Genomic DNA, 111,323 nt, shown 5'->3' on the forward strand with positions numbered 1-111,323 from the left:
AATTCCAGGGTGATCTGTGAGAACGGTTTGTAGAAAGCCTGGGTCCAGATGCAGAATATTTTCTTTCTTTTCTAATATGACATGGTTGATTTTAGCCTTGAAGCTCCGGTCAGGGTCCCGTACAATAAGCCGAAACTGTTCGAACCGCTCGTAGAAGAACTTCTTTATCGTTTCAAAAACGAGTTCATCCTTACCACCGAAGTAATTGTAAATGGTCACCTGGGAGACCTGGGCTTTTGCTGCGATTTCCTGAATGCTGACCTTCTGTACTCCATATTCAGCGAATAAGGAGAGGGAAGCATCGAGGATGCTGCGCTTTTTTCTTTCCTTCCGCTTTTCAAATCCATTCATCGGCCACACCTCTTCCCGTACATCATACATCGAATTATGAACTGTTTCAATTCATATATTTCAAATCAGAAATCCTATGTGAATCTTCTGTAAATAAGAAGCGGCCACTGGGTATGGTTTGATATGATGAACATATGGAAAAAACAAGTAATGGGAATCACGAAGGTTTTTAAAAAGGGGGAATGGCTATGAGAAGAAATACCGCAGCCGTCGTAACTGAAGCGGCAGAAGGCATGGGAAGAGAGGCGGCGCTCCAGCTGGCGGCCGAAGGTGCCTCCCTTGCTGTAACTGGTTATTCGGAGGATATTTTTCTATTTAAGGAAGTGTTGGAGCAGAAGGGAGCTGGACGTGTTCTTGCTTTTCAGGCGGACGTCACAGAAGAAAACGATATGGAACATGTTGTCCAGGCTGCCCGGAATGCCTTTGGAAGGGTGGATGTCCTTGTCACCCATGCCTATTTTGAGGACTCCGGTTCTTTGGAAAGCGTCACGGTGGAAGAGTGGCAGCGTACCTATGAGCGGAACGTACAGGGAATTTTCCTTCCCGTCAAGGCGGTGTTTCCAGCTATGAAGCAGCAGAGGTCAGGAAAAATCATTACGGCTTTTCAACACCCTGTCCAGCAGAAGTCTGTCCTTAACTCCTCAGGGTTGGCGGCGGTCGAAGCATTTGTCCACGCTGTCATGGAAGAAGCTGGTCCCTGCCAGGTTCAAACGGGTATGGTGCATGTCTCTATCGACACGCAGTCATTGGATGATGTTGAATGGACAAAAGAATGGGCGCGTGCGTTCACAACGGTTTTGGATGACACATCGCCTATGGCTGTCCAGCGAATCAGGAGCGAAGATAAACACGTGAAATGAGAAAACCGCAGAAGCGAATTCTGCGGTTTTTTTTTATAAGGAAAGGCTTTCCATTGTTGTGGTTTGAGCATGATCGATATAGCTGAGCAGGGCCTCGTGTGAATGGAGGCGGTCTTTGTGCCGGCTCGGGTAATAACAGGCATGCAGAAAGGTTTCAATCTTTTTGGACAAAAGTTCATCATTGGTCCGGACCATAAGGACAAGCAGATCATCCCACTGTCCCCATATCATATAATGGAGAGCCTTATCATAATCGTACGTATTCATCGCTGACACTTCCTTTATGAAAGAAGTGTTTTTAGTATCTCCATCAGCGGTCATCCCCACACTGAAAGATCGTCACAGTTCTTCCAGACTCGACATAAAAATGCGTTTTTCTTCCGCAGATCCATGGAAATTTTGTTATGATGGAATGGAAAGTTTTTGCTATATCTACGGAGGGAGACGTTCGGATGTCGGAGAAACAGCAGCTTTATGCGCACACGGGACTTCTTGCCGCCTTCAGCTTATTCTTATTCCTGAGCTTTGTAACAGCTGAAGCCGACAGTGTCCAGAGAGTCATGATTACGATCAGTGAAGTGATTGGATGTGCATCCCTGGCAGGAGCCGTCATTTCGCTGTATTACATAAAAAGCGGTCAGCGTTTTATGATCCTGGCCATTCTTGCTTTTCTTGTGCCCTGGCTTGTTTATGGGATCGGATATGAAGCGGGATTGGATGGTGATACCTCCTATGTCTGGGTGTGGTTCATCAGTCTGTATCTCCTGCTTGTGGGCGGTTTTATCATCTTAAGGATGAGCTATAAGAAAACGGAGGAAATCTTCAAACTTGTCCCAGCATCTTTGATGTTTGTTAATGCTATTCTTTTCGTATACCTTATCTTTATACATATATGGTGGAGTCTTCCTTTCGTTTGAAAGAAAACCCAGGTCCTGCAAGGATCTGGGTTTTCTTATGGTTGATTTTACAACCGCATATTTGCGTTTTGGTCACACATACTAAAAGCAATCGGAAAGGAGGAATACCAATGAAAATTAAGACACTTGCCCTTGGGTTATTAGCAGCGGGTTCTCTTGTCGCCTGTCAGGCGGAACAGGAAGCCGGCAATGACGGTAACTACAATGGAGTTGAAAATACAACTTTTGAGCGTGAGGCCGACAACATGTATCAAGAAGGCCGGAAAGCGAATCAATACGACAATGACCGCGGCATGGTCCACAATACGAACTACCATGTAGCTAAAGATGCTGCCAACCGTATTATCAAAAATGTGGACGGGGTGGATCGCGCCTACGTGTTGAAAACCCGTGATAACGCCTACGTTGCCGCTGAACTTGATAATCCAGCAGGAGATAAAAACGAAGTCTCCGATAAAATGGAAAAACAGATCAAAGAAGCGGTGAAAAATTCCGACCAGGATATCAACAACGTATATATTTCTACAAACCCTGATTTCGTCGACTTGACGAACAACTATGTGGATGATGTTGAAAATGGCGAACCTGTGCGGGGATTTTTCCGTGAATTCGGAGAAATGGTCGACCGCATATTCCCAGATGAACGTTCCTAATGGATACACCAGCTTCCTTTCCGGGAAGCTGGTTTTTTTATGTATAAAGGATGCCTGCCGGTGTTTTCTGTTAAGCTGTAGAAAAACCTATTCTGGAGGGAAGCCTGTGATTCGAACAGCGGAAAGAAATGATGCCGGACGTTACAAAAGGCTGATGGCAGAACTTGAGGGAGAGACAGACTTCCTGCTTTATGGAAGGGATGAACGCACGTGGACGCTCGATCGTGTGGAAGGAATGATTCAGCATTGCAGAGAACAGCAAGGATCACTGCTCCTTCTTTCTGAAGACGAGTGGGGACTGAACGGGCATGTCACGGTATTAGGAGGGTCTGCTCCGAGAAACCGGCATGCGGCAGGGATCATTACAGGGGTGAAGAAAAGGGTGCAGGGGACGGGAGTGGCCGATGAGCTGTTCGATTATGTAGACTCATGGGCGCGGGACCATGGGATCTTGCGTCTTGAGCTTACTGTGATGGTTCGGAACACAAGGGCTGTCCGGTTTTATGAAAAGCATGGATACATAAAAGAAGGAAGAAAGCAGGGGACGCTGATGGTGGACGGGCAGCTTGTGGATGAATACATGATGGCTAAAATTCTATAGCGGGTGGATATAACATGCCCGTAACCTTCATGTTCGCTCTTTCCTGTTCATATAGTAAGGTAAGCGAAACTGAAGGAGGGGGCATCTTTGAAACCAGATGACCAGAAAAAGCTCGAATACGCGATCCGGGAAATTACGGAAATCGCCAAGGGATTCGGGCTCGACTTTTACCCGATGCGTTATGAAGTCTGTCCTGATGATATTATTTATACATTTGGTGCCTATGGTATGCCGACGCGGTTTTCCCATTGGAGCTTCGGAAAGCAGTATTACAAAATGAAACTGCAGTATGACCTCGGGCTCAGCAAAATTTATGAACTCGTCATCAACTCCAACCCCTGCTATGCGTTTTTACTGAATTCCAACAGCCTGATTCAAAATAAGCTGATTGTCGCTCACGTTCTTGCCCACTGCGATTTCTTTAAAAACAATGCCCGTTTTCAAAATACGAAAAGGGACATGGTTGAAAGTATGGCTGCCACAGCGGAACGGATTGCTGCCTATGATAAGCTCTACGGTAAGGAAGAAGTGGAGTCCTTCCTGGATGCGGTCCTGGCGATCCAGGAACATATCGATCCCTCTCTCGTAAGGCCGAAGCTGGCATGGTCGGTGGATGATGAGGAAAGCAGCGGAGAAAAAGCACTGCTTACGGAATATGATGACTTATGGAACATTGATGAATCCTCATCGGAGGATCAGCCCCGTTTCAAAAAGAAAAAGAAGTTTCCGCCTCGTCCGGAGAAGGACTTGCTCTTATTTATTGAACAGTACAGCCGGGAGCTTGAAGACTGGCAGCGGGATATCCTGACGATGATGCGGGAGGAAATGCTGTATTTCTGGCCTCAGCTCGAAACGAAGATCATGAATGAAGGATGGGCCTCGTACTGGCATGCGAGAATCTTACGTGAAATGGATCTGACCAGCGACGAGTCGATCGAGTTTGCGAAATTGAACGCAAGTGTTGTCCAGCCTTCCAAAACCCAGCTCAACCCCTATTACTTAGGTTTGAAGATCTTTGAAGATATCGAGGAGCGCTATGACAATCCTTCAGAAGAGATGAAAAAGCACGGCGTCGTTCCAGGGACGGGCCGCGAGAAGATGTACGAAGTCAGAGAGATCGAATCCGATCAAAGTTTTATCCGCAACTATTTAACGAAAGAGCTTGTCCGCCGTGAAGATTTGTACCTGTTCCAGAAACAGGGGCAGAAATATAAGATTACGGATAAAGATCATGAAGCGGTCCGTGATCAGCTTGTCACAATGAGAGTCAACGGTGGCTTTCCCTATTTAACCGTGCAGGACGGAGACTACGTGAAAAGCGGAGAGCTCTACTTGAAGCACCATTATGAAGACGTGGAGCTGGACGTCAGTTACCTGGAGAAGACGCTTCCTTACGTGTATCAATTGTGGGGACGCCCGGTGCATATGGAGACGAAAGTGGAAGGGCGCGATGTCATCTTCAGCTACAGTGGTAAAAAAGTTCAGAAAAAATATGTGTAAGTGTAAAACTGCTCTTGAAAAAGGGCAGTTTTCTTCATGAAAAGGGCGCTGCATCTGCTATAATAAGGAAATAATAAAACGTTTGCAGAAGGGGTGGCATGATGCGTAACGTCCGTCTTGCAATTCTGGGTTTTCTGGCTGTCCTTACGCTTGCGGTCGTGTTTTTCTTTGACAACCGGGAATTGAATGGTCTTACGAAAGACCGCCTGTATCCGATGATGGACGAGCCCAGGCAGCATCCTCAGGCGTTAACGAGCAAAGTCAGTGAACTGGGAAACGGCATCCTTGTTACGAAGCTTTACAGCCGTAATGATTCGTCAGGGTTGTATTTCGGGATGTGGTATAGAAACCAAGACGCGCTGATCGAGATGGAAGACGTGGACTGGCTGTTGGAAGACGGAGAAATTGAATTTCTCGTCAAAGCGGTGGACTCTAATGGAACGACCTATAATGCAGAAACCGAGGGCATTGTAGAAGGCACCTTCTCCACATTCCGCTATGTGCAGTTTGATGACTTTCATTATGATGACACGTTGAAAAACCTTCATGTAGCCTTCTACCCTATGAAAAAGGAAGAAGGAGAACGGACACCGCATCACCTTCCCCTGGTGGAAGCGGATATTGAAATAGAACCAAACATCCAGTAAAGACGGCGCATACCCTGTTGTTAGGAAGGTCTTCAATCCTTCTGTTTCAAGGGTGTGCGCCGTGTATTTTTCGTGTTGCAGAAAGATTTACAGAAGAAAGAACAAATGGTCCGCGTTTTCTGTTAAACTAGTTCTTAATCTGTAATGGAATGCTGAGGAGGTAAAGAATGACGATTTATAACCATATTTTGACGCAGGATGATTTTGTCGGACAGGATGAGCTGAGCTATCCGTTTGAAGAACGTGGGCTGCAGTTCGGGGATGGTATTTATGAAGTCATCCGTATTTACGGCGGCCGGTATTACTTAATAAATGAGCATGTGGAGCGGTTATATCGTTCCGCAGCAGCTATAAAAATCCAGGTTCCTTATAAGAAAGAGGACCTGTATGCCAAGCTTGACGAGCTGCTTGAGAAAAACCAGGTCACTGGTGATGCCAAGGTTTACCTGCAGATCACAAGAGGATCCGCTCCAAGGGATCATGTCTTTCCTGATGAGATTGAGGCGAACCTTTACGCTTATGTGAAAGATCTCCCAAGACCTGAGGAGAAGTTGAAAAATGGGGTAACCACCATTACACATGATGATGTACGCTGGGACTGGTGCTACATCAAGAGTTTGAACCTGCTTGGAAATGTTCTGGCTAAACAGGCAGCTAAAGAGAAGGACAGTTATGAAGCTATTCTTCATAAAGATGGGGAAGTGACCGAGTGCAGTTCATCCAATGCCTATCTGGTCAAGGACGGAAAGGTCTATACCCATCCAGCTAAAAAGAACATTCTTCACGGCTGTGTAAGGATGCGTGTAGAAGCTTTTTGTCAGCAGGAGAACATCGAATTCATTGAAGAAACATTTTCATTAGAAGATCTGCAGGACGCGGATGAAGTCTTCTTATCCAGCAGTACCTCTGAAGTCATGCCGATTTTAAAAGTGGATGAGCTGATCATCGCCGATGGAAAGCCGGGTCCGGTTACACGGACGCTTCAAAAGTGCTATGAGCAGGATGCAGGACTTCCGGAAGAGGCATGCCTCTTCTCTACAGCAGCAGCGGAATAAATGAAAAACAGCCGGCAGACGGAAGCGCTGCCGGCTTTCTTTGTGTGCTGTGGTTTTACGTATGCTATAATGCAGATGAAATCAAGGAAAGGGGCGGAAATCGTGCCGAATGTAAAGCTGGATTTAACGCAGGACCAATATGAAAAGCTTGTAGAAGCGGTGTTTCTTGGAACATGGATGGTCAACTCGACAAAAATGGAGCTGGATGAGCAGTTTGAGGACGTCCGGGAAGCCGTTCTGTCAAAATATAAAGAGGGCGGTCTGGAAGACAAGATTACGCACCATGAGCAGCTGGGTGTCCATGATCTTGATGTGGACTATGAATCCAGGCTGATGGATACCCATGTCGAGGAATATGACGAATTCAGCTTCTGGGACAAGCTGGTGGAAAAGCTCTCAGAGAAAGAACTGACGAACATCTATGGTCCGCTTGGCGATAAACTCACAGAAGAGCAGATGGAGAAGCGGATGGAAATCGAGGAAGAAATCGGACGGAAACTTGAAGAAACAGGGGTTACTCACTTAACTTTTGAAAAATAACCTCCCAAAAAAAGCGTGATGAGAGCATCACGCTTTTTGAGCGGCCTGTTTCTCGGAATCTGACCAGAGCCTGGCAATGGGACGGGCCCACTGGAAGGTCCATTGAATAAGCGGGCCGAGCAGAATCGCCACTATCAACGTTCCAAAGCCGACAGGAGCTCCCAGTAAAAAGCCGATTAATGCCATTCCCGATTCGGAAAAGATCCGGATGGAGCTTTTGGACTGATTGGTTTTCTCGTTCATGATCATCATGAAATGATCGAGAGGGATACGCGGGAACGGGGTGCGGAGGTATACCGATATCCCTACAGCTGTGGCGAGGAGGCCGAGGCTGAAGATGCCCCACTGGCCCCACCATACCTCTACATCCAGGTTTTCCAAAGATCCGTACAAAAACAGATCAAGGGTACGGCCGCGCAGGATGATCGGGATTAACGATTCATACTGCGGACGTTTCCGTTCAAGCCGCGCGTTGACGAGAAGAAGGATGATGAAGGCGGCAATCATCACGCTTCCGACAGTGACAGGTAAATGCATGGACAAACCAACGGCAATGCTGTCCCCCGGCCCTACACCGAGGCCGGATTTTATAATCAGGGCAAGGCCGAGACTCGACACGACCAGGCCCGCAACGTAAATAATGAAGAGAAAGAAATACTTCATGATCGGCTCCTTTGCACGAACACATTTGCTTTGTTCATCATATCGCTTGAAAAGTTCGATGTAAAGCAGAGCCGGCTTTGGAAGAGGGACAGGATCGGCTCCCTCTATCTATGGAAAGAAGAAGGAGGATATGACATGAAATATGCAGTCATTACCGGCACATCCCGTGGACTTGGGGAAGCGGTGGCAGAAAAATTCATGAAGCAGGGCGTCCACGTCTTAGGGATTTCCCGTTCAGGAAATGCAAAACTGGATGCTCTGAATGAGGAGAAAGCTGGAAGTTTTGAGCACATCGAGGCAGACTTGAATGATCCTGCCGATTTGAAGAATGTTGCAGCTGTCGTAAAGGAGAAAGTTTTTCATAAACAGTCGGAATACGTGTACGTTGTCAACAATGCCGGTGTGGTGGAACCGATTGAAACAGCAGGGAATCTTGATGCTGAAGCGGTGCAGAAGCACATGCAGATTAATGTGACAGCTCCGATCCTGCTTATTAATGAACTGCTTCCAGCAGCGTCCGAAGCCAGCGTCAAGCTTGGCATTGTGATGGTTACGTCCGGAGCTGCTGAAAAGAGTATCCACGGCTGGAGTGTGTACAGCAGCTCCAAGGCTGCATTGAATCGTTTTACAGAGACGCTTGCTCTTGAGCAGGAGGGCAGCGGCCATACAATTCTAGCCTTTAGTCCCGGGGTCATGGATACAGATATGCAGCAGGAAATCCGTTCTTCCAGTGAATCCGCGTTTGCCGATGTGGATAAATTCAAAAAGATGAAGGAAGAAAATGTCCTGCGTTCTCCGGAGGAAGTGGCTGAGGTGCTCATGAATCTACTGGGTCAGGAAATTACGAACGGACAAGTGTACCGCTTATACGACCTCGTTAACTAACTAAAAACCACCCTTGTACGGGTGGTTTTTGACTGTAGAAAAAGTCTGTGGAAACCAGTTAGAGTTGTCCATTTGTCGTGTGAAGGGTCACATTCCGCTTGTTGGTGAATGAATGCCGTGGGCACGCCCACAGCTGACGTCGCCTGCCCAAGTGGATCTTCGGCCCGTGCTGTTCCCGCAGGCATCACCACCGAACGCTCCTCGTACCGACGTTAGAATATAGAGAAGAGAGGTTGTGCCCTATGCAGGTGTGCAGATTCAAAAGAACGGCATGGGATGCGCTATGGCCGCTTGCGTGGAAAAGAAAAAGTGAAGGAACAGCGCTGATAACGGCTGCCTGCCGGAGTATGAAAAAGATTATCCTCCATCCAGCAAGGGTGAGCTGGGTGAAGGAGAGTCTTTTTCGATGTTAAATAACTCCCAAGGAGCGGTGCCCCTTTCGCTCCTGGCGGTAAGAAAGAAAAAAGTTTGTAAAGAAACAGGGGTTTCTGCTTATATAAAAGGATTTGTCTTTTCGTGGCCCTGTCCCTGATATGTGAATATCCACATCGGCTCACGACGTTCCCGGAGGCGTCACCACCGTGCGCTCCACGTGAGCCCAATAGATCCCGGGGCGGAAAGGGATTGGTGCTCTCCTGGTGGCTGTGGAAAACACCCCGCAGCTTTAAAAAACGGTTTGTTATCCGTGGAGACGGATGTTGACTTGGGTTTTTCCGGCCTGTATTTCTACATATCCTCCGATGGGAAAGGTGAAAATCGGGCTGGTGTGGCCGAAATCTGCTTGAACAATGACAGGGAGGTGAGCAAGCTCCGGTTTGCTTTCAATGACAGCGGTCAGTGTATCAAATTCCATATTTGAAGACGTTTGGAACCGGCCGATCACAATTCCCTGCACTTGATCAAAACCAGGCTGATGAATCAGCGACTGCAGGTCGCGATCAAAGGTTTCTGGATTGGAAAGCTCATCATCTTCCAAGAAAAGAACCGTACCGGCAAGCTCCGGCATAAAGGAGGTCCCCTGCAGCAGATTGAACGTACACAGGTTTCCTCCGATCAACGTGCCGGATGCTTTTCCCTCCTGAATGACGACGGGGCCTTGATTAGGGTAAAACGTACGGTCATCTTGATCAAGGTACCACGCATCATCACTCCAATGAGCGGCTGGTTCGATGTCCACAGGATCGTTTGTTGTTAACATGGTCCGGAAATGCTCCAGCGTATAGTCCAGACCTTTTTCCATTCCAAAAGTAGAAAAGTGTGGGCCGCTGTAAGTGACCAGACCTGTTTTATGGTAGATGCTGTTGGACAATGCTGTAATATCCGAATATCCACAGAAAATTTTGGGATGGGCTTTAATTAAATCATAATCCAATCGGTTCAGCAGCTGGTTGCTGTCGTATCCTCCCAATGTTGTAAGCACAGCTTTAACAGCCGGGTCCTTAAAAGCTTCATGAATATCCGAGATTCTGTGTTCCACAGGATTGGAAAAAAGCGTCGGTGCTTCTGCTGCGTATGTACTGAAGCTGGTTGTAAACCCCATGTCTTTGAAGCGCTGGCGAGCAAGCTCCTGCTGTTCGGGAGCAATGATGGACAAGCTTTTGGCTGGAGAGATGACCCGTATTTCATCCCCCTGGTTTAGTTTTTCAGGTATCATCAATAGCCCCTCCTTTTATGAATTATTTAAATATACCAAAGGAAGCGGAAGGTGTCTATAATTTGTTAATATTTTGAATCTTAAAGGAGAGCTGATTCGTAAAGAAGAAAAAGGGGGGGAGAGAACATGTGGGAAACCATACTCGGGCTTGGAGGCGTCCTTATCTTTTTCACCATGGTTTTTGTCTACCTTATACGAAATCCATTAAGGAAGCAGCAAAAGCCAAGCCTGCATCAGAAAAAACGGGATGCCTCGTTCTACGCACCTGGAATTATGGGAGCGGACAGCGGAGATGCAGGAGACAGCGGGGACTGATTCATAGAACAGAAAGGACGGAGCACAGCGGCTCCGTCCTTTTCTTGTTTATGAGGCTTTCGCCTGCTTTTTTGCTTCTTTATTGTTTTTCAAAAACATGTAAAGGGAAGCACCAAATATAGTGAAATAACCAGCAACACTTAGAAGGTCTGGAATCTGGCCGAACAGCAGAATGCTGATCAGGGCCGAATAAACAACCGTGGAGTAAAAGAAGATGGAAATTTCACGGGCTGGAGCGAATTTATAGGCAATCGTCAGACCGAATTGTCCGAGCGTCGCGAATGCACCGGCACCCAGCAGATAGGCCCACTGCCTGGCTGTCATCGGTTCATAGAAAGCGATCGTGAACGGCAGCAGGGTTACCGTTGTGAAAAAAGAGAAGTAGAACACGATGGTGTAGAATTTCTCTTTATCCCCAAGGACGCGGAGCAGCGTGTAGGCTCCTGCAGCGAACACCGCAGAAAACAGGCCGGCCGCATATGGGATGAATTCAAGTGAAAATGCCGGCTTGATAATAAGGAGCGTTCCTGCAAAAGCTACGGCAATGGCGATAAGCTGGTACGGTCTCGTCCGTTCTTTTAAGAAGATGGCAGAGAAGATAATTAATAAAAACGGGCTCAGTTTATTCAGCATATCCGCATCGGACAACACAAGGTTATCAATGGCGTAAAAGTATAGAACCATCCCGATGGTACCGAGGGCGGACCTGGAAAGCAGAAGCTTTTGATTTTCCTTCTTTCCGAACAGACGCTCTTTATTATAGCGTACAAATCCAAAAGCGATGACAGCGGAAACGAGGTTCCGGAACAGTGTCTTCTGCACGGTTGGGACGTCTCCGGACAGCTTGACTAAGGCAGCCATCATGGAAAAACCGAACGCTGATATGAGCAGTAGTACAATTCCTTTATTACGATTTGTCATGGTTGATGTTCCTCCAGTTGTTCTTAGGTTGTTCAAAAACACCTTTACCATCCTAATACAAATCAAGAGGGATGAAAAGCAGAATTGCTTCAATCCTAAAATCGAAGAGGAGTCGTGTATAATGGAGACAGACAAAATAGAGAAGGGACGATTGGTGTGATTTGTGCTCATCCCGTCATTGTTAAAACACGGACCATCCGTAATAATCAACAGCTTTATGAAGAAAGGGAGGAAAGCCTGGAATTATATGAGGATTCAGTCGTATGCCCGGATGAAACGTTCCAGCTTAAGGACGTCCATGATGTGTCCTACAAGGAATTTTCCCAGGGCTCGGGATTTCTTTACCTTCATACCATGAAAGGCGTGCGGACATTTTTAGTGAAAGAACATCCCCGGGCATGGATGGATGCGTTCAGGACAAACGTATGACGAACACCAGAATACCGTTTGATCTGACTCCGTCGGATGATCGTGGGATTCAGGTAACGGCAGAAGGGAGGCGCCTCTATCTCCGTGAGGTTCTCCCGGAAGACTGGGAGGAATTCCATCCCTACGCTTCAGATCCGGATACCGTTAAATACCAGCCCTGGGGGCCGCACACAGAAACAGACAGCAAATTTTTTGTCCGTCAGGTACTGATTGACGCCAGGCAGAAACACCGCTCGCGTTATGTATTTGCGGTTGTGGAAAAGGCCGCAGATCAGGTGATTGGAAATATTGAGTTGAATATCAAGGACTGGGATGGTGTCGGTGAAATTGGATTTATCATTCACCATCATTACTGGGGACAGGGATACGCGACAGAAGCCTGTCGTCTGATGCTGGCGTACAGTTTTGACGTGTGCGGTCTACATCGCGTTACAGCACTGAGCAGTCCGGAAAATAAAGCGTCCCAGCGGGTGCTCGAGAAAATCGGAATGGTTAAAGAGGGGACGCTGAGGGAGGATATTTTTGTGAAAGGCGCTTGGAGGGATTCGTCCGTCTACGCGGTTCTCCGGAGTGAGTGGAAAAAAAGAAAAAGCAGGCATTGATGTACATCAATGCCTGCTTTTCACTTTGCAGCGGATTCTTCTGTTTAATGATTGGATAGGGAAGCATCCGCTTTATGATGGACCGCCAGCTTTTTGACAAGCTGGGAGCTGTCTTTGTTGAGCCCGGCGATTTCTACTTCTTTGTCCTGTTCTCTGAACTTCAGGACAAGTTTATCAATCGCAGCTACGGCTGAGTCATCCCACACATGGGCATCAGTGAAATCAATCCGGACCGTATCGGCTTTTACATTAAAGTCGAAATGCTTCAGCAGGCTGTCCGTTGAAGCGAAGAAGACTTGTCCGGATACGTGATAAACAATCCTGCTTGTTGTTTCTTCAACATGTTCTTCGACGTGGACTTTGGAAATCTTGGACACAAAGAAGATAGCGCTCAAGATGACACCAGCCAGTACGCCTTTGGAAAGGTCATGGGTGTAAACAACGGTTCCAACGGTCACTACCATTACGACCGTGTCTGTGACCGGTGTTTTATGAAGTCTCGTCAAGGCACTCCAGTCGAAGGTTCCCACGGACACCATGATCATAATACCGACAAGCACAGCCATTGGAATCTGTACAAGAAGGTCATTAAAGGCAATAATCAATGTCATCATGAAGACACCGGCCACCAGTGTGGATAAACGGCCGCGTCCTCCTGAGGATACGTTGATGACCGATTGTCCAATCATCGCACATCCGGCCATTCCGCCGAACAGACCGGAAACGACGTTGGCCATGCCCTGTCCGCGGGCTTCTTTGTTCTTATCACTTACGGTATCTGTCATATCATCGACAATCTGAGCTGTAAGCAGTGACTCAAGAAGTCCTACAAAGGCGAGAGCCAGCGATATCGGGAAAATGATCTGCAGCGTCTCAAAGTTTACTGGAATATCAGGTACAAGGAAGATTGGAAGCGTGCTTGATAGTTCTCCCATATCTCCAACGGTCTTAAACCCGGCTCCTGTTGTTACGGCAATAATCGTCATGACGACGATGGCAACAAGCGGAGATGGGACAGCTTTTGTAAACCTTGGCAGGAGATAAATGATAGCAAGAGACCCGGCAACCATGGCGTACATAGCAAGTCCTGCGCCATCAAAGTGAATCAGCTGGGACGAGAAAATCAAGATGGCCAGGGCGTTTACGAAACCGATCATCACCGATCTCGGGATGAATTTCATGAACTGTCCGATTCTTAAGGCACCAAGAATAAACTGCAGGATACCTGTCAGAATAGTGGCGGCCAGCAGGTATTCAAGTCCGTGATCCTTCACAAGCGTCACCATAAGCACAGCCATCGCTCCTGTTGCGGCCGAAACCATTCCAGGCCGTCCCCCTACAAAAGCAATGACAACAGCGATACAGAAGGAAGCGTACAATCCTACCATGGGGTCGACTCCAGCGATGATAGAGAAAGCGATCGCTTCAGGAACAAGGGCCATGGCGACGACCATACCTGAAAGCACATCGTTTTTTACGTTTCCAAACCATTGTTGTTTTAATGTTTGTGTGTTCAATTGCGCACCTCTCTCTTAAATTTTGTCTGTATTACCCTTGGCAATACGTAATTCCGGCAAGAACGTTCAGATTATATCACCTATCGAAGGATTTACATAACCCCATGTAAGCGCATAAATAAACTTTTTTCTCTTTTATTCTTCAAATATCTCTATGAAACTCTTATTTGTCTGTAGCCGGGATTTTTTCTAAAGCGGGGGTTCCAATATATGGGGGAGGGTGCGTATCTTCAATTATTTACATGGGCTTCACATTCCATGGTAAAATGATGAAAAAAGGGGGAAGCGGTCATGTATAAAAACATATTGATTGCGGCCGATGGGTCTGAGCATTCCATACGTACAGCAGAACGAGCGGCAGAGCTTGCCGGACTGCAGATGGGAGCAAAGATCACCATCATTTATGTGGTCGATGTCGACCAGTCTAAAACCGATGTCCTGACACAGGGAGATAAAACAGTGATCGATCAGAAGAGGAAAGAAAGACTGGAGCCGATCGAAGACGTCCTCCAGGGGAAAGATATCTCTTACGAAATTGTCATCCGTCATGGAGAACCCGGGCCAACCATCGTTCATTACGCCAATGATCATGCCTTTGATATCGTCATCATCGGCAGCCGGGGATTGAATGCTCTTCAGGAAATGGTTCTTGGCAGTGTCAGTCACAAGGTGGCTAAACGGGCCAAATGCCCAGTTATGATAGTGAAATAAAAACAGGCAGAAGAGGCGGTCTCTTCTGCCTGTTTTTTGCTTACAGCAGGTTGTGGTAGCGTCGTTCTGTTAACTTCCTCATGGCCGTCTGCATAAGAAACACCAGCAGCAGAAAGATGATCAATAATGCGCCTGTTACCGGCCAAAGACCCTGCAGACTGTTGATATTCCACACAATCACTAGAATCACGCCGAAGACAAGGGCTTCAATGGCGAGGGGAACAATTCCGATGAAACGCCCCTTGAATACTTCACGCTCATCTGTCCAGTCCAGCTTGGGGCTGTATAGATCTACCATCACGCCGGCGGCAGAGGCAATCCAGCTTATGAGGAGGGACAGGATGAACCACGCTGTCCAGATTGACAGAGGGATTTTTATGACCCATAAAGCGGCTGCGCTCAAAATAACCAAGGAGATGGCATTCAGCAGATAGGCCGTCAGCATTTTACTCATGATTACCTTTGAAGGTGGAATAGGCAGATACAGATGATTGAACCAGCTTTTCCCATCCCTTGAAATCGAAGAGATGGAAGCGGGGTTCGATCCGAAAACAACTACTGAAAGACCGACAGAGGCCAGAATGACGAATTTTCCATTCATTTCTGCCAGCTGTGTGCCTGCTCCCCCTAGCGGTCCATCCATTTCCATGATGATCAGAACAATGGCCAATACAGGCAGAATCAAACTTTGCACAAAGACTTGGGTGAAAAAGGTGGGGGTGCGTAAAATCAACAGGACTTCTTTTCTGAAGAGACTGTAGATCAAAGGCTTTTTCTTCACATAAGCTTCGACTGTATCCTCAGTGAACGTGTTCCTTTTTCCACCGGATAAACCGAGTACGCCTTTGAAATAAAGCTTCTGGCCGATAGTGAAGAAGAGAGCAATCCCTCCTGCGGATAGTGCGGTCATCAATACGAGAAAAAGGATGCCCTGAATGGACGCAGGGGCGGCGAGGGCTGAACTGCTTATATAAGCAGTAGGGAAAAACTTCGTCACTAATCCGAGCAGGTCCCCCTGTTCGGCCGCCAATTGATACATATTCTGACTGCCGCCCTCCAGACGGATCACAACATTGATTCCGATAACAAATCCAAAACCAAGAAGTCCAGCAATGACTTTGCTTCGGTCCTTGTTTTTCGAGATATTGACAAAACGCATCATGAACATGATGGCAATGGCAGTCAAAACAAAGGGAAGCACCGGAAGCAGAAGCCACACAAGTAAGGCGGAGCTGTAATAAAGCAGTCCCGCACCGCTGTGGAGGCCGTAAAACGCAAGCCCGGGGAGCAGAATGACCGCATTCACCCCGTAAAGGGACAGAAATGGAACGGCTGCTTTTCCGGCTGCTATTTGATAAGGGTGAAAGGGGAGTGGTACAAACGATTCCACATCCTCTGCAAAATAAAAAGATGATAAAACCGTACCTATGCTGATAAAACAGTAAAAAACGGTCATTAAGACAAATAAAACCCCAAGGATGACCGCTTCACCCCCTGTCGGGCTGAAGGCGGCATACATGGCTGCGATCAGTTCGTTCAACAGTGTAAGAATCAACAGCCCGAAGGGGATCATGATGACTGCTAAGATGAGGTAGCCTGTTTTTTCTGCTGTACTGCGGTGAGCGAAGGATAACTGCATCTTCACCATCAACTTCATCAGCTTCCACGTGTTACTCATTTTGTGTCAGCTCCAAAAACAGCTTCTCAAGGTTGTTGTCCTCCTGAAACTGCTGCTTCATTTCTTTCATACTTCCTCTGAATTGAACATGTCCTTTGTTGATAATAGCCACCTCGTCACATAACTGTTCGACGACTTCCAGCACGTGGGTGGAGAAAAAGACGGTCTTTCCTTTGGCTGCGTGTTCCCGCATCATTTCTTTCAAAGTATAGGAAGACTTAGGATCAAGGCCGGTTAACGGCTCGTCAAGAATCCAAACATCAGGATCATGCAGAAGTACACCACTGACAACGATTTTCTGACGCATCCCGTGCGAATATGTATGAATCTGGTCATTCAGTGCTTCATAGATGTCGAAGCTTTTCGTTAAGTATTCAATTTTCTCTTTTCGGACGTTTGGCGGTACATCAAAAACATCTCCGATAAAATTCAAGTATTCCATTCCCTTTAACCGGAGAAAAATGTCTGAGCGGTCCGGAACATAGCCGAACTGATGCTTGGCTTTCATAGGGTCTGTGCTGATATCCACGCTGTTCATGGATATGGAGCCTGCATCCAAGGGCAGGATCCCCGTCATCATTTTGATCGTTGTCGACTTTCCTGCACCGTTGGGACCGAGAAAGCCGAAGATTTTCCCGTCCGGCACCGTCAAATCCAAGTCCTTGACGGCTGCTTTACCGGCGAAGTTTTTGGTTGCCTGCTTGATTTCAATCATTCCATCCCTTCCTTTTTCAGGAGCTTATGAATGGTATACGAACGGTAGCTTTTATCCGTTTCAATTTTACAGAAAAAGTTCATAATGCTCCTCATCTAAATAACCTGTGGGAAGTTTGATTGCTTGCTTCTCCACGCCCCAGCATCGAAAACCGAGCTTTCGATACAGCTCTCTTGCCGGGGTGTTTTCTGTAACAACGCTGAGGTGAAGGACTTCGACTTCCACTGCCCGGGCATGCTGGATCAGTTCTTCCAGCAGAAGCATGGCTCCTCCAGTCCGCCTTACCTCTGGTGTGATGTACATCGCAACGATGGATGCTTTATGTCTGAACTTCGGGTGTGTTTCCCGTACCAGTGTGACTACCCCTGTCAGTTTTTCTCCTGAAAAAAGTCCGAAGGTCCTGGTGTCTTTACTCTCCAGCCGTTCCGCGGTCGTTTCGATCGGGTTCGGTTTCTGCTTTTCCTGTTCGTAGGTCGTAATAAAAGCGTCCGGGTTTGTAAGCAGAGCTTCGAGTCTTAACTCAAAGTAGGCTTCTGCATCTGAACGGTTCAATTCGCGCGTCTCCATGGGCTTTGCCTCCTTTTGTTGTTCCTAGCCTAGCCGAAAACTATGGTAAAGTAAAGACATCAGGACTACAGGAGGGATGGCATGTCGGAGAAGGAAAAAATGTTAATGGGCGAGTTGTATCAACCGTGGGACGATGAGCTGGTGATGGAAAGGTCGCGCGCCAGACAAATCACCCATGCGTTGAATCAGACGAAGAATACAGAGGAGCATTACCGCCGTCAGCTGATCGAAGACCTGTTTGGAACAATTGCCGGGGAGATGTCCCTCGAACCGCCTTTTTACTGCGATTATGGTTACAATATTCATGTAGGTGATGGGTTCTTTGCTAATTTCAATTGTATCTTTTTAGATATATGTCCAATTACGGTGGGAAACCGTGTCTTGATTGGACCAAACGTACAGCTGTACACAGCTCTTCACCCTATGGATCGGGAAACGAGAGCAAAAGGGCTGGAGTCAGGCCGGCCGATTACCATCGGTGATGATGTGTGGATCGGAGGAGGAGCGATTATCAACCCGGGGGTTACCATTGGAAGCAATGTCGTGATTGGTTCAGGGGCGGTTGTCACTAAGGATCTCCCGGATAATGTCTTCGCCGCCGGCAGCCCTGCAAAGGTCATCAGGACAGTCGAATAAGGCTCCGGGGTAGTTTTGGCGGTATTTTTTCGTTATCATACAGAGGGATACTTGCATTCGTAATAAGAAAAAAGAGAGGATTGTATCACTATGATTAAACGTAAGAGTCAAAGAGAAATTGAAAACATGCACGAGGCAGGGAAGCTGCTGGCTGATGTCCATAAACAATTGCGCACCTTCATAAAGCCGGGTGTTACAACGATGGAAGTCGAAAACTTCGTGGAAAAATATCTAGCCGAACGCGGGGCTACCGGAGAGCAGAAAGGATATCAAGGGTACGAATTTACAACATGCGCATCCATCAATGACGAAATCTGCCACGGATTCCCACGCGATGAGAAGTTGAAGGAAGGCGATATCGTAACCATCGATATGGTCGTCAACTTAAATGGCTACCTGGCTGACTCCGCCTGGACACATGCGGTGGGAGAAATCAGCGAAGAAGCTCAAAAACTGATGGATGTAACGAAAACATCTCTTTATAAAGGAATCGAGCAGGCTGTACCGGGTAAACGAATCGGTGATATCGGCCATGCGATCCAGGCCTATGCGGAAGGAGAAGGGTATTCGGTTGTCCGCGACTTCACAGGACACGGAATCGGTGAATCGATCCACGAAGATCCTTATATTCCTCACTTCGGTGCTGCCGGCAAAGGAGCACGTCTGAAAGAGGGAATGGTCATTACCATCGAGCCGATGATTAACATTGGAGACTGGGCAAGTCAGATGGATGAGAACAATTGGACGGCACGAACGGTTGATGGGACGTTATCCGCACAGTATGAACATACAGTAGCCATTACAAAAGAAGGCCCTGTCATCTTGACTGAACAGGAAGATGAATAAATAAAAAGGGAACAGCTGTGAGCTGTTCCTTTTTTATTTTAACCTCTGTTAAAGTCTGTGGTTGATATTTTAAACGGATTACTAAATCGTTTCCGTCTGGAATTAAGGGTCCGGTCCGCTATTTACTCAGAGCATGGGATGGCAGGGAAAACCGTCCGCTTTCCGCGGGGAACGATGAGCCTCCTCGAACTTCGTTCTCCGGGGTCTCACCTTGTTCCTTTTTCCCGCAGGAGTCTACCTGTTTTCCCTGCCATCCCTTTCGTAGTAGTGTAACGGACTTCGGTTATATCCTTTCTAACTACCCTTCTTTGAAGAGGCGGCCTTGGGAATGGCGAGACTCCTGTGGGATGAAGGTACATCGTGAGACCCCGGAAGGCGCAGCCTGAGGAGGCTCACGGTACCCCACGGAAAGGGAGTCATTCCCAAGGCCGCCTCATACAAATCCCATGACAGAAAGGGGTGATCTGAGCTCACATATTAAATAACAACACCAAGCAATAACAAAGCCTTATTTTAAAAACAAGACATAAAAAAACTCCCCTCGAAAGGGGAGTTTTTTATACGTTCTTATTTTTGAACGTTAGCTGCTTGTGGTCCACGCTGACCTTCTTCAATTTCGAAAGTTACGACTTGACCTTCTTCAAGAGTTTTGAAACCTTCTTCTTGAATAGCGGAGAAGTGTACGAAGACGTCGTCTTGACCTTCTACTTCAATGAAACCGAAACCTTTTTCTGCGTTAAACCATTTTACTGTACCTTCGACCATGTACAAAAACCTCCTGCGTGGAGAAACTCCACATTGTATTACTATTCTTGCTCATTCAAGTCCATCAAGACGACATCTTGCGAAACATCTTCTCTTGCATGACACTCATCGAACAACGAATAATTAACCATAGTATAACAGATGGGCAAAAGGAATGAAAGCCCTATTACGAAAAAGTTCCTTTTTACTCCTGGGGCTGGGTCATATAGGCCTGGTTCATTAATGAAAGCAGGGAACGCTCCACAAGAGTATCGACTTCCTCAGGGGCTATGCGGGCCAGTTCATACAGCGGCTTTCCCTGCTCGAGAAGGTGCTGGATGACAAGCCACCCTGTGTAATTGGCTTCTTTTTCAAATCCTGACGCACCGGTACCTTTGGTAAAGGAGTAGAGGGCCTCGTAATCTGTGCGGTGCAGATGGGGCTGGATGTTCATCATGACCCGGTTCGGTTCGCGGCTGCAGTTTTCTTCATCCCAGCTGAAGTAAGGATCTGATATCCCGCTTTCCTCCAGCACCTCCAATGTCGTGTGGATGGCCAGCCCCTCCTGAAAGATCAACTGTCCGAGGGTACGGGTATGGCTGGGGGCGAGTCCGGACTGGCGGCAGTGAACGACCCTGGCAAGCTCCTGAATCAAACGCGTCTGACCACCGGGGAGTTCGACAGGGAAGCAGAGAATGTATTGATGATTTTCCTGGATGATGAAAGGATCCGTTTCAAATGTTCCGACAAAAAAGAGAACGTTTACATCAACGTAGGTGGTGCTGTGCAGAATTTGTTTAATATGATCCACGTGCCCATTCAATTCCAGCGGACTGATATCGAAATATTGAATTTTATCATAGACGTAATAGTACTTGTTCCAGGCATACTCCACCATTTCCTTTGCGAGCTGGCCTTGTTGATACCCCGGCGGTGTATGAGGGAAATCATAATATTCCATCCATAATTCATGACGCTTATGAGGGGGTTCTCGATAAGCCTGGTCATAAAACGTTAAGAAACGATCCAGCATTTGTGAGCACCTTACATCATCCATGGTGATCCCTCCGAATGTTTTAGGATTGATTTAGAAATTCCAGCCGTTTATTCCAAACATCATGAGCATCTTTTCCAATCCAGATTAAATGACTGCCAGCATTGACCTCGTAGATTTCACAATCGGGTACCGTCGATTTCAACAGCAGAGCGTTTGTATAAGGGACGCTCCGGTCTTTTTGAGAGTACATGCCGAGAACAGGTACATTCAGCTCATCCAGGTTTGTTACATCATGGTCAAGGTCAAGGATAAAGCCTCTGCCGGGCTGGGAGGTGGCGAGCATATCATAGATGAAGCGCCGGTCATTGGCCGATAAATGCTTGAGGTAATCCTCCACATCTTCGGTGGTCATATCAGCAAGAAGCTGTTTCATGACAAGGTCAGGGAAAAGCTTAAGCATAAACTTGAGGCTGCCTGTGACCATTTTTTCTGCGGGGCCGAACATCATCAATGCCTTTCTCCGGGTCTTTCGATCCCATGCCCCCGTCAGCGCTGCTTCGAGGACAAGCCGGTCCACCCTCTGCGGGTAGCGGGAAGCTAGAGCGATTCCGCTTGGCCCTGCTGCCGATACAGCAATGACATGGACGCGTTCCAAACGTAAATAATCAAGCACCTCAACGATTGTATCAGCGAATTCGTCAGGAGTTCGTCCTGTCGAGGGTTCTGTGTAGTCGTAACCAGGCCGTGAAATCGTCAGCAGTGAAAATCCTTCATATACGAGACTGCTGTGGGATAAATCTGTATCTCTGCTGCAGTGGCCGCCTTTGAGCAGCAGCACAGGAGGACCTTCTCCGATATATGTAAATTCCACTATTCCGTTTGTTGAATCAAGGAGTGTCGTGGTCATGGGCTCATCCCTTTCTTTCTTTTTCCATACATTAAATATAAGCTATAATATAAGAAAATGAAACATCAGACAATTCTGTTAATAGGGGTGGAAAAGTGAGAATCGTGTCGATATGTCCAAGCAATACTGAAATTGTCGCCTATCTGAATCAGACCCACCTGTTGGTTGGTGTCGATAATTATTCTGATTATCCGGAGGAAATCAGGAAGCTCCCGAAGCTCGGCCCTGATTTATCCATAGATATACAAAAAACAGCAGAGCTAAATCCGGACTTGGTTCTGGCTTCGCTGTCTGTACCGGGCATGGAAAAAAATATTGAAGGGCTTGAAAAAGCCGGACTTCCTTATATCATCATCGATTCCAACAGCCTGTCAGAAATTGGGGAGGACGTCCGCCGTGTCGGCCGGGAGCTCGGGATGGGAGAGGAAGCCGATCATAGAGCGGATGCGTACAGGGATGAATTGGATCGTTTGAAGGAAAAGGCTTCTCTTGCTGAGATCAAGCCTGTGTTGTACTGGGAATGGTGGCCCAAGCCGGTTTTCACTCCGGGTGGAAAGAACTGGTTGACCGAAATCAGCCGTCTGGCCGGAGCTAAAAATGTCTTTGCAGATCAGGATACGGCCAGTTTTCAAACGGACTGGGATGAAGTCAAGAATCGTAATCCTGACCATATCTGCATGGTATGGGTGGGGGTGAAGGAAGAGAAAATGAACCCGGATCTTCTTAGGAAACGTCCGGGGTGGCTGGACATGAAGGCTGTAAAAAACGACAGGATCCATGTCCTGGAGGAATCATTATTCTGCCGTCCAAGCCCCAGACTGCTGGAGGGGCTGGAAAAGTTGACGAATGTCCTGCAAAAGGAAAACGACGAGCTCGGATAAGCTCGTCGTCTAGTGAAGCTTTCGTTTATGCTTAGGAACAGCCAGCTCGCGGAAATTGGACGCGAGCTCCTTGAGCTGATGGCTGAGGTCTTCCCCTCCCATAGGAAGTCCGTGTCCGGTGATCGCGGTGACCGGGTTCAAGGCAGCTAACTTCTGTACGGATTTTTCAGCTTCCTCCCAATTGTGCGTAAAGTAGGCCGGGGGTCCATGAACATGCTGATGCTGAATGAAAACGGCCATGCTGGATTCCTGTTTTACAGTAATAAAGGCATCTCCAGCGAGAAGGGTGCCGTCGTGTGGACGGTATAATGCGACATGCCCCGGTGTGTGACCGGGGGTGTGAATGACCTGCCAGTCAGGGAGGAAGGGGAGTTTCCCGTCGTTCGGTATGGCATGGATATAGCGGCTCAAATCCGGCTGATGTGTAGGGAAGAATGGGGAAATTAAAGCAAAAAATCCTCCACCAACTGTGGCATCACCGACAGGGTAATCTCGTTGATTGGTCACATAATCCATTTCCATTGGGTGAATAAAAATGGGGACATTCCAATGGTCTGCCAGTTTTTTTGCTGAACCTACATGATCGAAATGGCCGTGGGTCAAGACGATCGCTTTTGGAGGCCTGGATCCATAGCGTTTTTCCGCAGCCGCTATGATCCTTCTGCTGTAACGGCTGATTCCACAGTCGACAAGGACCCAGTCATCGGTCTGTTCTTTTCCTATAAAGATGACATTGACAATCAACGTACGGTAAAAGGCGACATCGTCAAGAACTTGTTCAGCTTCTGCCTGTTCCATATCTAAATGATGATCCTGCTGCTCTCCATGCTGCTCCTGGTCCACACCTGTCACCCCTTTCGGATTCTCTACAGGTTAGTGTGAGGAATTATCCTGCGGATTATGCAATAGAAAAAGGACGTATCCTCTAATGGATACGTCTCTGTTTTCATATAGCTGTGTTTCCTTCCGCTGTCCGTAGATGATTCATTTTTTCCTATTCCAGCTTTAAAAGTTGAAGCGCCTCATAGGAATGAGGCGCTTCCGGTTAGTTCGCTTTATGATAAGACTGAGTGGCTGCCGGAGCTATCGTTTTTCCTGTCAATCCGTACAAGATGGTAAGGATTGGGGATAACAGACAGAAGAATGCAAATGGAAGGTAATCAAGAACCGGTACTCCCAGCACACCGGAAAGGAATACACCACATACACTCCATGGGACGAGAGGGTTAATGACTGTTCCTGCATCCTCCAGAGTCCTGGACAGGTTTTTACGTGCGAGTCCCGCTTTTTCGTATACATCCTGATAGGCTTCCCCTGTCAACAGGATGGAAAGGTATTGTTCACCAATCGCGATGTTGATGCCGATCGCTGTAAATGCGGTGGAAAGTGTCGCTGATCTTGCGGATTTCAGTGAATCCTGTACACGAGTCAGGATGGCGGGAATGACTCCGGTGACGAAAAACAAACCGCCGAGCGCCAGTGCTAAAATCACAAGGGAAACCGTAAAGAGCATACTGTTCATCCCGCCCCTTGTGAGTAGTTCATTGACGACTTCCACCTCTGTGCTTCCTTCGAATCCACTGAACCATGTCTGCCATAAAGCCGTCCACGGCAGGACTTCTCTAAACCCGGCCAGAACCGTAGCTGTCAGACTGCTGACAGCCAGAGAAATAAAGGCTGGACGCTTGGTCATGGTCATGGCAACGAGGACAATGACTGGAATCCAGGATGTCCAGTGCATCAGTCCTGAGGCAGCCAGGCCGTTTTGGAAGTTATCGAGCTGTTCAACATCCGGGTTTCTGTCCGGAGATAGGAAGATGAACAGAATGAACGTGATGATGAAGGCGGGGATTGTTGTCCAAGCCATATTTTTAATGTGATCGAACAAGTCCACTTTTACAACAGTGGAAGCAAGGTTGGTTGTATCAGAGAGCGGTGACATCTTGTCTCCGAAAAATGCGCCCGAGACGACGGCTCCTGCAGTCATTGCAAGGGAGGCGTCCATGGATTCGGCCACGCCGATGAAGGCCACACCGACGGTAGCAGCTGTCGTGAAAGAGCTTCCGAGAGCCACACCGATGACAGCCGTAACGGCAAAAATAATGGCCAGGAACCAAGGGCCGTCCGCAATCGTAAATCCGGCTTCCATAAGGACAGGAATGGTACCCGCGGCCATCCAGCTGGATATAAGGATACCGATGACGAAGAACAGGAGTACCGCTCCCATTCCTGTCTGCGCGCCCTGAGTCATTCCGTACTGCAGGTCTTTAAAGGATTTTTTCTTTAATAAACCATACGTAAGCATAAAGAGAATGCCTAAAAGAATCGGGATATGTGGAACGGTCTGCAGGGAGATGATGAAATAACTGATTACTCCAATAGTCAGAACGAGCATAACTATGGATTCTACCAATGATGGCAGTTGTTTTGGCTGTAAATGAAACATGTTTCTTCCTCCTCTAATCCATACAAAAAAGCTCCGTCCCAAAGAAAGGGACGAAGCATCGCTCCGCGGTACCACCCTTATTGGTAAAGAAGCGTTTCTTTACCCGCTCTTGTGGTTGTATCATTTGAACCGTACCCTGTAATTCAAAGGAAGCCGGCCCGGATTTTCACCATCCATCCGGTCTCTGCTGGCTGTCTGACTGCCTTTTACTGCGGAGTACTTGATACAAAAAATCTTCTTTGCTTAAACGCTTTTCAGTAATGAAGTAAGTTGCATTTATAATATAAGAGCACTAACTCGATGTCAACATTTTTTCATTGAAAAATCTTTCCATCATCCGCTCCAATTGGGTATAATAGTGGAAATTTTAGAAAGGAGGTGCCCTATGGAAACCCATGCTTTAAAAAACTCCCATGCCTCTTCACGGATGCATATGGTACAGAGAGGAATCACGGCCGGCTTCCCTATTATGCTCGGCTACCTGCCAGTAGCTTTGACGTATGGGGTGCTCGCTGGACAATCCGGCATGACGAATTTGGAATTGACATTGATGAGCGTGCTCGTGTTTGCTGGAGCTGCCCAGTTTCTCGCTGTTGGAATGGTTGCTGCCGGGACAGGGTTTGTTGAAATTGTTACGGCAGTGTTTGTTTTGAATTTCCGCCATTTCGTGATGGGGCTTTCCTTCGTGAACCGGTTGAAAACGATGGCTCTTCGCGCCAAGCTACCGTTAACCCTTGGGCTGACAGATGAAACGTTTACGGTTTCCACCCTCTACAAAAAGGAAGCTGCTGAACCTTATGGCGCTTATTTTTACGCATCCCTTATGTTGACTGCCTACGCATCCTGGGTGGGAGGATCCTTTTTAGGGGGGGTGCTTGGTGATGTGATTCCTGCAAGGCTGAGTGACAGCATGGGTGTAGCTCTTTATGCGATGTTCATCGGGCTCTTAATCCCTTCCGTAAAAAGAAATGGGCGGATTGCCATGATCGCTGTAACCGCTCTTCTCATTAATTATCTCTGTCAAAGGATGGGGATGAATCAAGGGTGGGCCATTGTTGCCGGCACGCTTGCCGGTGGTCTGAGCGGGATTTGGATTCTAGGAGAGGAGGAGGAATCATGATCATCTGGATGATTATTGGGATGGCCGTCGTTACAGCTGTTCCCAGATTTCTGCCTGCGTTCATTGTGGATTTTGCTACTTTTCCACGCTGGGTGGATCGATGGTTAAACGCCATCCCGTACGCAGCTTTAGGAGCGCTCATTTTTCCCGGCATCCTGACAGTGAAACCGGATGCTCCGCAGGTAGGGGTCGCCGCGGGTCTTGCTGCTGTGCTGCTGGCCTGGCTGAATATACATATCATCTTTGTAGTTTTGGGAGCCATCGGGACTGTTTTTCTATTAACGGTATAAGCACACCCGCCCAGTGGATGCATATCGTATAGGGATACTTCCGAGAAAGGAATTGATCGTTATGCATCGACAATTTGGCTTTCCTTTTGGGCAGATCTTCGGATTTCCTGGAGGACCTGGTGGTCAGCCGCCCCAAGGGCCTCCACCTGGAGGACCCGGCGGTGGGCCAGGTGGACCGGGCGGACCCGGTGGTGGACCTGGAGGGCCTGGAGGACCCGGTGGCGGGCCAGGTGGACCGGGCGGACCTGGGGGCCCCGGCGGAATGCTCCCGCCTCCACCTCCAGCACCTCCATCCGGAGGACAGGGAGCAGAGTTGTATGCCGTTGACCCCGGCTCCCTGTATGGCTGTTTATACCGTTATACATGGATCCGTCTTGTCAATGGAAGGTCTTTCTGGTTTTATCCAACCTACATTGGAAGAACATCTGTAGCGGGTTATCGCTGGCGTCCCGGTCAGCAGCAGTGGGTTTATTCGGGGTTCGATACACGCAGGATCTCCAGTTTTTCCTGTCGATAATTGTGAACAAAGAGATGATGCCGTACGGAGCATCATCTTTTTGTTACAATAAAGAAAATAAATAAGAAGAAGGTGAACGGAATGCCTCGTGTCAGAGAAGCGCGTTTTGAAGATGCCGCGACTATAGCGGACATTCATGTGAAGAGCTGGAAATCCACATATAAGGATCTGATTGATGAAAGGGATATCAGTAATACAACGCTTGAGCATAGGATCACATTATGGGAAACCATTCTACGAAAACCTTTGAATGGTCAGATTGCCTTCGTCATCGAAAATGATGAAGGACAGGTGGTTGGTTTCGTTTCCGGGGGGAAAGAGCGGACGAAGAACTATGGGTATGACGGAGAAATCTACGCCATCTATCTCCTTGATGAGTATCAGGGGAGAGGGTATGGAAAAATACTGCTGCAGACTTTTGTACGTGGAATGGGGGAGGCTGGTTATCAATCGCTTCTTGTCTGGGTGTTGACCCGGAATCCGTCCAGTCAGTTTTACATAAAGTATGGAGCGGACCCCGTAGAAGCAGAAAAAGTGACGATTGGTCAAGGTACCTATGAAGAAACGGCGTATGGGTGGAAAGATCTCCATACACTGGAAGAAGCGCTGACGGTATAGGAAAAGCTCCCGCCTGGAGATGACAGGCGGGAGCTTTTATTCTTCGTAAGGTTCAATGTGGATATGGGCATACCGGATGTCATTCTCTTTCTTTAAGAGGGCCTCCACTTCATCCGTAATTTCGTGACCCTGCTGGATCGTAATGTGAGGGTCTACGTGAATGGTTGCTTCAACAAGCGTCTGACTGCCCTGTAACCTTGCCTTCACATCTTTAACGGCCCAGACGTCTGGATGGCCGGAAATCGTTGTACGAATATGTTCAATCTGTCCTTCCTCATAACCATCGGTCAAACTGTGGGTGGCTTCCTTGAAGATGTCCCAGGCTGTTTTGCAGATGATCAAACCGACGATAAAGCCAGCCAGAGGATCGAGCCAGAAGAGGCCGAGTTGGGCCCCGAAAATACCTATACAGGCTCCGATACTGACAAGCGCGTCGGATCGGTTGTCCTGTGCGGCCGCATAGAGGGAGGGGCTGTTCACTTTTTGTGAGAGATTTAAGTTATAGCGGTAGACGCCGAACATGACTCCGGCAGCTCCCAGAGCGGTCCAGGCAGTCAAAAGCGACGGCTGGCTTGTTTCTTGATGAATGAGGTCCTGCACGGTTCCTATAATGACCTCGATTCCGACAGTCATCATAATGAAGGCGGCAATCAAAGAGGCAATCGTCTCTGCGCGGAAATGTCCGTAATGATGGTCCTCATCAGGGGGCTTGCGAGATATTTTCAGTCCGACGAGTACAGCGATGGAGGCGACTACATCCGTCGTATTATTCAAGCCGTCCGCCCGTAAAGCTTCAGACTCTCCGGTATAGGCGACCAGCAGCTTGACAGAAGCCAGAACAAGGTAGGCAATGATACTGACCCAGGCTCCCCGTTCGCCTCTCTTTAAATTTTCGTATTCACTCATCCGCCTGTCACCTCCATCCTCTGTTTTACAGCATGTTTTAGCTTACCAAAACGGTCATTGGTGAGTCCAGAGAAAAAAAGCTTCCCTCATGCATGTACATTGCCTGAGGTCAAACTAAGGATAATCTCGATTTGGAGATTCTTTAGTTTTAAATAAATGAAGTGGGGGAATAGCAACAATGAAAATCATAAAATTCGAAATTCATTAAAGGAGAGATAAGAAATGGCTGAGGTGAAACTTGCGATTATTTATTACAGTTCTACAGGAACGAACTACAAAATGGCCAAGTGGGCGGAAGAGGAAGCACAGAAAACCGATGCAGAAGTGAAGCTCATCCGTGTCCCTGAACTTGCTCCGATGGAAGCTATAGAGCAGAATCCCGCTTGGAAGGACCACTACTTAGCTACCAAAGATGTTGTACCTGAAGCTACTGTTGATGATCTGGACTGGGCAGATGCTGTTATCTTCAGCATGCCGACCCGCTTTGGAAATGTGCCGGCGCAGATTAAACAATTTATGGACCAGGCCGGCGGATTATGGTTCCAAGGGAAGCTTGTAAACAAAGTCATCAGTGCAATGACATCTGCACAGAATCCTCATGGCGGTCAGGAATCCACCCTTCTCAACTTTTACACAACGATGTTCCACTGGGGTTCCATTATTGCCACTCCAGGATACACCAATGATGCGGTATTTGGAGCTGGAGGAAATCCATACGGAACGAGTGTCAGTGTAGACGGGGAAGGCAATATGAAAGAAGATGTGGAAGCAGCTGTCCGCCACCAGGTCAACCGTACTCTTGAAATTGCGGGTAAATTCACAGAATAAGGAAAAGAGGGAGGACGCAGACGTTAAGCTGCGTCCTTTTTTTATATATACGGACACAGGAAATAGAAAGTTCAAAAAAATATCAGACGGTTGTGTGTGCGGTCTCCCTAGTAAACAAGCGGTTCAGCAGGTTTATGAAAGTAGAAATCGGGGAATGATATAACTAAATATTCAGAAAACTTGTTGCGTTCTTCTAGTAAATCCTGCATAATGAAAAAAAGCATGAAGGGGGTAATCTCATGAGAAAGCAAAAGATCAATTACGTTATTCGTCGGAACCCCGGTTACAAAGGGAAAGAGATTACGGCAAAGAGAGAACTGTCTTTTGGAATCCAACTAGCCTCGCGTCTGCTTTTGGATCACCTCAGCTATCAATTCAATAAGGATCGTTTAGATAGAGAAATCAACCAGGCTATCGACAGCGGCGACCGGGAAGCGTTCGACCGGCTCAGCCTGCAGTATCAGCCGTTCACATGGGAATAAAGCACAGCCGCTGGAGTGACAGCGGCTTTTTTATATGGCATGTCATAGACCTGTTATTAGGTAGAGATGTGGATATACAACTTCTTCCTGACAATGTTATAGTTGTTACAGCATCTTTGAAAGTAGGAAGGGAATTAGAGTGAAAAAAATACTTACCATGGCCTTGATAGGGGCCGCATTAACCGGGTGTTCCAACAATCCTCTTAGTTCGGATGACCATAAGGCAGAGGAAGCACCTGCCTCATCCACCGCACAGCAGGATGAAAAAGAAGGTACACCAGCATCAGGAGAGGCGCCTCAAAATGAGGATACCGTCTTATCCAACGGAATGATTGAAGTCGGTGATCCTGAAAGTGTCGAAGTCGTCGTCAACAAACAGCGGAAACTTCCAGACGGCTATGCTCCTCCGGATTTAACCGTACCGGATGTGCCGTTTTCCTTTGAGGAAGACCATCCGAAAAAGCAGTTAAGGCAGGAGGCGGCTGATGCGCTGGAGGAGCTTTTTGAAGGAGCGGACCAAGCAGGGCTTGGACTTGTAGCCGCATCAGGCTATCGTTCGTATGAACGTCAGAAAGAAATTTATGAACGGAACGTAGAAGTGTATGGGAAAGAAGAAACCGATACGTTTTCTGCGAGTCCGGGAACAAGTGAACACCAGACAGGTCTGGCGATGGATGTGACTTCGGCAGAAATGGCGTTTAAACTGACCCAGGCTTTCGGTGATACCCCGGAAGGCGAATGGGTGGCGGACCATGCTTATGAATATGGGTTTGTCGTCCGTTATCAGGAGGGAAACAACGATATTACCGGGTATAAATATGAACCGTGGCATCTTCGCTATGTTGGTAAAGAAGCAGCGGCAGAGGTACATGAACAGCAGGTGACCTTAGAGGAATTCTTCGGTTACGAGCCGGTCAATGAGACAGAATAACAGAAAGCCGTTTCCCGATGGGAAACGGCTTCTTTTTTAATAGCAGATGCCGACACGTTTTTGCATAAATTGGTCGTTTATAAGCGTCTGGTAGGCGAAGACGGCCGTATCTCCGGTGGTCACTTTTTTACCATCCTCCGGAAGCCTATCCAGTTCAAAGCGGACGCCGCCTTGAACGTCTCCTTCAGGCAGGTAGGTCGGACAGACAATCGTCCATTCGAGTGTGGTTTTTTGTAAATGCTGGTAAACCTCGGCGTGTTCTTCTGCCGCGAACGTTTTACTCCGTTTGGATTCCGAGCTTTCGAACCTGTACTTTCCATCCTCAAAGCGGCTGTCGAGGATCCCGGCGGTCCCGATTGTCACCAGCCTTTTCAAGCTTTGACGCTCCATTTCATCCGTCAGAAGCGGGACGGCTGTTGTGAGGGTATCGGACTTATCCGTACTTAATCCACAGAACACGACTTCACAATCTGTCAGCGTCTTTCTGATATCTTCCTGATTCCTTGCATCTCCTTGGACAAGTCCTGCCCCTTCCAGCATTTCTTCTGCTTTATGAATGTTCCTGACCAATGCTTTTATTTCATGGCCCCTGCTTAGGGCATGGCGGATGAAATGGGTACTTACACGGCCTGTTCCACCGATTACGGCTATTTTCATATGGATCACCTCAAATGTTTGTAAATTTTTCTATCAAGAAACCTTTCCGCTCTTTTCTTCTGCTTTTCACAGGATTAAAAAGAGTGCGGGGAGGATGGCTGACACGAAAAAGTCTGTGCGCAGCTGGGTTTTATATAATTTTGGGAACTCAGCGTCTGCCACCACTATTATGGCTGCTGTGCTGCCTGTGTTCTATTATGACGTGGCAGCGAAAGGAGTACAATCGCTGGTTGCAGCGAGTTATTGGGGCTATTCCCAGTCAGCCGCTGTTTTAATCGTTGCGCTGCCCGCACCCTTTCCCGGTGCCGTCAGTAATTATACAGCTTCCAAGAAACGTTTTTTTATGTTTTTCGTTTTAAAGAAAGGGGCCGGACCCTTGGCGCCCATATGCAGACTGTTCGGTGCTGCACGGAGCAGGGGATGGGAGGCAGCCCTCTCACAAAGTTCATCATTAAATAGAATGTGAGACCAAATGTTCGACCTGGTCGTTACCTCCTGTTTCAAAGCAAAAAAAAGAGCCGTTCCAAGGCTCTTTTCACCACTTTATACCCACTTGAGAAGTCAAGCGAGGTTTGTTTAACCTGTGCTTGATAGCCTAAGTATAGACTATTATCTGAAAAATGTAAATAATCAGAAATAGAAACGTGGAAATTTGTCAAAAACACCCGTCATTCAGGTGATTGTTCAAAAGATTCTTGATACAATGAAAGAGCATAGAAAGAACTGAAAAGGGAGGATTTTTCATGGATTACCGCGTGGAGAAAGATACAATTGGTGAAATTCATGTGCCAAGTGAAAAATATTGGGGCGCACAAACGCAGCGAAGTAAAGAGAATTTCCCGATCGGTGATGAAAAAATGCCGAAGGAAGTCATCGAAGGCTTTGCCATCTTGAAGAAGAGCGCAGCGAAAGCCAATGCCGCTCTTGGACTTTTAGAAGAGGAAAAGGCGGAGGCTGTAGGCTATGCTGCGGACCAAATCATTGCAGGTGAGCTGGATGAACATTTTCCGTTAGTGGTCTGGCAGACCGGCAGCGGCACGCAGTCGAATATGAACGTGAACGAAGTCATCGCCTATGTGGGGAATCAGTGGCTGGAAGCGAAAGGGAGAGAGACGCGTCTTCACCCGAATGACGATGTCAACAAATCACAAAGCTCAAATGACACGTATCCTACAGCGATGCATATCGCTTCCGTCCGTAAAGTGGAGGATGTTGTCCTACCTGCACTCACTCAGTTGAAGCACACGCTGCAAGAAAAAATGGAAGCGTTTAATCATATTGTGAAAATCGGCCGAACCCATCTTCAGGATGCGACACCTCTTACGCTTGGGCAGGAAATCAGCGGCTGGCACCGTATGCTTGAAAAGACGGAGAAGATGCTGATCGAGAGCAGTGAATATGTGAAAGAACTTGCTATCGGAGGCACGGCTGTCGGGACAGGTCTGAATGCGCATGAAGATTTTTCAGAACAGGTTGTTGCTGAAATCAATGCATTGACCGGCAAAGGGTTTGTTTCAGCACCGAATAAATTTCATGCCCTCACATCCCATGATGAACTTGTACATACGCACGGAGCTTTGAAAGCTCTGGCTGCGGATATGATGAAAATCGCCAATGATGTCCGCTGGCTTGCGAGCGGTCCGCGCTGCGGCATTGGAGAAATAACGATTCCGGCGAATGAACCTGGAAGTTCCATCATGCCTGGCAAAGTGAACCCGACTCAAAGTGAAGCCGTCACGATGGTTGCGGCTCAGGTCATGGGAAATGACGCTACTATCGGTTTTGCTGCCAGTCAGGGGAACTTTGAATTGAATGTATTCAAGCCGGTGATTGCTCATAATTTCCTTCAGTCCGCCCAGCTTCTCGCTGACAGCATGGTTTCCTTTGATGAGCGTTGTGTCAGCGGCCTTGAGCCGAACCATGAACAGATTGAAAAATATCTGCGTGATTCCCTGATGCTGGTCACGGCTTTGAATCCTCATATCGGTTATGAGAATGCCGCGAAAATAGCAAAAACAGCGTTTGAAAAAGACCAGACGTTGAAAGAAACAGCTGTGGAGCTCGGTATTTTGACCGAAGAGCAGTTCGAGGATTATGTAGATCCAAAAGCCATGACAAAACCAAACGCCAAGTAAAAGGAATCCAGCCATGTGTCTGTTGTTTTTCTCCATTAATTACCACTATCTTTTTTGACATAAAAACAAAACCTCCGACCCATACTACGATTACACAGGACAGGAGGTGAGACACATGGCTAACAACAACAGTTCAAACGAGTTGGTTGTACCTGGTGTACAACAAGCTCTAGACCAAATGAAATATGAAATCGCTCAAGAGTTCGGCGTACAGCTTGGTCCAGATTCTACAGCACGTGCTAACGGTTCTGTAGGTGGAGAAATCACTAAGCGTCTTGTACAAATGGCTGAACAGCAGTTCGGTGGATACCAAAAATAAATACGTGTGACGAAGGAGGAAGGGTGCGCCCTTCCTCTTTATTTTTGTGAAAGAAGTGGACAAATTATGTACGAATGCGGGCTTTGTAACGGGTGGGGAGAAACGCAGCGCTCCTGCCCTAAGTGTGAGGGAAGGATGAAGGATCAGGGAAGGGTGACTGATTTTCTAGATGAATACAGCCCTTATCTGGATCTTACCTATACAGATCTTGTTGATGGTGATATCGATTCCTCCCTTCAGGATGAATGTGTTCACCTTTTTGTGTGTGAAGCCTGTGGTCTGCAGGACATTCAGACAACATAGGCTGTTGCAGGTACGGTATAGTCCGGGCGTTGTTTTTGTACAGACATTGTCCGGGTTTTACCGTTTTTGGAGTCATTCAGTAACATGCAGTCTCCATAAAAAACAAAGCAGCCCTGAGTAGGGCTGCTTTGTTATGATCAGCGGATACGGCTTTCTGTATCCTTATCAAAGAAGTGGACTTTGTTCATATCAATCGCCAAGGTAATTTGGTCTCCACCGTTGATATCGGAACGGGAATCGACACGGGCGATGAATTCCTGGTCATTCAATTTGGAATACAGGTAGGATTCGGAGCCCATCAGCTCAGCTACTTCAATGTCGGCCGTGATTTTCTTATCCTGGTTGGCATCGATAAAGAGCGGCTCATCGTGCATATCTTCCGGGCGCACACCGAGGATAATTTCCTTTCCGATGTAGCTCTGTTCTCTCAGAGGCTTCATTTTTCCTTCCGGTACGGCAATTTTGATTTCTCCGAGTTCAATGTGACCATCAGCGAGCGTTCCGTGCAGGAAGTTCATAGCCGGGGACCCGATGAAGCCTCCGACAAACACGTTCTCAGGCTTATCATAGACTTCCTTCGGCTCACCAACCTGCTGGATGATGCCGTCTTTCATAACGACAAGGCGGGTAGCCATCGTCATCGCTTCGGTCTGGTCGTGAGTAACATAGACGGTCGTTGTCTGCAGACGCTGGTGCAGTTTCTGGATTTCAGCGCGCATTTGTACACGAAGCTTGGCATCCAGGTTGGATAAAGGCTCATCCATAAGGAAGACTTTTGCATCACGGACGATGGCACGGCCAAGGGCAACACGCTGTCTCTGTCCACCTGACAGCGCTTTCGGTTTACGGTCCAGTAAAGCTTCCAATCCAAGAATTTGTGCGGCGTTCTTGACGCGGCGTTCAATTTCCGACTTATCCATCTTGCGGAGTTTCAAACCGAAGGCCATGTTGTCATACACGTTCATGTGCGGATATAAGGCATAGTTCTGGAATACCATGGCAATGTCACGGTCTTTTGGTGCTACATCGTTCATGCGCTTGTCATCAATCATGAAGTCTCCGCCGGTGATCTCTTCAAGTCCTGCAATCATACGGAGTGTTGTCGATTTACCACAACCGGACGGACCTACAAAAACAATGAATTCCTTGTCATTGATATGAAGGTTGAAATCGTCGACGGCTTTCACATTTTTATCATACACTTTATCAATATTGTTCAGTTTAAGTTCTGCCATTGGAAACTCCCCCTGTTTTTGAAATCGCTTTCTCAACTGGTTTCAGTGTACCGAAGTTTCTGAAAACGGTAAATGGACAAAGTGCACAAACTCACCACTGTGAGTTTTGTGCACTTTGTCGAATTACAATTGTAGATGTAAAAGAGCAAGATAGGTGATGACCGCCCCTTTGAAATCCTTGATATCCAAATCTGTTTTCTCGATGAACTTATCGACACGATACTGCATGCTGTTCCGGTGCATATACAGCTTTTTAGCAGCGAGGGATGTGTTGGATCCGGTTTCAAGGAAAACCTTGATCGTCTGAAGCAGTTCCTTATCTTCCAGCACCTCTTGGAAGATCGACTGCTCTACCTGGTGCCAATAGGCTTCAGGTAGGTAGTCAATGTAGAAATAGGGAATAATATCCTTGTAGGAAGCGACAGCGGGCAGGTGGTATCGATCAGCCAGATCGGCTCCGCTGAGCGACCATTTCAAAATAGAGGGGGCTTCTTTTAAGTCAGAACTGAAATGGCTTGTAAAAAAACGTATATTTGTGTAGAAGTCACTCATGAGAACATCCGGAATCCCTTCGAACGAAAGGACCTCCTGTCCGCTCGAGAAGATTTCCTCCACTATATACCCCGACCGGTCCGACTGCCAGATCAGAGGCACACGTTCCGGAAATAGAGATTGAAGCGCTTCTTTTATCGTGCTTTTTTCAGTGCCGGTGTCATCAAACGTAAACAGGATGAAGCGGTAGGACTGCGGCCAGGACATGCCTGCATACTGGCTGCCGGAGGAGGTAAGTTCCTTCCATGCTGTTTCCCTTTCTGTCTCGGTCATGGAATCTTTCTCAAAAGGAGTGAGGAAAATGGATAACAGCTCTGCTTCCTGGTTATTCCTTTCGATTTTAGGGATGGCTATGAGTTCTTTTTCCGGCGTCAGAAAATAGTCCCACTGGTCTGAGTCGCCGGCTTCTGCTTCGTTAATCACCCTCATGGAGGGGTAGATCTGCTGGAGTTGATGAATGACAGACATGAATCTCTTCCTTTTTACTAGGATATTTACTATTATAGTAATACAATGTAGAAATCCGCAAAGTCAATTGATCCCTATACATGATAAGTCGGACGGAAAGGGGGAATCGGAATGGAACACGTCAAAGAACAGAGTTTCTACGGACAAGAAACGAAAAACCGGTTAAAACGCATCGAAGGGCAGGTGCGCGGTGTCCTTAAAATGATGGATGAGGAAAAAGACTGTAAAGATGTCATCACCCAGCTGTCTGCGGCTCGTTCAGCCATGGACCGCGCGATTGGTTATATTGTAGCGAAAAACCTTGAGGAATGTATACGCGTTGCTCACGAAGAGGGAGAATCTGCCGAGGATTTAATCAATGAAGCTGTGCAGATGATTGTGAAAAGCCGCTGAAATAAAGCTGTCTCTGATGGATGAGGGTCCATCAGAGACAGCTTTATTATTTTTCTGCAGGATCATTTCTTCGATTCTCCTGAACCGGGATTTCATGGGCTTCCCCAAGCTGCTCGCGCCCGTAGACCGGGGCTACGGTGCCGCCGGCCATTCCTTCATTAATCATACGGTCAACATCCAGTTCAAACTGGTCTTTTCCTTCGGCGGCCTGCTTTTTTTCCTCCTTCATTTTGTTCACCTCCTTACCTATAGGGTGGCCCGTTTAAAGAGGAATCATGAGAGGGGATATTTTTCATTTCTCTCGTTTGGCACACGCCGCATTTTTCCATTATACTTGGTACACTACGATAGAAAGAGGTTGTACGATGCATCCAATACTTCTGATTCTTTTAATGATGGGGATCGGGGCCTTGATTGGTGGAGTGACGAACTCCCTCGCGATTAAGATGCTTTTCCGCCCTTACCGTGCGATATATATCGGGAAGTTCCGCGTGCCATTCACGCCGGGACTTATTCCTAAACGACAGAATGAATTAGCACAGCAGCTCGGGAAGATGGTCGTGAATCATCTTCTTACACCCGAGGGCATCCGCCGTAAATTGACTGAACCTGCTCTGGTGAGCCAGATGACCTCCTTGGCTGAAAAAGAAGCGTTGAAATGGCTGCAGCAGAATAAATCCGTCCAATCCCTGCTGAAGGATTTCCAAATCGATGTGGCTTCAGAGGAAATTAGATCGAATACGGCTTCTTGGATCGAAGAACGGTACCATAAGCTGATGGATGGATACAGGCAGCAGGAAATCAGGGAGCTGCTGACTCCGGAATGGACATCGAAGGTGGATCATGGCGTTGACCAGGCCGCCGAACACATCCAAAAAAGTATCGAGAATTATTTCCGGAGTACGGAGGGAAAAGAGAAAGTCTCCGCCCTGATTGATAATTACCTGGACAACCAAGGTTTTCTTGGAAATATGATTTCCTCTTTTTTAGGACCGGATGGGCTGACTGAACGTCTATATCCGATTCTCCTGAAGTATGTGTCTGACAGCGAAATGAATGAATGGTTGAAAACGATGCTTCATGCAGAAAAAGAGAAATGGCTCGATATGCCCCTTGAATCCGTGGAAGAACGAATCGGTTCTAATGAAATCGGGCGTCTGATCGGGCAGACGGCGGCACAGGCTCTTCCCGTTGAGCAATGGATGGAGCGTTCGATTGCTGACTGGACCGCTCCTATTCAGGAGAAGGTAACCAAACAATGGATTCCGGTCCTCATTAGAAAATCCGTCGATGTTATCTCCGGTAAAGTGGAAGGAATGATCCAATCCGTTAGACTGGAGGAAGTCGTCAAGGAAGAGGTAGAGGCTTTCCAAGTGGATCGTCTCGAGGAGATGGTCCTTGGCATTTCGAGAAGGGAATTCAAGATGATCACATATCTCGGAGCTCTTCTTGGTGGACTGATCGGTCTGCTGCAGGCCGCTCTCGTCATGGTCATCGGATGAAACCCTATTCCTATACAGACTTCAGTGAGTCTGTTATAGTGGGGAAGGAATGTTAGAAGTACGAAATTACAGGAGGGCTTATTTTATGGCAAACCTATACGATTACGCTTATGATTTGGAAAAAGCAATCCGCAACAGTGAAGAATTCACGAGCTTGAAAGAAGCATATGAAGCGGTTATGAATGACGAAGCAGCGAAAACAATGTTTGATGATTTCCGTCAGACACAAATCACGCTTCAACAAAAACAGATGCAGGGAGAGGAAATCTCTGAAGAAGAAGTGGAACAGGCACGTAAAGTTGTAGAACTTGTACAGCAGCATCCACAGATTTCCAAGCTGATGGAAGAAGAACAGCGCCTGAACACTGTCATCAACGATATCAGCCGTATTATTACAAAACCGCTGGAAGAGCTTTACGGTAATCCGGAAGAGCCGCAGCAGTAATACAGATGAACCACCGTTTCTACGGTGGTCTGAGTCTGCAGAAAACCATGTGTTTTCTGCAGACTCTTTTTTTATGCCTGAAAAGCACCGGGTATTTTTTTCAGCAGGAGGTTGTCTTTATGTTTTTTTCTGCATGATGGATGGAATGTTGTCGACCTTTGCAGGAGAAAAGATACGCGCCGGCGAAAGGTAACGAATAGAAGACATTTTTGAATCCAGGGGGAGAAAAATGGGCCACTTTAGGGTTGAAGAAAAGGATAATGTTGTACACATTACGTTGGACCGGGGAGAAAAGTATAATGCGCTCGGGACGGAGCAGTTAGCTGAATTTGCCTACGTTCTCGATCAGGTGCAGCATTCAGAGGCTCAGGTTGTTGTTTTGTCGGGAAGTGGAGACGGCTTTTGCGCCGGCGGGGATCTTACTATGATGAAGGAAGCGGCTGACCGTGACGTTTACGATCAGGTGATGGATGACATTGAATATATCGTCAAGTCTTTTTATACGATGCCTAAGGTTGTGATCGCCGCTGTTCACGGGCCTGTCGTCGGGCTCGGACTCAGTATTGCATTATCGGCTGATTATGTAATGGCGGAAGCAGGGGCGCAGTTGTCCATGAACTTCATCGGCATCGGACTTGCTCCGGATGGGGGCGGCCACTTCTGGCTTCAGGAACGTCTGGGCACCCATCAGGCCAAGCATTTTACTTGGAAGGGGGAGCGGATGTCGGCTGCTGAAGCTTATGAATACAAGCTGATCGACCAGGTTGTTGAAGGATCGGTCCAGCAGGAAGCCGGAGACCTTGCGGAATATTGGAGCCGCCGTCCGCTCCGATCGATGATTGCGACGAAGGAGATCTATCATAAATATGGTTTGGAAAAGCTCCAGACCTATTTGACAGAGGAAAGGGAAACTCAATGGATGCTGAGGCATACAGAGGATCACATGGAAGGTGTTCAGGCTTTTATGGAAAAAAGGAATCCAGAATTTCATGGAAAATAATGAAGAGCCGCGCCGTTAAGCGCGGCTCTTTTCAGCGGTGGAAAAGAACCAGCCGTCCATCAGGAGACACGCAGCGGTGGGTAAACTCACTGTATCCATGTTCCGTCAGTTTGGCCGTCCCTATTTTTTTCGCTTCCTCGTCATGTTCAGCTTCAAAGTTCTCATCAAGTACATTTGTCCCGTCTTTTTCGAATACGGTTAAGTAGTAGCGTTTCATGGATGTCCCCCTCGAATGAATAGTTGTTCATTTATTTACATTTGTCATGGGAAAGCGAAATTCCTGCAAAAAGCTTCAAGTTTCTTCATTTTTATTTGTGGAGAAATTGAAACTCCCGGGCGGACAGGCACGTAAGATAAACAGAAAGGGGAGGTTATAGGAATGACTTTGAGGTTGGAGAATGTTACAAAGAAGTTCGGCTCGTTCACAGCAGTGGACCACTTATCCATCGAAATACCTGAACAGCAGATTTTTGGTTTTCTTGGAGCCAACGGAGCGGGCAAAACGACGACGTTCCGTATGATCCTTGGGCTGCTGGATCAGACAGAAGGAGAGATATCGTGGAATCGGGGGCGAATCGGCTATGGGGAGAGCCATTTGATTGGTTATCTTCCTGAAGAACGAGGGTTGTATCCGAAATTGAAAGTGAAAGACCAGCTTGTGTACCTGGCTAAACTGCGAGGGATGTCCAAAAAGGATGCAGTGGAGGAAATCGACCACTGGCTGGAACGATTTAAAGTGCCGGAATATAAGCAGAAAAAAGTGGAGGAGTTGTCCAAAGGTAATCAACAGAAAATTCAATTCATATCGGCCGTGCTTCATAAGCCGAAGCTGCTTATTCTGGATGAGCCTTTTTCCGGACTGGATCCGGTCAATGTAGAAATGTTAAAAGAGGCCGTTGTAGAATTGAAGGAAGCTGGAACATCCATCGTGTTTTCATCCCACCGTATGGAGCACGTGGAGGAATTGTGTGAAAGTCTTTGTATCCTTCATCATGGATCACCCGTCGTTCACGGCAGGTTGAAGGAGATCAAACGGTCATTCGGAAAGAAAAACATCCGCATTCATGCAGATTTTGATACCTCTTATTTACAGTCGTTCAAGGGTGTGACCAAATACAAGCCCCTTGCAGAAGGGTGCGAGCTTCAAATCACTGCGGAAGAAGCAGCTGCGGGTATTTTTGAATCCCTTCATGGGAGAGGCTTTGTCCGCACCTTTGACTTGGAAGAACCGACACTGAATGATATTTTCATTGAAAAGGCAGGGGCTTCCTATGAATAAGTTTTTCATTATGATGGGCCATACATATAAAAATAGAGTGAAATCCAAATCTTTTGTAATTACGACGCTGATTATGCTCGTGTTTATTTTCGCTGTATCCAACCTTCAATCCATCATTGAACAGTTCAGCGGAGACGAAGATGAAAACCGTATTGCCGTTCTTTCCGAAAGTGAAGCTTGGGCGGCGGCTTTTGAAAGAAGTCTCGCTTCCAGTGAGGCAGCAGCAGCTGAAACTTATGAAGGGACGCTGGAGGAGGCGAAGCAGGAAGTAGAAGAAGGAAGTTATGAGGCTGTCGTACACATCCGGACTGGGGCAGATCAACTCCCCGAAGCGACGTACTTTGCCAATCAGATTGCGAATATAGAAGCAAGTGAGCCTGTCCGCCAGGCCCTGCAGCAGGTGAAAATCGAACAGGTGACCGAAGAAGCAGACGTGGCGCCGGAAACCCTGCAGCAGATATCCACTCCGGTATCGTTTGAACTGGAAGCCCTGGAGGAACGGGCGAAATCAGCGGAGGAACTCAATCAGACGCGCGGAATCGTATATATCATGCTGTTTTTTATGTACTTTGCCGTCATCATGTACGGCCAGATGATTTCTACGGAAGTAGCTACGGAGAAGTCCAGCCGGGTGATGGAAATTTTGATTTCCAGTGTGTCACCGGTTTCCCAGATGTTTGCTAAAATCATCGGTATCGCTCTCGTGGGCTTAACCCAGTTTGCCATCTTCCTGACCGCGGGATATTTCAGTATCCAGCAGACGATAGAGTCGGGGAGCGCCTCATTTATTGATGGGCTGGGGCTGACCACGATTCAGCCTTCCACCATCATTTATGCGGTCGTATTCTTCCTGCTGGGATACCTATTGTTTGCCACCCTTGCAGCAACGCTCGGGTCTCTCGTCAGCCGTCTGGAGGATGCCCAGCAGATGACTGCTCCTATGATCATGCTCATCGTGGCTGCCTTTATGATTGCGATGTTCGGTCTGGCCTCGCCGGATTCGACTTTCATTACCATCAGCTCGTATTTCCCGTTTTTCACGCCGTTGATTATGTTTCTGAGAGTCGGGATGCTCGACGTCCCTGTATGGGAGGTTTCCCTTTCTTTAGCCGTGCTGATCGGTTCGATTGCGCTGCTCGGATGGATAGGGGCAAGAATTTACAGAGGAGGCGTGCTCCTTTACGGAAAATCATCATCTTTGAAGGATCTTAAAGCAGCCCTCCAACTATCGAAAAAAGAAAAGTCATCCTGAACGTTTCCGCCCTTCACGGGGCGGTCTTTTTTTGCGCTGGACCCCTGAAAGCGAACGTGCATTCGTGGGTGTGCTTTGTTAAAATAAAGAAAAAGATGGAGCGAAGGAGCGGAAGCTATGCGGAATGGAATTACATTTGTCCATAGTGCAGATCTGCATATGGACAGTCTGTTTAAGACGAAAGGCCATCTCCCTGAGGAACTGCTTGAACGGCTGCGGGCGGGAACCTTTGAAGCCTTTGACCGCCTTATTCAAGTATGTATAAAAGAAGAGGCGGATTTCCTGTTGATTGCCGGGGATGTCTATCATGAGGAACTGCGCAGCCTGAAGGCCCAGGTCCATGTGCGCCGGGGTTTTGAGAAGCTGCAGAAGCACGGAATCGATGTGTTCGTCAGCTTTGGAAACCACGACTTTACGTCAGGAACGGAGCACGCGGTTTCCTTTCCCGAAAATGTTTTCCTATTCGAGAGCGAGCGTGTTCAGGAGGTTCCTTTTTATAAGCAGGGGGAGCTTCTGGCGCATATTTATGGTTTTTCTTACGAGACAAGGGTGGTGAAGGAGCATAAAGCGCAGGAGTTTCAAAAGACGGGACATCCCCCGTATCACATTGCTATGCTTCATGGAAGCCTGGAATCGAATACGGATCACGATGTTTATGCTCCCTTCACATTGGAGGAATTAAAGCGGACGGGGATGGATTACTGGGCGCTCGGTCATATCCATAAACGGGAAATTCTATCTGCAGACCCGCTGATTATCTATCCAGGAAATACGCAGGGAAGGTCTCAGAAAGAACAGGGGCCGAAAGGATGTTACGTCATCGAAGAACAGGAGGGGGAATGGGTGCACAGGTTTCAGCCTCTGCACAGCTTTGTGTATGAAAGTGTTACCGTTCCTGTTCCACACTTGGAAAATCCGAACGAATTGGAGCGCGTATTAGAGAATGTGAAACATCACGTTGCGGAAAGCGGCGGTTCTGTGATGCTCTCTGTGACGATCGAAGGCAGCGGCCATCAGTGGAAGCGCTGGTGGTCCTCGGGGGTAATGGATGAATGGAAGGATATCGTTAACGAAAATGAAGACGTTACCGAAGACGGCTGGGTGTGGATTGAGGATGTACGCCTGGATGAGAGGATAAGCTGGACTGAAGAAGATCTTCACGGTCCTCATTTCACGGGAGGGTTTCTGAAGAAAGTGAATGAAGCAGACGATGAAGCCTTTGATTCGTGGCTCGCTCCATTGTACGATCACAGAAAGATGTCGCGGTTCGTTCCTTCCCTTAATGAAAAGGAGCAGGCGGAAGTGTTGGAGAAAGCGAAAGCAGTGGCGGTAAACCAATTATTGGAAAGCGGGGATGACGGCTTTGATCATACATAATCTATATATTCATGGCTTTGGAAAATGGAGCGGCTTCTCCCTATCCTTTGCTGAGGACCGGCCTAACATCATTACAGGAAAAAATGAAGCGGGGAAATCGACCCTTTATCATTTCTTTTTATACATGTTTTTCGGTCTGCCGCCTAAACAGAGGGAAGCTTATATGCCTAAACAAGGCGGAGGACTTGGAGGTACCATCACTGTAGAGACGGCAGAAGCTGAAGTCGTGACAGTCGAACGATTTCATGACCGATATAAAGGACAGGCGGTCTGCCGCACCTCTCTTGGAGTAGAGCATGGGGAAGAATGGCTGAGGGACCAGTTGAATGGTCTGGACCGGGAGAGCTTTGAAGCGATTTTCAGTTTCAATGCCGACGACCTCCGCCATTTGGAAACACTGTCTGCGGAAAGTCTTGGAGAAACCTTGCTGGATATCGGTCTCACCGGATCGGATCGGATCAGCCGCACAGAAAGATGGCTAGAAAAGAAAGTAGAGGAGCGGTTCAAACCCCAGGGCAGAAAACCCGTGATCAATGAGCAGCTTCATAAAGTGGAAGACCTTTATAAGAAGACACGATCGCTTGAAAAAGAGGAGCAGGCCTATCTTCACCTGCTTGAGGAAAAGCAGCAGGCGATCGAGGAAATCGAAGCCTCTGGAATGGCCTGGAGGGAGAAAACGAATGACCTCTACCGGACGGAACAATTATTGAAGGCCAGGCCGGCACTTGTGAACTATCATCAAGGGCTGGAAGAACTGCAACGCCGGGAGTTCATTGTTTTTCCTGACGGGGGAATGGAAAGATACAGGCAGCTCAAGGAAAAAATCCTTCCCCTGCAATCAGAAAAGAAGCTCCTCACTTCGGATGTCGAAGCCGGAAAGGAAAAGCTGAAGGCCTTGGCGGCCGCTTACCATCCTCAACGACTCGAGGAAGCGGCATTGCTTTTGAAGCGACGCCCGGAATCAGAAAAGCTCGATTATGAGAAAGACCGGCTGCATAAGGAAACAGAGCACAGGCAGGAAGAGCTCTCCAAGGAAGTCCAGTCGCTGGATATTCCGTTGACCGTTGACGATCTTGATGATTACACATTTCCCTTTTATATAGAAGAAACGTGGAGGGAGTTGAAAAACGAAGAACAGACATTGGTTCAGGAAAGGGCCTATATTCATGATCAAAGTATGGATCTGGAGCGGGAGTTTCAGTATGTAGAGACGAAGAAAGCTGAATTGGAAGAAGAGATGATTGGTGAAGACGAAGCGGCTGCTCTTCAATACAAAATTCAGGAAGCTTCAGAAACGGCTGCGGCCAACCGAGCCACAAGGAACAGTGGAAAAGCCGGCAGGGTCCGTCCAAACAGGGCTGCTCTTTTTGTTGGAGCCGTCGCTGTCCTATTAGGCGGGACAGCGCTCTTTATAGGAGGCGGAAGTGTTGTATGGCTGCTGCTTGGAGTGATGTTATCCATCGGTCTCAGTTTCTATGCTTCCCGCCTTCTACAAAATGTCCAGCCTCAAATCTCAGATAGCAGAGAAAAAGATGTGGAAAGAGCGCGGGAGAAGCTGAGGGAATATGAAACACGGAGAACGGAATGGAAGCATGTTCATGATCAGTGGAAGCAGCTGAATCATGAAGACATCCGCCTTCAGGAAAAAGAGAGTCTCGCAGCGCAGCGCCGGCGCCGCCTGGAAGCTCAAGTGACAGAGCAGCGAAGCCTTTATCCGTTTCTAACCGGACTTGATGTGAAACACTGGGAGAAGTTATTTCATAAAGTCGTTCAGCTTCGTGAAAAGCGAGTGGAATATCTTCAGGCAGTGAAGCGGATAGAGGAACTGGAAAGGGAACAGGACGGAATGACTGAGGAATTGAAAACGTTTCATAGACGTTTAGATTGGGAAATATTAGATCATACTGTCCGTACAGGCTGGAACGAATTGAGCGGATGGATCAAACAGCAGGAGCAGTTGGAAAGGGATGTCCATCAGCAAAAAGAAGCCCTGGAAGCGTTGGAACGCCGTCTTAAGAAAATCACGTATCAACTGCAAGGTTATCTTGAAGAATGCCATCAGCTTTTTGGCGAGTGCGGGGTCGAGAGCGAGCAAGACTTCTATAAGAGAGCGGAAGAGGCAGAAACCGTAAGGAAACTCCAAGAGGACGTCGCTGGGTATCAGTTTCAAATCGATGGATTGTTGTCCGAAGAGGATCAGGCGCATGCGGATGTATGGAATCAAGTACCGGAGGAAAGCCGGCTGCTGACAGATATCCGAGAGATTAAACGGGATATCGAGCATCTGGAAACGCAGCAGTCCAAAGCCCGGCAGCATCTTGCGGATATCCACAGCCGGCTCGATCAGATGGAGAATTCTGATGAGCGTTCAGCTCTGACCCACCACTATCAGGCCGAGAAAGAGAAACTGAAGGAGATGGCAAAGGAGTGGGCCGGTTATCAGGCTGCCCTGCAGGCTTTAAAGGAAACCAAACAGTCCTACCAATCGACCTATCTTCCTGCTGTACTGGCAGCGGCTGAGGACTATTTCCGGGCATTGACGGACCGCCGCTATGAAAGCATAGCTGCTGATGATCCTGGACTAGGGATCACCGTGCTCGATTCAGAAGGGATGCTTTTTGCCCCCGGAGAATTATCGAAGGGGACGCGCGATCAGTTGTACATATCGCTGCGTCTGGCCCTGGGTGAAACGATGGCCGGCCAAAGGCCGCTTCCCTTTTTTATGGATGATGCGTTTGTGCATTTTGATGAACGCCGGCTGCAGAAAATGACTACGATTCTACAGGGCGTATCCACCCGTCACCAGGTGCTGTTTTTCTCCTGGAGAAGTGACCTTCAGCAAGTATTTACAGACGCAAATATTCAGCAGTTAAAATAAATTGAGGTTTAGGTCGCAATCTCAGGACTTTAATGATAAAATGTTCTAAGATTACATGAGCATTATGCAAATGGAGGGTTTCCATTGCCAGAAACAAATAATAAAGACTGGACGAAATACGAAGAAACAATTGAACAATTCATTCAGGTGATTGCTAAAAATATGAGCCTCTACGGGGTGACTCCTTCAATAGGACGACTGTATGGAGTGTTGTACTTCTCCGAGGAGCCGATGACGCTGGATGACATGCGCGAAGCTCTTGAGATGAGTAAGACGAGTATGTCCACAGGTGTCCGGGCTTTGTCTGATATGAAAATGGTGGAACCTTCCTTTAAAAAAGGGGTTCGGAAAGATTTGTACAAGTCGGAGGAAGACTGGTATAAGTCATTCACTTCCCTTTTCGGGAGCAGGTGGAGACATCATACAGAAACGAACATTGAAGAGGCGGACGAGGCGATTCAGGAACTGGAATCTCTTCAGAACCGCACTTCCGATGAAGAGTTGAAAGAGAAAATCCAGGTGGATATCGACCGTTTAAAATATGCCCAGAACTACTACCGCTGGCTGATGAAGTTCATCCATGTCGTTGAATCCGGGGAAATTTTTAAATACGTTCCGAAAATCGATCAGAAGAGTGAATAACATAAAAGGACTGTCCCGGCTTTTCCGAGCATTGAATGGAAAAGCACGGGGCAGTTTTTTTGCTGGAGGGGAGCTTGTTCATATTCAGTCATGCTGATACATAAGCTAATGGTAAACAGGGCAGGGAGGAACAGCGGATGCTATTCGGTTTGCCGGTCTGGGTATTTCTATGTGTGGCTTTTATATTTTTCAGTGGTTATATGGCTTTCCGGGCTATGAGGGCGGAACATACATTGGAGCAGGAGTTTATTGAACAAGAGGGACAGGTGTATTTGAAGAGGATTGAGCAGGAAAAAGAGCGGCGGGGAAAACGGAGAATGACCTCAAACTAAAAGCCGGGTGAAGGATCACCCGGCTTTTTATTATTCTTCTGTATTTTCTCCTTCCGTGCTTGATTCCTCTTCTGCTGCTTCGTCTTCCTCAGATGAATCGTCAAAGAGACCTTCGAATTGATCATCCTTCACATCAATCTCGGCGTCTTTTTCAAGCTGATCCATTTTCTCTTGAAGCTGTGTCTGATCGACCTTCTGGCTCACAAGTGTGCGTCGGATTTCATCTTTCGTATCTTCATAAGACTCGATATCTTCTTTTTCGCGTTTGTCGGTTACTTTAATGATATGGTAGCCGAACTGTGTTTCGACAGGTTCGCTGACACTGTCTTTTTCCAATTCATAGGCTTTCTCTTCAAATTCAGCGACCATCTGTCCTGGGCCAAACCAGCCGAGATCTCCGCCTTTTTCAGAGGAGCCGTCTGTGGAGTATTCTTTGGCAAGCTCTCCGAAGTCACCACCGTCATCAAGCTTTTTCTGCACTTCTTGAGCGGTTTCTTTATCTTCTACTAGGATATGGCTTGCTTTTACTTCTGTTTTCATGCGTTCATAGTACTGTTTCATTTCTTCTTCAGTAATTTCGACATCTTCAGCTGCTGCTTGTTCCTGAAGCAGGCTCATACGGATGGTTTCCTTGAAGGCTTCTTCATCAGCGAAGCCATTCTGTTCAAGAACGGTTTCAAACTGTTCCCCATACTGGTCCTTCAATGTCTGCAGTTCTTCTTCAACCGCTTCATCGGACACTTCATAGTTGTTGGAAAGAACTTCTTTCATAACAAGGCTTTGAAGTACCTGATCACCATGCTGGCTTTTCAGTTCCTGATAGAATTCTTCCTTCGTTACTTCTCCATCTTTCGTTTGAACGACGACTTCCGAGTCATCCGCGTTTGATGAACAAGCAGAAAGGGTGAAAACGCCTGCCGCCAAGGCAGCAGTAATGGCTACTTTTTTCATGTACATGACACTCCTAAAACATTTTGTAATTTTTTCATGACGTAGAGATTAAATAAACAGCCTATGAGTAAATATAACACATTTTCCCTGTCCTATACTATAATGTTCAGCGAAAAAGGGTGGGGCAGCTTCCACCCTCAGTCTTTCCTTATCTGATCGAATATAAAACAGGCCGCTGAAGGGATCAGCGGCCTGGGTCATTATAGTGTATTTAAGACTTCCACATAGGATGAAATGAGTAAAATAGTGATCAGCACATTAATTGTTCGGAATACACGAGTCTGCTTCTCGTTCGACATTTTCGTTTTTAAGCATAAGGAATGTGTGAGTGAATTAAACACGAATAAAATGACGAGCGCGTACAAGCTGAAACCAAATGCCATGTTGATGAACCTCCTTTATTCCCTATGAAACTACTCTATCAAAGTTTACCTGGATTGAACAGGAAAACCCCGTTCCAGGTCACAAAAAAACAGCGCTCCAATGAACGCTGTTTTTGATTTTATGCTTTCGGCTGATGAATGAGAATATCGTAGCCGTCTTTGGCATTTTCAATGATGCATTTTTTCGGTGCTTTCGCGAAATGGCTGACATAAAGAAAATCTGAAAAGGACAGGCCGATATTCACAGAGGCAAACAGCACCAGATAGGCGAAGTAATTCGGGAAGACGTAGCTCATGACTAGTGTTGGAACAGTAATCAAAAAAGTCGGTGCCAGTGCCATCGTCATGGACATCGGTTTGGACAGCCTCGTCTTGCATTGATACGAGAATGTCGGTACGCAGCGTTTCCTGAATTTAAAGTGAACCCGCAGTCGTTTATAGCTGAGCATCAAAGGCAGCATATGCATGAGCCTGTGAATGGACGGCAGAAAGAATAGAATGACCAGAAGCGGTATAAAACCGTGATCGTTCATATCATGCGTCGCATGGATCATGGAAAACGGCAGGTAAAGAATTAAAAAGGACAATAGTCCGGTGAGAATAGACATGATATAAACACGGTTTAATCCGAATTCTTTATTGATGTTCACTGATTTCCAGCAGTTCATCATAAGAATCCCCCCTTACTACAAAAAATGCTGTGATTTTATTATGATTATCGATATGATAGGAGTACGTTTTCTCTATCGTTTTATTAGCACAAGACGAATAATAGTATGTTTAGAGACAAAAAGCAATAGGTTTTTCGTAAAAAATACCACTGAAGATTTCACTTGATCACGAGGTGGTCTGAAACCCTGCTGTGACAAGGGTGACAGCGAGAGGGGAGGGAAAAGTATGAAGAATGTGAATCTTTGTGACACTCTTTCTTTTCAACTGAAATTATTGAGCAGCATCAAAGAAATCGATCACTATCCTTTTACAAAATTAGTGATTGAAAAAGATTTAACAGAAATGGAATATAACGAGACGATGCACTTGCTGCAGACGCTCTCTGACCTTTATAAGGAAGAGAAGGAGGAGGGGCTGCTGGATCATTCTTCGTTACTCTTTCATTACGCTGGGATGGTCTGCTGGAAGCTTCCCATTACAGATTCTCTCGAAGCCCTTCAAAAAGAAGGGTATTATAAAGAGCTGACAGAGCTGCTTCTGTCCTATACATAAAAAACCCCTTTCCAATGAAAAAACGGAAAGGGGTTTTCAGCATATAAGTCCGGATTTATAAGGGATAAGCACCAATGAGTTAAGAAGAACGTGACTTCTGCGACTTTTGTTTGTACTTTTCCAAATCCGTCGGCTCGTTAACTAAAGCCTCTTCTTCAATATTTTCAAGAGAACGCTCCAGAATCTCCATATATTCATCGCCGTAAATCTCTTTAATCAAGGCGGATAGATCAAGAAACTCAGGAAGTTTCCCGAACATTTCGGTCATCGGCATCACGCCTTTGAGCACCGAATTGTCGTCTGGGTCGTACTCATTGAGCGTGGATTCCAAAAGGTCGTTTCCTTCAGGAGTCAGTTCCACATAGGTATTTCTTTTGTCATTCTCACGTTTAGAGAATTGGAGGAGTCCGCGTTCTTCCATTTTCTTTGAAAAATTGAAGGCAGTGGAGACGTGCATCACACCATATTTGGATATTTCAGAAATGCTGGCCCCTTTGAGGTGGTAGGCAATCCATAGAATATGATGTTCATTGATGTTCAACTGAAAAGGTTTGATCCAGTTCTGCCAGTCCTTCTCGATGGCTTTCCAAAGCGCTTTGGACAGTTGTGCCATTTTATGACTATAATAAATGGCTTCTCGCTTTGTGATCTTTTCCTTCACCAATTTCACCTTCTTTAGGTATATTCTTAATTCTATTGTGCCAGACATGGCGGCAATAGGAAAGTTAGAATGTGCTATTCCAATATTCTATTCCCTCTTTATAATAATATAAAACATTGTGTATTTGACAAGGTGTAAATAACAGAAAAATGATAAAAAAATACCAGTAAACCTATGTTTACTGGTGAGAAGCTCAAAATGGATCTGGATGAAGGCTCTGGAGCGCCTTGGAAAGGCAGGTGTGAAAATGGATCATTTCCCTCATGCGTTCCTGCAGAAACTCTGCTTCATCCATTTCTTCTTGTTTGACACAGTTCTGCACGTTTACTTTCACCTGCTCATCTACAGCCGCTAATTCATTCTCCTGTTCATTCACAGCTGTCTGCCACTTTTGTATGTAGGAAGTCATAAAGGTTTTGTAGAGGTTGGTGGTGGATGTATATAAATCCTTCCGAACCCCTTTTTTCCACACACGTTCAACCAGTCCTTGATCGGATAAATTCCGGATTCCAGTACTCATGGCTGTCTTGCTTTTTCCCAGCTCGCTGCTCATCTCATCAAGCGTCATTGGTGACGGATGAAGGTAAAGGGTGACAAACAAGCGGGAGTCAGCCATGGATAAACCGAACATCTCCAGGGTTTTAGAAAATTCGTGTATGACTTTCGTATGGATGTCTTCCAGGTTGTGGTGATCGTTTCCTCCCATATGCTCCTCCTTTTTCCGTTCTACGACTACATTACTATAAATGGTAATCCAATAAAAATTACAAATGAACAAGCATTTTGTCGAAAAACCACGGAATCTGGAGCATATCATCTGTTAAATTACGTACAGTTTGAACTGTACGTAATTTTTGTGCTTATTTTAAAGAATTATATGTTTGAACTTTTCATTGCAAACAGGTTACAGTGTATAAGGTGATGAGTTCAAAGTCACAGATTGAAGATTTTTAAAAGATGAGGTGAAAAACGTGCCGGTTATACAAGTAGAAAATTTATCAAAGATTTTTGGTAAAAACGCCAAAAAGGCGACGAAATACTTAGATGAAGGACAAACGAAAGAAGAAATTCTAGAAAAAACCGGAAATACGGTAGGTGTCAACAGAGCCTCCTTTGACGTCGAAGAGGGAGAAATTTTTGTCATTATGGGATTGTCGGGTAGTGGGAAATCCACACTCGTACGTTTGATCAACCGTCTCATCGAGCCGACGGAAGGCAGTGTGCTCATTGATGGGGAAGATTTAGCAAAGATGGACAGCCGTTCCCTTCGAGAGGTCAGACGTCAGAAGCTCAGTATGGTCTTCCAGAAATTCGGATTGTTCCCGCATCGGACCGTTCTTGAAAATACAGAGTTCGGCCTTGAAGTGCAAGGTATTGATAAATCAGAAAGAAAGAAAAAAGCCGAGGAGTCTCTTGAATTGGTCGGTCTTGGCGGATACATACACCAATTCCCGGGCCAGCTTTCCGGGGGGATGCAGCAGAGAGTTGGACTTGCCCGCGCTCTTGCCAATGATCCTGAAGTTCTTTTAATGGATGAAGCTTTTTCTGCTTTGGATCCATTGATTCGTAAGGAAATGCAGGATGAGCTTCTCGATCTGCAGGAAACGATGAAGAAGACGATCTTATTCATTACGCACGATCTTGATGAAGCTTTAAGGATCGGCGACCGCATCGCTTTGATGAAGGACGGACGGATCGTTCAAATCGGAACACCGGAAGAAATCCTCGTTAATCCTGCCAACGAATATGTCGAGAAATTCGTAGAGGATGTGGATCGTTCGAAAGTGTTGACCGCTGAAAATATTATGAAACGGCCGGAGACTGTGGATGTGGAGAAGCACGGACCGAGAACCGCCTTGGAAAGAATGCGTAAAGAAGGCCTTTCTACGATTTACGTCACTGACAGCCGACGCAATCTTCATGGGTATGTCACAGCTGATGATGTATCCGAGGCAGCTAAGCAGGAAGTGAAGAACTTGAAAGGAATTCTGCGCACAGATGTACCGCAGATTCAGGGTTCTACGCCGATGCAGGAGATTTTTGACATCATCCATGATGCTCCCGTGCCAGTGGCAGTAGTCGAGGAAGGGAAGCTTAAAGGAATTATTGTACGTGGCGCTGTTATCGCAGCACTCGCAGGAAATGAGGTGAATCTACATGGAATCAATTCCTAAAATTCCAGTAGCCCAGTGGGTTTCAGATGCAACAGAGTTAACAACAGAAACATTCGGATTTTTATTTGATTTTATTAAAAATGATTTCGGTGACTTCATCGAGCTTGTAGCCGAAGACTGGCTGATGGGCATTCCTGTCTGGCTGTTTATTGTCATCGTCGGGGTGCTGGCATTCTTCGTTTCCGGGAAAAAATTCGGTTTGACGGCCTTTTCTGTCATTGGCCTTTGGTTTATCCATAACCAGGAGCTGTGGGAAGAGTTAATGAATACCTTCACTCTTGTGGTGTTTGCCAGTTTGATTTGTGTTATTGCCGGTATTCCGCTGGGAATCTGGATGTCGAAAAACCGGACAGTGGAGAAGATTTTCACTCCTGTCCTTGACTTTATGCAGACGATGCCGGCTTTCGTTTATTTAATCCCGGCCGTAGCGTTCTTCAGTATCGGTATGGTACCCGGAGTTTTTGCCTCCGTTATATTTGCGACACCGCCGACCGTGCGTTTCACAAACCTTGGAATCAGACAGGTGTCCCATGAACTGATTGAAGCCTCTGACTCCTTTGGTACGACCGGTGTTCAGAAGCTGTTCAAAGTACAGCTGCCGATGGCAAAGAAAACGATTATGGCTGGAATCAACCAGACGGTAATGCTTGCCCTCTCCATGGTTGTTATCGCATCAATGATCGGGGCTAAAGGGCTGGGGCAGACGGTGATTACCGGATTGCAGCGTGCCGAAGTAGGGACAGGATTTGTCGCAGGTCTTGGAATTGTTATCCTGGCCATTATTATTGACCGTTTTACTCAAAACCTGAATACACAGCGTGGCGAGCAGTAAGGAGAAAAAAGACCATCGTCTTTTTCTAATACACACATTTTTTCAAAGGGGAGAGATTTACATGTGGAACTGGAAACGTTTAGGTATGGCAGCAGGGGTGTCACTGACATTGATTGCTGCAGGATGTGGGTCATCAGAAGAAGAAGCGTCCGGGAGTGATTCTTCATCCGAAGAGGTCAGCTATGGGGAAGAAATGGATTATGAGATTACCGGAGTCGAAGCGGGTGCCGGTGTCGTCAGTAAAGCACAGACAGCTGTGGAAGAGTATGGCAACCTGGAAGGCTGGGAAGTATCTACATCCTCCTCAGGGGCTATGGCAGCAGCACTTGGGGAAGCATATGAGGACGAAGAGCCGGTGGTTGTCACAGGCTGGACACCGCACTGGAAGTTTTCTAAATATGATCTGAAATATTTAGAAGATCCTAAGGGTGTCTTCGGTGAAGAAGAGCAGATTAAGACGATGGTTCGCGAAGGCTTGGAAGAAGACAAGCCGAACGCTTATCACATCTTGGACCAGTTCAACTGGACAACCGAAGACATGGAATCGGTGATGCTGGATATCAATGAAGGCAGCAGTGAAGAAGAAGCCGCACAAAAATGGATCAAGGAAAATGAAGATCTTGTAGCGGAGTGGACAAAAGGGACGGAAGAAGTCGATGGAACTGAAGTGAAGCTGGTTTATGTCATGTGGGATTCTGAAATTGCTTCTACGCATGTCATTGGAGAAGTGCTGAAGCAGCAAGGCTTTGACGTAACGTTGACGTCTCTGGATAACGGACCGATGTGGGAGTCTGTAGCCTCTGGAGAAGCTTCCGGAATGGTCGCAGCGTGGCTGCCGGTCACTCACGGAAGTCAGTATGAAAAACACGAGGACAGCATTGTGGACCTTGGTGCCAACTTGGAAGGGGCTAAAATCGGCCTTGTCGTTCCATCCTATATGGATGTTGACTCTATTGAGGATCTGAAAGCGGCGGAATAACAGCTGAAACAATTTGTAAATCATGATCGAAAACCCGTGCAGGAATCAAGACATCTTGATCCCTGCACGGGTTTTTATTATGGTACACCCTGCTCATTGACTTTGAAGCATGCAAAAGCCCCCGTTTGGATTGGCGGGGGCTTTTAGGTTATTGATGGTTGATGATCTCATGGCTTGGCTGGGAAGGGTCGGTGTTTTGATCGGCCTTCGCTTTTTCCTCCAGCTCCTTCAGACTCTCTTCAATCTGCTCCAAATATTTCTGGATGTTTTTCTGGTGGGGTTCGACGGTGCGTTTCCAGCTTTCAATGGAGGATTTCACATCCTCGGAAAGCTCTTTGATTAATTCAGCACCTTCCTTGGACGTCTGAGTAATCTGGTCTCTGAGCTGCATGCCATCCTCTTTCAGGCTCAGCACGGTATTCTTCAAGTTTTCGCTTTTCAGTCTGGCATTTTCACGGAAATCCCTTCCTGATGAAGGGGCATTAAAAAGTGTGCACGCGGCCCCTACGGCACCTCCTACTAAAATGCCCAGAGCTAACGATTTTCCATTTGGCATATCCGTCCATCTCCTTTCAGATCCTTCTCCATGGTTCTATTTTCTCTTAATATGTAAGAATGAAACCTTAAAATGATAAAAAAGCATCTGTCGTTTTAAGTATAACAAAGGCACTACAAAAAAGTAGTGCCTTTGTTGACTGACAAGGTTACGATGCCTGCCGGACCGGCCCTCCCATGGAAGAACGCTTGAGGATCTTCATGGCTACAGGGTACGTAACGGCGACGAACAAGATGTTGAAGGCCGCAGCCGGGAGAACGACTGTGGCGAACATGACACCGAAACTCGCTTCCATCAGGCCGATGATATATAGGACAACGCCAAGGAAAATGGATCCGCTGATCATTGTTCCAATGCCGGCAAGAATCGGCTGCGTCAGTTTATGGTTAGAGATTTTTTTCGTCAGCAGTACAAGTCCAAAGAAAGCGAAAGCTGTCAATGGTTTGTCAATCAAGTTGGCAAGCTGGCCGCCGGGCACTGTCGTTGTCAAAGCAGCGATAAAACCGGTAGCTAATGACAGAAGCAGTACATAAGGGGCTTTCGGGAACATCAGTATGCCCAGGAACATCATGGCCAGCATCATGTCCGGACGCATCCCGAAGAAAAACGGTGGAGCCACCGCGTGAAGCACAGCGCCAATACCAACAAGCAGGGACAACATAACTAATACACGAATATTCATTTAACATCTCTCCTCAACTATTCTAATCTCTTCTAAATGACATTCCAGACGTGTCCTTCTGACCGCCTGCGAACGCATACCTGTATTATACAAAAATCACCGCCGAAAATCAAAAGCGATACTTGATGTTAATGAGGAATCCGGCTGCTGATCTCACCGGCAACTGCCTGCAGCTGCTCCGGGGAGTAATCATCGGAATGGACTTCCCATTTTGCTCCGAAACCATCGTTTTCCCCATATCTTGGAATCAGATGAATATGTAGATGGAAAACAGACTGCCCTGCTGGTTCTTCGTTGTTATTCAGCACATTCAAGCCAACCGGTTCATACGTTTCCTTAATGGCATTGGCGATTTTAGGAATTCTGGAGAAAAGAGCAGCCGCTGTGTCAGGATGGGTGTTGTAAATATCCTTGCAGTGCGCCTTGGGGATGACGAGCGTGTGCCCTTTCGTTACCTGACTGATATCAAGAAAAGCATACACTTTTTCATCTTCATACACTTTAGCGGAAGGGATTTCTCCGTCAATAATCTTACAAAAGATACACGAGTCTGCCATGTTTGACACTCCTTTCATGATTGAATGTATTGTACCATAAGAAGCGGCAGCCGCCCATTAGTGGAAAGCCCCGGCGGCGTGTGTCCAAATGGAAAATATGATAAAATTCACTCAGATGGACCAATGAAAAGAGGGATAGCATGCAGTCTTTGTTACATATTGAAAACCTCCACGGAGGTTATACGCATAAAAACGTCCTGCACGGCATCAGTCTTGATGTGAAACCGAAAGAAATCGTCGGGTTGATCGGATTGAATGGAGCGGGGAAAAGTACGACAATCAAGCATATTATCGGATTGATGCAGGCGAAGAAGGGAACGGTTTCTATTAACGGAACCCGCTTTGATGAGGATCCCGAGAAGTACCGGCAGCAGCTGGGGTATATTCCCGAAATGCCGATTCTCTATGATGAGCTTACCCTTTATGAGCATCTTCATCTGACGGCTATGGCTTATAACATCCCTGAAGATGTTTTTAAGAAGCGCCTTGATCCACTATTGAAGGAGTTCCGTCTGGAGAAAAAACTGAAGTGGTTCCCTGTCCATTTCTCGAAAGGAATGCGCCAGAAGGTAATGATCATGTGCGCCTTCCTCATAGAGCCGGAGCTTTATATTGTGGACGAACCTTTCGTCGGCCTTGATCCGCTTGGAATCCAATCCTACCTGCAGATGATGGTGGATATGAAGGAGAAGGGGGCGGGCATTCTTATGTCGACCCATATTCTGGCGACGGCTGAGAAATACTGTGATCGTTTTGTCATTCTCCACGACGGAGAAATCCGTGCGCAGGGGACACTGGCGGAGCTCAGACAATCCTTCGGCCGGCCGCACGCTTCCCTGGATGATATATATGTCGAGCTTACAAAGGAAGAGCAGCATGATTAAGGCGAAGGAATTCTGGTCTGCGCGTTTTTCCGGACACATTAAGGAAACGAGCCGCTACTTGAAATACATGTTCAACGGGCATATAGCTGTGGCCATGCTGTTTTTTATTTCAGCTTCAGCCTATTATTACCAGCAGTGGCTTCAGAATCTTCCAGAGAACTTCCCCACCGCTTTCGTTATCGCTGTCGCTTTTGGTTTTCTCGCCGGCTACAGTCCGGTGCGGACGCTGCTGAAAGAGCCGGACCTTGTCTTTCTCCTTCCGGCTGAGTATCAGCTGAATGATTACTTCAAGCGGTGTCTCTACTATAGTTACATCGTCCAGCTTTATTTAATCTTTCTTGTGGCGGCTGCACTAGGCCCGTTATATTTGGCATCTTATCCATCTCTGGGCGGCCGCTATTATTTCATGATGATCGGGGTCGTCCTTGTTGTGAAGGTTTGGAACATGCTTTCCAACTGGTGGATGCTCAAGGAAAGAAATGGCCGGATCCGCCTGGTGGATCAGGTGGCCAAGGCGTTCCTGAACGGCTTCATCTTTTTCTTTCTTGCCCGGGGAGATTGGGTGTTTGCCGGAATCGTAACTGTCCTTCTTGCCGCCCTCGTCCTGTACACGTATACATTGGCGAGTCAAAAAGCCGGACTCGTCTGGGACCTGCTCGTTGAAAAGGACCAGCAGCGGATGCGTGCCTTTTACCGGATCGCCAACATGTTCACGGATGTGCCGCACTTGAAAAACACCGTGAAGAAAAGGCACGGGCTTGTCCGGCTGCTCGTGCAGAGGATTCCCTTCCGTCAGGACCACTCCTTCACCTATTTGTTCCGGATTACATTCGTCCGAAGCAGCGATTATTTAGGCATGTACCTCCGGCTGATTCTTATTGGCGGGCTGGCCATTTGGTTTGTCCCGAACGTCTGGGTGAAAGGAGCATTCGCTCTGCTGTTTCTATACTTGAGCGGGTTTCAGATGATGACCCTCTGGAATCACCACAGAACCATTATCTGGCTCGATCTTTATCCCGTTCATCAACAGTGGAAGCAGAAGGCGGTCCTGCAATGGCTGAAAACGATCATGCTTTTCCAGACGGCCGTCTTCGGGATGCTGCTTGCTCTTCAATTCCAATGGGCGGGGATGATTGGTGTCTGGGTGTTCGGTGCTTTGTTCAGTTATGCGTTCGTACAAACGTATGTCAAACAACGATTAAACTAGCGGAGAAGGCTGCGGAGAGCAGCCTTCTTTTTAAAAGGAGGATGTTCATTGAACTACGAACAAAAGGTGAAAAAAGAAGCCGTACGGTGGAGTCGGTCGCTCGATAAACGGTCCGCTCTTCTGCAGCGGACCTCGAAGCCGTTTCAGCAGCGGATCAACAATACGATTCCCGACCGCATCCATCAGGTGATAACGGAAAGTGTCCGTTCCATGATGGAAGCCGCCTTAACCACCTCTGAATACGTCAGGCCTGTGAATGTCGAAGACCACTGGACGTGGGAAGAGCGGGAGGAGAAGATTAAGGAACTGCTGAAGCAGTACAAAAGAACCGCTTCACTGGAAGGAGCCGGGACGGGGTTCGGCGGCATATGGCTGGGCCTTGCCGACTTTCCGCTGCTGTTAAGTATCAAGATAAAGTTTTTATTCGATGCGGCCCAGGTGTGCGGGATGAACATCCATTCGTATGAGGACAGAGTCTATTTACTGCACGTCTTTATGCTGGCTTATTCCAGTGATGACGTGAGGAAACAGGCGAAGGAAAAAGTGATGAATTGGAAGGACGTTCCGCTTGAGGAGAAGAATGTGGATTGGAAAACGATCCAGATGGAGTACAGAGATACGCTTGATATAGTAAAGCTGCTCCAAATCGTCCCCGGCATCGGCGCCGTCGTCGGCTTTGTGGCCAATGGACGTTTATTGGAGCAGCTTGGTGAAACAGCATTACAGTCCTTTCGTCTACGTTTTCTTTAGGACGGGTGTTTTTCCTGATAGCTCATGTAAGCCTGAAACAGCGTCTTTGCAGCGTGAGGCAGGGCAGACTCATCAAAGTCAAATTTCGGATGGTGATGCGGGTAGTAATGATCAGGGATTTGAGCTCCCGTAAAGTAGTACGCACCCGGTTTCTCCAATAAGTAATAGGCGAAGTCCTCTCCGGCCATAACGGGATCCACCTCTTCGGTAACGAGGGAAGCGTCTGCCTTAGGAGCGTTTTCCAGGATGATTTCAGCCTCATCGGTATGGTTGATGACCGGTGGGTACCCCTTTTCATAAAGAAAATCATAGTCGGCGTCGTACCCCTGGCACGTACCTTTTGTGATTTTTTCCATTTCGCTGATGATCAGATCCTGTACATCAGCATCAAACGTCCGGACTGTCCCCGTCAGCTTGGCTGAGTCAGCGATCACGTTAAAGGCGCCGCCCGCTTCCAAAGTTCCGACCGTAACGACCGCTGTTTTCAGGGGGTCAATCCGGCGGCTGACCACCTGCTGCAGCGTAGTCACGAGCTGGGAAGCGATGACGATGGCATCCTTCGTCTGGTGCGGCTGAGCACCGTGTCCACCTTTTCCTTTGATCGTAATCTCAAAGCGGTCCGCTCCAGCCATAAACGGACCTTTAGACGTCTGGATGACTCCGGTCGGTGCATTTACCCATAAGTGCGTTCCGAAGACGGCATCCGCTTCTTCGATGGCTCCCGCCTCGACCATCGGCTTGGCACCTCCGGGGGCATATTCCTCCGCGTGCTGATGAAGGAACAGCACGGTTCCCGGAAGTTCGCTCTGATAGGGGGCAAGAGCTTCGGCCAGTCCTAACAAAGCTGCCGTATGACCGTCATGCCCACAGGCATGCATCGCCCCATCATGCTTGGAGCGGTAGGAAACATCATTCTCCTCCTGGATCGGCAGGGCATCAAAATCGGCACGCAGGGCAATCGTCCGGCCTGGTTTTCCGCCTTTGAGCGTGGCGACGACACCGTTGCCGCCGACGTGGCTTTCATAAGGAATGCCCAGTCTTTCATATGTATCTGCAATAAATTGCGCCGTTTTCTCCTCGTGAAAAGAAACCTCCGGATATTGGTGAAGATACCGGCGTGTTTCCACCATTTTGTCGTATTGACGGTCGATGGCTTGAAAAACATTCTCCCTCATGTCGCATTCTCCTTTATGTTGTGGTTGTACAAATTGTAATACAGCTTCTGAATATTCTCAAATTTATCCCGGACGCATGCTTTTCTTAAAAGCTCTGTTAAAGTCTGTGGTTGATATTTTAAACGATTACTAAATCGTTTCCGTCTGGAATTAAGGGTCCGGTCCGTTGTTTACTCAGAGCATGGGATGGCAGGGAAAACCGTCCGCTTTCCGCGGGGAACGATGAGCCTCCTCGAACTTCGTTCTCCGGGGTCTCACCTTGTTCCTTTTTCCCGCAGGAGTCTACCTGTTTTCCCTGCCATCCCTTTCGTAGTAGTGTAACGGACTTCGGTTATATCCTTTCTAACTACCCTTCTTTGAAGAGGCGGCCTTGGGAATGGCGAGACTCCTGTGGGATGAAGGTACATCGTGAGACCCCGGAAGGCGCAGCCTGAGGAGGCTCACGGTACCCCACGGAAAGGGAGTCATTCCCAAGGCCGCCTCATACAAATCCCATGACAGAAAGGGGTGATGATAGGAGCTCACATGTTAAATATCAACACCAAGCAATAACAGTGCCTTCTTAGAAAGAGAAAGACTGCAGTGAAGAGGGACTGTTGTTCGGCGGTCATAAAAAACCCGCACGATGTTTGCTCATCGTACGGGTTGGTGCCGTTGATAGAAGATTAATCCTGCAGCCGGGAATCCTGGAGAAGGCGGCTGATTTCTTCCATGTGGTGGGTTTCATCTGAAATCATATCATCAAGCTTGACGGAAAGCTCTGTCAGGCTCAGTTCCTCTGCCTGCTGTTTTCTTTCTTCATAGCGCTGGATCGTCTGTCTCTCCGCTTCACGTGCTTCCTCGAGCATTGGACGAACTTCTTTCAGCTGTTTCACTTCTGCCGGTGTTGTTGTCGGTGTGCCTCCAAGTGTACTGATTTTTTCAGCCAAATATAAGGCGTGCCCTTGTTCATCGGCGACTTCCTCTTCGAAGAACGGCTTTAAAACGGAACGGTAAAGTCCTGTTACGACCGCCGCATTATAGGTGTACATAATGGAAGCGGCATACTCATGCGCAAGGTCTTCATTCAGTCCATCAATGAGGGCTTTCATTTTTTCATCCATGCAACAACATCCTTTCTTAATTAGTCTCATCCATTACTTTTCCCTCCCCTTTTCCATTTAAACGTTAAATTCCGTCTCAAGTCGGAAGAGATGCCCCTCTGCAGCGGGGTTCCCCCTTTCTATGGAACAGATATAATGAATACAGGCCCAGGAAAGGTTTTTATACCGTTTTTGTCGAATCATTTACGTAAGAGAAAAGGGTGATATTATGAGTGCAGCTATTGGGAGAGGGATTGCGGCCTTCCTTTTGATCGGAGCCGGAGTCATTCTTTTGTTAACGAATATGAACATCATTTCCCTGGAAATGAATCTATCCTGGGGTATGGTTTATCCGTTTGTCATTCTGCTGTTTGGGTTGAGAATGTGGAGCGGTGCTCTTTTCAATAAAGCGGGGAGCTGGGTGACCGGATCATTTTTGACCGTTTTTGCGGCACTGTTGATTCTGGACCGGTTGGGAGTGATGACTTTCCGCTTCTGGGATATTTGGCAGCTCTGGCCGCTGCTGTTCGTGTATATCGGGGTAGGGATCATGAAGGGAAGAAGCAGAGGCAGCGATTCCCGCTATTTTGATAAACCACTGCCTGTATCCAGGACGATGGCGGTCGGGGATCTATCCTTTACAGAGGAAAACTGGAAGGTAGAGCCGATGAACGTCTGGAGCGCGGTTAGTGATTACAAGTTCGATTTTACAAAAGCCTTTATTCCAGATGAGGATATTCCGATCCGCGTGGCCGGCTGGGCTGGTGATGTGCGCATGTTTGTACCAAAACAGGTGCCTTTTCGTGTGGACGCAAAAGTGAAAGCCGGAGATATTAAGGTGGCCGGACAGAAGGCGGACGGAATCAACCGCTTCGTTCAATATGAAACACGGGATTATCAAGAAGCCCGCCGGAAACTGACCATCCAGATTGAATTAACGGCCGGTTCCATTAAAGTGGTTCAGGTGTAAGGGAGGGAAAGCGGTGCTGAAAAAACTAAACAGTGTACGCTACATGTTCATCCGCTCTCATCTTTACGGCCTTTTTCTAAATACATTGATCCTGCTGGCTGTCCTGCTGTCCGTCGACGTTTGGTTTGATCCAGCGTGGCTGGAAGCGGGAGCGGTTCTGCTGTTTATTGTAGTGTATGTCTTTATCGGTTTTTTGACGGCACTGTATGCCGGGTTTCGTTCGAGCGGGGATATGAAACAGCGTCTCGACTATATTTCAACAATGATCACACAGCTGGCGAGAGGGAAGCTGTCGTCCAGGATTTACTTTCAGGAGGATGATGAAATTGCCGGGCTCGGAGATGAATTGAATACCCTCGGTGAAAAGCTGCAGCAGCAGAAGGATGCCCTTTTGAAGCTGGCTGACGAAAAAGGGGAGCTCGCCCGATCCGCCCATAAAGCAGCAGCGATTGAAGAGAGGCAGCGTCTGGCCCGGGATCTTCATGATGCCGTCAGTCAGCAGTTGTTTGCCTTGACCATGATGGCACAGGCGGCTGAAAAGATCTTTGAGCGTGACCCTGTCCGTGCGAAAGAGCAGGTGGGGGATATGACTCAGATGGCGCTCCAGGCTCAGACGGAAATGAGAGCGCTGCTGCTTCATCTCCGACCGGTGCATTTATCCGGGGAATCTTTGACCGAAGGGGTGGCGGCTTTAATCGAAGAATTGAAACAGAAGTGCCGGATTGAATTTCACGTGGATATGGAGGATGTAGAAGGTTTAACGAAAACGATGGAGGATCAGCTCTTCCGTATTGTTCAGGAAGCCTTATCCAACGTTCTGCGGCACGCAGGGGCGGATGAAGTGAAAGTCACCTGCACGAGCGATGGGGAAGAAGTTTTCTTACATATCTCCGACAATGGAGCAGGCTTTCATGTAGAAGAAAAAAAGGGAAACAAAGCTTCCTACGGTTTGAAAACGATGCAGGAGCGCTGTGAGGAAATCGGCGGCATTTTTTCGCTGCGGTCGAGGAAAGGAGAGGGGACGCATATCGATCTGCGTGTTCCTGTCCGTTTTACAATGGAGGGGGAAACAGGATGATCCGTGTAGTAGTCGTTGATGATCATGATGTTGTACGCAAAGGCGTCATTGCTTATTTAAGTACGGAAGAGGACCTGGATATTGTAGGGGAGGCATCCAGCGGCATAGCAGGAGCGGCCGTAGTGCAGGAGCAGAAGCCGGATGTTGTCCTCATGGACTTGATTATGGATGACGGAACCGGTATAGAAGCCACAGAAGAAATTATGAAAACCGAAAAGTGCCGGATTATCATTCTGACGAGCTATTACGACGATGAAAAGGTCTTCCCCGCCCTTGAAGCCGGGGCCTTCAGCTACATGCTGAAAACCTCCTCGGCTGATGAAATCGCAGACGCGATCCGGAAGGCTTTCGCGGGAGAAAATGTCATCGAACCGAAAGTCGCCACGAAAATGATGACCCGGTTTCGGAAAGAAAAATCCCTGCATGAGGATTTGACGAAGCGGGAGCTTGAAGTTCTCAAATGTATCGGAGAAGGGATGACCAATCAGGAAATCAGTGATGTTCTTTACATCGGCATAAAAACAGTGAAAACCCACGTCAGTCATGTGCTGAGTAAGCTTGAGGTGCAGGATCGGACGCAGGCGGCTGTTTATGCCCATCGTAGTGGTTTGGTACAGGCGTAATGGGAGCGGTTTATATATGGATAAACCCTTTGTTTTCAATAGATACACGAGTATAATGACTGGTAGGAGAGAGAAAGGGAGACTTGTATGAAGAAGGATCATGAAATCCGGCTGTTTGTTATCTGGGCTGTTTCTCTGATTGCCATGGCCGGAAGCTTGTTTTTTTCAGAAGTGCTCGGCTTTCCGCCGTGTGAGTTGTGCTGGTATCAGCGTATCCTCATGTACCCGCTCGTTCTCATATACGGGACGGCCCTGGTTAAAAAGGATGCGGCGATTGCGCTGCCGGGGCTGTTTATGAGCGGTATCGGGATGTTCGTGTCTGCGTGGCATTACAGCCTGCAGAAAATCCCGGCCTTGTCTGCCGGAGATTCGTGCGGGCTTGTGCCTTGCAGCGGCCAGTATATCAACGTGTTTGGTTTTATCACCATTCCGTTTTTAGCGGGAACCGCTTTTATTATCATTTTTATCATTCACATGCGTGTAGTGAAAAAGGAAGGAAGTCGTCGTTCATGAAAAAAGGCATGATTATTTTTGCCAGTGTGCTGGCTGTTCTCGTTGTTGTCCTTATCTTTGTTGTTAATTACCAGAACAATCAAAAGACAGCTGATAATCCTTATGGAAAGGAAGAACTGGACCAGGCTACAATCAACCAGCTGGACGATCCGAATTATCAGAATCAGATTCTGCCGGATGAGCTGGAAGAGGAAATCGAATCGGGAGATCCGGTTACCGTATATTTCTACAGCCCGACCTGTTCTTTTTGCCAGCGGACAACCCCTGTGCTTGTGCCGATCGTAGAGGATCTGGATATCGATATGAAAAAAATGAACTTGCTGGAATTCAGTGTGGGAGAAGAGTATCAAATTCAATCAACGCCGACGCTTGTTCATTATGAAAATGGCGAAGAGCAGGCGAGGCTTGTCGGAGAACAGCCGGAAACGGTATTTGAGGAATTTTTCCAGGATGAAGTGCTCAATGGTTCCGAGGAAGAATAAAAAAGTGAGCGGCGTGTGCCGCTCACTTTTGCTATGCTAGTCTTCAAGCTGGATCATACGGTATTGTGTAATATAGGCGTCTCCGTCTATAAAGGAAGGTTTCTTCGCGTGTTTCGGTCCGGACTTTTTATGGGCATCATCAAAGGATTTGGAATTCTTCCAGTCTTCGAAATCCTGCTGGTTCCGCCACTGGGTGAAGACAACATACGTATTTCCTTTCAGCGGGCGGAGGATACGGATGGCCTGGAAGCCTTCCTGGTTTTCTACGCTTCCTGCCCTCTGCTTGAAACGATCTTCAAATACCGGGCGTCCTTCTTCACTGACGGGGATGTTGTTCATGACCACATACCCTTCCGACTGGACGTCCCCGACATGGTCGACCGTTTCATAATCCCGGCCCTCAGAGAAAATCGAAGGACCGTCTCCTTCATAATAAGCGAGGGTTTTATCCTGATCCTGCATGTAGAAAATGGAGGCGTCAGGGTGCTGCTCCCGCAGTTTAGCTAAGTAATCCAGTGTACCACTTGTCATTGAAACTTTCATAGGCGATGTCTCCTTTCCTTCGGTATCTTCAGTGTATCAATAGCGGTTGAAGGGTGGCAAGCTGGAAGGTGACAGACAGAAAGGATCGAAATGCAGTGAAATTAAAAAAACAATGGGACAAGCTTCCTTCCTGGGTGAAGAAATGGAAGTGGCCGCTCCTCGGCCTTGGAGTGCTTGTCTTTTTCTTAGTTGCAGGCTTTATGACGATCTACTTCGGCGGGCGCTTCGTCGTCAATGAGAAGGATTTAATCCTTGATGAAATGACGACAGTGGAAACAGCCGATGGTGAAGTGATTGAGCGTATCTATACGAAGAATCGGCAGGTCGTCAGCATCGACCAGGTTCCTGATCATGTGCAGGAAGCCTTTACAGCCGTGGAAGACAGCCGTTTCCGCGAGCACTCCGGCGTAGACTTCAAAGGTATTCTACGAGCTGTATATAAGGATATCATTGCCATGAAAAAGGTGGAGGGAGCCAGTACCATCACGCAGCAGCTGGCAAAAAATGTATTTTTGACCAATGAAAAGACGTGGATGCGTAAGACGAAAGAAGTGATGGCTGCGCTTTATTTGGAGCGGAACTTCACGAAAGATGAAATTTTGGAGCTTTATTTGAATCGGATTTATTTCGGGGGAGGAACGTACGGCATTGAAGCCGCTTCCCGCCACTACTTCCAAACCTCGGTCTCAGACCTCAGTATCGCTCAAGGAGCACTATTGGCAGGGCTGCCGAAAGCGCCGAATACCTACTCGCCTTTTGAAAACCCTGAAGCAGCGGAAGAACGAAGGAACGTTGTGCTGGCACGGATGTATGATGTAGGAAGCATTGACGCCGCTGTACTGAAACAGATGCAGGGCACGACGTTAGCTGTGGAAAGAGATGAAGATACGGAGGAGACGTGGTCCAATAGTTACGTCGACCTCGTTATTCAGGAGGCGGCTGAAAAGTATCATATCTCCCGGGATGAACTGAAGCGGGGCGGTTATCAGATCATCGTGGAGATGGATCCGGTCATTCAGAAAATTGCTGCCGAAGAAATGAAAAACGGCGAATATATCCCCGGTACAGCAGGTCCTGTGGAAGGGGCACTGACGATTACAGATCACCGGACAGGAGCCGTCGCTGCCGCTGTCGGCGGACGGGATTATGTACACGGGGACTATAACCGGGTTCTTTCAAAACAGCCGCCGGCTTCAACGATCAAACCGTTCGCGGTCTACGGCCCGGCCCTCATGATGGATGAATATGACCCGTATTCTCTGCTGTCGGATGAACGGCAGGCCTTTGGTGAGTTTAATCCAAGAAACTACAACGATGAGTATGAAGGACAGGTGTCTCTCTACGAAGCCCTTGTGGAATCGAAGAACGTGTCGGCAGTGTGGCTGCTTGACCAGATCGGCATCCCTTACGCGAAAACGTATTTAGACAAGCTTGGCCTTTCTACAAAGGACGAAGGGCTTGCGATTGCCTTAGGCGGGCTTTCTGAAGGCTTTACACCTATTCAGATGGCAGAGGCTTACGGGGCGCTTGCGCAGTCAGGAGTGAAAAAAGACAGTTATACCATCAAGCAGATGGCAGACCGGGAGGGAAAGGTTATCCATGAGCATACACCGGAAGAGGTGCAGGTGTTTGACGCTCAGACTTCCTGGTATTTGACGGAAATTCTGCAGACGGTCGTTGAGGATGGCACCGCAAGTTCCGGTGACTACCCGAAAGCCCTGGCTGGGAAAACCGGCACACAGCAGGATACAGATGTCTGGTTTGCCGGCTATACCCCGGAATATGCCGGAGCCGTCTGGATGGGGTATGACTCCAATGAAGAAGGCAGCCGTCTGGAAGGCAGCAGTGCCTATCCGGCCCGCATGATGAAACGCATCTTAACGAAAGTGGACCAGCAGCAGGAGCTTGGGACAGCGTTTGAACAGCCGGATGGAGTGGAAAGTCTTCCTGATCCTGTGTCCCTGCCGGTGATTACAGATGCGGAGGCTAATCTAAACCTGGGCGGACTGGCTACGCTGCGTGGGACGATTACGTGGAGCATACCGGAGGATGAGCGGATTATTTACCGTATTTTCAGGGAAGAAGAGGGAGAGGATGTTAAAGTCGGGGAAGTGACCGGCAAAGGGGAGTTCCGCATCAGTGCGTTCAGCGTTTTTGATGAGACCCGCTACTACATCGTCCCCGCCGACCCGCTCACAGGTAAAGAAGGACAGCCGTCCAACTCTGTACGCCTGAACTGGGACTTTTAAAATCGTACAAAATCGTGACAAACCACTTATACAGCGACATGGTTTTCCGATAAATGTTATAGTTGAAAACGGGTCGTTGATGAACGTTAAAAAGGAGTCTTATTCATGAAGAAAATTGAGAATGACACAATATTGAGAGCTTTCCGCGGTGAAGAAACCGATCATACACCCGTATGGTTTATGCGTCAGGCCGGACGGTCACAGCCTGAGTACCGCAAATTAAAAGAGAAATACTCATTGTTTGAGATCACTCATGAACCGGAATTGTGCGCCTACGTCACACGTCTGCCTGTCGAGCAGTACGGGGTGGATGCCGCCATTCTGTATAAGGATATTATGTCCCCCCTTCCGGCGATTGGTGTGGATGTCGAGATCAAAAAAGGGGTCGGTCCCGTCATCCATAATCCAGTCCGCTCGAAGGACGACATTCTAAAGCTTGGAACCATTGATCCGGAAGCGGATGTTCCTTATGTTCTGGATACCATTCGTCTGCTTACGAAAGAACAGTTGACGGTTCCGTTGATCGGCTTCAGTGGAGCGCCTTTCACATTGGCGAGTTATATGATTGAAGGTGGACCTTCCAAGAACTACAGCAAAACTAAATCATTGATGTACAGTGAGCCGATGACATGGTTTGCTCTCATGGATAAGCTTGCTGATATGGTGATCGAATATGTAAAAGCTCAGGTGGCAGCCGGAGCCGAAGCCATCCAGATTTTCGATTCGTGGGTGGGCTCCCTGAACGTTGAAGATTACCGGACTTTTATCAAACCGGTGATGCAGCGGATCTTTTCTGAACTGAAGGAGGAAAATGTTCCGTTGATTACCTTCGGCGTCGGGGCTGGTCATTTGATTCACGAATGGGATGATCTTCCTGTCGATGTCATCGGTCTGGATTGGAGAATGTCGATTACGGAAGCAAGAAACGCAGGGGTGACGAAACCGCTGCAGGGAAACCTGGATCCGACGATTCTATTATCCGACTGGGACGTCATTGAAGAGCGCGCCAAACGAATCATTGATGAGGGAAGGAAGCATCCGTCCCACATCTTTAATCTTGGACATGGTGTGACTCCGGATATCAAACCGGAAACATTGAAGCGTTTGACCGATTTAATCCACACATATTCAAAAAAGAACTAAGAGGTGAAGCCGCATGGCACAAAAGAAAATGGGACTTTTAGTAATGGCTTATGGAACTCCTTATAAGGAAGAAGATTTGGAGCGTTATTACACACACATCCGCCGGGGCAGAAAACCATCGGATGAGCTTCTTCAGGATCTGCGTGATCGTTATGATGCCATCGGAGGCATTTCTCCACTGGCCCGGATTACGGATGATCAGGCGGAAGCAGTGAAGAACGCATTGAATGAAAAACAGGACGATATTGAATTTCACATGTACCTTGGCTTAAAGCACATTGAACCGTTTGTGGAAGATGCGGTGGCACAGATGGCCGAAGACGGCATCGACGAAGCGGTTTCCATTGTGCTTGCTCCCCACTATTCCACGTACAGCGTGAAATCCTATAATGGACGTGCGAAAGAAGAAGCTGACAAGCATGGCATCACGATTCGTTCTGTGGAAAGCTGGTACGATGCACCGGGCTTTATTGACTACTGGAAGCAGGCCCTGGAAGCGGAATACGGCAAAATGGATGAAGCAGAAAAAGAAAACAGCTGCCTGATCGTATCGGCGCACAGTCTGCCGATGAAGATTTTGGAAGGCGGCGATCCATATCCGGATCAGTTGAAGAAAACAGCGGATCTGATTGCAGAAGCTGCTGGCATCACCAATTATGAAATCGGCTGGCAGAGTGAAGGGAATACACCGGATCCATGGATTGGTCCGGACGTACAGGACCTGACACGGGATCTCTATCATGACAAAGGGTACACCACCTTTGTGTATGCGCCGGTCGGCTTCGTTTCCGATCACCTGGAAGTTCTATACGATAACGATTATGAGTGTAAGGTTGTCTGTGATGAAATCGGAGCAGGCTATTACCGTCCTGAAATGCCGAATACGCATCCACAGTTCATCGACACTCTTGCTGATGTCGTGCTGGATAAAGCGAAAGAGCAGTAAGGCTATGGGGGAACGAAAACAAGTCGTGGTCATAGGCGGGGGGATCACAGGATTAACATCCGCCTATTATCTTCAAAAAAAAGCAGCCGAAAAAGACATCCCTCTCGATGTGTCACTCATAGAAGCCGGCAGTCGTCTGGGCGGTAAAATAGAGACTGTGAAAAGGGACGGGTTCACGATTGAACGCGGTCCCGACTCCTTTCTTGAACGGAAGGAAAGCGCCGGACGCCTGGCCCGTGAAGTGGGGCTGGGGGAAGAGCTTGTTCCCAATGGGACCGGTCAGTCCTACATTTTAGTCAATGGACGGCTTCACAAGATGCCGGCAGGATCCTACATGGGAATTCCTACCCGGATCCGTCCGTTCCTTTTTTCCGGGTTGTTTACGCCGGCAGGGAAAATCAGGGCGTCGATGGATCTTGTGAAGCCCAGAAAGACGGTGGAGGGGGATCAGTCACTCGGACTTTTCTTCCGGCGGCGACTAGGGAATCAAGTGGTCGAAAACCTGATTGAGCCGCTTTTATCCGGCATTTATGCCGGGGACATCGACCAGCTCAGCCTGAAGGCGACCTTCCCGCAGTTTTATGAGATGGAGCAGGAGCACGGCAGCCTGATCAAGGGACTGCGCCGCACCACTTCTATACCGAAGCGTAAAAAAGGCGAAAAGAAACCGAGCATGTTCCGGACCCTGAAACACGGGCTCAGCTCCCTGGTGGTTGCGGTCGAAGAGCAGCTGCATCCGGGAACGGTACAGACGGGAGTCCAAGTGAATCATATCGAGAAACAGGATGATGGCTATCAGCTTATGCTCAGTAATGGAACAGTGAAGGAAGCGGATGCTGTAATCATGGCCGTCCCCCACTTCGCTGTTCAGCGCATGCTGTCCCACTTGGACTTTCTTGAGCCGTTTAAAAACATTAATGCCACATCGGTGGCCAACGTCGCTATGGCTTTCGATGCATCAGCCATTAAGAAGGATATTGACGGCACAGGTTTTGTCGTATCGAGAAACAGCGATTTCCGGATCACCGCCTGTACGTGGACACATAAAAAATGGCCGCACTCGACACCAGAGGGTAAAGTGCTTCTCCGGTGTTATGTCGGTAAGCCTTCGGATCAGGAAATCGTCGATAAGACGGATGAAGAAATCCAGGACATCGTTTTGAAGGATTTGAATAAAACGATGAACATTACCGAAAAACCGGATTTTTCTGTTGTGACACGCTGGCATGATGCGATGCCTCAGTATAAGGTGGGGCATAAGGAAAAGCTGCAGCATATTACAGCAGCTATGGAAAAAGAGCTGCCCGGCATTTACCTGGCCGGTGGCTCCTACCGCGGCATCGGTCTTCCTGACTGTATTGACCAGGGAGAAGCGGCCGTAGAGAAGGTTCTCACACATCTTTTTGTATAATGGCACGAGAAGAGCTCCCCGTATCAACGGGGAGCTTTTTTTATATGCAGCCTTCCTGATAGAAGCCTGCAACCTTATGAAAGGGCTTGCATGAAACGACAAGGCTTAGTATGATAATAATTGGAAACGTTTTCAAATAGCATCAAGGGGGAAATAGATATGGCTACGATTGAAGATGTAGCGAAATTGGCTGGATTATCAAGGACGACGGTGTCCCGCGTCATTAATGATCAGCCATACGTGACTGAAGAAAAGCGGCAGCGAATAGTCCAGGCCATGAAGGACCTCGGGTATGTCCCCAATTCATCTGCGCGCCGCCTGCGCAGCCAGAAAACAGAAACCATAGCAGTCCTGCTGCCCCGGGTTACCAATCCATTCTTCGGAAACTTAATTGAAGCGATGGAGCAGAAAGCATCCGAATGGGGATACCAGGTGATCGTCTGCCAGACCCACCATTCCAGCAAAAAAGAAATCGACTATCTTCAGCTGCTGAAAACAAAGCAGGTGGACGGTGTCATTATGGCTTCCCTCGTCAATGATTGGAAGGATGTCGAACCTTATCTGGAGTCCGGTCCCATCGTATTCTGTAATGAATACATGGAGGATGCGTCGATTCCGATGATTCATATGGATCATAAAACAGCCGCTTATGAAGCCGCTGTTCATTTGCTGGAGCAGGGGTGTAAACATATTGCGTACGCCAGCGGAGGGCCGGAAAGTCATCTGGGGGCTATGCGGAAGCAGGGATTCCTTGAGGCGTTGGAGGAATATGGACGACCTTTTCTCGATGAGCTTAATATCGACTGGGCGATTGATGTCAGTGACGGACAGAAGGTCTTTCATTTGATTCGCAGCGACTTCCCTTATATTGACGGGGTATTTACTGGATCGGATGAAGTAGCGGCCGGTTTAATCTATGAAGCTTCTTCCTCAGACTGGAAGGTGCCGGAGGACCTCGCCGTGGTAGGGTTTGATAATCAGATGGTGTCGCTCCTGATGGTACCTTCTGTCACAACCATCCAGCAGCCGGTCATACAAATGGCGGATAAAACGGTGGAAGTACTCATACAGCAGCTTCTTCATCCGGGAGCCATTGCACCGAAACGGTATGTCTATCCCCATCAGCTTCTATTAAGAAATTCAACGAAACGCAGAGAGGCAGCCATTCAGTAGTTTTCTACGAATGGCTTTTTTTATGGCATCCATAAAAAAAGCAGCTGATGCCAGCTGCTTTAAATGATAGGTTCACTCTATGGATTTTTGTGGAATACTGGAATTAACGGGCAGGGTGGTCGCAGTCGTCGCAAACATTACCATAACAGTCGGCTTTTTCCTGAATGACATTTCCACATTGAGCACAGTGCTTTTTCGGCAGGTTACGGAAAAACTCAAGAACATTCATCATGGTAAATCGCCTCCAAGTATTTTTAATGTAAAACCATTGTATTATAACAATATTCAGAAATCAACCATCTGTTATAAAACAAAGCATATTTAGGCGGAATTTTTTGAAAAAGGAGTGGATCATGTGAAAGTGACGATTATCGGATACTGGGGAGCCTACCCGGCGGCAGGAAGTGCGACCTCCGGATACTTGTTGGAGAAGGATGGATTTACGATGCTTGTCGATTGCGGAAGTGGTGTGTTGTCACGCCTGCAGCAGTACAAAAGAGTGATGGATCTTGATGCCGTCCTTCTGTCTCATTACCATCATGACCATATAGCGGATATCGGACCGCTGCAGTATGCGATGCTCGTACAGAGCACTCTGCATGAAACAAATCAGAAACTTTATATCTACGGTCATAAAGAAGACAAACAGCAGTTTGAGCGGCTGAGCCATCAGTATACAGAAGGCGTCGGTTATGACCCTGGAGAAACGCTTAAACTTGGACCATTTACGATTGACTTTCAAAAAACCTCCCACCCTGTTCCTTGTTATGGTATGCGGATCAGTGATGGGGACAACACGATTGTTTATACAGCGGACACGAGTTATTTCGAAGCGTGGGCGGATTTTGCAGAAGGGGCGGATCTTTTGATTACAGATACGAACTTCTATCATGGAATGGACGGGACCGGTCCGGGGCATATGACCAGTACAGAAGCTGCCTCCATCGCCCGGGATGCCGGGGTGGATACGCTCTGGCTCAGTCATCTCCCGCATTTCGGGGATCATACCCGCCTGCGCCAGGAAGCCCAGAACGTTTTTCAAGGAACTATTCAGCTCGCAGAGGAAGGTTTATCCTGGAGTAAATAGATTGTTTCTCCTTTTCTAAACGATTACAATGGTACATGGAATAAGGACTGGAAAGGATGAAAGCCATGCTTTTTATAGACCACGAAGGAATTAATGATCCCAGGATTAATCTGGCGATCGAGGAGTATGCCTTAAAAAATCTCGATATTAATGAAACCTACTTACTGTTCTATATCAATGAACCGTCCATCATTATTGGGAAGAACCAAAACACGGTGGAGGAAATCAACACCAATTATGTAGAAGATAACGGCATTCACGTTGTACGCCGCCTGTCCGGTGGGGGAGCCGTTTATCATGATCTCGGAAACTTGAATTTCAGCTTCATCACGAAGGATGACGGAGACAGCTTCCATGATTTCGCTAAATTTACGAAGCCGGTGACAGAAGCCTTGAAAAAACTCGGTGTAAATGCGGAGTTGTCCGGAAGAAATGACATCACCGCAGAGGATGGACGGAAAATTTCAGGAAATGCCCAGTTTTCTACACGAGGACGGATGTTCAGTCATGGAACGTTGATGCTGGATTCTGAAATCGAAAACGTTGTATCTGCGCTGAATGTGAAAACAGAAAAGATCAAATCCAAAGGAATCAAATCGATCCGAAGCCGCGTTGCGAACATCTCTGAATTTCTCGAAGAGCCGATTTCCATGGAGGAGTTCAAACATCTGATTCTCCGCTATATTTTTGATGTGGAGGATGTGAAGGATGTACCACAGTATAAGCTGACTGCGGAAGACTGGGACAACATCCATAAACTCGCCGATGAGCGCTATAAAAACTGGGACTGGAACTACGGCCGTTCTCCGAAGTTCAACATCCAGCACACCAAGCGGATCGAAGGAGCAGGAAGTTATGATGTCCGTCTTGATGTGTCTAAAGGTACCATCCAGAATGCAAAAGTGTTCGGAGATTTCTTCGGTGTCGGTGATATCCATGTGATCGAGGATACATTGATCGGATGCAGGTATGAACGCCAGGCTATCTCTGAAGCCTTGGATGAGGTGGATATTTCCTATTACCTAGGGAAAATCTCAAAAGAAGACTTTTTGAATATCCTTTATTGAAAGATTCCCGGTCTCTTTTGGAGGGGCCGGGTTTTTCATATTTCAGGTTTAGACATAAGTTGATAAAAAGTTTTCAGTATTTTATAATTAATTAGAAAAAACAAATAGTGAATGATTATTCATTCATGATAAGGGGGAGCATGCATGAATTTAAGCGGACAGCTGATGCTGACGGCTCGAGAAAACCCTGACAAGGATGCCTATGTTTTTCAAGGTCATTCGGTCAGCTACAAAGAGTTCGATGCGTCCGTAACGAAATTCGCTTCAACGTTGTCCAGGCTTGGCTATGGAAAAGGAGACCATGTGGCTTTGGTAAGTGGGAACAGTCCTCTGTTTATGATCGGCTTGTACGGAGCCCTCCGTGCGGGAACGACCGTTATTCCAATCAATCCGACCTACACAGCATCAGAAATTGGATACATTTTAAAGAATGGAGATGTCAAAGCTGTCATCACTATGGATGTCCTTTTGGAAATTTTTGAACAGTTGGATCATCACAGTGATGTGGAGCAATATTTTGCTGCCGATACAAACAGCGGTATTGATTTATCCGCATCTTCACTGTATCCAAAAATGAAATCGTTTACAAATGCGGTGGAGGAAGGCAGTCCGGCCTTTGAGGGCCCGCCGCTTGAGGATGAAGACACGGGAGTCATCCTTTATACCTCAGGAACGACCGGGAAGCCGAAAGGTGCGATGCTGACCCACCGGAATTTATATTCCAACGCCACAGATGTGGCGGACTACCTGGAGTTTTCTTCCGAGGACCGGGTCATTGCCACACTGCCGATGTTCCATGTTTTCTGCCTGACCGTCTGTTTGAATGCACCGCTTATGAACGGGGGGACCATCCTCGTCATTCCGAAGTTTTCCCCTCAGGAAGTATTTGCTGTGGCAGATGAATATAAAGCTACCGTGTTTGCCGGAGTGCCGACGATGTACAATTATCTGCAGCAGACAGGAAGAGATCAGGTACAGACCTTCCGCCATATGCGTCTGTCCATCTCCGGCGGTTCATCGCTGCCTGTATCCCTGCTGGAATCTTTTGAACAGCAGTTTCACGTACGGATCTCAGAAGGGTATGGATTGTCGGAGGCTTCGCCGGTCACGGCCTTCAACCCGCTGGACCGCCCGAGAAAAGCTGGATCAATAGGGAGAAATATAAAAAATGTAGAAAACCGCGTCGTGGATGAACTAGGGGAGGATGTTCCTGTCGGAGAAGTCGGAGAGTTGATTGTCAAAGGGCCGAACGTGATGAAGGGCTATTACAAAATGCCGGAGGAAACAGCTGTAACAATTAGAGATGGCTGGCTTTATACCGGTGATATGGCCCGTGTGGACGAAGAAGGGTATTTCTACATTGTGGACCGGAAGAAGGATATGATTCTTGTCGGGGGCTATAATGTCTATCCAAGAGAAGTGGAAGAGGTTTTATACAGCCATGAGGATATTACGGAAGTGGCGGTCGTCGGTGCGCCGCACCCGGAGCTTGGGGAAACAGTCATCAGTTTTGTTGTTTCCAGGAATCCGTCTCTGGGGGAAGCCGAACTGCTCGCTTTCTGCCGTGAGCGGCTCGCCAAGTATAAATGGCCGTCCCGGATTGAGTTTCTACATGAACTGCCGAAGAACACAACAGGGAAAATATTAAGAAAGAATTTACGTGAACAGCTCACCAGTTCTTAATCTTTAAGCCGTTCCGGTTTTATTCAGCCGGTGCGGCTTCTTTAATTTAACAATGATTTATAAGAACTTAAGACCCCGTTTATTTTCTCTTGATATTTTAAAGAGGAATAAGGAAGGGGTGGGTGTATGAGAACGTTCAAACGTCGAATGCCGCTGCTGTTAGGACTGCTGCTTGTTACAGGTTTTCTGCTGGCTGCTGAAACGCTGTATTCCGAGGAGCGTGTGGACATTCAGCTTCTCGGTGTCAACGATCTGCATGGTCAGCTGGAGGCAGAACTGACCTTTGATGGAAAGAAAGCGGGAGGTGCTGAATACCTGGCCGCTTACTTAAAAGCCTGTGAAAAGGAGAACCCTCACTCTCTTATCGTTCACGCAGGGGACATGATTGGTGGAAGCCCGCCCATTTCTTCATTGTTTCAGGATGAACCAACGGTCGAATGGATGAACAGGGTGGGCTTTGATGTTGGAACACTTGGGAACCATGAACTTGATGAAGGAGTAGAGGAAATGACGCGCCTGCTTGACGGGGGATGGCATAAGCAGACAGGGACGTTTTCTGGTTCGACAACACCTTATACTGCTGCAAATGTCGTGGATGAATCGACAGGAGAGCCGCTGCTACCTTCCCACATCATTAAAGAAATCAAAGGTGTACCCGTCGGTTTTATTGGAGTGGTGACGACAGACACGAGGGATTATGTCCTGGAAGAGAATTTGGAAGGCATCAGGATTACGGATGAAGTGACGGCGGTCAACGAAGCGGCTCAGGAATTGAAGGATAAAGGGGTTTCCTCCATTATTGTCCTTGGTCATGTATCGGCTGCATCTGACAAGTCCGGTACAAAAGGATCCGAGTCCTTTGTGGAGATGGCTGGAGCCATTGATGATGAAGTCGATGTCCTGTTTGCCGGGCATAACCATACGTATGCGGATATTGAAGTAGATGGAAAACTGATCGTTCAGGCCTATTCGTACGGCCGGGCATTTTCCAAAGTGGATTTGACGATTGACCCGGCAACTCAAGATATCGTTAATAAAGAAGCGGAGATTGTTGTGACTTACCACGAAGGGATGGACCCGGATCCGGAGACAACGGCACTGCTGGAGCCGTATCAGGCTCAGATCGAAGAGGAGTATCACCAGGTGCTGGGAGAGGCGGAACATGGTTTGTCGAGGAAGAAGGATGAAAAAGGCCGTTCTGCACTCGGTGAGCTTGTAGCCGATTCACTGAAGGAGAACATGCAGGCGGATATGGCATTTGTGCATCACGGTGGGATACGTCAAAGTATCCCTCAAGGTCCCATTCAAGCTGTGGACCTGCACTCATCGCTTCCATTCAAGCATTATGGGGTCCGTCTGGCAATGACCGGCAAACAGATTGAAGACGCGCTGCTTGAACAGTGGAGCGAAGGACGGACGAACAGGGTTCAGCCATCAGGAATGACGTATCAGTGGGAAAAGAAAGACGATGTGATTTCCGTCTATAACCTGCGGGATCAAGACGGTGAACCGGTGGATCCCGAGCAGACCTATACGGTCGCTGTCACCCAGTATCTGGCTTATGGTGGAGATGGTTTTGAAGCGTTCGGACGTGGGGAACTCCTCCGTGAAGGTGATTTTCTTGTGGATATCGTGTCAGATCATATCTCTGGAAACAGCCTGTTGGATGAGTAGACTGCCTTTTACGGCAGTCTCAATCTGTAGAAAAAGTTCGTCCTATCCAGCTAGAATTGTCCGTATGTCATGGTGAGAGGGCACGTTCCGCTTATCGGTGGATGCCTGCCGCGGGAACGGCCTCAGCTGACTTGGTCAAGAAAACCAATGGACCAAGTGGATCTTCGGCTCGCACTGTTCCCGCATGCGTCACCACCGAACGCTCCTTGTGCCGATGCCTGTGGGAAGACAGCTTTATCCTATGATAAAAGAGAACGTTGAGCATAGCTCCTTCGCCGTTTTAAAAGAACAGTACAGGCTGCGTTACTGCCGCCTGCGTGCGGAAAATTCTATCCATGACCAAGTATTGGTGATCGCTCCTTTGGATTCACTAGAAAAAAGTTTCTCTACAAGCTGAGACTGCCTTTTGCGGCCGTCTTTTTTTCATGGATGTGAAACGTTCATGTGGGTGGGGACGTAAAAAAGGAAAGGGGGAATGAATCGTGGAGAAACAATTATCCCGATTGATGGAAGCCAAAAAGGACGTACATAGGCTGAAACGTTTAGAACGTGAACATAACCAGCTGGAAAAAGAGCTTCAGGAGGCACGCGGAAAAGAAGCCCGCTTCGCTCGTAGACTGGAGGAGGAAAAAGAGGATGTGGAAAAGCTGGAGGGTGTCCGTTTGAGTCATCTATTCGTTGTCCTTACCGGCCAAAAGCAGGACCGGATGGAAAAAGAAAAGCAGGAAGTGGTCGAGGCTGGTATCAAATGGCGGGAGGCTGAAAAGTCACGAAAGGACATAGAAGGGGAAATACGCCATATCGAAGAACGAATGCAGAGCCTGAGCGGTGTGCGGGCGCGCTACCGTACTCTCTACGAGGAAAGAAAAGACGCACTCGTTTCCAGGGGAGGTGATAAAGGACAGCGGCTGCTGGAAATCAGTGAGAAGCGCTCGCAGCTTCTTGCAGAGCTGAAAGAAATTGAAGAGGCCCTGCAGGCAGGCAGGGAAGCGCACAAAGCTTTGGAGACGGCCTCGGAGTTTTTGACGAAAGCGGAAAACTGGGGCATGGCTGATATGCTTGGCGGCGGCCTTTTCACCACAGCTGTGAAGCATTCCAGAATGGATGAGGCAGAAGAAGCTGTTCATATGGCCCAACAGCATTTGCGGAAGTTTGCAAATGAAATGGCGGACATCGGCGAATTCGCCGATGTGGACCTCCGAATCTCTGAGGGCTGGACAATAGCTGATTACTTTCTGGATGGTTTGATTGTGGACTTATTTGTACAGAATAAGATCCAGCAATCCCATGAAGAGGTACGCAGGATTCGAAAGCAGACGCACGGATCTCTTGTTGATCTGGAGTCTCTGCAGCGGGATTATGAGAAGAAAGGGACGGTGTGGAAGGAAGAGCAGGACGAGTTGATCAAATCCTCGTAAAGGAAGGTCAAATGTCATTTCTTAGTAAATACGCAAGGAGTTGCGGGAAACCGCAACTTTTTTTCGGTGATTATGAGCGGAAGATATATTACAATAAAAACAGATAAGCGGTGATGCTTATTGATCTCAAACCATTTGCGATTGGTTGTCGTAAATGGGTCAGTAACTTGTTACTGATGAGTGTAATGAAAAGAATCTTCCCTCTCAGAAGAACTTTTCAAACAATTTATTCCCTCACTCAAAAGTTAACCAGTCGTCTCTTTTGGCCAATGCTTCCTATGAAGCATTGGCACTTTTTTTGTCTTTTTTTCTCTTTCTACTATTCCGGCTTCTTGTAGGTAATCATAAACTCCTCGTCTGTGAGATAAAAGTCGCGATTGGGGCGGCGCTGTAACAAATTATGTTTTTCCAGCTTATAATAATTTATCCGTTTAAAAGGGTCATGATCAATGACAGGAAGTTCCTGAGTCTGTTTCATGTATTGATCCACCGCATGTTGAACGAGGTCCAGATCCTGTGCTAAGTCCAGGTCGTCTTCTTCAAACAGTTCATAGGTTTCTCTGGACATATAGTAGTTCTTTTCCGGAAGCCCCGCAAGATATGGAGCCAGTAGATCATAGTCCAGTGTCAGGTCCTGATTGATGAGGACACTCAATGGAACATCTCCTGGTTTGTGATCAGCGAAGGTGTGAACAGCTTTACGGACATCGTGGATCGATAAGTCACGGACTTCCAATGTTTGTTTTCTGCCGTCTTGTGAATGTTTCTTTTTACGTTTCCACATGAATAGTCTCCTTTCTTTGGAATGGAGGGAATGAGGTGCCTGTTATGAAAGGTCAGCCTGAACTTGAGGTTTTTACACTGCTCAATCCGGATTTCGGACAGAAGGGGGAAGAAAAGAAAGACGCTTCCCCGGAAGGCAGCGGCTGTTAACTGTAGTATAGCAGATATGGATATTTTTTTGAGAATGTTTAGACTTTTTTCGTGGTTTTTGGTAAATTGAAGAAGAAAAGCGGTAAGATCGACCTGCAGGGAGAGTTACCGCTGTCTAAATGAGAAAGGGTGTTTGTGGATGACGCATGTGCAGAAAAAAGAATATGAAATCAACCCGAAGACGATGGCGCTGGTTGCTGTCCAGCAGGATAATGGACAAGTCTTTACCGAAGTTGTAGAGCGGGAAGGGCGCTTCTATGTGCACGCGGCTCCCAGTACGATCGTGGATGATTCCTGCCGCTATTTCGCCAGCAGTCTGGACGGGCGCATGGCCGGGACGAAACAATTGACAAGCTACACGCATAAACCTCCGATTGTCATCTCCGAAGCTATGGGTATTTATTTCTTCCCTATTATTTCCCCGAAACGAAAAGAATGCTCCTGGGTCGCCCACAAATATATCCGGACCTTTAACGGTGAGCGTGATAAAACGACGACGGTCCATTTCGGACAAGGAACATCCGTCAATTTTCCTGTTTCTGACGGGATGTTTGCCAATCAGGTGCAGCGCACAGCTCATCTGCGCGTTATTCTCGAAGACCGTTTTCGTGGTGGGCCGGCTGCCTCTGAGCGACGGGTGGACCGGATTGCTGAGACCTTTTCATAAGCTCAAAAAGAATGTTTTCCACCTTTTTGCGGATGGCCGGGTTGAAGTAGTTCCGCTTTTCCTCATAGCCGTGGGCAAGGAATAGAAAAGACGTGAAGGAATCATTGCGTCCGGACTCCACAACCTGGATCTTCATGGCATCCATCTGTTTTCTCAGCTCTTTTCGTTCCTGGCGCGCTTCCAGCTCCATTTTACCGAGCAGCTCCATGTACGGCTCCTTTATTTTAAATTTCCCCTGTTCCACGTGTTTCCGATCCTGCCTGATGACTGTAACCGCCATAGATAAAAACAAGTAGCGGGAAGCGAGATCCAATTCTTTCTGTTTTAAGTACCTCATGTCATTCCCCTCCGAATACGAACAAACGTTCTTGTTTTGTATTATACCACGCAGACATCCTTTTTATGCAACCTGTTTTTTCGAAGAGGTTAAAAGTGGCAGCGGGGGAAAGTCTCGGGAATCTTGATTAAACAGACTGGGCAGAGGGGATACCTATCCTATAAAATAAAAAGAAAACCCCTCTTCATAGGTGTACATAAGGAGCTTCATCATGGATGCTGTATTTGAAAAAATCAATCAATGGCGGCATTTAGCTGAGAACGATCAGCTGTTTGATTATATCATCCGCCAGCTGGAGGAGCTGGATCGCCTCGGTCCGCTTCCCGGCATTCTTCTTCCACTGCTGGAAGCCTTTCTTCCTGTTCTCCCCTTAGTGGCCTTTGTGCTGGCCAATTCAGTGGTGTACGGGCTGTTCCGCGGATTTTTATATTCCTGGATCGGCTCGGTGATCGGTGCGGTCAGTGTTTTTCTCATCATCCGCAGGCTCGGAGATAAAAAGCCGTTCCGCGCCATTACAGAACAGAAGCAGGTGAAACGGGTCGTCGTCTGGGTGGAGGAACACGGCTTCGGGCCTTTGTTTCTGCTCATGTGCTTTCCTTTTTCGCCTTCCGCGGTCATCAATGTCGTTTCCGGTTTGTCCAAAGTCAGCCGCCAGCAGTTTATTCTTGCTGTTCTATTAGGAAAATCGGTGATGATCTTCACCATCTCCTATGTGGGCTCAAGCATTGCCTCATTCGCCCAGAATCCGGTGAAATCGATTGTCGTCGGTATCTGTATTCTTCTATTCTGGATTCTCGGAAAATATCTGGAGGGGCGGATTCAGAGGAAGGCAGAGCGGAAAGTGCACCGTGACGATTAAGTTCGTTCCATTGCGGGTAAAATGTGGGTAGACCAACACATGGAGGAGCAGACCATGAAAACATACCTGAAATGGATACGGACTGTCCTGCTTGCCCTTCTGCTGGCGTTTGTTTTCCGGTCCTACTTATTTGCGAGTTATGTCGTCGATGGGGAGTCTATGGAGCCCACTCTGTATGACGGCAACCTTTTGATGGTGAACAAAGCCGTGTATGACTGGAGCGAGATAGACAGGCAGCAGGTCATTGTGTTCCATGCTAATGAAGATGAAGACTATGTCAAACGGGTCATCGGCATTCCCGGTGATGAAATAGAGTTTAAGAATGACCAGCTCTACGTGAACGGTGTCCTTATGGATGAAAGCTACCTTGATGATCTTCGTCCCAGTGACGGCCTTCCTTTTACGGAGGACTTCACGCTGGAGGAAGTGACAGGGTCCACAACGGTACCGGAAGGGCAGTTGTTCGTCATGGGGGATAACCGCAGAGACAGTCTGGACAGCCGCTACTTCGGTTTTGTATCGGAAGAGACGGTTGTCGGGAAAGTGGATGTCCGCTACTGGCCGTTCAGTCAGCTTGGATTACAGTTTAAATAGCCGGGAAACGGCTTCAGCGGACCTTGGGCAGGGAGATGATCTGTTCCTGCAGACGACCCTGCAAAACCTTCCATAGGCCTTTACCCAATGAGATGCTGACAAAAGGGGATCATCTGTTTAACAGATGATCCCCTTTTTATTTTTCAACAGGGTTAAAAGCGTCCGTGTCCGGGTACTGGTGACGTCCATTTTCCATCCCATAAAAAATATTGCCGTGATCCGAATCAGGTGGAGAAGAGCCTGTTTCGATCCCGAAAGGAGCCACCCCTTCTACTCCTGCGGAAAAAGCCCCGTCAGGGTGATCTTCCTCGAGGAGACTTGGACGTTCGTCTGCGGAAAGGGAAGGATCTGTGCTCCTGAAGGGACAGAAGCAACAACAAAGGCTTTCTCTACGAGAGGTGAGGGGACACCTTCCTTTTGCGGAGTCACGGGATTCTTCATTTGGTGAGGAAAAGTGGTAAAATAGAAGCAGTATGGAAAAAAAGAAGGGAGCGGAAAAGATGGGTCTGCGTTTTTTAATCGGCCGATCGGGAGCGGGGAAAAGTACGCGCTGCCTCGATGAAATCGAACAGCGTCTGCAGGAAGCCCCGCGCGGTCCGGCCATTGTCTATATTGTGCCTGACCAAATGACGTTCCAGCAGGAATACGGGCTGCTGAAACGCGAAGGCATGCAGGGATCGATCAGAGCCCAGGTCTTCAGCTTTTCACGCCTGGCCTGGCGTGTGCTTCAGGAAACGGGCGGGGGAACGAGGAAGTTTATTAGTTCAACAGGTGTTCAGATGATGCTGAGGAAAATTGTAGAAGAGCGCACATCCGACTGGCGCGTCTTTCAGAAGGCTGTTGAGAAGCAGGGGTTCATTGCTCAGCTGGAAGGAATCATTACCGAATTCAAACGGTACCGGATTACGCCTGATGATCTTCGTTCCCAGATGGATGCGCTGGAGCAGTTCGTTCACTCCACCAGTCAGGAAGAAGGACTGAAGGAAAAGCTGGACGACCTTTTCTATATTTACGACAAACTAGTAGATGCTCTAAGAGAGCAGTACATAGACGGAGAGGATCAGCTTCAGCTTCTATCTGAAAAAATCGGGGAAGCCGGTTATTTAGAAGATGCGGAAGTCTATATTGACGGTTTCCACAGCTTCACACCCCAGGAATACGGGGTCATCGAAGCGTTATTGAAAAAGGTGAAGAACGTCCACGTCACTCTGACGACCGAAAACCCTGAAGAGACAGGGAACTCAGAGCTGGATTTGTTTTATGAGACGAAACAGACCTACCTTGACCTGAAAAGGACGGCCGAGGAGGCGGGCACGCCAGTCGATGACGTGGAGGTGCTTGATCATACCGCGGGAAGGATGAAAGATAATCCTGCCTTCCTTCATTTGGAAAAGTATTATGATGTGCGTCCGGCTGAGTCTTATCCTGGTCAGGTCCCTGTAACGATTTCGGAAGCCGTCCATCCGCGGGCGGAAGTTGAAGGTGTCGCGCAGAAAATTCTTGAGCTTGTCCGCGACCAGGGCTATCGGTTTAAGGATATGGCCGTGTTGATGCGGGAGCCGGATGTGTATCACAGTTTGATTGAAACCTTGTTTGATGATTATGGTATTCCTGTGTTTATTGATGAAAAACGGACGATGCTCAATCATCCAATGATTGAACTGATTCGTTCGGGACTAGACGTGGTGGAAGGGAACTTCCGTTATGATGCGGTGTTCCGTCTGTTAAAGACCGGATTTATTCCAGCATCCCATCCGCGCTGGCCGCTGACGGAGGATGCCATTGATGAACTGGAGAACTATGTGCTTGAATACGGCATACGTTCCCGAAGTCAATGGTTTTCGGAAGAACCTTGGGTATATCAGCGGTTCCGCGGGTTTGAACAGGCGTCCAAGACGGATGAGGAGAAGGAAAAACAGGACCGGATCAACGCTTACCGGGAGCAGGTACGTGAGGCTCTGCAGTCCTTCGATGAACAGCTGCGTGCGGCAGAGTCGATTGAAGGCAGAGCAGGGGTGCTGTATAAATGGCTTGAAAATCTTCGTGTTCCGGAACAGCTGGAAACGTGGCGGAACGATTATGATGAGCGTGGAGAAATTGAGCGGGGGCGTGAACAGGAGCAGGTGTGGGACGCATGTCTGCAGCTGCTGGATGAAATGGTGGAAATGGCCGGAGAGGAAAAAATGTCGCTGCAGGTCTTCCGGAAAACGCTGGACAGCGGACTGGAGGCTCTCACATTTGCCCACGTTCCTCCGAGCATGGACCATGTCATTATCGGAAGTGTGGACCGTTCCAGGATGACGGGTATCAAAGCCGGATTCCTGCTCGGTGTGACGGATGGGATGTGGCCGATGAAGCCGCCCGGTGACGGAATGATCTCCGAACAGGAGCGCTCGCTTCTCGCTGAGCACGGATTGAAACTTGCTGACGGAAGCAGCCGGCAGCTGCTGGACGACCGTTTTTACGTGTACCTTGCTTTGACGATGGCTTCTGAGCAGCTATGGGTGAGTTATCCGTTGAGCAACGAAGAAGGAAAATCGAAAGTACCGGCGACACTCATTCAGCGGATCGAAGAACTGTTCCCGCGTTGTACCGAGCATGAAATGTGGCAGGAGCCGGATGATCTCCACGATGCACGCCGGTTTATTACCAATCCGGCAAAAACACGATCGGCGTTGACGGCACAGTTTTCCAGATATTTGAAAGGCTACATGATGCAGCCGGTCTGGTGGGAACTGCTCAACTGGTACATCGATCATGAGCCGGCCCACGGGCTGACGAACCGTGTGCTGCAAAGCCTTTTTTATCGAAATCAGCCGGTCGATTTGAAAGAGGAAACGACGAACCAGCTGTTTGATAAAAAGCTGAAAACGAGTGTCTCCAGACTTGAGACGTATCACCGCTGTTCCTACCAGTACTTTGCCCAGCATAGTCTAAACCTGGAGGAGCGGCGCACGTATAAACTGGACGCTCCGGATATCGGGCAGTTATTCCATGAAGCGCTGAAGCAGATTACCGAATGGATCAAGGAGGAAGGGCGCGATTTTTCCCAGCTGCAGCGTCCGGAGACGGACCAGTATGCGGAACGGGCGACAAGCTACCTTGCTCCAATTCTGCAGAACCAAATATTGAAAAGCTCCAACCGCTATCAATATATTCAGAAGAAGCTTCAACAGGTCATTGCGAGAGCTGCTTTCGTTCTCAGTGAACAGGCCCGGAAGAGCAGCTTCTCCCCCGTGGGTCTTGAGCTTGGTTTCGGGACAGGCGATGCCGAGCTCCCACCGTTGTCCCTTGATCTGCCGAACGGCTATGAACTGATGCTGCGCGGGCGGATTGACAGGGTCGACAAAGCTTTGTCTCAGGAAGACTTGTTTCTTAGAATCATTGATTATAAATCAAGCAGTAAAGGCTTGAATCTCGTCGACGTTTTTTACGGCCTTTCTCTGCAGATGCTCGCGTATCTGGACGTCGTCCTGACGAATGCGGAGCAGTGGCTCGGCATGAATGCTTCACCGGCGGGGGTCCTGTACTTCCACGTACACAACCCGATGATTACCGGGAAACAGTTGCTGCAGGATCAGCAGATAGAAGAAGAAATCTTTAAGAAATTCAAAATGCAGGGGCTCCTGCTGGAAAATGAACGCGTTGTCCAGATGATGGACACTGGTCTTGACAAGGGATACAGCCAGATTGTCCCGGCGGCTCTGAAAGCGAACGGCGGCTTTTACAAGAGTTCAAAAACGGCCGATGCCGAACGTTTTGAACAGCTGAAAGCCTATATCCGCGATTTGATGGGTCAGGCAGGGACGAAAATTACAAATGGAACAATTGAACTGGATCCCTATCAGAAGAAACAGCAGGTCGCGTGTGAACACTGCTCGTTCCGTTCCGTCTGTCAGTTTGATCCGACCCTTGAGGGGAACGACTACCGCAAACTGCAGGACTTGAACGATGACGATGTGTTGGCACGACTGTCTGGAAGGAAGGAGAATTCATAATGGTCAGCTGGACAAAAGAACAGGAACGGGCCATTTACTCGCACGGCTCCAACATCCTCGTAGCAGCGGCGGCTGGTTCTGGGAAAACGGCCGTCCTCGTTGAACGGATCATTCAAAAGCTGCTGCATAAGGAGAATCCCGTGGATATCGACTCCCTGCTTGTTGTGACCTTCACAAATGCGGCCGCTCAGGAGATGCGGAACAGGGTCGGACAGGCGCTTGCCAAAGCCCTTGAGGACAATCCGGGCTCCCATCACTTAAAAAAGCAGCTGGCTCTGCTGCAGAATGCGTCGATTTCAACGCTGCACGCTTTCTGTATGGACGTGGTGCGGCGGTATGCCTATATGCTGGACCTTGATCCCGGCTTCCGTATTGCGGACACAGTGGAGGCTGATCTTATCCAGCAGGAAGTCCTGGAGGATCTGTTTGAGGACTGGTACGGCAGAGATGGAGAAGAGCAGGAACGGTTCTTTGACGTTGTGGAACGCTTTTCCAGCGACCGCAGCGACCTGGATGTGGAAAAACTCGTGCTTGATCTTTATACGTTTGCTACACAGAACCCGTGGCCGGACCAATGGCTTGATCAAATGGCAGCCATGTATGATGTGCGTGAAGATGAGGAAGAAGAACAGCTGGTGTGGCTCGACCTGTTGAAGCAGGAAGTATCCAGCCAGCTGAAGGCGATGGAAACCGAGGCCCGGCAGATGCTCGATCTTACCAGGGAGCCGGACGGCCCGTATGCATACGGAGAAACCGCAGAAAGTGATCTTGAACTCATCCAGCAGGCGAAGGGGGCGCTTGCCCATTCGTGGTCTGAGCTTCAGGCGTTCATGGAAGGACAGAAATTCAAAGCTCTTTCCAGAAAGAAAATGGACGCAGATGAAGAGAAAAAGGATGAAGCGAAGAAAATCCGCGACCGGTATAAGAAGCGGTGGAATGAGTTGAGGGACGAGTGGTTTTCCCGCACCCTGGAAAGCTATCTGAAGGATATGAAGGACCTGTATCCGGTCATGGAACAGCTGGTCATCATCGTTAAGGACTTTAAGCAGCGCTACGAGCAGTTGAAAAAAGAAAAGGCGATCGTCGACTTTTCCGATTTGGAACACTACTGCCTCAATATCCTTCTTGATGAATCCGCCTCCTCTGAGGTACTGGCGGCTTCACCGGTGGCGGAGGGCTTTCAGCGCCAGTTTTCTGAAGTGCTGATTGATGAATATCAGGATACCAACCTTGTGCAGGAGACGCTGCTCCGCCTGTTGACCGAGGGAAAAGACGCCGGTCATCTCTTCATGGTGGGGGATGTGAAGCAGAGCATTTACCGTTTCCGCCACGCCGAACCTTCGTTGTTTTTAAATAAATACAAGGCTTACGCTGCGGAAGGAAGTGTGGGGGAGCGTATCGATCTCGCCCGTAACTTCAGAAGCCGGAAGCAGGTGCTGGATGCGGCAAACTACATTTTTCGTCAGGTGCTCGACGAGGAAGTCGGGGAGATGGAATATGAGAAAGAAGCCGAACTCATTTACAGCAACACGATTTATGATGAATTGACTTCGGATGATACCGAGGCTGAGCTTTTTGTTATTGACCGAGAGTCCCAGGAAGGGGAATCGGAAGATGACGAAGCCTACAAAGATTTGGAAAAGGCGCAGCTGGAAGCACGAGCCTACGGAAAAATGATCCGGCGCTGGCTCGGGTATGAAGGTGGGGATCCTGTTCAGGTGGTCGACAAGGAGACCGGAACGAAACGGTCGATCCAATACAGGGACATCGTCATTTTGATGCGTTCCATGACCTGGGCTCCGACAATCGTTGATGAACTGAAACAGCAGGGGATTCCGGTTTATGCGGAACTTTCAACCGGATATTTTGAAGCGATCGAAATCAAGGTGATGCTGAGTATGCTGAAGGTGATTGATAACCCGATGCAGGATATCCCACTAGCTTCGGTATTAAAATCGCCGATTGTCGGACTGAATGAGGATGAGCTTGCGCAGATCCGTCTGGCGAAAAAACGCTCCACCTACTATGAAGCGATGCAGGCTTATGTGGGAAATAATGAGCTGGATCGTAAAGTGGATGATTTTCTCAAATTGTTGAAAAGCTTCCGGGAACGGGCACGCCAGGGGGCCTTGTCGGAGTTGATCTGGGAGATTTACAGAGAAACAGGCTATTACGATTTTGTCGGTGGTATGCCGGGTGGACGTCAGCGCCAGGCCAACCTCCGTGCCTTGTATGACCGGGCCCGTTCTTATGAAGCAACGTCCTTCCGGGGATTGTTCCGTTTTCTACGGTTTATCGAGCGGATTGAAGAGCGGGGCGATGATCTCGGGGCGGCCCGGGCCCTCGGTGAGCAGGAGGACGTTGTCCGGATCATGACTATTCACAAAAGTAAAGGGCTGGAATTTCCGTTTGTCATTCTTGGAGCTGTCGACAAGCAGTTCAATATGATGGATTTGAAAAACCGGTACCTGCTTCATAAAGATTACGGGTTCGGTACAAGATATATTAACCCGCAGAAGCGGCTCATGTATCCGACGCTTGCTTATCACGCGTTGAAGGAAGCGAAGCGCAGGGAGCTTCTGGCTGAGGAAATGCGGGTCTTGTACGTGGCCTTGACGAGAGCGAAGGAAAAGCTTGTTATGGTGGGGAATGTTGCTTCTTTTGATAAAAAGCAGAAAAAGTGGCAGCTGGCGGCCGACGTCAAGGACTGGGTCCTTCCTCCACATGACCGGCTCGAGGCAAAATCCTACCTTGACTGGATCGGTCCTGCCTTGATCCGCCACCACCAGGCAGATGAGCTCCGGGGAGAAATGGAAGTGCAGACCGCTGAAGCCATCCAGTATGACCACTCGCAGTGGAAGGTTCATATCGCCCACGGGAGTGAATTCAATGTGCTTGACGAAGTGACGGAGAAGCGGGATGAAGAACTGCAGACGGCGGTCGAGGAGTGGACGCAGGTGGACGTGGAAGCGGATGTGGATCCTTCTTATGTGGAGCGGCTGAACTTTGTCTATCCTCACGAGCAGGCCGCTTATACGAGAGCGAAGCAGACAGTAACGGAAATGAAACGCCAGCGGGAGACGCTTGATGAATACGCCGGTGACCAGCTGTTAACTCCTTACCGTGCCCCGATTGTCAGGCGCCCGCGTTTCATGCAGGAGGAGAAAAAGCTGACAGCAGCGGAGCGGGGAACAGCCATGCACACCGTCATGCAGCATCTTCCTTTTACAAAAGTATGGACAGCAGCCGAAGTAGAAGAGTATGTGGAACACCTGGTGCTCAAGGAAATTATGCGCAGGGAGGAAGCCGATGCGGTGGACCCCGAAGCCGTCGCGCAATTCTTCCATACATCTGTCGGAGCCATGGTGCTGAATGCGGAGACGATTGAACGGGAGATCCCCTTCAGTTTGACGCTGCCGGCCCACGAAGTGTATGCCAAGTGGGAAACAGAAACAGAGGAGCAGGTATTCATCCAAGGGGTGATTGATGTGGTGATTCCTTATGAGGATGGATGGATGATTCTTGATTACAAATCTGACCAGATTCCTGAGCAGGGGGAGAAGGCCGCACAGAAATTGGCCGATCGTTACCGGACCCAGCTCGGGTTATATAAAACGGCTCTCGAAAAAATCTGGAAGCAGCCGGTACGGAATACGTGCCTGTACTTCTTCGATGGACCACTCGAGGTGGAGGTGGAGACCGATGGGGGGAACGTGTGAGCTGTGTGGACGCTCACCCGTGAAAACGACGGAGCATCACCTGGTTCCAAGGCAGTACGGTGGTGTGGAAGGACCGACGATTTGGCTGTGCGGTGCCTGTCACCGCCAGATTCATGCATTGTTTACGAATGCGGAGCTGGCTGGTTTTTATCACACACCTGAACGCCTGAAGGATCACCCTGCCATGCAGAAGTATTTGCGATGGGTGAAAAAGCAGGATCCGGAAAAGAAAATAACGACGAGAAAATCCAATCGAAGGAAACGTTGAAAAACCGGGGAGGCCCCCGGTTTTTTTCTGTCTAAAAAAGAAGCCGCCCCTGTTTCCACAGGTGCCGCTTCAGGCGTTGGCTGTAATATTCTGATCGGCAATGTCCGGATCAAAGGGGTTCGTTGAGCTGAGTCCATTGTTGGTAATAATCCAGTTACCAGTATTCAATGCTCCGGAGCCGGCATTTGTTTTGGACGTCGCTTTAGGAGATAAATAAAAGGAGTCTCCGAAGTTGACGACCCCACCTCCTACGCTGTTAATGCTGATCGGACCGACAATCGCAGGCATAGCAGTGCCTCCTTTTCATGTACGGTTCAAGCCATATACCAACAACCTATGCAGTCGTGCAGGTTATGGTTCATCCTTTAGGATTCGGAAATGTTTCGTATAACTGAGCGCATCGATATGATCGATCCCACCGGTTTGAAAAATCCCCGCCGTTGATACACCGACGACTCTTACGTTATGGATGATGATCGGATTGTTTTGATACGTGAACGTCTCTACATTCAGAGGAAGAGGAGGGGGAGGGCTTTTTAAAGAGAAAATGGAAAAATCATCAAACTGAAATACGTCTTCTTCAAACGCAGGTCCTTCTTTCTGCACAGCCAGCACGCGGGAGTTTGGCGAAGCTTTATACACATCGCCGATATCGGCGATGGAGCCGATCGCAAGAGATTGAATTTCGATATCGTTCGTATAGACCATCCGTTTAATCATCGGCCGGATGCTCATCCTCTCGTTCTGTTTCTATGCCGGCATCGGCTTCAGCATCCATCTCTTCGAACGGTCCGATAATCAAAGATTCCGGTGGCGTATCAAAAAAAGACTGCAGACGTATGGTTTTGTTATCACCGATCAAGAAGACTGAGGAGGCTGCGACCCCTGTGACTCGGATGTTTCCTACATGCAGCCCGTAGTTGTGGACGATGTGATTCATCCTTGACCATCTCCTTCGAGGTTATCCAGATACTGGGCAATGGAATGCTGAATCTCCGCCTTTACTTGATGGAAAATCTTCTCCGGCGGTGATTCCGGGTTTTCACTCCGGTAATATTCAAGTCGCTGAGGGAGTTGTTTCCTTATGTCGGCAATCATCCGCTCCTTGTGATCGTTGGAAATCTCCCTTTCATGATCCCGGCAGTACTGGTTCATCCAGCCGGGAATATCGGAAACCATATACTCGTGCAGAAAGTGAAGCGCCTGCTCATCCGTTTGAGGCAGCTGGGGGTGCTGTCCCTGGCCGTTGTATAGATCCCCGATGTCGGAAAGGTCACCGCCGCCCGGGGTCAGACCAATCTGAAGCGTTCCTTCGAGTGTTTCAATTTTAAGCTGATCAAAGTGGTATTCAATTTTTTCAATGACGGTTTTTGCAGGGGGTTCTGTGGACTGGAGTTGATCAATTCTCTTTTGCAGCTGGTCAATCATCTGCTGCTGCTGCTCCATCTGCTTCATCATCTGGTCGACCCATGCCTGCCACGAATAATACGGATTCAACTCCACTCACCTCCCTGTACCATCCTATGAAAAAAAGGGGACAGCTATGTTATGGAAAGAGGGACGAGTGTTCCAGGGCCGACTTCAGGGATGGATACCTCTCCGTCTTCCGGCTGCGCTTTCTTTCCAGGCGCCGTGTATCCGCCGGAATTGTACAGTTCTGATTTTGACTGAATCACCCCGGAGCTTCCAATTTGAACGACGGAAGAGTTGGCCACACTGCCGATTCTCAACACGTGAATGTAAATCGATTGATGAACCGTTATGTTCATAACATTCCTCCTACGCATTCCCTATAATAGGCTGATCGATATTTTCAGAGTCATTGACGAACGTATCCGACCGGTTGATGTTGATGCGGATGCCGTCGCCAGTGTTGAAGGAACCGCCGCCGGCAAAGGTCTTGGCGGCAGCTTGAGGAGCCATATAGTATACATCACCGATATTGAAGATGCTTGAAGACGAAAGAGAGATGACTTTGACAGCTCCCACTTTGGCAGGCATAGAAAAACTCCTTTCTATATCTTATGAAACCTCGTTGTTTAAATAACGTAAGAAAAGTAAAATAAAGGTCAGAGGAGGAATACATATGAATACACAAGCGTCTCCCCTTGGGGATTCAGGCAGGCTGAACTGGATTGATGCCGCCCGGGGCCTTGCGATCCTCGGAATTTTCATGGTGAACGTCCCGGCCTTTAACGCCCCGTATTTCCTATACGGCGGGCAGGAGGAATTCTGGTCCTCTTCGGTGGACCAGACGGTTCAGAGTATCGTGGATATTTTCTTTCAAGCCAGTTTCTACACCTTGTTTTCCTTTATGTTCGGGTTTGGGATTCAGATGATGAAGGACCGGCTCGAGGAAAAAGCAATTCCGCATATGCCGGTCATTTACAGACGGCTTTTCGTTTTAACCGGTTTCGGTATGGTGCACGCGTTTTTAATCTGGCACGGAGATATCCTGCTCAGCTACGGGGTGCTCGGGCTTATCCTGCCGGCCTTCTTTAAAGTCTCACCCGGCTTTCTGCTTGGTTGGGCTTTTGGACTGCTCGGCCTTCTCACCCTGCCCTTTACACTCGCTCTTTACGTGGTCCGTGACCAAATACAGGGGGGTGTGAACAGGTCCGCAATCGAAAGTGCGTTGAGCCATTATGGGAATGGCTCTCTGCTTGATATCTGGCAGCAGAATTTCACAGACTGGCAGTATGCCAATGCCGCCGGCAATCTTCCATTTTTAGCGTTGAGTCTTGTACCGATGTTTCTATTAGGCATGTATGTGTGCAGAAAGCAGTGGCTTCATGAGCCGGACGTCCATAGAAGTACGATCATCAAGGTGTGGGTGGTTACAGGCATGCTGTTTGTGACATTGAAAGCCGGCCCCCACCTGTATGGGAATCCGGAATGGTTCGGCCTTATGCAGGACGGTGCCGGAGGCTCTGCTTCTGCCATCTTTTACGTCTTATCTATTACTCTATTGTTCCGCACGGAAATAGGTGCCAGACTGGCTTCTCCACTTGTATGGGTGGGACGGATGTCGTTGTCCAACTATATCCTGCAGTCAATCTTCTGCTTTTGGCTTTTCTATTCCGCCGGTTTCGGGCTGTACGGGAAGGTGCCGCCTGCAGGAAGTATGATAATTGTTGTCCTGTTTTACATTGTTCAAGTATTCCTCAGCCGTTTGTGGCTGAAAAACTACCGGTATGGCCCGCTGGAATGGCTGTGGCGGACCCTCACCTACGGACAGAAACAACCGAATAAACGCCGGAAAAAGGCGGTTTCTTAACAGGGGGCGGAGAATTTGAAGCGTAATCAACTGCTGAAAGAAAGTGAGTGGTGGGTGGAGGAAGCGATCATTACTGAAGCCCAGCGGGAAAGACTGTTGGAGCACTACCCTGAAAAACAGTATAAGCCGGTGCTGCTCACTTTTGCCGCTTTATTCATTGGTCTTGGTTTTCTTACCTTTACAGCATCCAACTGGTCTTATCTGGCTGATTGGGGACGGATGGCTGTTCTTCTCTTGTCCATGTCCGCTTTTTATGTGGCGGGGGAAAGGGTGTACAAAAAGAAATCCCCCCGAGTGGGTTCGAGCCTCATTTTGACGGCGCTGCTGATTTTCGGCGCAGCCATTTTCCTGATCGGCCAGATGTATCATTATACCGCTTTTAGTGCGTCTCCGTTTCTGCTGTGGTCCATGGCAGCAGCAGGGTTGTACTTCATTATGAGAGAAGGCATGTTTTATTACGCTGCTGCTGTGATTATCACCGTCGGTCAGGTTTACAGCGGTTTGGTTTTTCAAGACTTTTATTTGTGGCTCGGCTTCCTGCTGCTGGCGGGTCTTGGGTGGGTGGTGTATGAGACACGCTCTCTTCCGTTTGCAGGGGTGTTTGCCGCTTCCTATTACATCCAGGCCCTTGTCCTTGTCTTCAGCGGCGGATATCCGTACTACTGGCTGATCGTCGTATCGATGGCCCTTTATATCGCTGATGACTTTATCATCCAAAAAGGTCAGACGAGAATATGGAAAACATCAGCAGTCGTCTTTATGTTCGCCGTCTTCTTTCTGCAGATTTTCTTTCTTGGAGATGGATACGCTGAAACGTTAACGGAATCCTCTCTTTACTTCTTTCTCATCTGGGCGGTTCTGTTCGTCTTTGCTGTTGTCCGGTCAGCCTTGAGCACGACGAATTACTACTGGATTGATCTGTTGTTGTTCATCCCTGTCTTCCGTTTTCCCTCGGGAGATCTTTTTTCCTTGATCGTCCTGTTCGTCTATGCCGTATTATGGCTTGTTTCCGGCTACCAGCAAGAAGTACGGCGCTGGGTGAACAAAGGGACAGCGGCCTTCCTTCTCACGACACTGGCTGCTTATTTCCAGCTGGCCTGGGACTTTATGGACCGCTCTGTCTTCTTTTTCGTCGGAGGTCTTTTATTATTCGGCCTCAGTTATGGGCTGGAAAAGAAACGCCGGTCGTTCCGTAAGGAGGGAGAGGAAGAGTGAATAAACAGCGTTGGTTCTATGGACTTGTATCCGTTCAGGTTTTGTTTCTCCTTCTGATGGCTGGTGGTTATTATGCGATGGACGTTGTAGGCGAAAAAGTGGTGCTGAAAACAGCTCCTGTGGATCCGCGCGACCCTTTTTACGGAGATTATGTGGAGCTCGGTTATGATATCGAAGAAATTTCCGAAGACCAGTGGCAGGGAGAAAAAGCCTTGGATGGGGGAGAGAAGGTTTTTCTTCTTCTTGAAGCAGGTGAGAACGGCGTCTATGGTCTTCAAAAGGCCGGAACGGAACGACCTGATTCTGAGGAAGGGCAGGTGGTGCTGGCAGCACGTTATCTGTGGGAAGATGAGCGTGCCTCCATACATCACGTGGATATCGGCCTGAACCGTTATTATATTGAAGAAAATACGGGGCGGATGTGGGAGCAGGATGAAGAACGACTTGTAACCATTGTGCTCGCTCCGTGGAACCAGAAAAAAATTGTCTCCCTGGATTGAACTCTGAATAATGCGGAAGGGCTTGAATGGTCTGGATGATCACGTGTCCCTTATCGTGGATGCCTGCCGCAGGTAAGGTCTCATCAATGAACGCTTTTCTGTTTATCCTGCAGGAACGTTTTTCTCTTTAAGGACCGCTGAGGCACCGGATAGTAAGAAACATATTTTACAATGAAGAATGTCGTCCGGGGTGGTTTCCGTTGAGAAGAGGATGCTCTTCCGTGGAAAAGGAAATGAATGAAGCTCTTGAAGGCATTGGATGACCTTGAGGGATCTTTATAACCAAAAAAACCTCCCCGTAGGTATGGGGAGGTTTTTTGGATTAGGAAAGAACAGCTTTGATCTGCTGTATCGCCCAGTCTAAATCTTCTTTTTGGATCACGAGCGGAGGAGCAAAGCGGATGACATTTTCATGCGTTTCCTTACAGAGAAGACCTTTCTCTTTTAACTGTTCACAGTATTTCCGGGCAGGTTCGGTCATTTCTACACCGATAAACAGTCCCTTGCCGCGTACTTCCTTGATTTTTGGATTGTCGATCGACTTCAATTCTTCCATCATGTACGTACCGAGTTCCAGGGAACGCTCCGCCAGTTTCTCTTCTTCGAGCACTTCAAGCGAGGCGGTCGATACGGCACAGGCAAGTGGGTTGCCGCCGAACGTGGAACCGTGGGAGCCCGGGTTGAACACACCGAGGATCTCCTTATTGGCAACAACACAGGAAATCGGGAATACACCGCCTCCGAGTGCCTTGCCGAGAATGAGCATATCCGGAGTCACGCCTTCCCAGTCGCAGGCGAACATTTTACCGCTGCGGCCGAGGCCGGCCTGAATTTCATCCGCAACAAACAAGACATTTTCCTGACTGCATACGTCGTAGGCTTCTTTAAGAAATCCTTCCGGAGGCATCACAATGCCTGCTTCCCCCTGGATCGGCTCAAGCAGAAAGGCGGCCGTGTTTTCTGTGATGGCTTCTTTCAGCGCGTCGATATCGCCGTAGGGTACCAGCTTGATGCCAGGAAGCATTGGACCGAAGCCGCGTTTATATTCCGCTTCTGAGGACAGGGACACGGCAGACATCGTCCGGCCGTGGAAGTTGCCGGTGCAGGCGATGATTTCCGCCTGGTTTTCATCCACCTTTTTGACATCATAAGCCCAGCGTCTTGCTGCTTTAATCGCGGTTTCAACAGCTTCAGCTCCTGTATTCATCGGAAGTGCCATATCTTTATGTGTCAATTTGCAGATTTTCTCATACCAAGGACCGAGCTGGTCATTATGGAAAGCGCGTGAAGTCAAGGTCACGCGGCTCGCTTGATCGGTTAAAGCCTGAATGATCTTCGGATGACGGTGGCCCTGATTGACGGCAGAGTAAGCGCTTAACATATCCATGTAGCGGTTCCCTTCCGGATCTTCCACCCATACACCTTCCGCTTTGGAAATAACAATCGGCAGCGGATGATAGTTTTTGGCCCCGTATTCCTGTGTCTGATCGATAATGTTTTGACTGCTTATAACAGACATGTGATCCCTCCCATTTCTATTCAATCTCCAATCATTATAACAGGTTATGCGGTGTTTTTCTTACTATTGAAAAAATTATCCGTCCTAGTTATGGATAGGAAAGTGGAAGGCAGTCGTGGTATCATAGCGGTAGATTGTTGGAAAAGGAGGAGAAACCATTATGGCGCACTTACATATTACTTCCTGGGTAATCGCTTTTGTGCTTGTCGCCCTTGTGACGACTTTTGCACGGGGAGGAAGAGAAAAAGCAGCGAAGATTTCGCATATGATTCTGCGGGTTTTCTATCTGTTGATCTTGTACTCCGGCGGTTCATTGTTTGCCAGCTACTCCGTGTACGGAGCTATGATCATCATAAAAGTACTCGTAGGACTCTGGGCAATCGCTGCAATGGAAATGGTCTGTGTGAAATATAAGAAAAAGAAACCGGCTGCGATCTGGTGGGGCCAGCTGCTTGTTGCTGCGGTCATTGCTCTTGTACTCGGCTTCGGATTTCTTGGCGCGGGCATTTTACCTGCATAAAAATGACGCTGCATGCGCGAATCGCATGCAGCGTTTTTTATAGGTAAAAGGGGGCTTGAATTCTGTTTCTTATGTCCGCTACTTGGGGGATAACGGATGTTATTTACATATATAATGATAATGATTATCATTCCCGGTGTCAACAGGTTTGTTCCTTTTTTTCATAGAAGCCCCGGTTGATTCATATAGTGAGTCATCATGGATGTTTTATCGAAAGACTTCTGTTTAGAAAAAGGATGGTGAAGCAGGATGTGTGGAATTGTCGGTTGGGTGGACAGTGATTCCCGGACAGAGGGGAAAGCTTCTATACTGGACCGTATGGCGGATACACTCAGACACCGTGGTCCGGATGATTATCAAACATGGATACACGAATCCGCCGCCTTCGGTCATCAACGCTTAATTGTCGTCGATCCTGATGGAGGCAGGCAGCCGATGGTCCGGACCGCCGGGGATGAACAGTTTGTTCTATGCTATAACGGAGAACTTTATAATACAGAAGATATTCGCGCGGTCTTGAAATCGAAAGGATGGAGCTTCGCTTCCCATTCAGACACAGAGGTGCTGCTCATCAGTTATATAGAATGGGGACCGGATTGTGTCGATCATTTGAATGGCATTTTTGCTTTCAGCGTATGGGAAACGAAACGAAAGCGGTTGTTCCTTGCCAGAGACCGTCTTGGAGTGAAGCCGCTCTTTTACAGTCATCAAGGCGGTAAACTGCTCTATGCTTCAGAGATGAAAGCCATTCTTGCCCATCCTGACGTTGAGCCGGTGGTAGACCGCAGCGGCGTACATGAGCTGTTGTCTCTCGGCCCTTCCCGTACCCCTGGGCGGGGCGTGTTCAAGGATATTCAGGAAATCCGCCCGGGGCACTGCGCTCTTTTTGAAAAGGGGAAACTTTCCGTGAAACGGTACTGGAATGTGAAGAGTGCCCCCCATGAACACACATTTGATGAGACGGTGGAACGTGTCCGGGAACTTTTTATGGATGCGTCCACACGCCAGCTCGTTTCAGATGTGAAGCTTGGAACCTTTTTGTCGGGCGGTGTGGATTCCAGTGCCATTACAGCAGTCGCCGCCGACATGTATAAGCAGAATCAAAGAGGGACGCTGCAGACATTTTCCATTGATTATAAGGACCAGGCCCGGTTTTTTAAGAAAAATGCCTTCCAGCCGGACAGGGATGAAGCTTTCATTCAGCTTGTCAGTCAGCAGCATCAGACAGACCATACGATCATGGAAGCCGCTACGGATGATTTGATGGACCGGTTGAAACAGGCCGTTGAACTGCGTGATCTTCCCGGAATGGCGGATGTGGACTCGTCTCTTCTCTGGTTTTGTGAGGAAATTAAAAAGCATGTCACGGTTGCACTATCAGGAGAGTGTGCCGATGAAATCTTTGGTGGTTATCCTTGGTTTTACAGGAAAGAAGATAAAGAGCGGAAGGGTTTCCCTTGGATCCGGTCCTTGAATGAACGAAACCACCTGATCCGGGATGATTTAAAAGGCGACATCGATGTTGAATGGTATATGCTGAAGCGTTATGACGAAACCATCGCAGAGACACCACTCCTGACCGGTGAGAATGAGGATGCACGGAAGCACAGAGAGATGTCGTATTTAAATATGAACTGGTTTATGCAGACCCTGTTGGAGCGGAAAGACCGGATGAGCATGGGAGCCAGTCTTGAGGTCCGCGTTCCTTTCAGCGATCACAGACTGGTGGAGTATGTGTGGAATGTGCCGTGGAGCATGAAGTTTCATAATGATCAGGAAAAAGGACTCCTCCGTCAGGCGCTGCGCGGCATCCTTCCTGACCGGGTGCTGTTCCGGAAGAAGAATCCGTATCCGAAGACCTTTCATCCCGATTATACGAGGGCCGTCTGCCGCTGGATGGAAGATATTCTGAGTGATGACGGGGCTCCGCTGTTTCAGTTGTTTGACCGTGATCAAGTGAGAAAATTGAAGGACAGCGAAGGGAAGTCGATTGATACCCCTTGGTTCGGCCAGTTGATGACCGGTCCACAGTTGATCGCCCACCTTTGTCAGATCGATCATTGGTTCAGAACCTACCGCGTCCAGCTCTAGGAATGAGCAGCCAAACCTGTGCGATGTTGAAAAACACCGCACAGGTTTTTGTCTGCAGGGAGATTCCAATTCTTCGCTCCGTAAACACAGGATTGACGGTGTAGATATGAAAGCGGTACCCTTAGAGAGGAGTGTTTTTTCAGGTCGAGGGAGGACGGAATATGAAAAAGGCAGCAGGAATCCTTCTGCTTCTTCCTTTTTTCCTTTTAAACAGCATGGTTTCCACAGCTGGCGAAGGGGAAGAGCGCAGGTGGCAGGATGAAAGTGTGTATTATATCGCGGTGGACCGCTTTTTCAACAGCGACCGCAGCAACGATGAACAAGTGGACGTTGAAGACCCGCAGGCTTATCAAGGCGGCGATTTTGCAGGGATGACAAGCCAATTGGATTACATAGAGGAACTTGGTTTTACGACGATCCAGCTGTCCCCGGTGATGGCCAATGCGCCTGGAGGATTTCATGGCTTCTGGGTCACAGACTTCCGGGCGGTCGAGGAGCAGTACGGAACGATGGAGGAGATGAGAGCTTTCGTCCAGGAAGCCCATGACCGTGACCTGAGCGTGGTGCTTGATCTTCCATTGTTCACAGCTGCTGAACATCCGTGGCTCGAAGACGAAACGAAAAGCAGCTGGTTGAAGGAAGGCGTGACAGAAGCACCAGTGTCATGGCTTGACGATCTTCCACAGCTGAACATGGACAATAAGGAAACCGCAGCCTACATAAAAGAGACGATGAACTTCTGGATGGAAGAAGCAGAGGTGGACGGGTTTCACCTTGTGTCACAAACCGGTTTGGAAATGACAGAGGATCTGGATGATATTTTGTATACAACCAGCGTGGCAGACAGTAAGGAATTTTCACAGCCGCTCAGGGATGTCTTCGCAGCACCAGGGGCTGTCAAAGGAAAGGCGGTGGACAACAGCGGTGAGGCCGTTGTCCAGCATCTCGATGGACCCTTTACCGGACGTTTTACGCATGAAGCTGTCGAAAACGGGCAGAACCCTATTACCCGCTGGCGTCTCGGTCTTACCTATATCTTTACGACACCAGGGCTCCCTGTCGTTTATTACGGTTCCGAAACGCCGTTGGATGATGGAGGAAATCCTGAAGCAGCGCCCATGATCAATGTGAAAGCTGGAAATGAAGAGTTAAAGCAGCGGGTTGAAAAATTAACATCGATGCGGGAGCAATACCCGGCGATAACCCGGGGGGATTATGAAGAGTTATATAACGACAACGGGCTGATCGTTTTCGAGCGCAGCGACGAAGAAGAATCGCTGATTGTTGCCATCAACAATGCATCAGAAACGAAAACCGCAGAGCTGGATCACTTGGACAGCGGCCTCCAGCTGCGCGGCCTCCTGCAGGACGGAGTGGTACGCGAGCAGTCGGATGGCACATACCGCCTGGCGATGGACAGGGAAACGGCGGATGTGTTCATCATGGAAGAAGACAGCGGCTATAACTGGCTGTTCATCGGCTTTGTCGGGGGCGTTCTGCTTCTGTTTACCGTGGCGGTTATCATCTTGAGCAGAAAAAGCCGTTCGTCTGAAAAAGCATAGATCTTCAGGTGGGCCCACCTCTAATTTAGGGATCAGGCACGTGTCTCTTATCGACGGGGGGCTGCCTCGGGTACGGCCTCAAACCATATGTGAAAACGAGTTCACAACAAGGGCTGTCGACAACTTTTTCGACAGCCTGAGAATGAAAAGCGCTCCAGCCTGCTGGAACGCTTTTTTTATTCATTTTTTCCGGAATGTCTGCGATATCTGAGAATCAACCATACGCCGACGACCAGAAGCGGAACGACAAAGGGAGAGTATCCGATGAGTCCTACCGCTGCCCAGGAAGATATGGAAGCAAGTCCGTTCAAGGAACTGAAAAACGCCTGTTTGATGCGGTCTCCTGTATGGAGGGACGTACGTTCAGGTACAGAGAGGTTTGTTTCCTTGATCATCAAAGTGATTGTTGAATACTCGCTTTGGTTTTCCAGGAAGTTCATTTCTCCCTTCAAGGACTCGATGTCTCCCTGAACACGCTCAAGATCCTGTGAGATACGCACCAAATCCTCAGTGGCTCCGGCTTCTTCTAAAAATCCAAGGAGACGGGCTTCAATTTCTTCCTTCGCTATTAATCTGGCCTCCAGATCGACATACTGTCTGGTGACATCACGACTGCTGATATTTCTCGCCTTCACGTCGCCTGCCGCGGCCTCAAGGTCGTCAAGAAAAGGAGTGAACGACGGCTGCGGTACACGCAGGGTGATGTGTCCTTCACGACCGCCGCTGTCTGTTTTTTGAATGGATGTTTCCACCATGTACGCGTCATACTGCTTCATGCTTTTGTTCATGTTCGTTTGGTAACGGTCAAAATCATCGGTTTCAAGAGTGAGGACAGCTTCATACACCATCAACGCTCCGATGCTGGTCCCTTCCTCAGCTTTGCCGTTTTCCATATCGGCTTGAAGTTCGGACTCGGAAGGCTGTGTCGCCTGTTCTTGTTCCAACGCTGTATCTTCGTTTTCGCGGGACTCTGAACCTTCCCTGTCTGATTGACAGGCCGTAAAAAGGAAGAGAAGTAACAAAAAAAGAAAAAACGTGGATGCTGCTTTTTTCATAAAGAAAAACCCCCAATCGCTTTGGACAGGGGGGATCTGTAGAGCCCATCTCCTCCCCGGCCGTCTTTATAAATGAGACGCGCAAAGAGGGAGTAGGGTTACATCGTTCAGGGAATAGTTATTGATATGTGTCGTTTAAAAAGAATAAAGCGATCGTGCCCGGGCCGGAGTGGGCGCCGATGGTTGCACCGACATAATCGATGTGAATATCGGCTGTTCCAAACTGGTCCTTGATCATTTCTGCCAGCTGTTCGGCTCTTTCGAAATCATCCCCGTGGCTGATGGCCACACGCTGGTTTTTTAAATCATCTCCCCGCTCTTCCATGACTTCAAGCATACGCTTCAAGACTTTCTTGGATCCACGGATCTTTTCAAGGGGGATCAGCTTTCCACCCTCCATATGCAGAAGCGGTTTGATTTTCAGCAGTCCTCCGACGAAAGCTGCTGTCCGGCTCACCCGGCCCCCGCGCTGAAGGTATTCAAGGTCATCGACCGTAAAGATGTGTTCCATATGCTCTGCATGATAGGTTCCTGTTTCCAGAACGGTTTCAAGGTCTGCTCCCTCACGGGCGATTTCTGCGGCTCTTAAAACGATGAGACCGCATCCGAGGGAGGCAGCCTTGGTGTCCACCACTTCAAACGCGGCTTCCGGATAGTCCTCCTTGATTTCCTGCTCGACCATTTTAGCTGTCTGGTACGTCCCGGAAAGTTCGGAGGAGAAGGAGAAATAAATGAAAGGCTGGTTTTTTTCGGCGAGATTTGTAAACGTTTCTCTGAACGTCTGCGCAGAGACCTGAGCGGTTTTCGGTGCTTCTCCCTGACGCATCCGGTCGTATACATCCTTCGGGGTAATCGTCTCCCCATCCACATATTCCTCGTCTTTCATAATCACTTTTAAAGGGAGAGAGGTAATCCCATACTTTTCAACAGTGTCCCGGCTCAAGTCACTGGCCGAGTCACAAATAATCTGCACGTTCATTAGCGTCACCTACTGTCATAGAGTTTGTATGTTTAGTGTAGGCACAATCCTGTAGATAGTCAAAATAAAAAGTAAACCATCGTTCGACAAAATCAGGGTGTTTTCCTCAAGTTTAACTTGATTTTACCTACATCGGGTGATAAAAATGAATAGATGATAGAGGTTAGGAGGTTTTTAGGTGTTTACAGTAGAAATAAAAAGGATTCTGATTGTTTTGTTCGGTGCGGTCCTGAACGCGATTTCACTGAACTTATTCTTAATTGAAGCCAACGTTTATGCGAGCGGTTTTACAGGTGTCGCCCAGCTGTCGACGAGTATCTTAAATGATTTCGCCGGCATTCCGGTCAGTACCGGGCTGCTCTTATTCATACTTAATATTCCGGTGGCCATTTTAGGTTGGATGAAAGTAGGGAAGGGATTTACCGTTTATAGTGCCATTTCTGTTGCTTTTACGACGTTCTTTCTTGAAGTCATCCCTGTGATGCATTTGTCGGAAGATATCATCCTGAACGCGGTATTCGGCGGCGTCATCGGTGGTACGGGTGTAGGAATTACCTTGAAATGGGGGGCTTCCACGGGAGGTCTCGATATTATTGCGATGATTCTGTCGAGAATGAAAGACCGCCCGATCGGCATTTACTTCTTGATGATTAACAGTGCCATCATCGTGATTGCCGGTGTGCTTTACAAACCGGAAAACGCCCTTTATACACTCCTTACGCTTTATGTTACAACAAGGGTGATTGATGCGATCCACACACGTCATGAGAAGCTGACAGCGATGATCATTACATCCAGGGCAGCCGATCTTGAAAAAGCCATCCACGGGCACATGGTCCGTGGGATTACGACACTGCCTGCCCGTGGGGCGTTTACCCAGCAGGATAAAAACATGCTCATCATGGTCATTACGCGTTATGAACTTTATGACCTGCAGCATATCATTCAGGATGTGGATCCTAAAGCCTTTACGAACATCGTTCAGACGACAGGTATCTTCGGCTTTTTCCGAAAAGACGATCAATGATGTAACTTTTCCACCTCTGAAACGACGAATACATTAAATAGCATAAAGAGGAGTGGGGGTCATGAAAAACGTGCTAGCCGGTATCTTCGGAATAGCGCTCTTATTTGCCGCAGGATGCTCGAACCAATCGGAAGTCAAACAGGCGGAAGGTGAGGAGAGCGAAGAAGCGGCATCCGAGGAGATTACCGAGGATCAGCAGACGGAAATTGATATGGAGGGCCTGATCGAACAAATGGTTATGGATGCGGAAGTGGTTGTGGATTCCGGAGAAGTTTCGTTTGAGTTTTCCTTGAAGAATACGGGGGAGGACCCGGTCATTCTAGGCTTCACCTCAAGCCAGAAGTATGAAATCCAGGTGAAAGACAAAGAAGGAGAAGTGGTGTATACCTACTCCGCGGATCAGATGTTTGCGCAGGGTTTAACGACCGAGGAAGTCGAAGCAGGAGGCCTTCTGGAGGCTTCTGAAACGTGGCCGGCTGATATTGAGCCGGGAGACTACGAGGCAACGATGACGTTCCTTGTGGATACGATCAACGATCAGCCGCTGGATGCGAATCCTTTTGAAGTGACACAGTCATTCACCCTTGAAGGGAAGGACGCTGTAACCGAAGAGGAAGCAAAAACGGATGAAACCGGATTGAAAGAGGCCGAGTACGGGAAAGGGGAAGCTTTCCGTAAAGTGACGGTATCAGGAGAAAACGGGTCGTATGTCGTAAAGGGGGAAGCCCGCGTTTTTGAAGGATCTTTCCTTTACAGTGTGGAAGACGGTCATAACGTACAGGTATCCCCAACACCAGTAAAAGTTAAAGAGGGAGCCCCTTCCTGGTCTCCTTTTGAAATCAATATCTCCATTCCGAAAGAGGATATGCCGGACTACGGCATGGTTACTCTGATTTTATTTGAGGAAAGTTCAGACGACGGGCGTCCGATTCATCTGAACTATATTCCTCTTGAACAGGTACAGACGACCGAATAAAAAAACTGCCCTGCCGTTCTAAACGGCAGGGCTGTTTTTTAATATCCGTATTCTTCCAGTGTGCTTTTCACTTTCGGTGTAAGCTCATCCCAGTCTCCCTGTGGAAGCTTGTTCACAGTGATGAAGTTTTGGAAGCCGAATACGTTATCGACACCGTCCAGCTCCATTAGATCGTTCATGATTTTGTGCTCACTTGTCTGCCCGGGCATCACGGACACACTGCCGTCTCCCTGAAAGATCATGGATTCCGTCGTGAATTTGCGTGCATTCGGATTGGGTGTTTCCTGTACTTGTATAGCCATATGATTATCCTCCTCTGTTCCATCTGCTCCTATTCTATCAAAAAAATCATGTAATCAAAACTCCTAAACGTTATCAGGCGTGGGATGGGAATATCTGTGGTACAATGAGAGCAATGTTTGAGGAGGTGTGGAAGATGGAAACGAAACTAATTGAAGTTCTGCAGCCGATTAAAGAGAACGATTATGCTCTTCCAGAGGGGCAGAACCTGCAGGAATTGACGACGATGATGCTTCAGAAAATCGGAACGGTACATCCTGAGTTGAGAGATAACCTGATCCACTCCATTTTTACAACGTTTATTGAGCGTGGTCATTATTCGAATGACCAGTTGAAAAATATACTTCAGTCCGTCTTAAATAAAAATTATTTGTTTTACAGAATCGGTACGTCCAAGCAGGAGGAAGATGCCGTATTTAAGCGGAGCTTTTCCGTTTTACTGATTCCGCCCATTATGCAGAAGCACAGGGAAGCTCCTTTCCTGAAGGAAGAGGATGTCCACCGGGTGTGGGAGCATTTGAAGAAATACATGCAGCAGGAAAAAGACCACAGAGGTTATGTGGAAGGGAAGGGATGGGCCCACGCCATGGCTCATGCGGCGGATGCGATTTACAGTACAGCCGCCTGTGAGGAAATTACCCGTGAGGAAATTCTCCATATGCTTCCCGTCATCCGGGAACAGTTTCTCATCGACCAGCCTTACCTTTTTGATGAAGAAGAAAGAATGGTCACAGCTGTATTGATGATGTTCCGCAAAATTGACCATGTGGAGCGGATGGAATGGCTGGAGACCCTCCTTTATATAAGAGACGGGTGGCAGGACCCTAAGGAAGACATCATTATCAACAACAGCAAACATTTTATGAGAGCGATGTATTTCCGTATGCTTGAAGGGGATTACCGGGAGCTTCGACAGGTTTTAGAAAATCTTCTGAGGGAACTTAGGAAGCAGGAAGCCTATTAAACCTGGAGGAAGCCTATGATTCGATGGGGACTGTTTATCGGAACGACATCTGGGATTGTCCTTGGCCTGTACATGTGGTTCGTCGAGAAGATTACGGGGGATAAAGTGTATACGCTGTTGATGAACGTAGACTTTATTCCGTGGTTCGGAAGTATTGACTGGCCGGTACTTATGGAGTGGTTTTTTCATATGATCATATCCTGGATCATCGGTCTGGTGTATGTGTGGCTGTTTATGTACCGGGTCAAAAATACGTCCTGGAACCATTGGCGGGCAGCGGCTCTTTTGACAGCGCCTGCCGCCTTAACTTATGTCCCGCTTACCATCCTTGCTCTTAAGGAAACACCACCGGTGACAGATGGATCCGCCGTTCTCTTCTGGCTGATCGGTCATGTCCTTTATGCCGTGACCTTGAAAAAATCCTATGATCGTTTTACGTAAAAGGCGGGGTCTTCCCCGTCTTTTTCTCGTGAATGCGATCCGCCTCAGCGGCCAGGGCGGACAAAACGGCTCCTCCGGCCTGGATCCAGCTGCCGATCAGGTTGAGGGAGGGGGCTTCCTCCCCGCGCCGTTCTTTTCCTGACCCGACGGCCTGCATGGAATTCCCGATGACTTCCATCAGCTGACCGTTCAAAGTATAGACGGAAAAACGACTGGCGGGGCCTTTCAAAGTTTCGGAAAAGGCGATGGTTCCGCCGAGTGCCTGTAAAAGATTTCCCTGGATGACCAGGGTCAGCTCCTCGTTTTCCGGCAGATCCGCGAGCAGGCTGTAGACGATGGCTGTATTTCCTGAGGCCTGGATCAAGCTTCCGGCTGTACGGAGTGTAAAGGTTCCGTCTTCATTGGCAGCAAGCCCGTTTCCGGATGCTTGAAGAACGTTACCGATGAGATCGAGGTCGTCATTATCAATGGTTATGCTGACAGCCGAGGCGATTGTCCCTGCAGCGGTCACCCATAAACCGAAAGTCTGATCCTGTTCCATTTCTCTCCGCCTCCTTACAGCTATTGTATACAGGTGGGGGAGGGGGGGGTTCAGGAAAAGCGCAGAAGTTTTTGGAACCCACTAAAAAGGACTGCCGGAATTCAATCCGGCAGTCCGAAGAAAAAGCCTGTGTTATTCAGTCAGAGTTCGCCGCATGTCGTGTTGAGGGGACACGTTCCGCTTATCGGTGGATGCTTGCCGCGGGCACGGCCTCAACTAACTTGGTCAAGAAAACCATTGGACCAAGTGGATCTTCGGCTCGCGCTGTTCCCGCAGGCGTCACCACCGAACGTTCCTCGTGCCGACGTTGGAATATAGAGGAGAGAGATTGTGCACTAAGCAGGTTCGCAGATTCAAGAGAACGCATGGGCTGCGCTATTACCGCTTGTGTGGAAAACAAAAAGGGAAAGAACAGGCGCTGATAGCGGCTGCCTGCCGGAAAATGAAAAAGATTGTCCTCCATCAAGCAAGGGTGAGCGGGGTGAAGGAGAGTCTTTTTCGATGTTAAAAAACGCCCAAGGAACGGTGCCCCTTCCACTCCTGCGTAAGAACGAGTGGTCCGAGATCGCCGAGCGTGGGTTTTGCGAGGAAGCTCGGGCGCTCGTCCGCTCGTCCGCTCGTCCGCGGAAAGAGAAGGGGCTTTCGCTCCTGGCGGTAATAAAGAAAAAAGCTTATAAAGAAACAGAGGTTTCTCTACAAGCTGAGAAAAACACCCGCAGGACGGGTGTTTTTCTTTTTTATTAAATCATTAGGGGGGGGGGGCACTTCTGATATACCCCGGACAGACGGAAATCAATCCGATCTGAATAAAAAATTTACTGCAGGTTGTTATGATGGGCTTCCATCTGCTGCTCCAACTGCTGTAGCTGTTGTTTCTCCTGTTGTGAACATTGGCTATAGGCAGATTGGATCGCTTGTCTGGCCGCCTCCATATCCTGCTGGCTCGTAGCATCATGTCTTCCGCCACGCTGGGTGAAACGGTTGACTGCATCGCGCGCATTTTCAAAAAGGTTTTTCTCCATGGTTAAAACCCTCCTACTGTATGCCGGTCGGTTTCCATCTGTTTACGATCTGCATCTGTCAGCCTTTGCGGCTCCATGATGCTTTCGTCAAATGTCTCCACTTCCACCCGGCTGTTGTCTTTGCGGCTGTCCTGCTTACGCTGCTCCATGACAAGACCCTCCTGTCATAAAAAAAGCCTGAACGCTTTCACGTTCAAGCTTAGTATGGCTGAGAGCAGTGGCTTTAACCGAGGAAACCATTTCCTTTAGATCGCACGTTTATTAAGGCTCAAATACTGATCAAGAAAAGCCCCGATGCCGTCTTCTTCGTTCGTGCCAGTGATGTGATTGGCGACGTCCTTCAATTCGTTGATCGCATTTCCCATAGCAACGCCTACTCCGGCATAGTCGATCATTTCAAGATCATTATCCTCATCACCAAAAGCGATAATCCGGTCCTGGGGGATGTGGAAATAACGGGAGATCTTATCCAGGCCGACCGCCTTGTTCAGCCCTGCCCTTACAATTTCGATTACGTGATAGGGAGCGCCCCATTTGCGGTGGTCGATCAGGGCAGCGTGTTCATCCAGTTGCGCGCGGATCGCTTTAATTTTTTCCTCCTCCGGATGAATGAGAATGGAAGTCGGATCATCTTTTAAGTTGGCCTGCAGACGCCCGACCGTAATCGGATCATTTTTCGTCTGGAAAATACTCATGATGTCCTCGTCATATTGGTCAAGGTATACTTGATCCTTTACTTCTGCCAGGATGTTTTTGACGCCCAGTTCCTGGCAGGTATGAATGATTTTATGCGCAGTGCGGATCCCTAAAGGAGAGTGGATCGCATCCCAGCGGTGATCGGAAGGATGATGAATCAGTGCCCCGTTGAAATTGACCATCGGTGTTTCCAGTCCAAGCTCATGATAATAATCAATGCTTGCTCTGTGTGGACGGCCTGTAGCGATGACAACGATGTGTCCCTGATCCATAGCCTTTTGGACGATCCCCTTCGTTTTTTCACTGATTTTTTTCTCATCAGTCAAGAGGGTACCGTCTAAATCCAATGCAATTAAATGCTGTTCCATACTATTCACCTCATTTTGTATGTATAGTTTATCGGTCAGGTCATGGATTGTAAAGAATATCCTCCTTGATGACCTAACACTTTCCAATCAAGAACCGCAGTGTTACGATAAATTATAGACCGTTTTTATTAAACATGCCTTAAGGCCAAGTAAAGATTATCAGAAAGGAACCAGCCGCAATGATAGGGATATACCGTAATTCATACAAAAACGTACCAGCACTTACCATTGTAGATACAGAAAAACAGGACCAGCCGCTCCCTGTATTCATTTATTTTCACGGCTTTACAAGTGCGAAGGAGCACAATCTTCCACAGGCTTATATGCTCGCGCAGAAGGGCTACCGTGTAGTTCTGCCGGACAGCGCCTTTCACGGAGAGAGGGAAGAGGACCTTTCAAAAAAGGAACTCGATATGAAGTTCTGGGACATCGTTTATCAAAACCTGAAAGATCTGCAGGATCTAAAGGATGAACTTGACCGCCTTGATCTGATCCTTGACCGTCGTATCGGCGTAGGAGGCACATCCATGGGTGGAATCACGACAAGTGCAGCTTTGACGATGTATCCATGGATCCAGGCGTCAGCGGTCATGATGGGGTCGCCGAAAATTGTGGACTTTGCAGAGCGCACCATCAAAGGAGCTGAAAAGGCAGATCTTCATGTGCCGCTCAGTCAGGAGGATCTGGATGAGATGTATGATTCCCTGGCAGGCATCGACCTCTCCAGACAGATGGACAAACTGTTTGGACGGCCCTTGTTCTTCTGGCACGGAGATGCCGATCCAGTCGTACCGTTTGAGCATTCGTACGACTTCTATAATGAAGCGATCAAACAGTATAAAAATCCAGAAAACATCCGTTTCCTGAGGGAAGTGGGACGGGACCATAAAGTAAGCCGGTTCGGAATGGTTGAAATGGTAAATTGGCTGGAACTTGTGCTGTAACAGCGGGATTATTTTATTATCTCCAATATTTTGTTTATAATAGAGTTTGAAATACTGTGAAGGGGGAAGTAAATTGAGTACAACTGCATTGGAAG

General features: G+C 48.1%; 125 protein-coding genes (1 of these 125 only partly in view). 76 read left to right on the plus strand and 49 right to left on the minus strand.

All coding sequences use genetic code 11. The annotated features are described in order from the left end of the window. On the minus strand, positions 1-351 hold the 5' portion of the coding sequence (locus tag QMA39_RS15570) for a TetR/AcrR family transcriptional regulator (RefSeq protein ID WP_281659273.1). 258 nt of this gene lie to the left of the window's left edge; the window shows 351 of its 609 coding nt (coding positions 1-351); the start codon lies at positions 349-351; the stop codon falls past the left edge of the window. Between the two features lie 188 nt (positions 352-539). Here QMA39_RS15570 and QMA39_RS15575 point away from each other — a divergent pair, with 188 nt between their 5' ends. Beyond that, positions 540-1,211, plus strand: coding sequence for an SDR family NAD(P)-dependent oxidoreductase (locus QMA39_RS15575; RefSeq protein WP_281659274.1), 672 nt, complete (start codon positions 540-542; stop codon positions 1,209-1,211). 33 nt (positions 1,212-1,244) lie between these two features. On the opposite strand, the gene QMA39_RS15580 is transcribed toward QMA39_RS15575, so the two are convergent. Further along, positions 1,245-1,478: a YhdB family protein gene (locus QMA39_RS15580; protein ID WP_027956597.1), complete on the minus strand. Its 234-nt coding sequence runs from the start codon at positions 1,476-1,478 to the stop codon at positions 1,245-1,247. Positions 1,479-1,663: 185 nt separating this feature from the next. On the opposite strand from QMA39_RS15580, the gene QMA39_RS15585 reads away from it, so the two are divergent. The 7 genes from QMA39_RS15585 (at position 1,664) to QMA39_RS15615 (ending at position 7,124) form a co-directional block, all read left to right on the plus strand. Then, positions 1,664-2,128, plus strand: coding sequence for a hypothetical protein (locus tag QMA39_RS15585; protein WP_281659275.1), 465 nt, complete (start codon positions 1,664-1,666; stop codon positions 2,126-2,128). 110 nt (positions 2,129-2,238) lie between these two features. Next, entirely contained in the window at positions 2,239-2,781 is a 543-nt protein-coding gene (locus QMA39_RS15590; protein ID WP_206936032.1) for a YhcN/YlaJ family sporulation lipoprotein, read from the plus strand. A gap of 106 nt (positions 2,782-2,887) precedes the next feature. Beyond that, positions 2,888-3,382 (plus strand): GNAT family N-acetyltransferase, encoded by a 495-nt coding sequence (locus tag QMA39_RS15595; RefSeq protein WP_206936029.1) that lies wholly within the window; start codon positions 2,888-2,890, stop codon positions 3,380-3,382. Between the two features lie 87 nt (positions 3,383-3,469). Beyond that, positions 3,470-4,882, plus strand: a complete 1,413-nt coding sequence (locus tag QMA39_RS15600) for a SpoVR family protein (RefSeq protein WP_027956593.1) — start codon at positions 3,470-3,472, stop codon at positions 4,880-4,882. Positions 4,883-4,983: 101 nt separating this feature from the next. Next, positions 4,984-5,529, plus strand: a complete 546-nt coding sequence (locus QMA39_RS15605; protein ID WP_206936027.1) for a hypothetical protein — start codon at positions 4,984-4,986, stop codon at positions 5,527-5,529. Between the two features lie 167 nt (positions 5,530-5,696). Further along, positions 5,697-6,584 carry a D-amino-acid transaminase gene (gene dat, locus QMA39_RS15610; protein ID WP_281659276.1) on the plus strand — a complete coding sequence of 296 codons (888 nt, stop codon included), beginning with the start codon at positions 5,697-5,699 and terminating at the stop codon, positions 6,582-6,584. Then, entirely contained in the window at positions 6,585-7,124 is a 540-nt protein-coding gene (locus tag QMA39_RS15615) for a hypothetical protein (protein WP_281659277.1), read from the plus strand. It begins immediately after the preceding gene. Positions 7,125-7,151: 27 nt separating this feature from the next. On the opposite strand, the gene QMA39_RS15620 is transcribed toward QMA39_RS15615, so the two are convergent. Continuing rightward, positions 7,152-7,787, minus strand: coding sequence for a membrane protein (locus QMA39_RS15620; RefSeq protein WP_281659278.1), 636 nt, complete (start codon positions 7,785-7,787; stop codon positions 7,152-7,154). A gap of 135 nt (positions 7,788-7,922) precedes the next feature. Between QMA39_RS15620 and QMA39_RS15625 the strand changes: the two genes are divergently transcribed. Further along, entirely contained in the window at positions 7,923-8,672 is a 750-nt protein-coding gene (locus tag QMA39_RS15625) for a (S)-benzoin forming benzil reductase (protein ID WP_281659279.1), read from the plus strand. A gap of 679 nt (positions 8,673-9,351) precedes the next feature. On the opposite strand, the gene QMA39_RS15630 is transcribed toward QMA39_RS15625, so the two are convergent. Continuing rightward, positions 9,352-10,326 (minus strand): S66 peptidase family protein, encoded by a 975-nt coding sequence (locus QMA39_RS15630; protein WP_281659280.1) that lies wholly within the window; start codon positions 10,324-10,326, stop codon positions 9,352-9,354. Between the two features lie 126 nt (positions 10,327-10,452). On the opposite strand from QMA39_RS15630, the gene QMA39_RS15635 reads away from it, so the two are divergent. Next, complete coding sequence (locus tag QMA39_RS15635) at positions 10,453-10,641, plus strand: hypothetical protein (RefSeq protein WP_027956585.1); 189 nt, start codon at positions 10,453-10,455, stop codon at positions 10,639-10,641. A 48-nt stretch (positions 10,642-10,689) separates the two neighbouring features. Here QMA39_RS15635 and QMA39_RS15640 read toward each other — a convergent pair whose 3' ends face one another. After that, positions 10,690-11,562 (minus strand): DMT family transporter, encoded by an 873-nt coding sequence (locus QMA39_RS15640; protein WP_027956584.1) that lies wholly within the window; start codon positions 11,560-11,562, stop codon positions 10,690-10,692. 114 nt (positions 11,563-11,676) lie between these two features. On the opposite strand from QMA39_RS15640, the gene QMA39_RS15645 reads away from it, so the two are divergent. Both QMA39_RS15645 and QMA39_RS15650 read left to right on the plus strand, forming a co-directional pair. Further along, entirely contained in the window at positions 11,677-11,991 is a 315-nt protein-coding gene (locus tag QMA39_RS15645) for a hypothetical protein (RefSeq protein ID WP_242520525.1), read from the plus strand. Beyond that, positions 11,988-12,593, plus strand: a complete 606-nt coding sequence (locus QMA39_RS15650) for a GNAT family protein (RefSeq protein WP_244877775.1) — start codon at positions 11,988-11,990, stop codon at positions 12,591-12,593. Before QMA39_RS15645 ends, QMA39_RS15650 begins: the two co-directional genes overlap by 4 nt. A 44-nt stretch (positions 12,594-12,637) precedes the next feature. Here QMA39_RS15650 and QMA39_RS15655 read toward each other — a convergent pair whose 3' ends face one another. Next, the gene (locus QMA39_RS15655) at positions 12,638-14,110 is read right to left on the minus strand and encodes a SulP family inorganic anion transporter (protein ID WP_027956581.1); all 1,473 of its coding nucleotides are present in this window, start codon (positions 14,108-14,110) and stop codon (positions 12,638-12,640) included. A 291-nt stretch (positions 14,111-14,401) separates the two neighbouring features. Here QMA39_RS15655 and QMA39_RS15660 point away from each other — a divergent pair, with 291 nt between their 5' ends. Beyond that, positions 14,402-14,821: a universal stress protein gene (locus QMA39_RS15660; protein ID WP_027956580.1), complete on the plus strand. Its 420-nt coding sequence runs from the start codon at positions 14,402-14,404 to the stop codon at positions 14,819-14,821. A gap of 40 nt (positions 14,822-14,861) precedes the next feature. Here the strand turns inward: QMA39_RS15660 and QMA39_RS15665 are convergent, their stop codons facing one another. The 3 genes from QMA39_RS15665 to QMA39_RS15675 all read right to left on the minus strand — a co-directional run bounded on the left by QMA39_RS15665 (position 14,862) and on the right by QMA39_RS15675 (position 17,781). Continuing rightward, positions 14,862-16,499: an ABC transporter permease gene (locus tag QMA39_RS15665; protein WP_281659281.1), complete on the minus strand. Its 1,638-nt coding sequence runs from the start codon at positions 16,497-16,499 to the stop codon at positions 14,862-14,864. Beyond that, complete coding sequence (locus QMA39_RS15670; RefSeq protein WP_281659282.1) at positions 16,492-17,214, minus strand: ABC transporter ATP-binding protein; 723 nt, start codon at positions 17,212-17,214, stop codon at positions 16,492-16,494. Before QMA39_RS15670 ends, QMA39_RS15665 begins: the two co-directional genes overlap by 8 nt. 66 nt (positions 17,215-17,280) lie before the next feature. Continuing rightward, entirely contained in the window at positions 17,281-17,781 is a 501-nt protein-coding gene (locus QMA39_RS15675) for a GNAT family N-acetyltransferase (protein ID WP_281659283.1), read from the minus strand. Positions 17,782-17,862: 81 nt separating this feature from the next. Here QMA39_RS15675 and QMA39_RS15680 point away from each other — a divergent pair, with 81 nt between their 5' ends. After that, complete coding sequence (locus QMA39_RS15680) at positions 17,863-18,417, plus strand: sugar O-acetyltransferase (protein ID WP_027956576.1); 555 nt, start codon at positions 17,863-17,865, stop codon at positions 18,415-18,417. A 90-nt stretch (positions 18,418-18,507) separates the two neighbouring features. Beyond that, positions 18,508-19,263 (plus strand): type I methionyl aminopeptidase, encoded by a 756-nt coding sequence (gene map, locus QMA39_RS15685; RefSeq protein ID WP_281659284.1) that lies wholly within the window; start codon positions 18,508-18,510, stop codon positions 19,261-19,263. Between the two features lie 567 nt (positions 19,264-19,830). Here the strand turns inward: map and QMA39_RS15690 are convergent. The 3 genes from QMA39_RS15690 to QMA39_RS15700 form a co-directional block, all read right to left on the minus strand. After that, positions 19,831-20,028, minus strand: a complete 198-nt coding sequence (locus tag QMA39_RS15690) for a cold-shock protein (protein WP_008634702.1) — start codon at positions 20,026-20,028, stop codon at positions 19,831-19,833. A 184-nt stretch (positions 20,029-20,212) separates the two neighbouring features. Beyond that, the gene (locus QMA39_RS15695; RefSeq protein WP_027956574.1) at positions 20,213-21,064 is read right to left on the minus strand and encodes a hypothetical protein; all 852 of its coding nucleotides are present in this window, start codon (positions 21,062-21,064) and stop codon (positions 20,213-20,215) included. 19 nt (positions 21,065-21,083) lie between these two features. Then, entirely contained in the window at positions 21,084-21,911 is an 828-nt protein-coding gene (locus QMA39_RS15700; protein WP_281659285.1) for an alpha/beta hydrolase, read from the minus strand. Between the two features lie 95 nt (positions 21,912-22,006). On the opposite strand from QMA39_RS15700, the gene QMA39_RS15705 reads away from it, so the two are divergent. Then, complete coding sequence (locus QMA39_RS15705) at positions 22,007-22,792, plus strand: cobalamin-binding protein (RefSeq protein ID WP_281659286.1); 786 nt, start codon at positions 22,007-22,009, stop codon at positions 22,790-22,792. A gap of 9 nt (positions 22,793-22,801) precedes the next feature. On the opposite strand, the gene QMA39_RS15710 is transcribed toward QMA39_RS15705, so the two are convergent. Together QMA39_RS15710 and nhaC are read right to left on the minus strand one after the other, a co-directional pair. Next, positions 22,802-23,635 carry an MBL fold metallo-hydrolase gene (locus QMA39_RS15710; protein ID WP_281659287.1) on the minus strand — a complete coding sequence of 278 codons (834 nt, stop codon included), beginning with the start codon at positions 23,633-23,635 and terminating at the stop codon, positions 22,802-22,804. Positions 23,636-23,837: 202 nt separating this feature from the next. Then, the gene (gene nhaC, locus QMA39_RS15715; RefSeq protein WP_281659288.1) at positions 23,838-25,238 is read right to left on the minus strand and encodes a Na+/H+ antiporter NhaC; all 1,401 of its coding nucleotides are present in this window, start codon (positions 25,236-25,238) and stop codon (positions 23,838-23,840) included. A gap of 385 nt (positions 25,239-25,623) precedes the next feature. Here nhaC and QMA39_RS15720 point away from each other — a divergent pair, with 385 nt between their 5' ends. Together QMA39_RS15720 and QMA39_RS15725 are read left to right on the plus strand one after the other, a co-directional pair. After that, positions 25,624-26,358 (plus strand): AzlC family ABC transporter permease, encoded by a 735-nt coding sequence (locus tag QMA39_RS15720; RefSeq protein ID WP_027956569.1) that lies wholly within the window; start codon positions 25,624-25,626, stop codon positions 26,356-26,358. Continuing rightward, positions 26,355-26,648 carry an AzlD domain-containing protein gene (locus QMA39_RS15725; protein ID WP_027956568.1) on the plus strand — a complete coding sequence of 98 codons (294 nt, stop codon included), beginning with the start codon at positions 26,355-26,357 and terminating at the stop codon, positions 26,646-26,648. The genes QMA39_RS15720 and QMA39_RS15725 overlap by 4 nt, the downstream gene beginning before the upstream one ends. Before the next feature lie 59 nt (positions 26,649-26,707). On the opposite strand, the gene QMA39_RS19710 is transcribed toward QMA39_RS15725, so the two are convergent. Continuing rightward, positions 26,708-27,013 (minus strand): hypothetical protein, encoded by a 306-nt coding sequence (locus QMA39_RS19710; protein ID WP_348646629.1) that lies wholly within the window; start codon positions 27,011-27,013, stop codon positions 26,708-26,710. Positions 27,014-27,246: 233 nt separating this feature from the next. On the opposite strand from QMA39_RS19710, the gene QMA39_RS15735 reads away from it, so the two are divergent. After that, positions 27,247-27,783, plus strand: a complete 537-nt coding sequence (locus QMA39_RS15735) for a GNAT family N-acetyltransferase (protein WP_027956567.1) — start codon at positions 27,247-27,249, stop codon at positions 27,781-27,783. Positions 27,784-27,819: 36 nt separating this feature from the next. On the opposite strand, the gene QMA39_RS15740 is transcribed toward QMA39_RS15735, so the two are convergent. Continuing rightward, positions 27,820-28,689, minus strand: coding sequence for a cation diffusion facilitator family transporter (locus QMA39_RS15740; RefSeq protein WP_027956566.1), 870 nt, complete (start codon positions 28,687-28,689; stop codon positions 27,820-27,822). A gap of 222 nt (positions 28,690-28,911) precedes the next feature. Here QMA39_RS15740 and wrbA point away from each other — a divergent pair, with 222 nt between their 5' ends. The 3 genes from wrbA to QMA39_RS15755 all read left to right on the plus strand — a co-directional run bounded on the left by wrbA (position 28,912) and on the right by QMA39_RS15755 (position 30,930). Next, a complete protein-coding gene (gene wrbA / locus QMA39_RS15745) occupies positions 28,912-29,517 on the plus strand; it encodes an NAD(P)H:quinone oxidoreductase type IV (RefSeq protein WP_027956565.1) in 606 nt (201 codons plus the stop codon). A gap of 239 nt (positions 29,518-29,756) precedes the next feature. Beyond that, complete coding sequence (locus QMA39_RS15750) at positions 29,757-29,999, plus strand: IDEAL domain-containing protein (RefSeq protein ID WP_027956564.1); 243 nt, start codon at positions 29,757-29,759, stop codon at positions 29,997-29,999. 139 nt (positions 30,000-30,138) lie between these two features. After that, positions 30,139-30,930, plus strand: coding sequence for a M15 family metallopeptidase (locus tag QMA39_RS15755; protein WP_027956563.1), 792 nt, complete (start codon positions 30,139-30,141; stop codon positions 30,928-30,930). Between the two features lie 36 nt (positions 30,931-30,966). Here the strand turns inward: QMA39_RS15755 and QMA39_RS15760 are convergent, their stop codons facing one another. Continuing rightward, positions 30,967-31,587 carry an NAD(P)H-binding protein gene (locus tag QMA39_RS15760; RefSeq protein ID WP_281659290.1) on the minus strand — a complete coding sequence of 207 codons (621 nt, stop codon included), beginning with the start codon at positions 31,585-31,587 and terminating at the stop codon, positions 30,967-30,969. Between the two features lie 94 nt (positions 31,588-31,681). On the opposite strand from QMA39_RS15760, the gene QMA39_RS15765 reads away from it, so the two are divergent. The 4 genes from QMA39_RS15765 (at position 31,682) to QMA39_RS15780 (ending at position 34,344) form a co-directional block, all read left to right on the plus strand. After that, positions 31,682-32,053 (plus strand): hypothetical protein, encoded by a 372-nt coding sequence (locus QMA39_RS15765; protein WP_281659291.1) that lies wholly within the window; start codon positions 31,682-31,684, stop codon positions 32,051-32,053. A gap of 277 nt (positions 32,054-32,330) precedes the next feature. Further along, the gene (gene fumC / locus QMA39_RS15770; RefSeq protein ID WP_281659292.1) at positions 32,331-33,722 is read left to right on the plus strand and encodes a class II fumarate hydratase; all 1,392 of its coding nucleotides are present in this window, start codon (positions 32,331-32,333) and stop codon (positions 33,720-33,722) included. A gap of 115 nt (positions 33,723-33,837) precedes the next feature. Then, on the plus strand, positions 33,838-34,041 hold the full coding sequence (locus QMA39_RS15775) for an alpha/beta-type small acid-soluble spore protein (RefSeq protein ID WP_027956559.1): 204 nt from the start codon (positions 33,838-33,840) through the stop codon (positions 34,039-34,041). Positions 34,042-34,194: 153 nt separating this feature from the next. After that, a complete protein-coding gene (locus QMA39_RS15780) occupies positions 34,195-34,344 on the plus strand; it encodes a hypothetical protein (protein ID WP_156896528.1) in 150 nt (49 codons plus the stop codon). 137 nt (positions 34,345-34,481) lie between these two features. Here the strand turns inward: QMA39_RS15780 and ugpC are convergent, their stop codons facing one another. Further along, entirely contained in the window at positions 34,482-35,579 is a 1,098-nt protein-coding gene (ugpC, locus tag QMA39_RS15785) for a sn-glycerol-3-phosphate ABC transporter ATP-binding protein UgpC (RefSeq protein ID WP_027956557.1), read from the minus strand. Positions 35,580-35,702: 123 nt separating this feature from the next. After that, positions 35,703-36,599 (minus strand): helix-turn-helix domain-containing protein, encoded by an 897-nt coding sequence (locus tag QMA39_RS15790; RefSeq protein ID WP_281659293.1) that lies wholly within the window; start codon positions 36,597-36,599, stop codon positions 35,703-35,705. A 111-nt stretch (positions 36,600-36,710) separates the two neighbouring features. Between QMA39_RS15790 and QMA39_RS15795 the strand changes: the two genes are divergently transcribed. Further along, the gene (locus tag QMA39_RS15795) at positions 36,711-36,992 is read left to right on the plus strand and encodes a metal-sensitive transcriptional regulator (RefSeq protein WP_027956555.1); all 282 of its coding nucleotides are present in this window, start codon (positions 36,711-36,713) and stop codon (positions 36,990-36,992) included. 46 nt (positions 36,993-37,038) lie between these two features. Here the strand turns inward: QMA39_RS15795 and QMA39_RS15800 are convergent, their stop codons facing one another. Continuing rightward, positions 37,039-37,221 (minus strand): hypothetical protein, encoded by a 183-nt coding sequence (locus QMA39_RS15800; protein ID WP_035532704.1) that lies wholly within the window; start codon positions 37,219-37,221, stop codon positions 37,039-37,041. Between the two features lie 136 nt (positions 37,222-37,357). Here QMA39_RS15800 and QMA39_RS15805 point away from each other — a divergent pair, with 136 nt between their 5' ends. From QMA39_RS15805 to QMA39_RS15815, 3 genes are all read left to right on the plus strand, one after another. Then, complete coding sequence (locus QMA39_RS15805) at positions 37,358-38,494, plus strand: DUF445 family protein (protein WP_281659294.1); 1,137 nt, start codon at positions 37,358-37,360, stop codon at positions 38,492-38,494. A gap of 85 nt (positions 38,495-38,579) precedes the next feature. Then, positions 38,580-38,939, plus strand: a complete 360-nt coding sequence (locus QMA39_RS15810) for a YlbF family regulator (RefSeq protein WP_027956552.1) — start codon at positions 38,580-38,582, stop codon at positions 38,937-38,939. Between the two features lie 229 nt (positions 38,940-39,168). Further along, positions 39,169-39,939: an enoyl-CoA hydratase gene (locus QMA39_RS15815; protein ID WP_027956551.1), complete on the plus strand. Its 771-nt coding sequence runs from the start codon at positions 39,169-39,171 to the stop codon at positions 39,937-39,939. Between the two features lie 31 nt (positions 39,940-39,970). On the opposite strand, the gene QMA39_RS15820 is transcribed toward QMA39_RS15815, so the two are convergent. Beyond that, complete coding sequence (locus QMA39_RS15820; protein WP_027956550.1) at positions 39,971-40,156, minus strand: YhzD family protein; 186 nt, start codon at positions 40,154-40,156, stop codon at positions 39,971-39,973. Between the two features lie 162 nt (positions 40,157-40,318). On the opposite strand from QMA39_RS15820, the gene QMA39_RS15825 reads away from it, so the two are divergent. From QMA39_RS15825 to QMA39_RS15850, 6 genes are all read left to right on the plus strand, one after another. Continuing rightward, positions 40,319-41,218, plus strand: coding sequence for an ABC transporter ATP-binding protein (locus tag QMA39_RS15825; protein WP_027956549.1), 900 nt, complete (start codon positions 40,319-40,321; stop codon positions 41,216-41,218). Further along, positions 41,211-42,470, plus strand: a complete 1,260-nt coding sequence (locus QMA39_RS15830; RefSeq protein WP_206931609.1) for an ABC transporter permease — start codon at positions 41,211-41,213, stop codon at positions 42,468-42,470. The genes QMA39_RS15825 and QMA39_RS15830 overlap by 8 nt, the downstream gene beginning before the upstream one ends. A gap of 117 nt (positions 42,471-42,587) precedes the next feature. Next, positions 42,588-43,847 (plus strand): DNA repair exonuclease, encoded by a 1,260-nt coding sequence (locus tag QMA39_RS15835; RefSeq protein ID WP_281659295.1) that lies wholly within the window; start codon positions 42,588-42,590, stop codon positions 43,845-43,847. Next, positions 43,834-46,725, plus strand: a complete 2,892-nt coding sequence (locus tag QMA39_RS15840; RefSeq protein ID WP_281659296.1) for an AAA family ATPase — start codon at positions 43,834-43,836, stop codon at positions 46,723-46,725. The genes QMA39_RS15835 and QMA39_RS15840 overlap by 14 nt, the downstream gene beginning before the upstream one ends. An 84-nt stretch (positions 46,726-46,809) precedes the next feature. Then, positions 46,810-47,367 (plus strand): transcriptional regulator, encoded by a 558-nt coding sequence (locus tag QMA39_RS15845; protein ID WP_027956545.1) that lies wholly within the window; start codon positions 46,810-46,812, stop codon positions 47,365-47,367. Between the two features lie 137 nt (positions 47,368-47,504). After that, a complete protein-coding gene (locus tag QMA39_RS15850; RefSeq protein ID WP_027956544.1) occupies positions 47,505-47,699 on the plus strand; it encodes a sporulation YhaL family protein in 195 nt (64 codons plus the stop codon). A 30-nt stretch (positions 47,700-47,729) separates the two neighbouring features. Here QMA39_RS15850 and QMA39_RS15855 read toward each other — a convergent pair whose 3' ends face one another. The 3 genes from QMA39_RS15855 to QMA39_RS15865 form a co-directional block, all read right to left on the minus strand. After that, positions 47,730-48,650, minus strand: coding sequence for a peptidylprolyl isomerase (locus QMA39_RS15855; protein WP_206931612.1), 921 nt, complete (start codon positions 48,648-48,650; stop codon positions 47,730-47,732). Between the two features lie 200 nt (positions 48,651-48,850). Then, positions 48,851-49,033 (minus strand): hypothetical protein, encoded by a 183-nt coding sequence (locus QMA39_RS15860; protein ID WP_027956542.1) that lies wholly within the window; start codon positions 49,031-49,033, stop codon positions 48,851-48,853. Positions 49,034-49,152: 119 nt separating this feature from the next. Next, a complete protein-coding gene (locus tag QMA39_RS15865; protein WP_027956541.1) occupies positions 49,153-49,704 on the minus strand; it encodes a DUF3267 domain-containing protein in 552 nt (183 codons plus the stop codon). Positions 49,705-49,930: 226 nt separating this feature from the next. Here QMA39_RS15865 and QMA39_RS15870 point away from each other — a divergent pair, with 226 nt between their 5' ends. Beyond that, positions 49,931-50,257 carry a DUF1878 family protein gene (locus QMA39_RS15870; RefSeq protein WP_281659297.1) on the plus strand — a complete coding sequence of 109 codons (327 nt, stop codon included), beginning with the start codon at positions 49,931-49,933 and terminating at the stop codon, positions 50,255-50,257. Positions 50,258-50,336: 79 nt separating this feature from the next. Here QMA39_RS15870 and QMA39_RS15875 read toward each other — a convergent pair whose 3' ends face one another. Next, a complete protein-coding gene (locus tag QMA39_RS15875; protein ID WP_027956539.1) occupies positions 50,337-50,927 on the minus strand; it encodes an HTH-type transcriptional regulator Hpr in 591 nt (196 codons plus the stop codon). A gap of 184 nt (positions 50,928-51,111) precedes the next feature. Continuing rightward, complete coding sequence (locus QMA39_RS15880) at positions 51,112-51,624, minus strand: helix-turn-helix domain-containing protein (RefSeq protein ID WP_206931615.1); 513 nt, start codon at positions 51,622-51,624, stop codon at positions 51,112-51,114. A gap of 265 nt (positions 51,625-51,889) precedes the next feature. Between QMA39_RS15880 and QMA39_RS15885 the strand changes: the two genes are divergently transcribed. The 3 genes from QMA39_RS15885 (at position 51,890) to QMA39_RS15895 (ending at position 54,903) form a co-directional block, all read left to right on the plus strand. After that, positions 51,890-53,092 (plus strand): glycine betaine/L-proline ABC transporter ATP-binding protein, encoded by a 1,203-nt coding sequence (locus tag QMA39_RS15885; protein ID WP_206931617.1) that lies wholly within the window; start codon positions 51,890-51,892, stop codon positions 53,090-53,092. Further along, the gene (locus QMA39_RS15890) at positions 53,076-53,924 is read left to right on the plus strand and encodes a proline/glycine betaine ABC transporter permease (protein ID WP_206931619.1); all 849 of its coding nucleotides are present in this window, start codon (positions 53,076-53,078) and stop codon (positions 53,922-53,924) included. Before QMA39_RS15885 ends, QMA39_RS15890 begins: the two co-directional genes overlap by 17 nt. A 61-nt stretch (positions 53,925-53,985) precedes the next feature. Continuing rightward, positions 53,986-54,903 carry a glycine betaine ABC transporter substrate-binding protein gene (locus QMA39_RS15895; protein WP_281659298.1) on the plus strand — a complete coding sequence of 306 codons (918 nt, stop codon included), beginning with the start codon at positions 53,986-53,988 and terminating at the stop codon, positions 54,901-54,903. Positions 54,904-55,051: 148 nt separating this feature from the next. Here QMA39_RS15895 and QMA39_RS15900 read toward each other — a convergent pair whose 3' ends face one another. From QMA39_RS15900 to QMA39_RS15910, 3 genes are all read right to left on the minus strand, one after another. Then, complete coding sequence (locus QMA39_RS15900) at positions 55,052-55,459, minus strand: YtxH domain-containing protein (RefSeq protein ID WP_027956535.1); 408 nt, start codon at positions 55,457-55,459, stop codon at positions 55,052-55,054. A 148-nt stretch (positions 55,460-55,607) separates the two neighbouring features. Continuing rightward, a complete protein-coding gene (locus tag QMA39_RS15905) occupies positions 55,608-56,141 on the minus strand; it encodes a tryptophan transporter (RefSeq protein WP_027956534.1) in 534 nt (177 codons plus the stop codon). Between the two features lie 128 nt (positions 56,142-56,269). Then, entirely contained in the window at positions 56,270-56,698 is a 429-nt protein-coding gene (locus QMA39_RS15910; protein ID WP_027956533.1) for an HIT family protein, read from the minus strand. A 140-nt stretch (positions 56,699-56,838) separates the two neighbouring features. On the opposite strand from QMA39_RS15910, the gene QMA39_RS15915 reads away from it, so the two are divergent. Genes QMA39_RS15915 through QMA39_RS15925 form a run of 3 tightly spaced genes read left to right on the plus strand, consistent with a single transcriptional unit; the run spans position 56,839 to position 59,539 of the window. Further along, the gene (locus QMA39_RS15915) at positions 56,839-57,582 is read left to right on the plus strand and encodes an ABC transporter ATP-binding protein (protein ID WP_027956532.1); all 744 of its coding nucleotides are present in this window, start codon (positions 56,839-56,841) and stop codon (positions 57,580-57,582) included. Beyond that, on the plus strand, positions 57,575-58,789 hold the full coding sequence (locus tag QMA39_RS15920) for an ABC transporter permease (RefSeq protein ID WP_281659299.1): 1,215 nt from the start codon (positions 57,575-57,577) through the stop codon (positions 58,787-58,789). Before QMA39_RS15915 ends, QMA39_RS15920 begins: the two co-directional genes overlap by 8 nt. 48 nt (positions 58,790-58,837) lie before the next feature. Continuing rightward, on the plus strand, positions 58,838-59,539 hold the full coding sequence (locus tag QMA39_RS15925; RefSeq protein ID WP_281659300.1) for an EcsC family protein: 702 nt from the start codon (positions 58,838-58,840) through the stop codon (positions 59,537-59,539). On the opposite strand, the gene QMA39_RS15930 is transcribed toward QMA39_RS15925, so the two are convergent. Both QMA39_RS15930 and QMA39_RS15935 read right to left on the minus strand, forming a co-directional pair. Continuing rightward, the gene (locus tag QMA39_RS15930; RefSeq protein ID WP_281659301.1) at positions 59,536-60,714 is read right to left on the minus strand and encodes an amidohydrolase; all 1,179 of its coding nucleotides are present in this window, start codon (positions 60,712-60,714) and stop codon (positions 59,536-59,538) included. The two genes, QMA39_RS15925 and QMA39_RS15930, sit on opposite strands and share 4 nt — an antisense overlap. 665 nt (positions 60,715-61,379) lie before the next feature. Beyond that, entirely contained in the window at positions 61,380-61,817 is a 438-nt protein-coding gene (locus QMA39_RS15935) for a ferritin-like domain-containing protein (protein WP_206931629.1), read from the minus strand. Positions 61,818-62,025: 208 nt separating this feature from the next. On the opposite strand from QMA39_RS15935, the gene liaF reads away from it, so the two are divergent. The 5 genes from liaF to QMA39_RS15960 all read left to right on the plus strand — a co-directional run bounded on the left by liaF (position 62,026) and on the right by QMA39_RS15960 (position 65,462). Further along, entirely contained in the window at positions 62,026-62,766 is a 741-nt protein-coding gene (gene liaF, locus QMA39_RS15940) for a cell wall-active antibiotics response protein LiaF (RefSeq protein ID WP_281659302.1), read from the plus strand. Positions 62,767-62,779: 13 nt separating this feature from the next. After that, on the plus strand, positions 62,780-63,844 hold the full coding sequence (locus tag QMA39_RS15945) for a sensor histidine kinase (protein WP_027956526.1): 1,065 nt from the start codon (positions 62,780-62,782) through the stop codon (positions 63,842-63,844). Continuing rightward, a complete protein-coding gene (locus tag QMA39_RS15950) occupies positions 63,841-64,467 on the plus strand; it encodes a response regulator transcription factor (RefSeq protein ID WP_281659303.1) in 627 nt (208 codons plus the stop codon). Before QMA39_RS15945 ends, QMA39_RS15950 begins: the two co-directional genes overlap by 4 nt. Positions 64,468-64,554: 87 nt before the next feature. Continuing rightward, the gene (locus QMA39_RS15955; RefSeq protein ID WP_027956524.1) at positions 64,555-64,980 is read left to right on the plus strand and encodes a disulfide oxidoreductase; all 426 of its coding nucleotides are present in this window, start codon (positions 64,555-64,557) and stop codon (positions 64,978-64,980) included. Next, entirely contained in the window at positions 64,977-65,462 is a 486-nt protein-coding gene (locus tag QMA39_RS15960; RefSeq protein WP_281659304.1) for a thioredoxin family protein, read from the plus strand. Before QMA39_RS15955 ends, QMA39_RS15960 begins: the two co-directional genes overlap by 4 nt. 36 nt (positions 65,463-65,498) lie before the next feature. On the opposite strand, the gene QMA39_RS15965 is transcribed toward QMA39_RS15960, so the two are convergent. Then, positions 65,499-66,005 (minus strand): antibiotic biosynthesis monooxygenase, encoded by a 507-nt coding sequence (locus QMA39_RS15965; RefSeq protein ID WP_027956522.1) that lies wholly within the window; start codon positions 66,003-66,005, stop codon positions 65,499-65,501. Between the two features lie 95 nt (positions 66,006-66,100). Between QMA39_RS15965 and QMA39_RS15970 the strand changes: the two genes are divergently transcribed. The 5 genes from QMA39_RS15970 (at position 66,101) to QMA39_RS15990 (ending at position 72,927) form a co-directional block, all read left to right on the plus strand. Continuing rightward, entirely contained in the window at positions 66,101-68,254 is a 2,154-nt protein-coding gene (locus QMA39_RS15970; RefSeq protein ID WP_281659305.1) for a PBP1A family penicillin-binding protein, read from the plus strand. Positions 68,255-68,359: 105 nt separating this feature from the next. After that, the gene (gene hemE, locus QMA39_RS15975; protein WP_027956520.1) at positions 68,360-69,397 is read left to right on the plus strand and encodes a uroporphyrinogen decarboxylase; all 1,038 of its coding nucleotides are present in this window, start codon (positions 68,360-68,362) and stop codon (positions 69,395-69,397) included. A gap of 13 nt (positions 69,398-69,410) precedes the next feature. Continuing rightward, positions 69,411-70,343 (plus strand): ferrochelatase, encoded by a 933-nt coding sequence (gene hemH / locus QMA39_RS15980; protein WP_027956519.1) that lies wholly within the window; start codon positions 69,411-69,413, stop codon positions 70,341-70,343. 4 nt (positions 70,344-70,347) lie between these two features. Then, positions 70,348-71,754, plus strand: coding sequence for a protoporphyrinogen oxidase (gene hemY, locus QMA39_RS15985; protein ID WP_281659306.1), 1,407 nt, complete (start codon positions 70,348-70,350; stop codon positions 71,752-71,754). A gap of 159 nt (positions 71,755-71,913) precedes the next feature. Continuing rightward, positions 71,914-72,927, plus strand: a complete 1,014-nt coding sequence (locus tag QMA39_RS15990; protein WP_281659307.1) for a LacI family DNA-binding transcriptional regulator — start codon at positions 71,914-71,916, stop codon at positions 72,925-72,927. A 103-nt stretch (positions 72,928-73,030) separates the two neighbouring features. On the opposite strand, the gene yhfH is transcribed toward QMA39_RS15990, so the two are convergent. After that, positions 73,031-73,159: a protein YhfH gene (gene yhfH / locus QMA39_RS15995; RefSeq protein WP_084163219.1), complete on the minus strand. Its 129-nt coding sequence runs from the start codon at positions 73,157-73,159 to the stop codon at positions 73,031-73,033. A gap of 123 nt (positions 73,160-73,282) precedes the next feature. Between yhfH and QMA39_RS16000 the strand changes: the two genes are divergently transcribed. The 5 genes from QMA39_RS16000 (at position 73,283) to QMA39_RS16020 (ending at position 79,856) form a co-directional block, all read left to right on the plus strand. Further along, positions 73,283-74,014, plus strand: a complete 732-nt coding sequence (locus QMA39_RS16000) for an MBL fold metallo-hydrolase (protein WP_281659308.1) — start codon at positions 73,283-73,285, stop codon at positions 74,012-74,014. A gap of 65 nt (positions 74,015-74,079) precedes the next feature. After that, a complete protein-coding gene (locus QMA39_RS16005) occupies positions 74,080-75,081 on the plus strand; it encodes a lipoate--protein ligase (RefSeq protein WP_027956515.1) in 1,002 nt (333 codons plus the stop codon). A gap of 144 nt (positions 75,082-75,225) precedes the next feature. Further along, positions 75,226-76,764 carry a fatty acid--CoA ligase family protein gene (locus QMA39_RS16010; RefSeq protein WP_281659309.1) on the plus strand — a complete coding sequence of 513 codons (1,539 nt, stop codon included), beginning with the start codon at positions 75,226-75,228 and terminating at the stop codon, positions 76,762-76,764. 126 nt (positions 76,765-76,890) lie between these two features. Continuing rightward, entirely contained in the window at positions 76,891-78,438 is a 1,548-nt protein-coding gene (locus tag QMA39_RS16015) for a bifunctional metallophosphatase/5'-nucleotidase (protein ID WP_281659310.1), read from the plus strand. Positions 78,439-78,920: 482 nt separating this feature from the next. Next, positions 78,921-79,856, plus strand: a complete 936-nt coding sequence (locus tag QMA39_RS16020) for a hypothetical protein (RefSeq protein ID WP_281659311.1) — start codon at positions 78,921-78,923, stop codon at positions 79,854-79,856. A gap of 319 nt (positions 79,857-80,175) precedes the next feature. On the opposite strand, the gene QMA39_RS16025 is transcribed toward QMA39_RS16020, so the two are convergent. Beyond that, positions 80,176-80,640, minus strand: coding sequence for a DUF3939 domain-containing protein (locus QMA39_RS16025; RefSeq protein ID WP_281659312.1), 465 nt, complete (start codon positions 80,638-80,640; stop codon positions 80,176-80,178). A 288-nt stretch (positions 80,641-80,928) separates the two neighbouring features. Between QMA39_RS16025 and QMA39_RS16030 the strand changes: the two genes are divergently transcribed. Then, positions 80,929-81,456, plus strand: coding sequence for a competence protein ComK (locus QMA39_RS16030; RefSeq protein WP_281659313.1), 528 nt, complete (start codon positions 80,929-80,931; stop codon positions 81,454-81,456). Here the strand turns inward: QMA39_RS16030 and QMA39_RS16035 are convergent. Next, positions 81,377-81,793 carry a hypothetical protein gene (locus QMA39_RS16035; protein WP_027956510.1) on the minus strand — a complete coding sequence of 139 codons (417 nt, stop codon included), beginning with the start codon at positions 81,791-81,793 and terminating at the stop codon, positions 81,377-81,379. The genes QMA39_RS16030 and QMA39_RS16035 overlap by 80 nt on opposite strands. A gap of 211 nt (positions 81,794-82,004) precedes the next feature. Here QMA39_RS16035 and QMA39_RS16040 point away from each other — a divergent pair, with 211 nt between their 5' ends. From QMA39_RS16040 to QMA39_RS16060, 5 genes are all read left to right on the plus strand, one after another. Beyond that, positions 82,005-82,652, plus strand: a complete 648-nt coding sequence (locus tag QMA39_RS16040) for a TVP38/TMEM64 family protein (RefSeq protein WP_027956509.1) — start codon at positions 82,005-82,007, stop codon at positions 82,650-82,652. Positions 82,653-82,706: 54 nt separating this feature from the next. Then, on the plus strand, positions 82,707-83,246 hold the full coding sequence (gene lepB, locus QMA39_RS16045) for a signal peptidase I (RefSeq protein WP_156896527.1): 540 nt from the start codon (positions 82,707-82,709) through the stop codon (positions 83,244-83,246). A 500-nt stretch (positions 83,247-83,746) separates the two neighbouring features. Next, on the plus strand, positions 83,747-87,244 hold the full coding sequence (addB, locus tag QMA39_RS16050) for a helicase-exonuclease AddAB subunit AddB (protein WP_281659314.1): 3,498 nt from the start codon (positions 83,747-83,749) through the stop codon (positions 87,242-87,244). Continuing rightward, complete coding sequence (gene addA / locus QMA39_RS16055) at positions 87,244-90,963, plus strand: helicase-exonuclease AddAB subunit AddA (protein WP_281659315.1); 3,720 nt, start codon at positions 87,244-87,246, stop codon at positions 90,961-90,963. The genes addB and addA overlap by 1 nt, the downstream gene beginning before the upstream one ends. Beyond that, complete coding sequence (locus tag QMA39_RS16060; RefSeq protein WP_281659316.1) at positions 90,947-91,231, plus strand: HNH endonuclease; 285 nt, start codon at positions 90,947-90,949, stop codon at positions 91,229-91,231. Before addA ends, QMA39_RS16060 begins: the two co-directional genes overlap by 17 nt. 69 nt (positions 91,232-91,300) lie before the next feature. Here QMA39_RS16060 and QMA39_RS16065 read toward each other — a convergent pair whose 3' ends face one another. The 6 genes from QMA39_RS16065 to QMA39_RS16090 all read right to left on the minus strand — a co-directional run bounded on the left by QMA39_RS16065 (position 91,301) and on the right by QMA39_RS16090 (position 93,232). Further along, positions 91,301-91,519: a spore germination protein gene (locus QMA39_RS16065; protein WP_027956504.1), complete on the minus strand. Its 219-nt coding sequence runs from the start codon at positions 91,517-91,519 to the stop codon at positions 91,301-91,303. Positions 91,520-91,582: 63 nt separating this feature from the next. After that, the gene (locus QMA39_RS16070) at positions 91,583-91,951 is read right to left on the minus strand and encodes a spore germination protein GerPE (protein WP_027956503.1); all 369 of its coding nucleotides are present in this window, start codon (positions 91,949-91,951) and stop codon (positions 91,583-91,585) included. Then, positions 91,944-92,171 carry a spore gernimation protein GerPD gene (locus QMA39_RS16075; RefSeq protein ID WP_281659317.1) on the minus strand — a complete coding sequence of 76 codons (228 nt, stop codon included), beginning with the start codon at positions 92,169-92,171 and terminating at the stop codon, positions 91,944-91,946. The genes QMA39_RS16070 and QMA39_RS16075 overlap by 8 nt, the downstream gene beginning before the upstream one ends. Then, positions 92,168-92,728, minus strand: coding sequence for a spore germination protein GerPC (gerPC, locus tag QMA39_RS16080; RefSeq protein ID WP_281659318.1), 561 nt, complete (start codon positions 92,726-92,728; stop codon positions 92,168-92,170). Before gerPC ends, QMA39_RS16075 begins: the two co-directional genes overlap by 4 nt. Before the next feature lie 44 nt (positions 92,729-92,772). Then, positions 92,773-93,000 (minus strand): spore germination protein GerPB, encoded by a 228-nt coding sequence (locus QMA39_RS16085; RefSeq protein ID WP_027956500.1) that lies wholly within the window; start codon positions 92,998-93,000, stop codon positions 92,773-92,775. Between the two features lie 10 nt (positions 93,001-93,010). Further along, complete coding sequence (locus QMA39_RS16090) at positions 93,011-93,232, minus strand: spore germination protein (RefSeq protein ID WP_281659319.1); 222 nt, start codon at positions 93,230-93,232, stop codon at positions 93,011-93,013. Between the two features lie 85 nt (positions 93,233-93,317). On the opposite strand from QMA39_RS16090, the gene QMA39_RS16095 reads away from it, so the two are divergent. The 3 genes from QMA39_RS16095 to QMA39_RS16105 are packed head-to-tail and all read left to right on the plus strand — an operon-like array spanning position 93,318 to position 96,223. Continuing rightward, on the plus strand, positions 93,318-94,508 hold the full coding sequence (locus tag QMA39_RS16095; protein ID WP_281659320.1) for a DUF418 domain-containing protein: 1,191 nt from the start codon (positions 93,318-93,320) through the stop codon (positions 94,506-94,508). A gap of 15 nt (positions 94,509-94,523) precedes the next feature. Then, positions 94,524-95,723, plus strand: coding sequence for a DUF2157 domain-containing protein (locus QMA39_RS16100; protein WP_281659321.1), 1,200 nt, complete (start codon positions 94,524-94,526; stop codon positions 95,721-95,723). Continuing rightward, positions 95,720-96,223, plus strand: coding sequence for a GDYXXLXY domain-containing protein (locus QMA39_RS16105; protein ID WP_206931661.1), 504 nt, complete (start codon positions 95,720-95,722; stop codon positions 96,221-96,223). The genes QMA39_RS16100 and QMA39_RS16105 overlap by 4 nt, the downstream gene beginning before the upstream one ends. 322 nt (positions 96,224-96,545) lie before the next feature. Here the strand turns inward: QMA39_RS16105 and QMA39_RS16110 are convergent, their stop codons facing one another. Continuing rightward, positions 96,546-97,742, minus strand: coding sequence for an ornithine--oxo-acid transaminase (locus QMA39_RS16110; protein ID WP_027956495.1), 1,197 nt, complete (start codon positions 97,740-97,742; stop codon positions 96,546-96,548). A 160-nt stretch (positions 97,743-97,902) separates the two neighbouring features. Between QMA39_RS16110 and QMA39_RS16115 the strand changes: the two genes are divergently transcribed. From QMA39_RS16115 to QMA39_RS16125, 3 genes are all read left to right on the plus strand, one after another. Then, a complete protein-coding gene (locus QMA39_RS16115; RefSeq protein WP_027956494.1) occupies positions 97,903-98,262 on the plus strand; it encodes a YisL family protein in 360 nt (119 codons plus the stop codon). 249 nt (positions 98,263-98,511) lie between these two features. Further along, positions 98,512-100,353: an asparagine synthase (glutamine-hydrolyzing) gene (gene asnB / locus QMA39_RS16120; protein ID WP_281659322.1), complete on the plus strand. Its 1,842-nt coding sequence runs from the start codon at positions 98,512-98,514 to the stop codon at positions 100,351-100,353. 161 nt (positions 100,354-100,514) lie between these two features. Beyond that, positions 100,515-101,915, plus strand: coding sequence for an alpha-amylase family glycosyl hydrolase (locus QMA39_RS16125; RefSeq protein WP_281659323.1), 1,401 nt, complete (start codon positions 100,515-100,517; stop codon positions 101,913-101,915). A gap of 176 nt (positions 101,916-102,091) precedes the next feature. Here the strand turns inward: QMA39_RS16125 and QMA39_RS16130 are convergent, their stop codons facing one another. After that, on the minus strand, positions 102,092-102,970 hold the full coding sequence (locus QMA39_RS16130; RefSeq protein ID WP_281659324.1) for a DUF4349 domain-containing protein: 879 nt from the start codon (positions 102,968-102,970) through the stop codon (positions 102,092-102,094). A 118-nt stretch (positions 102,971-103,088) separates the two neighbouring features. Then, the gene (locus QMA39_RS16135; protein WP_027956490.1) at positions 103,089-103,949 is read right to left on the minus strand and encodes a DegV family protein; all 861 of its coding nucleotides are present in this window, start codon (positions 103,947-103,949) and stop codon (positions 103,089-103,091) included. Positions 103,950-104,127: 178 nt separating this feature from the next. On the opposite strand from QMA39_RS16135, the gene QMA39_RS16140 reads away from it, so the two are divergent. Together QMA39_RS16140 and QMA39_RS16145 are read left to right on the plus strand one after the other, a co-directional pair. Next, positions 104,128-104,976, plus strand: a complete 849-nt coding sequence (locus QMA39_RS16140) for a YitT family protein (protein WP_027956489.1) — start codon at positions 104,128-104,130, stop codon at positions 104,974-104,976. Between the two features lie 61 nt (positions 104,977-105,037). After that, complete coding sequence (locus QMA39_RS16145) at positions 105,038-105,952, plus strand: BsuPI-related putative proteinase inhibitor (protein WP_051254767.1); 915 nt, start codon at positions 105,038-105,040, stop codon at positions 105,950-105,952. 38 nt (positions 105,953-105,990) lie between these two features. Here QMA39_RS16145 and QMA39_RS16150 read toward each other — a convergent pair whose 3' ends face one another. Further along, positions 105,991-106,254: a NifU N-terminal domain-containing protein gene (locus tag QMA39_RS16150; RefSeq protein ID WP_027953509.1), complete on the minus strand. Its 264-nt coding sequence runs from the start codon at positions 106,252-106,254 to the stop codon at positions 105,991-105,993. A 134-nt stretch (positions 106,255-106,388) separates the two neighbouring features. On the opposite strand from QMA39_RS16150, the gene QMA39_RS16155 reads away from it, so the two are divergent. After that, entirely contained in the window at positions 106,389-107,216 is an 828-nt protein-coding gene (locus tag QMA39_RS16155; RefSeq protein ID WP_027953510.1) for a DUF2785 domain-containing protein, read from the plus strand. A 15-nt stretch (positions 107,217-107,231) separates the two neighbouring features. Next, a complete protein-coding gene (locus QMA39_RS16160; protein WP_281659325.1) occupies positions 107,232-107,657 on the plus strand; it encodes a hypothetical protein in 426 nt (141 codons plus the stop codon). Here QMA39_RS16160 and QMA39_RS16165 read toward each other — a convergent pair. Beyond that, positions 107,650-108,198, minus strand: coding sequence for a hypothetical protein (locus QMA39_RS16165; RefSeq protein WP_051254552.1), 549 nt, complete (start codon positions 108,196-108,198; stop codon positions 107,650-107,652). The genes QMA39_RS16160 and QMA39_RS16165 overlap by 8 nt on opposite strands. 387 nt (positions 108,199-108,585) lie before the next feature. Between QMA39_RS16165 and QMA39_RS16170 the strand changes: the two genes are divergently transcribed. Next, positions 108,586-108,942, plus strand: coding sequence for a hypothetical protein (locus tag QMA39_RS16170; protein ID WP_281659326.1), 357 nt, complete (start codon positions 108,586-108,588; stop codon positions 108,940-108,942). Positions 108,943-109,013: 71 nt separating this feature from the next. On the opposite strand, the gene QMA39_RS16175 is transcribed toward QMA39_RS16170, so the two are convergent. The 3 genes from QMA39_RS16175 to QMA39_RS16185 form a co-directional block, all read right to left on the minus strand. Then, positions 109,014-109,220, minus strand: a complete 207-nt coding sequence (locus tag QMA39_RS16175) for a DUF3813 family protein (RefSeq protein ID WP_027953513.1) — start codon at positions 109,218-109,220, stop codon at positions 109,014-109,016. Positions 109,221-109,222: 2 nt separating this feature from the next. Then, positions 109,223-109,369: a hypothetical protein gene (locus QMA39_RS16180; RefSeq protein WP_169516175.1), complete on the minus strand. Its 147-nt coding sequence runs from the start codon at positions 109,367-109,369 to the stop codon at positions 109,223-109,225. Positions 109,370-109,465: 96 nt separating this feature from the next. Continuing rightward, on the minus strand, positions 109,466-110,284 hold the full coding sequence (locus tag QMA39_RS16185; protein ID WP_027953514.1) for a Cof-type HAD-IIB family hydrolase: 819 nt from the start codon (positions 110,282-110,284) through the stop codon (positions 109,466-109,468). A gap of 179 nt (positions 110,285-110,463) precedes the next feature. Between QMA39_RS16185 and QMA39_RS16190 the strand changes: the two genes are divergently transcribed. Next, positions 110,464-111,228 (plus strand): alpha/beta fold hydrolase, encoded by a 765-nt coding sequence (locus QMA39_RS16190; RefSeq protein ID WP_281659327.1) that lies wholly within the window; start codon positions 110,464-110,466, stop codon positions 111,226-111,228. Positions 111,229-111,323 lie beyond the last annotated feature (95 nt).

This window comes from Halobacillus sp. Cin3, assembly GCF_947311855.1.
Classification (GTDB): Bacteria; Bacillota; Bacilli; order Bacillales; family Halobacillaceae; genus Halobacillus; species Halobacillus kuroshimensis.

Bases quoted from the DNA above. Each gene is read 5' to 3' on its own strand.
- QMA39_RS15765 (WP_281659291.1), top strand. From the start codon at position 31,682: ATGGCTGACACGAAAAAGTCTGTGCGCAGCTGGGTTTTATATAATTTT.
- QMA39_RS15890 (WP_206931619.1), top strand. From the start codon at position 53,076: ATGGAATCAATTCCTAAAATTCCAGTAGCCCAGTGGGTTTCAGATGCA.
- QMA39_RS16030 (WP_281659313.1), top strand. From the start codon at position 80,929: ATGACGCATGTGCAGAAAAAAGAATATGAAATCAACCCGAAGACGATG.
- QMA39_RS15895 (WP_281659298.1), top strand. From the start codon at position 53,986: ATGTGGAACTGGAAACGTTTAGGTATGGCAGCAGGGGTGTCACTGACA.
- QMA39_RS15580 (WP_027956597.1), bottom strand. From the start codon at position 1,478: ATGAATACGTACGATTATGATAAGGCTCTCCATTATATGATATGGGGA.
- map (WP_281659284.1), top strand. From the start codon at position 18,508: ATGATTAAACGTAAGAGTCAAAGAGAAATTGAAAACATGCACGAGGCA.
- QMA39_RS16090 (WP_281659319.1), bottom strand. From the start codon at position 93,232: ATGCCTGCCAAAGTGGGAGCTGTCAAAGTCATCTCTCTTTCGTCTTCA.
- QMA39_RS15660 (WP_027956580.1), top strand. From the start codon at position 14,402: ATGTATAAAAACATATTGATTGCGGCCGATGGGTCTGAGCATTCCATA.
- QMA39_RS16070 (WP_027956503.1), bottom strand. From the start codon at position 91,951: ATGATTAAACGGATGGTCTATACGAACGATATCGAAATTCAATCTCTT.
- addA (WP_281659315.1), top strand. From the start codon at position 87,244: ATGGTCAGCTGGACAAAAGAACAGGAACGGGCCATTTACTCGCACGGC.
- QMA39_RS15790 (WP_281659293.1), bottom strand. From the start codon at position 36,599: ATGTCTGTCATTCATCAACTCCAGCAGATCTACCCCTCCATGAGGGTG.
- QMA39_RS15860 (WP_027956542.1), bottom strand. From the start codon at position 49,033: ATGGCATTTGGTTTCAGCTTGTACGCGCTCGTCATTTTATTCGTGTTT.
- nhaC (WP_281659288.1), bottom strand. From the start codon at position 25,238: ATGTTTCATTTACAGCCAAAACAACTGCCATCATTGGTAGAATCCATA.
- QMA39_RS16155 (WP_027953510.1), top strand. From the start codon at position 106,389: ATGGAAACGAAACTAATTGAAGTTCTGCAGCCGATTAAAGAGAACGAT.
- QMA39_RS16160 (WP_281659325.1), top strand. From the start codon at position 107,232: ATGATTCGATGGGGACTGTTTATCGGAACGACATCTGGGATTGTCCTT.
- QMA39_RS15675 (WP_281659283.1), bottom strand. From the start codon at position 17,781: ATGGAGACGCGCGAATTGAACCGTTCAGATGCAGAAGCCTACTTTGAG.
- QMA39_RS16135 (WP_027956490.1), bottom strand. From the start codon at position 103,949: ATGAACGTGCAGATTATTTGTGACTCGGCCAGTGACTTGAGCCGGGAC.
- QMA39_RS16005 (WP_027956515.1), top strand. From the start codon at position 74,080: ATGCTTTTTATAGACCACGAAGGAATTAATGATCCCAGGATTAATCTG.
- addB (WP_281659314.1), top strand. From the start codon at position 83,747: ATGGGTCTGCGTTTTTTAATCGGCCGATCGGGAGCGGGGAAAAGTACG.
- QMA39_RS16075 (WP_281659317.1), bottom strand. From the start codon at position 92,171: ATGAATCACATCGTCCACAACTACGGGCTGCATGTAGGAAACATCCGA.
- QMA39_RS15800 (WP_035532704.1), bottom strand. From the start codon at position 37,221: ATGAAGGAGGAAAAAAAGCAGGCCGCCGAAGGAAAAGACCAGTTTGAA.
- hemY (WP_281659306.1), top strand. From the start codon at position 70,348: ATGGGGGAACGAAAACAAGTCGTGGTCATAGGCGGGGGGATCACAGGA.
- wrbA (WP_027956565.1), top strand. From the start codon at position 28,912: ATGGCTGAGGTGAAACTTGCGATTATTTATTACAGTTCTACAGGAACG.
- QMA39_RS15905 (WP_027956534.1), bottom strand. From the start codon at position 56,141: ATGAATATTCGTGTATTAGTTATGTTGTCCCTGCTTGTTGGTATTGGC.
- QMA39_RS15880 (WP_206931615.1), bottom strand. From the start codon at position 51,624: ATGGGAGGAAACGATCACCACAACCTGGAAGACATCCATACGAAAGTC.
- QMA39_RS15590 (WP_206936032.1), top strand. From the start codon at position 2,239: ATGAAAATTAAGACACTTGCCCTTGGGTTATTAGCAGCGGGTTCTCTT.
- QMA39_RS15625 (WP_281659279.1), top strand. From the start codon at position 7,923: ATGAAATATGCAGTCATTACCGGCACATCCCGTGGACTTGGGGAAGCG.
- QMA39_RS15815 (WP_027956551.1), top strand. From the start codon at position 39,169: ATGGGCCACTTTAGGGTTGAAGAAAAGGATAATGTTGTACACATTACG.
- QMA39_RS15930 (WP_281659301.1), bottom strand. From the start codon at position 60,714: ATGAGGGAGAATGTTTTTCAAGCCATCGACCGTCAATACGACAAAATG.
- QMA39_RS15585 (WP_281659275.1), top strand. From the start codon at position 1,664: ATGTCGGAGAAACAGCAGCTTTATGCGCACACGGGACTTCTTGCCGCC.
- QMA39_RS16175 (WP_027953513.1), bottom strand. From the start codon at position 109,220: ATGGAGAAAAACCTTTTTGAAAATGCGCGCGATGCAGTCAACCGTTTC.
- hemE (WP_027956520.1), top strand. From the start codon at position 68,360: ATGAAGAAAATTGAGAATGACACAATATTGAGAGCTTTCCGCGGTGAA.
- ugpC (WP_027956557.1), bottom strand. From the start codon at position 35,579: ATGGCAGAACTTAAACTGAACAATATTGATAAAGTGTATGATAAAAAT.
- QMA39_RS16015 (WP_281659310.1), top strand. From the start codon at position 76,891: ATGAGAACGTTCAAACGTCGAATGCCGCTGCTGTTAGGACTGCTGCTT.
- QMA39_RS15635 (WP_027956585.1), top strand. From the start codon at position 10,453: ATGTGGGAAACCATACTCGGGCTTGGAGGCGTCCTTATCTTTTTCACC.
- QMA39_RS15750 (WP_027956564.1), top strand. From the start codon at position 29,757: ATGAGAAAGCAAAAGATCAATTACGTTATTCGTCGGAACCCCGGTTAC.
- QMA39_RS15935 (WP_206931629.1), bottom strand. From the start codon at position 61,817: ATGGATGAAAAAATGAAAGCCCTCATTGATGGACTGAATGAAGACCTT.
- QMA39_RS16040 (WP_027956509.1), top strand. From the start codon at position 82,005: ATGGATGCTGTATTTGAAAAAATCAATCAATGGCGGCATTTAGCTGAG.
- QMA39_RS15690 (WP_008634702.1), bottom strand. From the start codon at position 20,028: ATGGTCGAAGGTACAGTAAAATGGTTTAACGCAGAAAAAGGTTTCGGT.
- QMA39_RS16025 (WP_281659312.1), bottom strand. From the start codon at position 80,640: ATGTGGAAACGTAAAAAGAAACATTCACAAGACGGCAGAAAACAAACA.
- QMA39_RS15775 (WP_027956559.1), top strand. From the start codon at position 33,838: ATGGCTAACAACAACAGTTCAAACGAGTTGGTTGTACCTGGTGTACAA.
- QMA39_RS15575 (WP_281659274.1), top strand. From the start codon at position 540: ATGAGAAGAAATACCGCAGCCGTCGTAACTGAAGCGGCAGAAGGCATG.
- lepB (WP_156896527.1), top strand. From the start codon at position 82,707: ATGAAAACATACCTGAAATGGATACGGACTGTCCTGCTTGCCCTTCTG.
- QMA39_RS16060 (WP_281659316.1), top strand. From the start codon at position 90,947: ATGGGGGGAACGTGTGAGCTGTGTGGACGCTCACCCGTGAAAACGACG.
- QMA39_RS15740 (WP_027956566.1), bottom strand. From the start codon at position 28,689: ATGAGTGAATACGAAAATTTAAAGAGAGGCGAACGGGGAGCCTGGGTC.
- dat (WP_281659276.1), top strand. From the start codon at position 5,697: ATGACGATTTATAACCATATTTTGACGCAGGATGATTTTGTCGGACAG.
- QMA39_RS15630 (WP_281659280.1), bottom strand. From the start codon at position 10,326: ATGATACCTGAAAAACTAAACCAGGGGGATGAAATACGGGTCATCTCT.
- QMA39_RS15735 (WP_027956567.1), top strand. From the start codon at position 27,247: ATGCCTCGTGTCAGAGAAGCGCGTTTTGAAGATGCCGCGACTATAGCG.
- QMA39_RS15640 (WP_027956584.1), bottom strand. From the start codon at position 11,562: ATGACAAATCGTAATAAAGGAATTGTACTACTGCTCATATCAGCGTTC.
- QMA39_RS15990 (WP_281659307.1), top strand. From the start codon at position 71,914: ATGGCTACGATTGAAGATGTAGCGAAATTGGCTGGATTATCAAGGACG.
- QMA39_RS15620 (WP_281659278.1), bottom strand. From the start codon at position 7,787: ATGAAGTATTTCTTTCTCTTCATTATTTACGTTGCGGGCCTGGTCGTG.
- QMA39_RS16110 (WP_027956495.1), bottom strand. From the start codon at position 97,742: ATGTCTGTTATAAGCAGTCAAAACATTATCGATCAGACACAGGAATAC.
- QMA39_RS16150 (WP_027953509.1), bottom strand. From the start codon at position 106,254: ATGGCTATACAAGTACAGGAAACACCCAATCCGAATGCACGCAAATTC.
- fumC (WP_281659292.1), top strand. From the start codon at position 32,331: ATGGATTACCGCGTGGAGAAAGATACAATTGGTGAAATTCATGTGCCA.
- QMA39_RS19710 (WP_348646629.1), bottom strand. From the start codon at position 27,013: ATGTATAACGGTATAAACAGCCATACAGGGAGCCGGGGTCAACGGCAT.
- QMA39_RS16010 (WP_281659309.1), top strand. From the start codon at position 75,226: ATGAATTTAAGCGGACAGCTGATGCTGACGGCTCGAGAAAACCCTGAC.
- QMA39_RS15760 (WP_281659290.1), bottom strand. From the start codon at position 31,587: ATGAAAATAGCCGTAATCGGTGGAACAGGCCGTGTAAGTACCCATTTC.
- QMA39_RS16190 (WP_281659327.1), top strand. From the start codon at position 110,464: ATGATAGGGATATACCGTAATTCATACAAAAACGTACCAGCACTTACC.
- QMA39_RS16085 (WP_027956500.1), bottom strand. From the start codon at position 93,000: ATGAACATAACGGTTCATCAATCGATTTACATTCACGTGTTGAGAATC.
- QMA39_RS15650 (WP_244877775.1), top strand. From the start codon at position 11,988: ATGACGAACACCAGAATACCGTTTGATCTGACTCCGTCGGATGATCGT.
- QMA39_RS15950 (WP_281659303.1), top strand. From the start codon at position 63,841: ATGATCCGTGTAGTAGTCGTTGATGATCATGATGTTGTACGCAAAGGC.
- asnB (WP_281659322.1), top strand. From the start codon at position 98,512: ATGTGTGGAATTGTCGGTTGGGTGGACAGTGATTCCCGGACAGAGGGG.
- QMA39_RS16165 (WP_051254552.1), bottom strand. From the start codon at position 108,198: ATGGAACAGGATCAGACTTTCGGTTTATGGGTGACCGCTGCAGGGACA.
- hemH (WP_027956519.1), top strand. From the start codon at position 69,411: ATGGCACAAAAGAAAATGGGACTTTTAGTAATGGCTTATGGAACTCCT.
- QMA39_RS15835 (WP_281659295.1), top strand. From the start codon at position 42,588: ATGCGGAATGGAATTACATTTGTCCATAGTGCAGATCTGCATATGGAC.
- QMA39_RS15810 (WP_027956552.1), top strand. From the start codon at position 38,580: ATGGCAAACCTATACGATTACGCTTATGATTTGGAAAAAGCAATCCGC.
- QMA39_RS15920 (WP_281659299.1), top strand. From the start codon at position 57,575: ATGATTAAGGCGAAGGAATTCTGGTCTGCGCGTTTTTCCGGACACATT.
- QMA39_RS15850 (WP_027956544.1), top strand. From the start codon at position 47,505: ATGCTATTCGGTTTGCCGGTCTGGGTATTTCTATGTGTGGCTTTTATA.
- QMA39_RS16065 (WP_027956504.1), bottom strand. From the start codon at position 91,519: ATGCCTGCGATTGTCGGTCCGATCAGCATTAACAGCGTAGGAGGTGGG.
- QMA39_RS15900 (WP_027956535.1), bottom strand. From the start codon at position 55,459: ATGCCAAATGGAAAATCGTTAGCTCTGGGCATTTTAGTAGGAGGTGCC.
- QMA39_RS15820 (WP_027956550.1), bottom strand. From the start codon at position 40,156: ATGAAACGCTACTACTTAACCGTATTCGAAAAAGACGGGACAAATGTA.
- QMA39_RS16130 (WP_281659324.1), bottom strand. From the start codon at position 102,970: ATGAAAAAAGCAGCATCCACGTTTTTTCTTTTTTTGTTACTTCTCTTC.
- QMA39_RS15700 (WP_281659285.1), bottom strand. From the start codon at position 21,911: ATGACCACGACACTCCTTGATTCAACAAACGGAATAGTGGAATTTACA.
- QMA39_RS15605 (WP_206936027.1), top strand. From the start codon at position 4,984: ATGCGTAACGTCCGTCTTGCAATTCTGGGTTTTCTGGCTGTCCTTACG.
- QMA39_RS15870 (WP_281659297.1), top strand. From the start codon at position 49,931: ATGAAGAATGTGAATCTTTGTGACACTCTTTCTTTTCAACTGAAATTA.
- yhfH (WP_084163219.1), bottom strand. From the start codon at position 73,159: ATGATGAATGTTCTTGAGTTTTTCCGTAACCTGCCGAAAAAGCACTGT.
- QMA39_RS15960 (WP_281659304.1), top strand. From the start codon at position 64,977: ATGAAAAAAGGCATGATTATTTTTGCCAGTGTGCTGGCTGTTCTCGTT.
- QMA39_RS16095 (WP_281659320.1), top strand. From the start codon at position 93,318: ATGAATACACAAGCGTCTCCCCTTGGGGATTCAGGCAGGCTGAACTGG.
- QMA39_RS15725 (WP_027956568.1), top strand. From the start codon at position 26,355: ATGATCATCTGGATGATTATTGGGATGGCCGTCGTTACAGCTGTTCCC.
- QMA39_RS15695 (WP_027956574.1), bottom strand. From the start codon at position 21,064: ATGGATGATGTAAGGTGCTCACAAATGCTGGATCGTTTCTTAACGTTT.
- QMA39_RS15910 (WP_027956533.1), bottom strand. From the start codon at position 56,698: ATGGCAGACTCGTGTATCTTTTGTAAGATTATTGACGGAGAAATCCCT.
- QMA39_RS15855 (WP_206931612.1), bottom strand. From the start codon at position 48,650: ATGAAAAAAGTAGCCATTACTGCTGCCTTGGCGGCAGGCGTTTTCACC.
- QMA39_RS16185 (WP_027953514.1), bottom strand. From the start codon at position 110,284: ATGGAACAGCATTTAATTGCATTGGATTTAGACGGTACCCTCTTGACT.
- QMA39_RS15615 (WP_281659277.1), top strand. From the start codon at position 6,585: ATGAAAAACAGCCGGCAGACGGAAGCGCTGCCGGCTTTCTTTGTGTGC.
- QMA39_RS15795 (WP_027956555.1), top strand. From the start codon at position 36,711: ATGGAACACGTCAAAGAACAGAGTTTCTACGGACAAGAAACGAAAAAC.
- liaF (WP_281659302.1), top strand. From the start codon at position 62,026: ATGAGTGCAGCTATTGGGAGAGGGATTGCGGCCTTCCTTTTGATCGGA.
- QMA39_RS16145 (WP_051254767.1), top strand. From the start codon at position 105,038: ATGAAAAACGTGCTAGCCGGTATCTTCGGAATAGCGCTCTTATTTGCC.
- QMA39_RS15825 (WP_027956549.1), top strand. From the start codon at position 40,319: ATGACTTTGAGGTTGGAGAATGTTACAAAGAAGTTCGGCTCGTTCACA.
- QMA39_RS16180 (WP_169516175.1), bottom strand. From the start codon at position 109,369: ATGGAGCAGCGTAAGCAGGACAGCCGCAAAGACAACAGCCGGGTGGAA.
- QMA39_RS15670 (WP_281659282.1), bottom strand. From the start codon at position 17,214: ATGATTGAAATCAAGCAGGCAACCAAAAACTTCGCCGGTAAAGCAGCC.
- QMA39_RS15720 (WP_027956569.1), top strand. From the start codon at position 25,624: ATGGAAACCCATGCTTTAAAAAACTCCCATGCCTCTTCACGGATGCAT.
- QMA39_RS15680 (WP_027956576.1), top strand. From the start codon at position 17,863: ATGTCGGAGAAGGAAAAAATGTTAATGGGCGAGTTGTATCAACCGTGG.
- QMA39_RS15915 (WP_027956532.1), top strand. From the start codon at position 56,839: ATGCAGTCTTTGTTACATATTGAAAACCTCCACGGAGGTTATACGCAT.
- QMA39_RS15865 (WP_027956541.1), bottom strand. From the start codon at position 49,704: ATGATGAACTGCTGGAAATCAGTGAACATCAATAAAGAATTCGGATTA.
- QMA39_RS15805 (WP_281659294.1), top strand. From the start codon at position 37,358: ATGCATCCAATACTTCTGATTCTTTTAATGATGGGGATCGGGGCCTTG.
- QMA39_RS16125 (WP_281659323.1), top strand. From the start codon at position 100,515: ATGAAAAAGGCAGCAGGAATCCTTCTGCTTCTTCCTTTTTTCCTTTTA.
- QMA39_RS16115 (WP_027956494.1), top strand. From the start codon at position 97,903: ATGGCGCACTTACATATTACTTCCTGGGTAATCGCTTTTGTGCTTGTC.
- QMA39_RS15830 (WP_206931609.1), top strand. From the start codon at position 41,211: ATGAATAAGTTTTTCATTATGATGGGCCATACATATAAAAATAGAGTG.
- QMA39_RS16035 (WP_027956510.1), bottom strand. From the start codon at position 81,793: ATGAGGTACTTAAAACAGAAAGAATTGGATCTCGCTTCCCGCTACTTG.
- QMA39_RS15965 (WP_027956522.1), bottom strand. From the start codon at position 66,005: ATGAAAGTTTCAATGACAAGTGGTACACTGGATTACTTAGCTAAACTG.
- QMA39_RS15665 (WP_281659281.1), bottom strand. From the start codon at position 16,499: ATGAGTAACACGTGGAAGCTGATGAAGTTGATGGTGAAGATGCAGTTA.
- QMA39_RS15955 (WP_027956524.1), top strand. From the start codon at position 64,555: ATGAAGAAGGATCATGAAATCCGGCTGTTTGTTATCTGGGCTGTTTCT.